This is a genomic window from Deltaproteobacteria bacterium, assembly GCA_016180845.1.
Classification (GTDB): Bacteria; UBA10199; UBA10199; order JACPAL01; family JACPAL01; genus JACPAK01.
The window spans coordinates 626218-741174 of record JACPAK010000001.1; the positions used below are offsets into that span (position 1 = coordinate 626218).

The 114957-nt window shown below is 49.1% G+C and carries 113 protein-coding genes and 2 tRNA genes (2 of these 115 cut by a window edge); 49 read left to right on the forward strand and 66 right to left on the reverse strand.

The genetic code is table 11. The features are described 5' to 3' along the window. The 8 genes in view from HYT76_03255 to HYT76_03290 are tightly spaced (at most 41 nt apart) and all read left to right on the forward strand, a layout consistent with a single transcriptional unit that may run on beyond the window. A protein-coding gene (locus HYT76_03255) for a S8 family serine peptidase (protein MBI2082565.1) crosses the window boundary here: on the forward strand, positions 1-1979 show its 3' portion. Its footprint begins 736 nt before the window's first position; the window shows 1979 of its 2715 coding nt (coding positions 737-2715); the start codon falls outside the window, past its left edge; the stop codon is at positions 1977-1979. Positions 1980-2020: 41 nt separating this feature from the next. Further along, positions 2021-2608 (forward strand): riboflavin synthase, encoded by a 588-nt coding sequence (locus HYT76_03260; GenBank protein ID MBI2082566.1) that lies wholly within the window; start codon positions 2021-2023, stop codon positions 2606-2608. Beyond that, on the forward strand, positions 2605-3846 hold the full coding sequence (locus HYT76_03265; protein MBI2082567.1) for a bifunctional 3,4-dihydroxy-2-butanone-4-phosphate synthase/GTP cyclohydrolase II: 1242 nt from the start codon (positions 2605-2607) through the stop codon (positions 3844-3846). The genes HYT76_03260 and HYT76_03265 overlap by 4 nt, the downstream gene beginning before the upstream one ends. A gap of 7 nt (positions 3847-3853) precedes the next feature. Next, entirely contained in the window at positions 3854-4330 is a 477-nt protein-coding gene (locus tag HYT76_03270; GenBank protein ID MBI2082568.1) for a 6,7-dimethyl-8-ribityllumazine synthase, read from the forward strand. Between the two features lies 1 nt (position 4331). Then, positions 4332-4748, forward strand: coding sequence for a transcription antitermination factor NusB (gene nusB / locus HYT76_03275; protein MBI2082569.1), 417 nt, complete (start codon positions 4332-4334; stop codon positions 4746-4748). Continuing rightward, the gene (locus HYT76_03280) at positions 4745-5269 is read left to right on the forward strand and encodes a hypothetical protein (GenBank protein MBI2082570.1); all 525 of its coding nucleotides are present in this window, start codon (positions 4745-4747) and stop codon (positions 5267-5269) included. Before nusB ends, HYT76_03280 begins: the two co-directional genes overlap by 4 nt. Next, entirely contained in the window at positions 5262-6059 is a 798-nt protein-coding gene (locus HYT76_03285; protein MBI2082571.1) for an Mrp/NBP35 family ATP-binding protein, read from the forward strand. The genes HYT76_03280 and HYT76_03285 overlap by 8 nt, the downstream gene beginning before the upstream one ends. Positions 6060-6074: 15 nt before the next feature. Next, positions 6075-6590, forward strand: a complete 516-nt coding sequence (locus tag HYT76_03290) for a hypothetical protein (protein MBI2082572.1) — start codon at positions 6075-6077, stop codon at positions 6588-6590. 198 nt (positions 6591-6788) lie between these two features. On the opposite strand, the gene HYT76_03295 is transcribed toward HYT76_03290, so the two are convergent. Then, complete coding sequence (locus tag HYT76_03295) at positions 6789-7637, reverse strand: hypothetical protein (GenBank protein MBI2082573.1); 849 nt, start codon at positions 7635-7637, stop codon at positions 6789-6791. 116 nt (positions 7638-7753) lie between these two features. On the opposite strand from HYT76_03295, the gene HYT76_03300 reads away from it, so the two are divergent. Both HYT76_03300 and HYT76_03305 read left to right on the forward strand, forming a co-directional pair. After that, positions 7754-8011, forward strand: coding sequence for a ribbon-helix-helix protein, CopG family (locus tag HYT76_03300; GenBank protein ID MBI2082574.1), 258 nt, complete (start codon positions 7754-7756; stop codon positions 8009-8011). Continuing rightward, positions 8001-8342 carry a type II toxin-antitoxin system PemK/MazF family toxin gene (locus HYT76_03305; protein MBI2082575.1) on the forward strand — a complete coding sequence of 114 codons (342 nt, stop codon included), beginning with the start codon at positions 8001-8003 and terminating at the stop codon, positions 8340-8342. The genes HYT76_03300 and HYT76_03305 overlap by 11 nt, the downstream gene beginning before the upstream one ends. A gap of 6 nt (positions 8343-8348) precedes the next feature. Here HYT76_03305 and amrS read toward each other — a convergent pair whose 3' ends face one another. Together amrS and HYT76_03315 are read right to left on the reverse strand one after the other, a co-directional pair. After that, on the reverse strand, positions 8349-9419 hold the full coding sequence (gene amrS / locus HYT76_03310) for an AmmeMemoRadiSam system radical SAM enzyme (GenBank protein MBI2082576.1): 1071 nt from the start codon (positions 9417-9419) through the stop codon (positions 8349-8351). Between the two features lie 32 nt (positions 9420-9451). Then, the gene (locus HYT76_03315; protein ID MBI2082577.1) at positions 9452-10093 is read right to left on the reverse strand and encodes a hypothetical protein; all 642 of its coding nucleotides are present in this window, start codon (positions 10091-10093) and stop codon (positions 9452-9454) included. 459 nt (positions 10094-10552) lie between these two features. Between HYT76_03315 and HYT76_03320 the strand changes: the two genes are divergently transcribed. After that, positions 10553-11734, forward strand: coding sequence for a hypothetical protein (locus tag HYT76_03320; GenBank protein ID MBI2082578.1), 1182 nt, complete (start codon positions 10553-10555; stop codon positions 11732-11734). On the opposite strand, the gene HYT76_03325 is transcribed toward HYT76_03320, so the two are convergent. Next, positions 11691-13265, reverse strand: coding sequence for a Na+/H+ antiporter NhaC family protein (locus HYT76_03325; protein MBI2082579.1), 1575 nt, complete (start codon positions 13263-13265; stop codon positions 11691-11693). The two genes, HYT76_03320 and HYT76_03325, sit on opposite strands and share 44 nt — an antisense overlap. Positions 13266-13382: 117 nt before the next feature. Between HYT76_03325 and HYT76_03330 the strand changes: the two genes are divergently transcribed. Beyond that, positions 13383-13964 (forward strand): dCTP deaminase, encoded by a 582-nt coding sequence (locus tag HYT76_03330; GenBank protein ID MBI2082580.1) that lies wholly within the window; start codon positions 13383-13385, stop codon positions 13962-13964. Here the strand turns inward: HYT76_03330 and hisH are convergent. The 9 genes from hisH to HYT76_03375 form a co-directional block, all read right to left on the reverse strand. Beyond that, on the reverse strand, positions 13942-14565 hold the full coding sequence (gene hisH / locus HYT76_03335) for an imidazole glycerol phosphate synthase subunit HisH (GenBank protein MBI2082581.1): 624 nt from the start codon (positions 14563-14565) through the stop codon (positions 13942-13944). The two genes, HYT76_03330 and hisH, sit on opposite strands and share 23 nt — an antisense overlap. Continuing rightward, entirely contained in the window at positions 14562-15149 is a 588-nt protein-coding gene (gene hisB, locus HYT76_03340; GenBank protein MBI2082582.1) for an imidazoleglycerol-phosphate dehydratase HisB, read from the reverse strand. The genes hisH and hisB overlap by 4 nt, the downstream gene beginning before the upstream one ends. A gap of 10 nt (positions 15150-15159) precedes the next feature. Further along, on the reverse strand, positions 15160-16374 hold the full coding sequence (gene hisD, locus HYT76_03345; protein MBI2082583.1) for a histidinol dehydrogenase: 1215 nt from the start codon (positions 16372-16374) through the stop codon (positions 15160-15162). Between the two features lie 2 nt (positions 16375-16376). After that, positions 16377-17636, reverse strand: coding sequence for a UDP-N-acetylglucosamine 1-carboxyvinyltransferase (murA, locus tag HYT76_03350; protein MBI2082584.1), 1260 nt, complete (start codon positions 17634-17636; stop codon positions 16377-16379). A 139-nt stretch (positions 17637-17775) separates the two neighbouring features. After that, on the reverse strand, positions 17776-17925 hold the full coding sequence (locus HYT76_03355) for a hypothetical protein (protein MBI2082585.1): 150 nt from the start codon (positions 17923-17925) through the stop codon (positions 17776-17778). Between the two features lie 62 nt (positions 17926-17987). Then, complete coding sequence (gene prmC, locus HYT76_03360; protein MBI2082586.1) at positions 17988-18890, reverse strand: peptide chain release factor N(5)-glutamine methyltransferase; 903 nt, start codon at positions 18888-18890, stop codon at positions 17988-17990. Then, complete coding sequence (gene prfA / locus HYT76_03365; protein ID MBI2082587.1) at positions 18883-19947, reverse strand: peptide chain release factor 1; 1065 nt, start codon at positions 19945-19947, stop codon at positions 18883-18885. Before prfA ends, prmC begins: the two co-directional genes overlap by 8 nt. A gap of 24 nt (positions 19948-19971) precedes the next feature. Next, the gene (rpmE, locus tag HYT76_03370) at positions 19972-20178 is read right to left on the reverse strand and encodes a 50S ribosomal protein L31 (GenBank protein MBI2082588.1); all 207 of its coding nucleotides are present in this window, start codon (positions 20176-20178) and stop codon (positions 19972-19974) included. Between the two features lie 59 nt (positions 20179-20237). Further along, entirely contained in the window at positions 20238-20516 is a 279-nt protein-coding gene (locus HYT76_03375) for a hypothetical protein (protein MBI2082589.1), read from the reverse strand. 222 nt (positions 20517-20738) lie between these two features. Here HYT76_03375 and HYT76_03380 point away from each other — a divergent pair, with 222 nt between their 5' ends. Together HYT76_03380 and HYT76_03385 are read left to right on the forward strand one after the other, a co-directional pair. Beyond that, positions 20739-21353: a hypothetical protein gene (locus HYT76_03380; protein ID MBI2082590.1), complete on the forward strand. Its 615-nt coding sequence runs from the start codon at positions 20739-20741 to the stop codon at positions 21351-21353. A 45-nt stretch (positions 21354-21398) separates the two neighbouring features. Further along, the gene (locus tag HYT76_03385; protein MBI2082591.1) at positions 21399-22379 is read left to right on the forward strand and encodes a hypothetical protein; all 981 of its coding nucleotides are present in this window, start codon (positions 21399-21401) and stop codon (positions 22377-22379) included. Here the strand turns inward: HYT76_03385 and HYT76_03390 are convergent. Genes HYT76_03390 through HYT76_03410 form a run of 5 tightly spaced genes read right to left on the reverse strand, consistent with a single transcriptional unit; the run spans position 22353 to position 26067 of the window. Beyond that, a complete protein-coding gene (locus HYT76_03390) occupies positions 22353-23135 on the reverse strand; it encodes an enoyl-CoA hydratase/isomerase family protein (protein MBI2082592.1) in 783 nt (260 codons plus the stop codon). The two genes, HYT76_03385 and HYT76_03390, sit on opposite strands and share 27 nt — an antisense overlap. Before the next feature lie 3 nt (positions 23136-23138). Further along, complete coding sequence (locus HYT76_03395) at positions 23139-23930, reverse strand: AMP nucleosidase (GenBank protein ID MBI2082593.1); 792 nt, start codon at positions 23928-23930, stop codon at positions 23139-23141. Continuing rightward, entirely contained in the window at positions 23927-24682 is a 756-nt protein-coding gene (locus HYT76_03400) for a hypothetical protein (GenBank protein ID MBI2082594.1), read from the reverse strand. The genes HYT76_03395 and HYT76_03400 overlap by 4 nt, the downstream gene beginning before the upstream one ends. A gap of 14 nt (positions 24683-24696) precedes the next feature. After that, complete coding sequence (locus HYT76_03405) at positions 24697-25317, reverse strand: cyclase family protein (GenBank protein MBI2082595.1); 621 nt, start codon at positions 25315-25317, stop codon at positions 24697-24699. Between the two features lie 12 nt (positions 25318-25329). Further along, positions 25330-26067 carry a 3-oxoacyl-ACP reductase FabG gene (locus HYT76_03410; protein MBI2082596.1) on the reverse strand — a complete coding sequence of 246 codons (738 nt, stop codon included), beginning with the start codon at positions 26065-26067 and terminating at the stop codon, positions 25330-25332. A 37-nt stretch (positions 26068-26104) separates the two neighbouring features. On the opposite strand from HYT76_03410, the gene HYT76_03415 reads away from it, so the two are divergent. Both HYT76_03415 and HYT76_03420 read left to right on the forward strand, forming a co-directional pair. Then, complete coding sequence (locus HYT76_03415; protein ID MBI2082597.1) at positions 26105-26554, forward strand: phosphatidylglycerophosphatase A; 450 nt, start codon at positions 26105-26107, stop codon at positions 26552-26554. Beyond that, positions 26551-27780: a competence/damage-inducible protein A gene (locus tag HYT76_03420; protein MBI2082598.1), complete on the forward strand. Its 1230-nt coding sequence runs from the start codon at positions 26551-26553 to the stop codon at positions 27778-27780. Before HYT76_03415 ends, HYT76_03420 begins: the two co-directional genes overlap by 4 nt. 12 nt (positions 27781-27792) lie before the next feature. Here HYT76_03420 and HYT76_03425 read toward each other — a convergent pair whose 3' ends face one another. Beyond that, positions 27793-28497 carry a hypothetical protein gene (locus HYT76_03425; protein MBI2082599.1) on the reverse strand — a complete coding sequence of 235 codons (705 nt, stop codon included), beginning with the start codon at positions 28495-28497 and terminating at the stop codon, positions 27793-27795. Between the two features lie 204 nt (positions 28498-28701). Here HYT76_03425 and HYT76_03430 point away from each other — a divergent pair, with 204 nt between their 5' ends. From HYT76_03430 to alaS, 6 genes are read left to right on the forward strand one after another with little or no spacing between them, the layout of a single operon-like run. Then, complete coding sequence (locus HYT76_03430) at positions 28702-29019, forward strand: BrnT family toxin (GenBank protein ID MBI2082600.1); 318 nt, start codon at positions 28702-28704, stop codon at positions 29017-29019. Continuing rightward, entirely contained in the window at positions 28973-29350 is a 378-nt protein-coding gene (locus HYT76_03435; GenBank protein ID MBI2082601.1) for a hypothetical protein, read from the forward strand. Before HYT76_03430 ends, HYT76_03435 begins: the two co-directional genes overlap by 47 nt. After that, on the forward strand, positions 29347-29922 hold the full coding sequence (thpR, locus tag HYT76_03440) for an RNA 2',3'-cyclic phosphodiesterase (GenBank protein MBI2082602.1): 576 nt from the start codon (positions 29347-29349) through the stop codon (positions 29920-29922). Before HYT76_03435 ends, thpR begins: the two co-directional genes overlap by 4 nt. 17 nt (positions 29923-29939) lie before the next feature. Next, the gene (recA, locus tag HYT76_03445; protein ID MBI2082603.1) at positions 29940-31001 is read left to right on the forward strand and encodes a recombinase RecA; all 1062 of its coding nucleotides are present in this window, start codon (positions 29940-29942) and stop codon (positions 30999-31001) included. An 11-nt stretch (positions 31002-31012) separates the two neighbouring features. Beyond that, complete coding sequence (locus tag HYT76_03450) at positions 31013-31708, forward strand: hypothetical protein (protein ID MBI2082604.1); 696 nt, start codon at positions 31013-31015, stop codon at positions 31706-31708. Continuing rightward, entirely contained in the window at positions 31705-34320 is a 2616-nt protein-coding gene (alaS, locus tag HYT76_03455; protein ID MBI2082605.1) for an alanine--tRNA ligase, read from the forward strand. The genes HYT76_03450 and alaS overlap by 4 nt, the downstream gene beginning before the upstream one ends. Here alaS and HYT76_03460 read toward each other — a convergent pair. From HYT76_03460 to rpoH, 5 genes are all read right to left on the reverse strand, one after another. Next, a complete protein-coding gene (locus HYT76_03460) occupies positions 34317-35018 on the reverse strand; it encodes a tetratricopeptide repeat protein (protein MBI2082606.1) in 702 nt (233 codons plus the stop codon). The two genes, alaS and HYT76_03460, sit on opposite strands and share 4 nt — an antisense overlap. Next, entirely contained in the window at positions 35015-35743 is a 729-nt protein-coding gene (gene bamD / locus HYT76_03465) for an outer membrane protein assembly factor BamD (protein MBI2082607.1), read from the reverse strand. The genes HYT76_03460 and bamD overlap by 4 nt, the downstream gene beginning before the upstream one ends. 58 nt (positions 35744-35801) lie before the next feature. Next, a complete protein-coding gene (locus tag HYT76_03470; GenBank protein MBI2082608.1) occupies positions 35802-37640 on the reverse strand; it encodes a thioredoxin domain-containing protein in 1839 nt (612 codons plus the stop codon). Positions 37641-37721: 81 nt separating this feature from the next. After that, positions 37722-38546 carry a hypothetical protein gene (locus HYT76_03475; GenBank protein MBI2082609.1) on the reverse strand — a complete coding sequence of 275 codons (825 nt, stop codon included), beginning with the start codon at positions 38544-38546 and terminating at the stop codon, positions 37722-37724. 70 nt (positions 38547-38616) lie between these two features. Then, the gene (rpoH, locus tag HYT76_03480) at positions 38617-39492 is read right to left on the reverse strand and encodes an RNA polymerase sigma factor RpoH (GenBank protein MBI2082610.1); all 876 of its coding nucleotides are present in this window, start codon (positions 39490-39492) and stop codon (positions 38617-38619) included. Between the two features lie 137 nt (positions 39493-39629). On the opposite strand from rpoH, the gene HYT76_03485 reads away from it, so the two are divergent. Next, positions 39630-41090, forward strand: coding sequence for a DegQ family serine endoprotease (locus HYT76_03485; protein MBI2082611.1), 1461 nt, complete (start codon positions 39630-39632; stop codon positions 41088-41090). On the opposite strand, the gene HYT76_03490 is transcribed toward HYT76_03485, so the two are convergent. Next, positions 41080-41691, reverse strand: a complete 612-nt coding sequence (locus HYT76_03490; GenBank protein ID MBI2082612.1) for a hypothetical protein — start codon at positions 41689-41691, stop codon at positions 41080-41082. The two genes, HYT76_03485 and HYT76_03490, sit on opposite strands and share 11 nt — an antisense overlap. A gap of 120 nt (positions 41692-41811) precedes the next feature. On the opposite strand from HYT76_03490, the gene HYT76_03495 reads away from it, so the two are divergent. Continuing rightward, positions 41812-42450 (forward strand): hypothetical protein, encoded by a 639-nt coding sequence (locus tag HYT76_03495; GenBank protein MBI2082613.1) that lies wholly within the window; start codon positions 41812-41814, stop codon positions 42448-42450. Here HYT76_03495 and HYT76_03500 read toward each other — a convergent pair. Continuing rightward, positions 42447-43355 carry an alpha/beta hydrolase gene (locus HYT76_03500; protein MBI2082614.1) on the reverse strand — a complete coding sequence of 303 codons (909 nt, stop codon included), beginning with the start codon at positions 43353-43355 and terminating at the stop codon, positions 42447-42449. The two genes, HYT76_03495 and HYT76_03500, sit on opposite strands and share 4 nt — an antisense overlap. Positions 43356-43404: 49 nt before the next feature. On the opposite strand from HYT76_03500, the gene HYT76_03505 reads away from it, so the two are divergent. Genes HYT76_03505 through HYT76_03515 form a run of 3 tightly spaced genes read left to right on the forward strand, consistent with a single transcriptional unit; the run spans position 43405 to position 46480 of the window. Beyond that, a complete protein-coding gene (locus tag HYT76_03505) occupies positions 43405-44106 on the forward strand; it encodes a hypothetical protein (protein ID MBI2082615.1) in 702 nt (233 codons plus the stop codon). Positions 44107-44127: 21 nt separating this feature from the next. Continuing rightward, positions 44128-45333 (forward strand): hypothetical protein, encoded by a 1206-nt coding sequence (locus HYT76_03510; protein ID MBI2082616.1) that lies wholly within the window; start codon positions 44128-44130, stop codon positions 45331-45333. 13 nt (positions 45334-45346) lie between these two features. Then, entirely contained in the window at positions 45347-46480 is a 1134-nt protein-coding gene (locus HYT76_03515) for a hypothetical protein (protein ID MBI2082617.1), read from the forward strand. Between the two features lie 2 nt (positions 46481-46482). On the opposite strand, the gene HYT76_03520 is transcribed toward HYT76_03515, so the two are convergent. Further along, positions 46483-51603 (reverse strand): hypothetical protein, encoded by a 5121-nt coding sequence (locus HYT76_03520; protein MBI2082618.1) that lies wholly within the window; start codon positions 51601-51603, stop codon positions 46483-46485. 232 nt (positions 51604-51835) lie between these two features. On the opposite strand from HYT76_03520, the gene HYT76_03525 reads away from it, so the two are divergent. Further along, a complete protein-coding gene (locus HYT76_03525) occupies positions 51836-52072 on the forward strand; it encodes a hypothetical protein (protein MBI2082619.1) in 237 nt (78 codons plus the stop codon). Then, a complete protein-coding gene (locus HYT76_03530) occupies positions 52050-52430 on the forward strand; it encodes a type II toxin-antitoxin system VapC family toxin (protein ID MBI2082620.1) in 381 nt (126 codons plus the stop codon). Before HYT76_03525 ends, HYT76_03530 begins: the two co-directional genes overlap by 23 nt. Here HYT76_03530 and HYT76_03535 read toward each other — a convergent pair. Further along, positions 52398-54137, reverse strand: coding sequence for a BNR-4 repeat-containing protein (locus HYT76_03535; protein ID MBI2082621.1), 1740 nt, complete (start codon positions 54135-54137; stop codon positions 52398-52400). The two genes, HYT76_03530 and HYT76_03535, sit on opposite strands and share 33 nt — an antisense overlap. A 198-nt stretch (positions 54138-54335) precedes the next feature. Between HYT76_03535 and HYT76_03540 the strand changes: the two genes are divergently transcribed. The 11 genes from HYT76_03540 (at position 54336) to rdgB (ending at position 61569) form a co-directional block, all read left to right on the forward strand. Continuing rightward, complete coding sequence (locus tag HYT76_03540) at positions 54336-55283, forward strand: 4-(cytidine 5'-diphospho)-2-C-methyl-D-erythritol kinase (GenBank protein ID MBI2082622.1); 948 nt, start codon at positions 54336-54338, stop codon at positions 55281-55283. A gap of 3 nt (positions 55284-55286) precedes the next feature. Continuing rightward, positions 55287-55357 (forward strand) — tRNA-Gln (locus HYT76_03545). 17 nt (positions 55358-55374) lie between these two features. Next, positions 55375-56325, forward strand: a complete 951-nt coding sequence (locus tag HYT76_03550) for a ribose-phosphate pyrophosphokinase (GenBank protein ID MBI2082623.1) — start codon at positions 55375-55377, stop codon at positions 56323-56325. A 15-nt stretch (positions 56326-56340) separates the two neighbouring features. Beyond that, positions 56341-57051 carry a 50S ribosomal protein L25 gene (locus HYT76_03555; protein ID MBI2082624.1) on the forward strand — a complete coding sequence of 237 codons (711 nt, stop codon included), beginning with the start codon at positions 56341-56343 and terminating at the stop codon, positions 57049-57051. A gap of 3 nt (positions 57052-57054) precedes the next feature. Next, positions 57055-57585, forward strand: a complete 531-nt coding sequence (locus HYT76_03560; protein MBI2082625.1) for an aminoacyl-tRNA hydrolase — start codon at positions 57055-57057, stop codon at positions 57583-57585. Beyond that, positions 57586-57903 carry a 30S ribosomal protein S6 gene (gene rpsF, locus HYT76_03565; GenBank protein MBI2082626.1) on the forward strand — a complete coding sequence of 106 codons (318 nt, stop codon included), beginning with the start codon at positions 57586-57588 and terminating at the stop codon, positions 57901-57903. Then, the gene (locus tag HYT76_03570) at positions 57900-58148 is read left to right on the forward strand and encodes a 30S ribosomal protein S18 (GenBank protein MBI2082627.1); all 249 of its coding nucleotides are present in this window, start codon (positions 57900-57902) and stop codon (positions 58146-58148) included. The genes rpsF and HYT76_03570 overlap by 4 nt, the downstream gene beginning before the upstream one ends. Positions 58149-58163: 15 nt before the next feature. Beyond that, a complete protein-coding gene (locus tag HYT76_03575; GenBank protein MBI2082628.1) occupies positions 58164-59138 on the forward strand; it encodes a DUF2232 domain-containing protein in 975 nt (324 codons plus the stop codon). Further along, on the forward strand, positions 59122-59565 hold the full coding sequence (locus HYT76_03580; protein MBI2082629.1) for a 50S ribosomal protein L9: 444 nt from the start codon (positions 59122-59124) through the stop codon (positions 59563-59565). Before HYT76_03575 ends, HYT76_03580 begins: the two co-directional genes overlap by 17 nt. Before the next feature lie 3 nt (positions 59566-59568). Beyond that, on the forward strand, positions 59569-60921 hold the full coding sequence (gene dnaB, locus HYT76_03585) for a replicative DNA helicase (protein MBI2082630.1): 1353 nt from the start codon (positions 59569-59571) through the stop codon (positions 60919-60921). Between the two features lie 48 nt (positions 60922-60969). Next, the gene (rdgB, locus tag HYT76_03590) at positions 60970-61569 is read left to right on the forward strand and encodes an RdgB/HAM1 family non-canonical purine NTP pyrophosphatase (GenBank protein MBI2082631.1); all 600 of its coding nucleotides are present in this window, start codon (positions 60970-60972) and stop codon (positions 61567-61569) included. Here rdgB and HYT76_03595 read toward each other — a convergent pair. Beyond that, complete coding sequence (locus HYT76_03595; GenBank protein MBI2082632.1) at positions 61547-63007, reverse strand: Ig-like domain-containing protein; 1461 nt, start codon at positions 63005-63007, stop codon at positions 61547-61549. The two genes, rdgB and HYT76_03595, sit on opposite strands and share 23 nt — an antisense overlap. A gap of 111 nt (positions 63008-63118) precedes the next feature. Here HYT76_03595 and HYT76_03600 point away from each other — a divergent pair, with 111 nt between their 5' ends. Next, complete coding sequence (locus HYT76_03600; GenBank protein ID MBI2082633.1) at positions 63119-65086, forward strand: OmpA family protein; 1968 nt, start codon at positions 63119-63121, stop codon at positions 65084-65086. Here the strand turns inward: HYT76_03600 and HYT76_03605 are convergent. Further along, positions 65034-66953: an acyl-CoA dehydrogenase family protein gene (locus tag HYT76_03605; protein MBI2082634.1), complete on the reverse strand. Its 1920-nt coding sequence runs from the start codon at positions 66951-66953 to the stop codon at positions 65034-65036. The genes HYT76_03600 and HYT76_03605 overlap by 53 nt on opposite strands. Positions 66954-67196: 243 nt before the next feature. Between HYT76_03605 and HYT76_03610 the strand changes: the two genes are divergently transcribed. The 3 genes from HYT76_03610 (at position 67197) to HYT76_03620 (ending at position 68382) form a co-directional block, all read left to right on the forward strand. Beyond that, positions 67197-67727: a hypothetical protein gene (locus HYT76_03610; protein ID MBI2082635.1), complete on the forward strand. Its 531-nt coding sequence runs from the start codon at positions 67197-67199 to the stop codon at positions 67725-67727. A gap of 189 nt (positions 67728-67916) precedes the next feature. Then, positions 67917-67990: transfer RNA gene (locus tag HYT76_03615), tRNA-Pro, on the forward strand. A gap of 86 nt (positions 67991-68076) precedes the next feature. Further along, entirely contained in the window at positions 68077-68382 is a 306-nt protein-coding gene (locus HYT76_03620) for a Rieske (2Fe-2S) protein (GenBank protein ID MBI2082636.1), read from the forward strand. A 20-nt stretch (positions 68383-68402) separates the two neighbouring features. On the opposite strand, the gene HYT76_03625 is transcribed toward HYT76_03620, so the two are convergent. Beyond that, positions 68403-69761, reverse strand: coding sequence for a sodium:alanine symporter family protein (locus HYT76_03625; GenBank protein ID MBI2082637.1), 1359 nt, complete (start codon positions 69759-69761; stop codon positions 68403-68405). Between the two features lie 75 nt (positions 69762-69836). Here HYT76_03625 and HYT76_03630 point away from each other — a divergent pair, with 75 nt between their 5' ends. Genes HYT76_03630 through HYT76_03640 form a run of 3 tightly spaced genes read left to right on the forward strand, consistent with a single transcriptional unit; the run spans position 69837 to position 71184 of the window. Further along, positions 69837-70079, forward strand: a complete 243-nt coding sequence (locus tag HYT76_03630; GenBank protein ID MBI2082638.1) for a hypothetical protein — start codon at positions 69837-69839, stop codon at positions 70077-70079. Then, complete coding sequence (locus tag HYT76_03635) at positions 70076-70561, forward strand: hypothetical protein (GenBank protein MBI2082639.1); 486 nt, start codon at positions 70076-70078, stop codon at positions 70559-70561. Before HYT76_03630 ends, HYT76_03635 begins: the two co-directional genes overlap by 4 nt. Continuing rightward, complete coding sequence (locus HYT76_03640; protein ID MBI2082640.1) at positions 70558-71184, forward strand: MBL fold metallo-hydrolase; 627 nt, start codon at positions 70558-70560, stop codon at positions 71182-71184. The genes HYT76_03635 and HYT76_03640 overlap by 4 nt, the downstream gene beginning before the upstream one ends. Here the strand turns inward: HYT76_03640 and HYT76_03645 are convergent. Genes HYT76_03645 through HYT76_03670 form a run of 6 tightly spaced genes read right to left on the reverse strand, consistent with a single transcriptional unit; the run spans position 71160 to position 80484 of the window. Continuing rightward, positions 71160-71750, reverse strand: a complete 591-nt coding sequence (locus HYT76_03645) for a peroxiredoxin (GenBank protein ID MBI2082641.1) — start codon at positions 71748-71750, stop codon at positions 71160-71162. The genes HYT76_03640 and HYT76_03645 overlap by 25 nt on opposite strands. A 33-nt stretch (positions 71751-71783) precedes the next feature. Then, positions 71784-72941: a molybdopterin-synthase adenylyltransferase MoeB gene (gene moeB, locus HYT76_03650; GenBank protein ID MBI2082642.1), complete on the reverse strand. Its 1158-nt coding sequence runs from the start codon at positions 72939-72941 to the stop codon at positions 71784-71786. Positions 72942-72982: 41 nt separating this feature from the next. Then, positions 72983-74572: a hypothetical protein gene (locus HYT76_03655; protein ID MBI2082643.1), complete on the reverse strand. Its 1590-nt coding sequence runs from the start codon at positions 74570-74572 to the stop codon at positions 72983-72985. Positions 74573-74579: 7 nt separating this feature from the next. Continuing rightward, positions 74580-75800 carry a hypothetical protein gene (locus tag HYT76_03660; protein MBI2082644.1) on the reverse strand — a complete coding sequence of 407 codons (1221 nt, stop codon included), beginning with the start codon at positions 75798-75800 and terminating at the stop codon, positions 74580-74582. A gap of 19 nt (positions 75801-75819) precedes the next feature. Continuing rightward, positions 75820-79557: a hypothetical protein gene (locus HYT76_03665; protein MBI2082645.1), complete on the reverse strand. Its 3738-nt coding sequence runs from the start codon at positions 79555-79557 to the stop codon at positions 75820-75822. A gap of 3 nt (positions 79558-79560) precedes the next feature. Then, complete coding sequence (locus HYT76_03670) at positions 79561-80484, reverse strand: hypothetical protein (protein ID MBI2082646.1); 924 nt, start codon at positions 80482-80484, stop codon at positions 79561-79563. 142 nt (positions 80485-80626) lie between these two features. Between HYT76_03670 and HYT76_03675 the strand changes: the two genes are divergently transcribed. Next, positions 80627-83257, forward strand: coding sequence for a thrombospondin type 3 repeat-containing protein (locus HYT76_03675; protein ID MBI2082647.1), 2631 nt, complete (start codon positions 80627-80629; stop codon positions 83255-83257). Between the two features lie 46 nt (positions 83258-83303). Next, entirely contained in the window at positions 83304-84059 is a 756-nt protein-coding gene (locus HYT76_03680; GenBank protein MBI2082648.1) for a UTP--glucose-1-phosphate uridylyltransferase, read from the forward strand. Here HYT76_03680 and HYT76_03685 read toward each other — a convergent pair. From HYT76_03685 to HYT76_03825, 29 genes are all read right to left on the reverse strand, one after another. Continuing rightward, a complete protein-coding gene (locus tag HYT76_03685) occupies positions 84043-85083 on the reverse strand; it encodes an NAD(P)/FAD-dependent oxidoreductase (GenBank protein MBI2082649.1) in 1041 nt (346 codons plus the stop codon). The two genes, HYT76_03680 and HYT76_03685, sit on opposite strands and share 17 nt — an antisense overlap. A 3-nt stretch (positions 85084-85086) precedes the next feature. Next, positions 85087-86493: a mannose-1-phosphate guanylyltransferase/mannose-6-phosphate isomerase gene (locus tag HYT76_03690; GenBank protein ID MBI2082650.1), complete on the reverse strand. Its 1407-nt coding sequence runs from the start codon at positions 86491-86493 to the stop codon at positions 85087-85089. Beyond that, entirely contained in the window at positions 86480-87430 is a 951-nt protein-coding gene (locus HYT76_03695) for a flippase-like domain-containing protein (GenBank protein MBI2082651.1), read from the reverse strand. The genes HYT76_03690 and HYT76_03695 overlap by 14 nt, the downstream gene beginning before the upstream one ends. A gap of 14 nt (positions 87431-87444) precedes the next feature. Next, the gene (locus tag HYT76_03700) at positions 87445-88044 is read right to left on the reverse strand and encodes an SIS domain-containing protein (GenBank protein MBI2082652.1); all 600 of its coding nucleotides are present in this window, start codon (positions 88042-88044) and stop codon (positions 87445-87447) included. Beyond that, the gene (locus HYT76_03705) at positions 88034-89071 is read right to left on the reverse strand and encodes a Gfo/Idh/MocA family oxidoreductase (GenBank protein ID MBI2082653.1); all 1038 of its coding nucleotides are present in this window, start codon (positions 89069-89071) and stop codon (positions 88034-88036) included. The genes HYT76_03700 and HYT76_03705 overlap by 11 nt, the downstream gene beginning before the upstream one ends. After that, positions 89064-90107 (reverse strand): galactokinase, encoded by a 1044-nt coding sequence (locus tag HYT76_03710; protein MBI2082654.1) that lies wholly within the window; start codon positions 90105-90107, stop codon positions 89064-89066. The genes HYT76_03705 and HYT76_03710 overlap by 8 nt, the downstream gene beginning before the upstream one ends. Further along, positions 90104-91060, reverse strand: a complete 957-nt coding sequence (locus HYT76_03715) for an NAD-dependent epimerase/dehydratase family protein (protein ID MBI2082655.1) — start codon at positions 91058-91060, stop codon at positions 90104-90106. The genes HYT76_03710 and HYT76_03715 overlap by 4 nt, the downstream gene beginning before the upstream one ends. Beyond that, positions 91057-91758: a transaldolase gene (locus HYT76_03720; GenBank protein MBI2082656.1), complete on the reverse strand. Its 702-nt coding sequence runs from the start codon at positions 91756-91758 to the stop codon at positions 91057-91059. Before HYT76_03720 ends, HYT76_03715 begins: the two co-directional genes overlap by 4 nt. Positions 91759-91781: 23 nt before the next feature. Further along, complete coding sequence (locus tag HYT76_03725) at positions 91782-92390, reverse strand: sugar transferase (protein ID MBI2082657.1); 609 nt, start codon at positions 92388-92390, stop codon at positions 91782-91784. Further along, positions 92390-93427: an NAD-dependent epimerase/dehydratase family protein gene (locus tag HYT76_03730; protein ID MBI2082658.1), complete on the reverse strand. Its 1038-nt coding sequence runs from the start codon at positions 93425-93427 to the stop codon at positions 92390-92392. The genes HYT76_03725 and HYT76_03730 overlap by 1 nt, the downstream gene beginning before the upstream one ends. A 74-nt stretch (positions 93428-93501) precedes the next feature. Next, complete coding sequence (locus HYT76_03735) at positions 93502-94266, reverse strand: WecB/TagA/CpsF family glycosyltransferase (protein MBI2082659.1); 765 nt, start codon at positions 94264-94266, stop codon at positions 93502-93504. Next, on the reverse strand, positions 94263-95027 hold the full coding sequence (locus HYT76_03740; protein ID MBI2082660.1) for a hypothetical protein: 765 nt from the start codon (positions 95025-95027) through the stop codon (positions 94263-94265). The genes HYT76_03735 and HYT76_03740 overlap by 4 nt, the downstream gene beginning before the upstream one ends. After that, positions 94990-96225, reverse strand: a complete 1236-nt coding sequence (locus tag HYT76_03745; protein ID MBI2082661.1) for a terpene cyclase/mutase family protein — start codon at positions 96223-96225, stop codon at positions 94990-94992. The genes HYT76_03740 and HYT76_03745 overlap by 38 nt, the downstream gene beginning before the upstream one ends. Then, positions 96225-98402 (reverse strand): bi-domain-containing oxidoreductase, encoded by a 2178-nt coding sequence (locus tag HYT76_03750; protein ID MBI2082662.1) that lies wholly within the window; start codon positions 98400-98402, stop codon positions 96225-96227. Before HYT76_03750 ends, HYT76_03745 begins: the two co-directional genes overlap by 1 nt. Beyond that, positions 98399-99469: a hypothetical protein gene (locus HYT76_03755; GenBank protein ID MBI2082663.1), complete on the reverse strand. Its 1071-nt coding sequence runs from the start codon at positions 99467-99469 to the stop codon at positions 98399-98401. The genes HYT76_03750 and HYT76_03755 overlap by 4 nt, the downstream gene beginning before the upstream one ends. Before the next feature lie 27 nt (positions 99470-99496). Further along, positions 99497-100963, reverse strand: a complete 1467-nt coding sequence (locus HYT76_03760; protein MBI2082664.1) for a B12-binding domain-containing radical SAM protein — start codon at positions 100961-100963, stop codon at positions 99497-99499. 15 nt (positions 100964-100978) lie between these two features. Next, on the reverse strand, positions 100979-102199 hold the full coding sequence (locus tag HYT76_03765; GenBank protein ID MBI2082665.1) for a glycosyltransferase family 9 protein: 1221 nt from the start codon (positions 102197-102199) through the stop codon (positions 100979-100981). Then, positions 102196-103380: a CDP-glycerol glycerophosphotransferase family protein gene (locus HYT76_03770; protein ID MBI2082666.1), complete on the reverse strand. Its 1185-nt coding sequence runs from the start codon at positions 103378-103380 to the stop codon at positions 102196-102198. The genes HYT76_03765 and HYT76_03770 overlap by 4 nt, the downstream gene beginning before the upstream one ends. 260 nt (positions 103381-103640) lie before the next feature. After that, positions 103641-104444: an FkbM family methyltransferase gene (locus HYT76_03775; protein ID MBI2082667.1), complete on the reverse strand. Its 804-nt coding sequence runs from the start codon at positions 104442-104444 to the stop codon at positions 103641-103643. 181 nt (positions 104445-104625) lie between these two features. Further along, complete coding sequence (locus tag HYT76_03780; protein MBI2082668.1) at positions 104626-105822, reverse strand: radical SAM protein; 1197 nt, start codon at positions 105820-105822, stop codon at positions 104626-104628. Then, on the reverse strand, positions 105813-106838 hold the full coding sequence (locus HYT76_03785; protein ID MBI2082669.1) for a Gfo/Idh/MocA family oxidoreductase: 1026 nt from the start codon (positions 106836-106838) through the stop codon (positions 105813-105815). The genes HYT76_03780 and HYT76_03785 overlap by 10 nt, the downstream gene beginning before the upstream one ends. Before the next feature lie 11 nt (positions 106839-106849). After that, positions 106850-108265: a CDP-glycerol glycerophosphotransferase family protein gene (locus HYT76_03790; protein ID MBI2082670.1), complete on the reverse strand. Its 1416-nt coding sequence runs from the start codon at positions 108263-108265 to the stop codon at positions 106850-106852. 3 nt (positions 108266-108268) lie between these two features. Continuing rightward, complete coding sequence (locus HYT76_03795; GenBank protein MBI2082671.1) at positions 108269-109588, reverse strand: polysaccharide biosynthesis C-terminal domain-containing protein; 1320 nt, start codon at positions 109586-109588, stop codon at positions 108269-108271. Then, positions 109548-110882 carry an O-antigen ligase family protein gene (locus tag HYT76_03800; protein MBI2082672.1) on the reverse strand — a complete coding sequence of 445 codons (1335 nt, stop codon included), beginning with the start codon at positions 110880-110882 and terminating at the stop codon, positions 109548-109550. The genes HYT76_03795 and HYT76_03800 overlap by 41 nt, the downstream gene beginning before the upstream one ends. Positions 110883-110920: 38 nt before the next feature. Then, the gene (locus tag HYT76_03805; GenBank protein ID MBI2082673.1) at positions 110921-112234 is read right to left on the reverse strand and encodes a glycosyltransferase family 39 protein; all 1314 of its coding nucleotides are present in this window, start codon (positions 112232-112234) and stop codon (positions 110921-110923) included. Positions 112235-112236: 2 nt separating this feature from the next. Continuing rightward, positions 112237-112791: a dTDP-4-dehydrorhamnose 3,5-epimerase family protein gene (locus HYT76_03810; protein MBI2082674.1), complete on the reverse strand. Its 555-nt coding sequence runs from the start codon at positions 112789-112791 to the stop codon at positions 112237-112239. Then, a complete protein-coding gene (gene rfbB, locus HYT76_03815) occupies positions 112784-113788 on the reverse strand; it encodes a dTDP-glucose 4,6-dehydratase (protein MBI2082675.1) in 1005 nt (334 codons plus the stop codon). The genes HYT76_03810 and rfbB overlap by 8 nt, the downstream gene beginning before the upstream one ends. Continuing rightward, complete coding sequence (locus HYT76_03820) at positions 113789-114859, reverse strand: glucose-1-phosphate thymidylyltransferase (protein ID MBI2082676.1); 1071 nt, start codon at positions 114857-114859, stop codon at positions 113789-113791. It lies immediately after the preceding gene. Continuing rightward, on the reverse strand, positions 114856-114957 hold the end of the coding sequence (locus tag HYT76_03825; protein ID MBI2082677.1) for a class I SAM-dependent methyltransferase. 648 nt of this gene lie beyond the right edge of the window; only the last 102 of its 750 coding nucleotides appear in the window; its start codon lies beyond the right edge, outside the window — the gene reads right to left on this strand; the stop codon is at positions 114856-114858. Before HYT76_03825 ends, HYT76_03820 begins: the two co-directional genes overlap by 4 nt.

The following is a 114957-nucleotide window of genomic DNA, read 5'->3' on the forward strand; positions in this document are numbered from 1 at the left end:
TTGTCAAACCGGCAGCGGCACCGAATGACCCGAAGTGGGCTGATCAATGGAATCTGAAGATGCTTAATATGTTAACTGTCTTCGAGGATCAGATCGATGAGTTCCCGGCTCCTTCTTCCGAAAAAGTAACGGTAGCGGTTATTGATACCGGAATTGTCTCGAATCACCCTGAATTCGAGAGAAAGATCCTGCGTTCTGAAGGGCGAGTCTGGGGGTATGATTTTGTCACTCAAGAGATTGAGAACACCGAAACCGGCGAGATGATCGATGATAATTTTTCACTCGATGGTGACGGACCCGATCCCGATCCGACGGATGAGGGGGATGAAAGATTTAAGGAAGACCCGAGGATCCCTGATACGATCAGCAGTTGGCATGGGACCCACCTGGCGGCGATTATTGCTGCCGCTCGAGATAATGGCGTTGGGATCGCCGGGATGAATCAGAATGTAGACATCCTCCCGATCCGCGCTGTCGGGCGAAACGGTAACGGGACGACCTATGATATCGCCCAAGCGATTCTCTACGCCTGTCGTCTGCCAAATATTGCAGATTGCGATTTTACTTATAAAAGAGACGCCTCAGGGAATTTCGAGCTTGATGCGAGCGGAAAGAAGCAAATTATCCCCGGTGACGATGGGAACTATATCGATGAGACGACCTGTATCTACAAATACAGGCGGGGGACGACCGGTCCTGATCGACCTGTGGCGGATGTAATTAATTTAAGCTTGGGGCTTGCGATGTCGGTGGATGATGCCGAGGTGATGCTCGATGCGATCAATGATTGTCTCCAGAACAATGATCCTAACAGAAAACCGCCTCTCTTTGTTGCTGCGGCCGGGAATGATCATTTGGGACCGGGTTATTGTTTTGATGATGCCACACAACGTTTTGTCCCGAATCCAAACTGTCAATTTTATCCTGCAGCCCATTACAAGGTTTTGAGCATTGGTGCCGTAGCGGGGAGCGGTGCCTTCGCCGCCTCATATTCGAATTATGGTCCGCGGCAGTGGGTTGTTGCCCCTGGAGGATCTTCTTCTCAAGGTGTCTTGAGCGCCGTGCATCCACTCGCCGCAGATGGTTATTGGGATCTGATGGGGACCTCTCAATCTGCTGCCCATGTCTCAGGACTCGCCAGCCTGCTCTTTTCTTACAAACCGACTCTTTCATACGCGGATGCCGCTAATATTATTGCTGATACCGCCGTTTATTTGGGAGATGCCGCCGAGGGGCAGGATGATAAACAAGGTTATGGATTGATCAATCCGCGTGGCGCCCTGTTTTCCGCCCTGGGATTGACTCCTCAGGGGGCCCCGAAGTTGACAACCTCGGTGAAGGAGCTTGATTTCGGGATCTATGGTGAGAATGCAACCGTGATTCTTTACAATTCCGGTGGTGGGGCCTTGGAACTCTTGGAGTATCCGACGATAACCGATGATGGAGGAGAGTGGCTGACAGTCCAGAAGAAGAAGCTGATAGATCCGACCGGCACCGCCCCATGGGCCCTGCAGATTCATGTCGATCGGTCCAAGGTAGGGCAGGGAGAATACTTTGGGAAGGTGGTTGTGAAGACCAACGGAGGTCGTCAGGAAGTCGATATTGCGATGAAGGTCGAATCGTTCAGTCTTGCCGGTGCGACGGAGGTCGACAACCTGATTCGCAGGGCCTCTGACCTTTTGAGTGGCAACTCCGGTTTTCAAAACAAAGCCAACTTTGGTGATGTCTATATCTTCGCCGTCAATGTCGATACGGACCAGAGGTTCTATGTAAAGACCAGTTTTGAGGCCAATTACAACTTCTACATGATGGTTCCCGCTGGAAAATACCAGATTGTTGCCGGTGTTGATGGGAATAACGACAAGAAAATTTGCACCTCTGAGGATTCAATCTGCCTCGGTTTCCCAACTTATGCCCAACCACAGACGATCGATTGTTCGGAGGGGTGTAAGCCGGGGAATATTGCGATTACCTACTAACTTGACGGTACCCTCCTAGCCCGCTACCCTAGAAGTCATCTATGTTTTCAGGAATTGTCGAAGGCAAGGGAAGAGTCCATCAGCTTCGCGGCTCCAAAGGGAAGGGGAAATTGGAAATTTCCTCTCCTTTTTCTTCTTCTTTGAAGAGGGGGGATAGCGTTGCCGTAAACGGCTGCTGTCTCACGGTAGCTCATAAGAAAGGGAAAAAGATTGAGGCCGATCTTTCTTTAGAAACGTTACGTATTACCAACCTTGGAACATTAAAGGAAGGGGATGCGGTTAATCTCGAACGCCCACTCCGACCGATCGATCGATTGGGAGGGCATCTGGTTCAAGGGCATATCGATGGAGTTGGAACGGTTTTATCGATCCAGAAAAATGGCAAAGGCGCAACGTTTGAGATTGGACTTCCTCGGAGTCTCTGTCGTTATCTGATTCCGAAAGGTTCGATTGCTATCGATGGTGTGAGCATGACGATCAATGGACTGAAGAAAGATCGCTTCAGTCTTTTTATTATTCCACATACGCTAAAAGTGACGACGTTGGGAGAGAGAAGGAGAGGGGATCGGGTGAACTTGGAAGTTGACATGGTTGGGAAATACATAGAGAAATTCGTGGGACAAAGATGAGTGAAAAAAGAGAAAAAAAGGTCTCTTCACTTCAAGGTGTAAAGGGAAGGATTGAGGTAGCCCTCGAGGCGATTCGTCAGGGGCGGATGGTGATCCTTGTCGATGATGAAGATCGCGAGAATGAGGGGGATCTTGCGATGGCTGCGGAGAAGGTGACCCCTGAGGCGATCAATTTTATGGCCAGGCATGGGCGTGGTCTTATCTGTCTCTCTCTGATGCCGGGAAAATGTGAGCAACTGAGTCTCTCACCAATGGTGATGGACAACACCTCCCCTTTTGGCACTGGATTTACCGTTTCGATCGATGCACGCGAGGGGGTAACGACAGGGATCTCTGCCGCTGACAGGGCCAAGACGATCCTCAAGGCGATTCGAGAAGAGACCAAACCGTCTGATTTTTCCCGCCCGGGCCATGTCTTCCCCCTTCGCGCGAAAAAAGGTGGCGTGCTTGTCAGGAGTGGTCAGACGGAAGGGTCGGTCGATCTGGCCCGACTCGCCGGTTGTCAACCGGCAGGTGTGATTTGCGAGATTATGAACGAGGATGGCTCGATGGCCCGAATGCCGGATCTGGAAAAATTTTCAAAGGAACATGGTCTGCTGATTGTTACGATCGCCGATCTTATCAGTTACCGGATGCAGCATGAGACCCTGATCCGGCAGGTCGAGGAGGCCGATCTTCCAACAGAATACGGACATTTCCGCATGATCGCTTTTGAAAATGAGGTGGATGACTTGACGCATGTCGCCTTGGTCATGGGGGAGATTTCTTCCGACAAACCAACCCTTGTTCGGGTGCACTCTCAATGCCTGACGGGGGACACCTTCGCCTCGAAACGGTGTGATTGTGGTCGGCAGATGCATGGCGCGCTTCAGATGATTGCGGCTGAGGGGAGAGGCGTTTTTCTCTATATCCGTCAGGAGGGAAGGGGGATTGGTCTTTTAAACAAGATCCGTGCCTATGCCCTCCAGGACAAGGGGTTGGATACGGTCGAGGCGAATGAGAAACTGGGATTTAAACCGGATCTGCGTGACTATGGAATTGGCGCTCAGATTTTATCGGCACTTGGTTTGAAGAAGATGCGGCTCATGACCAACAACCCGCGGAAGATTGTTGGTCTGGAGGGGTTCAATCTGCAAGTGATCGAACGGATTCCGATCGAGATCGAACCGGAGAACGAGAACATCAAGTATCTTCGCACCAAGCGGGACAAGTTGGGGCATTTACTTAACAAGGTATAGGTATCCTTTGGTTGCCTTTCGTGACAAAAAAAGACCACCCCTTTCTGCAAAGGGACTACGATTTGGGATTGTGCTGAGTCGCTACAATTCTTTGGTGACCGATGAACTCCTTGCTGGAGCGAGAAAAACTCTCTCGAAGTATGGGGCGAAGGAGGTGGATCTCCTGACAGTTCCAGGCGCCTTCGAAATTCCCTATGCCCTGAGAGGTCTTGCTCGAAAGAAAAAATATTCCGCGCTGATCGCCTTGGGGTGTGTGATTCGTGGTGAGACGCCTCATTTTGAGTATATTTCGGAAGGGATGACCTCTGGCGTGATGAGTGTCATATTGGAAGAGGAGATTCCAATTGCCTTTGGTGTCCTGACGACCGATAATTTAAGACAGGCATTGGAACGTGCTGGAGGGAAAGTCGGTAACAAGGGAGAAGAGGCGGCTTTAGTCGCGATTGAGATGGCTTCATTAAAGAAAAAGAAATGGAGAGTTTAATATGGGACAGAGACGCAAGGCGAGGGAACTCGCCCTTCAGCTTCTTTATCAGATGGAGATGCAGGATGTCGGACCAAAAGTGGTGATCGATCGCTTCGCAGAATCCGAGGAATATCCTGAAGAGGCCAAGAAATTTTCTTATGAGCTTGTCGAAGGGACCTACCGGAACCGTCGGGAGATCGATGAATTGATTGAGAAACATTCCTCCCACTGGAAGATCGCACGGATGTCGGCTGTCGATCGTAATATTTTACGTTTGGGGGTCTACGAGCTCTCTTACCTCAATGATGTGCCGACCTCTGTGGCGATTGATGAGGCGATTGAAATTGCCAAGAGGTTTGGGACAGAGAATTCCGGCGCTTTTATTAATGGAATTCTTGATAATATCGCGAAAGATGTGAGAAAGGATCCTCGATGATTCAATTGGTACTTTCTTCGGCTCCTCTTGATGAAGTCCCTGGCCGCGTGGCGTTAGCGACTTTTTTTGAGGACTCGCGACCGTTGCGGGGCTCTACCGGGCTTATTGACTGGCGACTGAACGGCCGGCTCTCGGAGCTGATTCTTCAGGGTCGGCTCTCGGGGGGGTTTGCGGAATCGATGATCATGCCGGCGGCCGGGAGATTGGCTACTGATGAGATCCTCCTTTTTGGTTTGGGGCCGATCACGGAACTTTCTGAGGATCGCTTGGAGACTGGTTTTTCACGCCTGATCGATAAGCTCTATCGTCTTCGTTCCCCTGTTGTGGTGGTCTCTTTGGGAGATCTCGCGCGTGATTTTATGGAATGGCGATCGATTCTTCGAAGCTTCATGAATCAGGTCAATCAGAAGCTCGAAAGGGAAGACCTTCAGATCGTCTGTGCCGAGAATGCGAAGTGGATTCAGGAGGCGAGGCGGAGGAACATGGATTTCGGAATCAACGTCGAGCTTTCCTATGCCTAATCGACTTCCAGGAGTTAAATCGGTCATCGCCATCGGGAGTGGTAAGGGGGGGGTTGGCAAGTCAACCGTCGCGGCGAATTTATCCCTCGCCTTGATGCGGGAAAAATCGAAGGTCGGTCTCCTCGATGCCGATATCTACGGCCCTTCGATCCCGATTATGTTTGGAATTCCGGAAGGGGAAAGGCCGACCGTTGCTTCCGGAAACCGAATCATCCCCCTGAAGCGATACGATATGCCGCTGATGTCGATGGGGTTTCTGATGGGCTCGAAGGATGCGGTGATCTGGCGTGGTCCGATGCTGGCCAAGATGTTGCAGCAGTTTCTGGAACAGGTCGATTGGGGGGAGCTCGATTATCTGATCGTCGATCTCCCGCCGGGGACCGGGGATGTGCAGCTTTCGCTCTCGCAGATGATTCCAATGACCGGTGCCGTCGTCGTGACGACGCCACAAGATGTCGCACTCGCGGATGTGCGACGCGCGATCAAGATGTTCGAGATGACGAAGGTTCCGATCTTGGGTGTCATTGAAAATATGAGTACCTTCGAATGTCCTCATTGTAAAAAAGAGTCGCGGATTTTCGGTGGCAAGGAGGATCGATACAAAGATTGGGGGTTCCCCCTCTTGGGTTCGATCCCGATTGAGGTTGAGACGCGCGTTGCCGGTGATGAGGGGAGTCCGATTGTTGTGAAGGAGCCGAAGTCAAAACAGGCGGACTGTTTTCGTGAAATCGCGAGGAAGATTAAGGAGTTTCAGGGGAGGCAAGAGGAACTGAAACTCCCGTCACTTTAGTACCAGTCATTTTTTATGGAGCAAGTTCTTACAGTTCTCAACAATCTGGAATTGGAGGGGGTTATTGAGCGTTACGCCTTGGCAGGTGCCACTGCCCTCCTGTTTTATGCTGAGCCTGCGTTAACCTATGATCTCGATGTCTTTATTTTCCTACCCGAAACGACGAAAAAGAAAAGGGTCATCGTTGATATGGGACCTCTTTACATCGCCTTGCGGCGCAAGGGTTATACGCCAAACAAGGAACAGGTCATCATTAAAGGCATTCCCGTTCAGTTTATTCCGTCCTATAATCCTTTGGTGGATGAGGCGGTCAGGGAAGCGGTAGAAAAAAAGTATCAAGGGGTTCAGACAAGAGTCGCGCGTTTGGAGCACCTCTTGGCGATCATGATCGATACCGATCGGTCAAAAGACAGGGAGAGGATCAGAAAACTGTGGGAAGAGGTCAAGCTTGATAGACATCGGTTGCGGGAGATCTTGACTCGACACAAACTGATCAAGAAATGGGAGTGGACAATTGGGAAAATTAAATAGACAGATCAAGAGAATCTTTCAGTTAAAGCAGCAGAGACGGAGGGTGTTGGCGCGTCTTCCTGTTGAGGAAAAATTCAGGATCCTGCTCCAGCTGCAGAAGATCGCTAGCCCGATCCTACTGTCTCGCGGTTTAAAGAGAGTGCCGTGGCAGGGAGGCAAGAGGAACTGAAACTCCCGGCGGTTTAATATCTAAAAAATTCATTCCGGCCGATCACAGTATAAGACGGCGTTTTCTGTCACCTGGTTTTTCATTTCTGTTGCGTACTGGTAAGAAGTGCCGAGCCTGTCAAACGCCTCCTGAAGTTCGCATCCTAATTGGGGCAGGGCGGCCCAAGGCTGCCCATTGTTTTCACTCGCCCTATAGTATTTGAAGGGGAGAAGCTGGCTCAAGAACTCGACATCACCTGGATCTTTTGAGAAGAAGAGGCTCAAGCCTTCGACATGTGACATCAGGTTCTTTACGAGTCCGTCATCCCTGTGAATTACACTTTGCGTTGCAGCAGCCAAGTTAACACGTCGAAACAGTTCACGTTCGAAGGTATCTCGGGCAGAGTTAGGTAATGCGTCCAAGTATCCAAAACCTCTGGCTTGCTGCAGGATTGGGACAGCCAGATCCCAAAGTTCCTGATCCACAAACATGTTAGGGGCCCAACGGGTCACCCAGGGAAATGTCATTTGATGAGGTGTGAATTTCTCCTCATCAGCGATCTCCATTTTGCCTTTGAGTTTCTCAGCCTCATCCGGTGAGACGAAATCATCCTTATAGGCTGCTCGGAGATCCTCAAATAAGGCAAAAGATTTCGGGTATTTGCTAACCAGCGCGGTGAATTCCCTCTGCGTCAGGCGATCCCCATCCAGATAGGCACTCATGAAGCAGTAATAGGGGGTATCACCGATCAGTTGGACGGGAGGTTCAGGAGGAGATGGCGGTAGTTCCGGGGGGTAAAGCATCGCAGTACTCTTTCTCCACTCCCGCGCAAGTACGGCTGCTACAACAATGGCAGCAGAAACCACGACCCCAGCAGTGATGATATTTCGAGCATTCATAAGTCTCTCCTTAAAAGAGTTTGAAAAACTGAACAGCACAGTTGTCGGTGCGGCTGGATTTAAGTTGCGCATTTTTTTTAATTGAACCCATAGAGAAAGTCAGGCATGATAAAAGCATGAAACATCATGCTCAAAAATCCTCTTTTACTCTCCCCGCCTCTGAGATCCCCCTTGTCACGAAGCTTCGAGAGGAGTTGGGGCTCAAGTCGAATACGGAGGTCATTCGAAGGGCCCTCAATGAGCTTAAGGAGAAGATTAATCGAGATCTCCTTCGCCGCAGGATTCGGGAGGCCTCTCTTTTGGTCCGCTCGTCGACTCAAAAGGAAATAAAGGAACTGGATCACTTGAGTGGTGAAGGGCTCGATGAAGATTAAGAGGGGATTTCTTTATCTCGCCGATTTGAATCCGCGGTTCGGAACGGAACCGGGGAAATCCCGACCGGTCATCGTGATACAGACAGATCTTCTCAATGGGGTCGATCACCCTTCTACATGGATCCTGCCTTGCACGACTCATCTCACGGAGGAGAATTTGCTTCGCGTTCGGTTGCCTCAAGGATGTGCCGGGAATGAAAAGGAATGCGATGTGATGGTCGACCAATCTCGATCGATCGATAATAAAAGGTTCCAGCAGCAGTTAAAGCGCCTTCCAGACATTCTTTTTGAAGAAATAATTGAGAAGCTCAAACAGGTGGGTGAGTTGTAATAAGATTTAATCCCATCTCCCTGGAATTTTGAGATTACACTTTGGGCACAATCCACCCTTTTTCAGGTGATACGAGATGACCTCAAATCCGAAACGTTCTATCAAGAGTGTGTTGCACGACGGACAATAGGTGTTCTCACGCGTCCCAACCTCGCCTGGCCGATTGCCGGGATAGACAAACTTTAATCCTTCCTCCTTTCCGATCTCGTAGGCCCGGGTCAGGAGATCGATCGATGTATTGTCGTGGTCCTTCATCTTATAGTCTTTGTGAAAGGCGGTTACATGCCATGGGATCTCTTTTGAAATTCCAGACAAAAATTTCGCGATCCCCCGGAGTTCCTCTTCGGAATCATTAAAGCCAGGAACGATCAGCGTCACGATCTCGAGCCAGAAGCCCATTTGATGGAGTCGACCTATCGTATCGAGTACCACCGAAAGGACGCCGCCGAGTTCGCGGTAGTGCTTATCCTGGAACCCCTTGAGATCCACTTTATAGAGATCGACCCACGGTTTGATGTATTCCAAGACCTCCGGCGTGCCGTTTCCATTCGAGACATACGAGGTGATCAGTCCCTCTTTTTTGGCGACCTTAAAGATCTCCACTGCCCACTCACTCGTGATGAGAGGCTCGTTGTAGGTACTCGTGACAATCCGTGCCCCGGCCTCTTTTGAAAATTTCACGAAAGCAGTCGGGGTAATCGCGCGTGGTTCGGCGGTTGACTTCGGATCTCGGAGTGATTGGCTCGTGAACCAATTTTGACAATACCCGCAGTGGTAATCACACCCGAGCATCCCAAAGCTCATCGCGAGCGAGCCGGGGTAGGCGTGGAAGAACGGTTTCTTCTCGACCGGATCGAGCTGGAGCGCGCCGACATACCCGTGTGGGACATAAAGTGTCCCTCCCTCGTTGTATCGAACGAGACAGATCCCGCATTTTCCTTCGGGGATCACGCAACGATGCCCGCAGGAAAAACAGCGGAGTTTTCCTCCCTCCAGTTTTTCGTAGAGTTCCCCCTCTTTTGTGTACTTTTGAAGTACGCGAGCGAGCGGTTGAAGTTCAGGTGCTGGGAGGGCCATGGGGTAATGATAGAACTGTGGCGGAGTGATGTCTAGAATCGCCTCGTCTTCACCTTCGCCTCCCTCAGGAGGGCGGTGGCGATATCGGCAAGAGGGTAGTGGGCGTTGTAGACCACCTCGGCGATGCCGGAGTTGATGATCATCTTGGTACAGATCAGACAGGGAGAAAAGGTCGTGTAGAGGGTCGCGCCTTTGATATTGACCCCATGGTAGGCCGATTGCGTGATCGCGTTCTCCTCGGCATGCGAGCAGTAACATTCCTCGAGATTTTTTCCCGAAGGACCGAAGGTATTGCAGCGAGGGCAGCCTCCCTCGTTACAATTCCTCACACCACGCGGGGTCCCATTATAGCCGGTCGAGATAATTCTCCTGTCTTTGACGACCACCGCAGCGACATGTCGTTTGATACAGTTGCTTCGGAGGGAAACCATCCGGGCGATGTCGATGAAGTAGGTATCCCAGTCAGGCCTTAGTTTTTTTTTTGATAATTTAAGGAGGGTCTTTCGGATCTTCTCGTGGAGTTGCTCGAGCGTGCCGTTGTTCTCGAGTTTGATGTCAGCCAACTTTTCAGTAGCAATCAATTGTTGGGATGCAGGGTTCTTGCTTTTGAATTCCCTTTCCTCTGTCTCCACAAATTGTTGAAATGTCTTGGGATCGTTTTCACGTCCCCGCATCTTGATTCGTTCAAAACGGATCTTTCGATCGGCGCGTACATTGATGAGAAAAAAATTCTTCTGCCGTCGGAGAACCTTGACCTCTTCGGGATTTCGGATCGAATCGATCACATAGTTTCGGTCGGGTTCGAGTTTTTGAAGTGTCATTTCGGCGAGGGCACCACTCCCATGTTTTTCTCTAAGACGGGTTCCTTCAGCGATCAGTTTCTCTCGTGTGATCTTCTGCCGCTTTTTCTGGAGTGATTCCCGAATCATGTCGGAGAGGGAGTGGTACTCGAGGCCGCAGATCTTCAGGAAGTTGGCGACTTCTCCTTTTCCCGATCCATTTTTCCCGGTGAGACCGATGAGCACGTCCGATTTGATGCATCGGTTTTGGTGATTCTGCAAGTTTAATCTGAACTCGAAAATGCCGTTGCTTGTTTTCTGCAAATATGGTTTCGGTCGACAGGGGGGATTTCGATGCCTTTGATACCGCCTTTCCTGACGGTTCCGGACGAGGCAGTTAATTTCCTGAGTCACCCTGTCGATTATATCCAAGGCAACTACAATCAAAAGGCAGCCAATGACTCTGATTATGGCTTGCGTGACCGTCCTCGTACCGTTGGTCGTATCGCTACCGGTGTAGCGATTTTTGGAATCGGTTATGGACTTTTTCATCTAGCGAACGGTGCCTATGTCGATGCGAATGTCCGATGGGGTTTGCTGTTCGGGAAGTTAGTTCGGGCCCCATTTAGTTCTCAAGTCCGTGGGGCATTGCAAGTTCACTTGAGAGAGACCCATATTCCGTTTCAGCGTTCGATGGCCTGGTTTGGACTCTATCTGTTTTATTTCCTCTCAACTCGGGTCATCATGGAGTGTGCTGGTATCAGTCGTGCCCGGGGAGGGGATGGGTCTGTGCTGAGCTGCATCAACCCAACTCATTGGCGTTGGAATGAGATCAATACGAGTCTGATCGTTGCCGATGCGGCCCAGGCTGGTTACCTGGCCCCCCTTTCCCAAATGACAGGGCCACCGGTCTTCAAGATGGTGGAAAAGATTTCGAAGGAATTGGGAGTGGCGATCGACATTCGAAAGACAAGCCCGGTGAGGTGGTTCCCATGGTTGAAGAAAATTCCGGTGTTGGGTGTTTTTGGCAAGCCAGGTGTCCTGCTCCGTCTGGTTGTGTTGACAGTTTTGGGAGGGATTACCGGTGGTCTTGTTAATGTTATTCGCAAGGTGATGATCGGATATTCCGATAAGGAGGTCTTGAAAACAACCTTCTGGAGGTCTTTTGTCACACCGTTGCCAGGTCGGATCGCCTATCTTTATCTGAATTCAAAGGGGAAGGGGCATATTTCGGGTTATGCCTATGATGTGATTGGACTTGCCCTCGTTCTTTATTTTGAGATGCCCAATATGATGAGGGAATCAGGGTCTCAATACTACCGTTTTGTTGCGCAGCGGTATTTTTATTCGACAGACAACGGATATCGCTCCGAGAGGCGTCGAGAGATGAAAGAGATCGAGGTGGGGCTCTCGCGTCCTGTCGAAGATCCGGAACTTGCCGATCTTTTTCGAAGAGAACGCGAGAGGATTTCAGAGATCAAGAGGGAGTATTTTATGAGTGATTTACCTTCTTCCCGAAGAAACGAAGAATCATGAAAAGGGCCATGCTTCCGATACCGACAAGAAGGTAGGGAGAAGCTCCATGCCCTGCCGAAATCAGTGCTATCATGCTGATGACTCCTGCGAGGACCGCATATGGCATCTGGGTCCTGACATGGTCGATGTGGTCGCAGCCGGAGGTCATTGAGCTCATGACTGTCGTATCTGAAATGGGTGAGCAATGATCGCCAAAAACGGCACCTGCGAGGACCGAGCTGACAGCAGAGTAGAGAAAGTTTTGGGCATCCACGGGGTTTAGACCTGCTGATTGTGCCATTGCCCACGCCAGGGGTGTCGTCAGAGGCATCACCACTGCCATTGTTCCCCAGCTCGTGCCGGTGGCAAAACTGATCAAACAGGAGAGCAAAAAAATAAGGAAGGGGAGCCATCCATAAGAGATCTTGCCTGTGAGGGCCCCGACAACGAAATCAGCGGTTTTAAGCTCCTGGGTCACACCGGCCAGTGACCAGGCGAGAAGAAGGATTAGACAGGCGAGCAGCATTGATCGGATACCGCCAAACCAGGCCTCCATTGCCTCTTTCAAAGTAAGGATTCGTTGTCCGATTGAGAGCAGAATGGCGATCGCGCAGCCGGAGAGCGATGACCAGAAGAGGGCATCGCTGGAGGAGGAGTTGGCGAGGATATTGCGAAGCGTCCTTTCGCCTCCCTGCTGGGTAAGTGTGTTTAGCCCCGTGATGTAAAGACCGATCAGGGTGATCACGATAACAGCTCCAACAGGGATACAGGCGTTGTACCAACGCTTTGGGATATGGGGCGCGACAGCGATCTCTTTTGACTCTGTCAAATCAGAGGCAGGCTCGGCACCATCGCGGAGAAGCTTTCCTGTTGTTCGGGCACGAATTTCTGCCTTGGCCATGCCTCCGATATCACGATTGAGCGCGATCATGATCCCCATCAGAATGATCGTGAAGATCGGATAGAAACGATACGGAATGCTCCAGAGGAAGATGGAAAAGGGATCCTGGGCAAATCCTGTCCCTTGAAGGGAATCTCGAATAACGCCGATCTCAAATCCGACCCATGTTGAAATGAATAGACAGGCAACAGGAGCGGATGTTGCATCGACAAGAAACGATAATTTTTCCCGTGAAATTTTGAGTCGATCGGTGATCGGACGCATTGTATTTCCCACGATGAGTGTATTGGCGTAATCGTCAAAGAAGATCAGGATACCGAGGAGATAGGTGACGAGTTGACCACGTTGTGCCGTCGTTGCAAAACGTGTTACCACTTTAACCAGTCCTGCCGTTCCTCCATTTTTGGTAATCAAACCAGCCATTCCTCCGAGCATCATTGTAAAAATCAGGATGGCAGCATGATCGGGATCGGCCAAAGCCGGTTTGACGTAATGATCCAGAGTCATTAGAAAAGAGACGATCGGGTTATAATGATAGACAAAAAAACTTCCTAACCAGATGCCGGCAAAGAGGGAGAGAACTACCTGTCGGGTGATAAGAGAAAGAAGGATTGCAAAAAAAGGAGGGAGGATGCTGAACCATTCGGGCATCTTTCCCTCTGCTAACGTGGTCACTCCGAAGTGGCAACCCTTTTTTAGCGAAAAGGGTTGCAGTCTGTTTCGAAGAAGGCGTATAGGAGCGGGCGTTCCAAAATGAAGGAGACACTTATGGGTATTAAGCCAGACAAATGGATCCGACAGATGGCGCTTGAGGCGAAGATGATCGAACCTTTTGCGGAGTCTCAAGTCAAGAAGCCGGAGCATGGGAATCTTCCAAAAAACGTGATCTCGTATGGTCTTTCCTCCTACGGATACGACATTCGTGTCTCTGATGAGTTCAAGATCTTCAATAACAAGGCAACCGGTCTGATCGACCCAAAAAATATGGATCCAAACGCCTTCTATGATCTCAAGGGAGAGGTTTGTGTGATTCCGCCGAACTCCTTTGTCCTCGCAAAGAGCCTCGAATATTTCAGGATTCCCCGGAATGTCCTGACGATCTGCTTTGGCAAGTCAACATATGCCCGTTGTGGCGTGATCGCGAATGTGACCCCTTTCGAACCGGAATGGGAAGGACATGTGACGATTGGCATCTCAAATACCACACCGCTTCCTGCGAAAATCTACGCGGGAGAGGGGATCGCCCAAGTTCTCTTTATTGAGGCGGATGAAACCTGTGCCATCTCTTACAAGGATAAGAAGGGGAAATACCAATCCCAAAAAGAGATTACACTAGCGCGATCTGGGTAAAGGTCGCAAACGCCTTCAGCAGATCGAGTCCCACCTTCTGGCTTTTTTCCGGATGGAATTGACAGGCGAAGATAGTGTCCTTCGCGACAGAGGAACAGAACTCCTTCCCATAATCAGTCGTTGTCACGATGATCTGCGGATCCTTCGGCACGACATAATAAGAATGCACAAAGTAGACATACGATCCTTCCTGGATATCGGCCAGCAGGGGGAGGCGTCTTTTTTTGAGAAGCCTGTTCCACCCCATATGAGGGACCTTGTATTTTTTTGAGAGTTTGAAGTGGACGACGCGTCCCGGGAGAATCCCAAGTCCTTTGTGACGGCCAAACTCTTCGCTCTCTTCAAAGAGAAGCTGGAATCCGAGACAAATCCCCAGAAAAGGTTTTTTTGACTGGATCGCATCGAGGATCGGGTTGATCAATTTATATTTTTTCAAATTCCTCATGCAATCGCCAAAGGCGCCGACGCCTGGGAGAACGACACGATCTGCCTGGGCAATGACTCCTGCATCTGAAGTGATGACAGATTCAGCAGCGACGGCATCGAATCCGCGCTTGACGCTCCTGAGATTACCCATTCCATAATCAATAATAGCGATCACAAAACCCCTTTTGTTGATGGCACTCCTTTTACCCTAGGATCGATTTGAGTTGCCATATCGACCGCACGCGCAAACGCCTTGAAAATGGATTCGACAATATGGTGTTTGATTCTTCCATGTTGTACCTGAATATGGAGATTAGCACCGGCTGCGTAAACAAAACTCTCGAAAAAATGTTCGACTAATTCCAGATCGAACGTCTTAATCTTTCCTTTCTTGATGGGACTTTGATACACGAGACTCGGTCGGCCCGGGAAATCGACAGCGACGGTTGTCAGGGTTTCATCCATCGGGAGGGTGAAGAAACCATAGCGACGGATCCCTTTTTTATTTCCGAGGGCGGTTTTGATTGCTTCACCGAGTGAAATCCCGACATCTTCGACAAGGTGGTGATCATCGACATCAACATCCCCCAAGGCAGTCAGTTTCAGATTAAAGAGGCCATGTTTGGCAAAGAGCTCGAGCATGTGATTGAAGAAAGGGATCGGAGTTTTGATTCGGGAGTCCCCTTTTCCATCGAGATCGATCTCCAGACTGATCGAAGTCTCTTTCGTCTTTCTATCGACCTTGGCGGTTCGTTTCACAAAATCCCCCTTAACCTATTTTCCGATACCTTGCCAGAACAGATTCCGCATGTGCCATCAGCCCCTCAATTTTTGCAAGCTGTATGACTGTTGGCGCCAAATGTTTAAGTCCTTTTTGCGTAACCTCAATGAGACTCGACGCCTTCATGAAATCGTAAACGCCGAGCGGTGACGAGAAACGCGCTGTGCCGCTGGTCGGCAAGACATGATTTGGGCCGGCGGCGTAGTCACCGAGCGCAACGGGGCTATACGGCCCCAGGAAGATCGCACCGGCATGCTTGATTTTTTTGAGCCACCGCTTTGGATTACGGACACAGAGTTCCAGATGTTCCGGGGCGATGTGGTTCGCTCGCTCACACGCCTCTTCCAAATTCTTGACCTTGATTTTTTCGCCATGATTCCAGAAGGCTGTCTCTGCGATCTGTCGACGAGGTGTTCTCAGAACCTGTCTCTCCACCTCTTTCGACAATTTTTGAATAAAATTCCTGGAGGGAGAAATTAAAATCGGTCTTGCCTCCGGATCATGTTCCGCCTGTGAGATCAGGTCAGCCGCGATCCATGAGGGATTGGCGGAATCATCGGCGATAACCACGAGCTCTGTCGGTCCTGCGATCATGTCAATCGCGACCTTGCCAAAGACCTGACGTTTTGCCTCGGCGACGAATTGATTCCCGGGACCGACGATCTTGTCGACGGCCGGGATCGCTTTTGTCCCATAGGCCATCGCGGCGATCGCCTGTGCCCCTCCGATCTTGAAGATGTGATCCACACCTGCCAGATCGGCGGCGACCAGGAGGGCAGGGTGACCATCGCCGTTTGGGAAAGGGGTTGTCATGACGATCTCGGAGACCCCGGCGATCTTTGCTGGGATCGCATTCATCAGGACAGTTGAAGGATAAGCGGCGCGCCCTCCAGGGACGTAGATCCCGACACGCTCGAGCGGCCTCCATCGAAGGCTAAGTTCGATCCCCTCTTTTTTTGTCGTCCAGGAGCGATTTTTTTGCCGGGAATGAAACTCACGAATTCGATCTGCCGCTCTCTTGAGGGCTTGAATCGTTTGACGATCCAGTTTTCTCCAAGCGTCCCGGCGTTCCCGCTTTGAAACCTCAATATTTTTTGAAGTGACCGAAAAATGATCAAACTTTTTTGTACAGGCAAAAAGCGCTCGGTCCCCCTCGCGACGGAGGTTATGGATGATCGCCCGAACTATTTTTTCAACATTCATGCTTAATACTTTACCTTGATTCGTTTAATTCTCGCCCCGAGCTTGCGAAACTTCTTCTCAATCCTTTCATAACCGCGGTCAATATGATAAACGCGATGGATCTCGGTGATTCCTTTCGCCATGAGCCCGGCGATGATCAGTGCGGCAGAGGCTCGGAGGTCGGATGCCATAACAGGGGCCCCTGAGAGTCTTGGAACACCCTGAATGATCGCCTTTCTCCCCTCGATTCGAATATTCGCCCCCATCCTCATCAGTTCCTGTGCGTGGAGAAAACGGTTCTCAAAGATATTTTCAGTGATCACGCTGGTTCCTTTGGCCATCGTCATGAGCGCCATAAACTGTGCCTGAAAATCAGTGGCAAAACCAGGGAATGGTGCGGTGATCAGATCGACCGCCTTGACCGGCAGATGGCCGACGACATGAATCGCATCCGCCTCTTCAGTAATGGTAACACCCGCCTCGCGGAGCTTGAGGATCAACGCCTCGAGATAAGAGGGGGGGATTCTCTGAATCCTGACATCTCCACCGGTCATCGCAGCGGCGATCAAAAAAGTCCCCGCCTCGATCCGGTCCGCAATGACCTCGTGATCGCACCCTTGTAATTCTTTGACCCCTTGAATCGTCATGGTGTTGGTTCCGGCACCTTGAATTTCGGCCCCCATCTTGGAGAGCGCCTCGGCGAGATCGGTGACCTCCGGTTCCTGAGCGGCGTTTTCAATGATCGTCTCGCCATTGGCGAGGACAGCAGCCATCATGACATTTTCAGTTCCGGTAACCGTTACGGTGTCAAAGTGGATTTTTGCTCCATGGAGTTTCTTTGCCTTGGCGATGACATACCCTTCCTTGATATCAATCTTCGCCCCCATCTGCTCGAACGCCTTCAGGTGGAGATTGATCGGCCGTGCCCCGATGGCGCATCCGCCGGGCAGAGAAACCTTTGCCTTCTTGACCCGAGCCAGGAGAGGGCCCATGACGAGGACCGAGGCGCGCATCGTTTTAACGAGATCGTAGGTGGCGGTGTAACTTCGCATGGCATTTGAGGAGATTCGGATCGAGCCCTTTTTTCTCTCGATGACGAGGCCGAGCTTTGAGAGGAGTTTGCAGGTGGTGTTAATGTCGCGTAATTCAGGAATCCGACAAAACTGATTCCATCCCTCAGTCAGGATAGAGGAGAAGAGGATCGGTAGTGCGGCATTCTTCGCCCCGCTGACTTCGACGGTTCCTTTTAATCGTCGACCACCTTGAATAACAATTTTGTCCACTGAGGGTGCTTAACAGCTATTTTTTTGAGCTGCAACCCTCTCAAATTACGGAGAGGTCAGTCTTTCGAAGAGGATATCTTCCAAATCCCTGCGGCTATCGAGGAGACTCAAGAGCTGAACGACGTTTCCCTGGATGTCCTTATGAGACTAATTTTTGGAGCTTTTTCTCGAGTCGGTTAAAAAGGGTCTGGTGATCGACCGATCTTCCCGCCTCGGCATCCAGAACCCCCTGCGAAATGAGTTTTAAAAGCAGGAGAATTTTCTTAATGTCTTCTGGTGATTTAGACACGATACTCAATAAGGTGCTGAATTCGGTCCTTATTGTAAAGGTGAAAAGCTATGGACTGGAATTCAGCATAGGGGTTTTTGTAGCTTTTTAGCTACAGAGATCCGATCATGGCCGGATAGATCTTTTTTTACCCCCTGAAAATCAAGCGATGTCTGTTCGTGTATGAGGTTGGCAATTGCTTTTCCCTGATCCTCACCGATCTCCAAGAGGAGATAAGCGCCATCATTTAGAAAACGAGGTGTCTCTGTGAGTATTTGGCGGATAGTTTGAAGACCGTCGTTTCCGCCGTCCAGCGCCTTCCGCGGTTCAAAATCCCTGACCTCCGGTTGCAGCGATTCTAATTCTCTCGAAGGGATGTACGGAGGATTTGAAACGATCAGGTCGAATCGTCGCCCTTCAGCTTCAAAAACCCTCCAGGGAGCGATGTCAGACAGGAGGAATTCAATCTGACGATCAACCTCATGCCGTCGGGCGTTTTCTTTGGCAATCTCGAGCGCCTCTTTCGAGCTGTCGGTTGCGGTGATTTTTGCTTCAGGGAGGTTTTTTGCTAAGGTAATAGCAATACAGCCGGAGCCGGTTCCAATGTCCAAGACTGAAAATCCCCCCTCACCCCCCTTTTTCAAAGTGGGGTAATACGCTATTGCCTCTTCCACCAACAACTCGGTTTCTGGTCTCGGGATTAGCACCTCCGGTGTGACTTTGAACTTCAGTCCATAGAATTCCGTTTCGCCGATGATGTATTGAAGCGGCTCCCGTTTCGATCTCCTTTGGATCAACTCCTTGAATTTCGCCAAATCCTTCTCCGCGATCGTTCTCTCGTGGTTCGTGTAGAGGTCGATCCGTTTACACTTTAGAAGATGGGCCAGCAAAAGCTCGGCATCAAGGCGTGGATTAGGAACACCGGCTTTTTCAAAATACCCTTTTGTCCATTGAATTAGTTTGAGGGTTGTCCAGGGTTCAGACATGACCCTTCAAAGCCTCGGTTTGATAATAGGTTCTTAGCGGTTGGATAATATCCTGCAGACGTCCCTCTAAAATCCGATCGAGTTGATGCAGAGTAAGCCCGATTCGGTGATCGGTTATTCTATTTTGTGGGAAGTTGTAGGTACGAATTTTTTCGCTTCGATCTCCAGAACCGACCATCGCCTTTCGTGACGATCGCCGTTCGGCATTTTGTTTTTCTTCTTCGATCTCGTGGAGCCGGGCCCGTAGAATCTTCATCGCCTTCGCTTTGTTTTTTATTTGGCTTCGCTCATCGCGACAAACCACAACAAGCCCTGAAGGGGAATGCGTGATACGGACTGCCGAATCCGTAGTATTCACCCCCTGACCACCTGGGCCGGATGCGCGAAACACATCGATCTTCAGCTCGCTTTCATTGATTTGGATATCGACATCTTCCACCTCTGGAAGAACGGCAACTGTCACGGCTGACGTATGAATCCTTCCTTGTTGTTCCGTTTTCGGGACGCGTTGGACCCGATGGATTCCACCTTCGTACTTGAGATCGCTGTAAACATTCTGACCCGAGATGAGCAGGATAATCTCTTTAAATCCTCCAATCCCGGTAGGGCTCGAATCCATAACCTCCACATGCCAGCCACGGCTTTCGGCATAACGGCTGTACATCCGAAGGAGATCAGCAGCGAACAATGCCGCCTCATCTCCTCCCGTTCCAGCGCGGATCTCGAGAAAGATATTTTTTTCGTCGTTCGGATCTTTGGGAAGCAGCAGGACTTTGAGCGTCTGTTCTGTCCTGAGCTTTTCCTCCTCGAGTCGAATCAGCTCTTCTTTTGCCATCCGTCGGATCTCATCATCTTTTTCTTCCAGGAGTTTTTTTGCCTCCTCTAGCTCCTGAATCGTCTTCTTGTAGCGTCTGAAGTTTTCAACAAGAAGAATCAGGGCTGACCGTTCCTTCGAGAGTTTTTGGTAAAGGGTTTGATTTTGAAGAATGCTGGGATCCGCCAACTTTTTTTCAAGCTCGACAAACTTCTTTTCTATTTCTTCTAATTTTTTGAGCATAGTGCGTCAGAAGGCTTTTTCGCACTAATGTTTCTTTTTTGCGTAGCGCTTTTGGAATCTTTCGATACGGCCGGCGGTATCCACCAGTTTCTGTTTCCCGGTGAAGAAGGGATGGCAGTGAGAACAGACAGCGACGGTAAGATTTTTCTTGGTCGAAACCGTTTCGATCACATTGCCGCAGGCGCAGGTGATTTTTACAGGATGCAGTTCAGGATGAATCGCTTCTCTCATAGGGGACTCCAATAGGCGGAGTTTCCTATCACACTATTGGTTTAAATCAAGAGGGTTAACTAACTCGTAATGACTTTACTGCAGAATTGGGTCAACTGGAGGTCGGAAGGTCGGTTCGTGGGTCGAACCCCCTCGACCGTCTGACGGAGGGCTGCCGGGGCGTAGACATGGTTTGGGGGTCGCTTCGTGAAGCTGTCTTTGGCCGAAATCGGTCGTGCGCCAACCCTCGCAGGGGGGGTCCCCGTGATAAATGAGGCGATCTTTTTAAAGATCGATTGCTGTTGGACGATCGCCTGGGAGCTCCTCGAGATCGGTTTTTGGGCAATCGTCTTCGCCATACGAGGATCTATATGAGCAATCTACGTGCCATATGAGGGGCTTTTCGAGCTCTTTTTTGGGTGCCAGGAACGAAAATAACTATATGAATTCATTAAGTTTTTAATAATTAACGTTTGTGAATAACTTGCTCGTTTGGAGGGGTATTCTGTTTAGCGGTGACTCGAGACCCCTAAAAATTCCCCTTGCCCCCCTCCTCTCTATGGGAGATCTAAACGAGCGGTATGAAAAAGATGCTTAAATTGATCGCCCTGACCGGTCTCTTGTTGATGGCCTCCTTGGGCAATTTCGTCCATGCAGGAGAGAGTGGAGAGTGGGAAAAGGGGTTATTTGTTGGAACCTCTTTGGGAGCTCAGACCTTTTTTGCGACAAGTCTTGATGATTTTGACCCTGCCCTGAATATAGATCTTATCGCAGGTTATGATTTTTTTAGGCGACTAGCGGTTCAGGCAAGGTCGATGCAGGCGATCGCCTCGGACCAAGGGACAACAGCCCTTTTTTACGGATTCACTGTTGGTTTGAAATTTTCACCATTGAATACTCGAATATCACCCTATGCCTCTTCAGGTGTTGGTTTCCACATCATTCACGCAAAAACAAACCTTAATAACGTCTCTCTGTCGTCAACGAGAGATCCGGCTTTTAAATTTGATGCCGGCTTAGGTAGTGACTTTTACCTGACAGGTCGGAACGTCATTTATGGGGAAGTGATCTATCATGGTTATCCCAATGGTGCTGACAGAGTTCGGAGAAATCTATCGACAGGCCAATTTGAAGACATTGGTGATTCATACTTCTCCGGTCTCTCATTCTCACTCGGTTATCGATTTGTGTTTTAATCATTATCCTCACAACTCTTCGAGCCCCTTCACGAATAATCCAGCATGTTGCCACTCAGTTTACTGGCCCATCAGGTAGCCCAACCTTTCTGGACAGGGGTTGCTGCAGGGGTTACGTCAGGGGCCACCACTGCTTTTTCAGTTCGCCTTTCGGATGGGAAAAGAATCTATCAGGGTTATAAGGTCGCTGGTCTTTGTATTGCCTTTCAATCAATCCCCACCTTTCTGAATCAAAAAGAAGGAGACCAGAAATGGGGAGAATTATTTCTTGATCTTGGTCAGGGGCTTGCGACGAGCTGGTTTTCTTTTGGTCCGAAAGGGGTTCTTTATGGAGGAGCGATTGCGTTTTGTTTTGAATTGATTCGCCAGCATTCTCTCTATCGTGAAGACTGGCTCCCCTCGCTAGCGGCGGCTTTTACGGCATCTTCTTTGGGGATTGCTGTAGGGGGCGCTGTCTATATTGGAGTGAGGAGGCATCAAGACAAAAACTTTCTCTCTCTAATTTTCTCGTTACGCAGACGAAGCGCTCCCGAACCGGTCGCGCAAGCGGTTCGTTTTACCACGGCTTACGCCTCTGCTTCGGAATGTCACGAGGGGGCCAGGCGGTGGATGGTGACGCTGCTTGAACGGGCCGCGGATCTAAAGGCCCCGAAGGTCTGGCGGGCAACGCTTTTAAGGGAAGGGGAGCAGGTTTGGATCGTCGACCGATACGCTGGTGAAGATATGGCACAGGAGGCGAGGCGGTTGGCAAATCTTATACGGGAGACACCACGCAATGCCGCTTTTAACTGTGAAACAGACAATCTCACCCTACTTCTGGAGGGAGGGCCTGTTTATCGCTATGGGTTGGGCGGAGTCCAACGATGGACCTCTCAGGGGATACGGGTTGTGCAGGAGGGACCTCTGGGACTCGACCTCTGGCGGCTTCATGTCGAGCACTATGTCTCTCCAGGGATATCTTTGACAGGAAAACCGTTGGTGACACCGGAAGAACTTGAGTCACTCATGATGAGATCTGAATTTTGAGAAGTTCGGCGGTCGCTTTTCCAAAAACGCGTTCATCCCTTCTTTGACCTCTGGGGTCCCGTAAATTTTCCCCAGTTTTTTAAGGTCCTTTGCCAGTCGAGGCCATAGTCCTTCGTGGAGCGCCTGTCGGGCAAGGGCAAGGGATTGCGGTCCTTTCTCCAGAATCTCCTGACAGGTTCTTTCCACAATTGCATCGAGTGAGATCTCGGGGACGACTTGGTTAATCAAACCGATCTCCATCGCTTCACGCGCGGCGTACTGCCGACAGAGATAGATAATCTCATGGGCTTTTTTGAGCCCGACCAGAAACGGCAGGATTTGTGTTCCTCCCCAGAGCGGAGCGCTTCCGACCTTCGGGCCGGTCTGACCAAAGATCGATTTTTCGCTCGCGATCGTGAGGTCGCAGAAGAGCTGGATCTCGTTCCCACCGCCAAGACAATAACCGTTGACCTTCGCAATGATCGGTTTGGGTGAGGTCAAAAAGATCTTCGAGAGCCGCAGAAGTTTTTGGACGAAGATGCGTCCCTTTTTTCGGTTGAGATCCTTCATCTCACTGATATCGCCGCCGACACAAAACGCCTTTCCTCCGGCGCTGGTGATCACGATCACGCCAACAGCGCGGTCTTTGATGGCGCGTGCCAAGGCCGTCGTGAGTTCAACGATCGTCTGGCTTCGGAAGGCATTCAGTTTTTCGGGGCGATTCAGCGTGATCGTCGCGATGCCGGATCCCGATTTATAGAGGATGTCGTGGAACATAACTTACCACCGATAATGTCTTATATGCTCCCCCCGCTCCGCAATCTCACTCATCGAGTGGATGCCGATATCCAGATGGATGTCGGTGTACTTCTTGAAAACCTGACGGGCCGATTTTCGAGTCTTGATCCCTGACCGTGTGAGCGGGAGGTCTGAGACGAGGAGAAGGGCACCGATCGGGACCTTATTCGCAAAACCGGAGACAAAGAGGGAGGCGCATTCCATATCGATACCGATCACCCTCTCGGCATAGATCTTTTTCTTAAAGCCCTCGTCAAATTCCCAAAATCGGTAATCGGTCGTATGAATCACGCCAGTTCGGTAGTCGAACCCCTTCTCAACGATGATTTGGCTGACAAATTTTTGGACCTTGAATGTCGGAAGGGCTGGGACCTGTATCGGCATATAGTGTTGCGATGCCCCTTCACCTCGGATCGCTGCCATCGGGAGGATGAAGTCCCCGACCTTCAGAGATCGATGAAGCCCCCCACACATGCCAAGAAACAGGACGGCGGTTGGTTCGATCACGCTGATCAGTTCAATAATGAGCGCGGCAGAAGGGGCGCCGATTCGGAAGTCGATGATGGAAACATCCAATTTCTTGCTGTGACTGACCCTCATGGCAGTGCCATAAGACTTTTTCCCATCACCAAGCTCAGTGAATCTTTTAAGGTAATAATCAAAATTCGTCAGGATAATTTGTTTCCGAAAGGCGGCTAGGGGACTGCCGGTATAGCGTTCGAGCATGTCTCTGGCGATCTTTTTCTTGGCCAAGTTGGAGGTTTGTTTTTTCATCGGGCCCCCTCTTTCAGTTTCACCCACAGATACCCTCGCCATTCGTTACCCGATTGTTCGTCCTTCGTCACCATTCCTTTTAAGAAGGTTTCTTCAGAGACCCAGTACGGTTCGTACCATTGGCGATCCGGATCGAGAATCAGAACTCGCTTGGCCTTCGCATCATAGGCACCGACTGGTGCAATATGGCCGACATAAGCATCACCTGTGTAAATACCCTGGATAAAAACAGCGATCATGAAATCGCGCGCCGTTTTCTCATTTTCGACAAGTATCTTGTGGAGCCGATTCCGTGTCTCATTTGAGGTATTAGCGATATGGATTACCTCCACTGTTGTTCCTTGAATCCCGTAAGCAGCAAGACTTTTTTCAATGAGCGGTTTTAAATCTTTTAAAATAACGAGAAAGCCTTTCGATTGCGGATCCAATAATTTATTCCACATCTGGTCTTTGACCCTTTTGATGAGTTTCTGTTCTGTAACCAACTCCTCTTCACTTCCGAGATTTTCTCCAACACGCGCTGCATTGACGAGCATTGTTACAGCAGCAGTCGAACAGGATCGTTCGCTGAATTGTGCCGTGTAATAAGGACTCAAGGCCCAATAGTCGGGGGCGGGGTTTTTTCGAAAATAGTCATGAGACTGGGAGATTGGTATCGCTTCGGGGCCGTATTTTGGTTTTGGGGGGTCGGTTGAAAAGAGGAGATCTGTGAGAAGAAAAGAAATGACGAGAGCGATAACTTTTAGTTTCATAACTCATCCCACCACTACGAAATCCTCGCGACCACCCTCGCTGGAGATCCATCTGACTCAAAACGAACCGGAAGTGCGATCACTTCGAAATTTTTGACACCGATCAGATTCTCCAGACCGGTCATGTTTTCGATAATCAGCACTTCTTTGCCGAGTAAAATCTTATGGGTTAGAAACGGAGGATAATCAGGACTTGGGCAATCGAGTCCTACCATTTTTACGCCACGCTCAACGACTTGGTGGGCAAAGTTTTCTGTGATTGGCGGAAATGTTTCATAATATTCGGGTTGACCAAATTTCCGATCAAAACCGGTGTGAATCAGGAGGATGTCCCCCTTTTCGATCAATGATTTCTCCAAAAGGTCAGTATCAATCTTAGTTTTTTCTCGGGCATCGATCAAAAAACCTCGTCCCATGAAACGATCAATCGGAATTTCCGAAAGCGGTTTTCCATCGGCGATCATATGCATCGGGGCATCAATATGGGTGCCGACATGGAGGCTCGATCGAACCATGTGGCAACAGACACCATCTTTTGCGACTGATGAAATCTCAGTGAGTTGTGGTTCGACATCCCCCGGCCAAACGGGCATGTTCGCCGTGTAGGTATGTGAGAGATCGATTAGTTGAGACATGAGATCCCTCTCTTATCCCCCCATCGTCAGTCCGCCCGAGACTGACATCACCTGTCCGGTGACGTAATCAGCATCCGGTGAGCAGAAGAAGGCGACTCCGGCTGCGATCTCTTCTGGTTTTGCGATTCGTCTAAAGGGAATAATCTGCACAAATGTTTCCTTCACCTTCGGGTTGATCGCCTCTTCGTAGAGCTGGGTGTCGGTCGGGCCTGGGCAGATGCAATTGACACTAATCTGATAACGAGCGACCTCACGCGCGAGTGCCTTCGTGAAACCGATCACCCCCGCCTTGCAGAGGGAATAGACGACCCCCTGCATCTGGCCGACGCGACCGGCGTCAGAAGAGATATTAACGATCTTGCCTCCCTTGCGTTGGCTCATATCTTTCAGCACCGCCTGTGTCGTGAGCAGCTGTGTCTTGGAATTTACGGCAATCACCTTGTCCCAATACGCCTCATTTTCTTCAATGAAGAATGTGGGGAGTGCCCAGCCGATGTTATTCACCAAAATATCGATCTTCCCAAACTTTTCGATCACCTTGGCGACGCTTGAGTCAACGTCTGTCTTTTTTGTGCAATCTGTCTTGAGAAAAAGGGCGCCAATCTCTCGTGCTGTCGTCTCCCCAACATCCGGTTTCAGATCGAAGAGTGCAACCTGGGCCCCCTCATCGATCAGGCGCTTTGCGATCGCTCGTCCGATCCCTTGGGCCCCACCGGTGACAATAGCGGTTTTGTTTTTTAGTTTTGCCATGGTCACTTCTTAATGTAAGAAGGTATCCGAGGCAATAGTGAAACGTCTTATCCTCTTTTTTGCGACCGGTTTTGGCAGCGGTTCCCTCCCTTACGCCCCTGGGACTTTTGGGAGCCTCGTCGGAGTTCTCCTCTATCTTCTCATTAAGGACCTCTCTTATTTCTCGTATTTAGCCGCCCTAATCGCCTTTTCATTTTTTGCCGCTTGGGTCTCGGCCGAAGCGGCGAGACAGCTTGGAAAGAAAGATCCGTCGGAGGTTGTGATTGATGAGGTCGCCGGCCTTTGTGTCACGATGGCCTTTGTTCCATTTTCCTGGCTGCATTTGATTGTTGGTTTCGCCCTCTTTCGCATTTTCGATGTTTGGAAACCTTATCCCTGTCGACTCATCCAAGACCGTGTTTCAGGAGGATGGGGAATTGTTGGAGACGATCTGATGGCGGGGGTGTATGCGAATCTGATTCTCCGAATTTTTAATTTCTTCTTATGAAAATCAAAATCATCACGACTGGTGACGAGATTCTCTCTGGAACCATTCTCGATACCAACTTCGCCTGGATGGCAGAGCGGCTCTGGGGTCGTGGTTTTGAACTGATCGGTCATCTGACGGTTGCTGATGATCCGCATCAGATTCGTGAGGCATTGTTAGGGGCAGCTCAGGAGGCAGATGTTGTGATCGTGACGGGTGGACTCGGTCCGACGACAGACGACATCACACTCGAGGCGGCGGCGGAGGCGTTTGGTCTTCCGCTCACTTTGAATGCTACCTCCTTAAAAGAGATGGAGGCACATTTCAAAAAAATTGGTCATGAGATGACACCAAACAACAAACGGCAGGCGATGTTGCCGAAAGGGGGGTGTCGCATCTCCAATAGAGTTGGAACCGCCCCCGGCTGCCAGATTAAATATAAAGACACCGAGTATTTCTTTATGCCCGGTGTTCCTGCCGAGATGAAAGGGCAGTTCGAAGAGTTCGTTCTTCCTATCTTGGAAAAGAGAGCAGGGCAATCCTTCTTCTTGCAAAAAATCTTTCGCTGCTTCGGCATGGCCGAGGCCGATCTGGATCAGGCGCTTCGTGAGAGTGATCTTGGCCCTGTTCGATTGAGTTGGCGATTTCTCTTTCCGGAGATCTTGATCAAGATCTCAACCACTGAACCGAAAAAAGGAATCGATCAGATCGCCCACGCAGAAAAACTGATTCGCGAAAAGGTCGGGGCTTTTATTTATGCCGAGGGGGACGAGACGATTGAAAGGGTGATTGGGCGACTTCTTCTGGAGAAAAAGCAGACGTTGTCGGTTGCTGAGTCATGCACCGGTGGTCTGATTTCAAATCTGTTGACGAATGTCCCCGGCAGTTCCGGATATTTTGAGCGGGGTGTGGTTACGTATAGCAATGATTCGAAGTTGCAGATCTTGGGGATCGATCTCGTTCTCTTGCAAAAATTTGGTGCCGTTTCTTCGGAGGTTGCCACCGCGATGGCAGAGCGGGTGCGTCAGATCAGCGGGACGACGTACGGAATCGGTGTGACCGGCATTGCAGGACCTTCAGGAGGGACTGAATCTAAGCCAGTGGGGACTGTACATATCGCTGTGGCGGGACCGAAAGAGACCAAGGAGAGGAAATACTTCTGGCCGCGCGATCGCGAATCCTTCAAACTCTTTGCCGCGCATGTGGCACTGCATAAGCTGAGAAGGATGATTCTCACCGAGTTGTGAGCAGCTCCTTTTTCAGTGACTCGGTTCCTGGTCTGTGGGAGCTGTTGTTTCAGCGGGCAGACCTTCTCCAGAAAGTTTTCGTAGTCGTGGGTCGTCATAGACCTTCAGTGCGGCTTGAACAAAGAGGGGATCACTAAAAAAGCTTTGATAAAATGGATAATTCTGCGGATTATCGACATACCTTTGAGCCACATATTCTAAATCACTTGCATTTAGCCCCTCATAGAGATTGATCCTATAATTGAGCAGAGTATCTCGTAGAAATCCGAATTCATCCAACCCCAATACCTCCTGTCGGCGCAGCAGGTCTGTTACGTCAAACTCACCATTTTTGTTACCGAATTCATCGAAAGTTTTTGCGACATCTTCTCGAGTCATATTGTTATTTCGTCGACACGGTGGGATAATTTCTCCCAGAAGGAAATATAAATGATCATATTCAAGAATCGACGTTGGTCTTCCATTAATCCGCTGATTATTGGAGACTCGCTTCAACTCTAAAGAATAGGCATCAGGATTATTTCGAAAACCTTTTAATGGTTCATGGATATCGGTACAGCCTGGTTCGTCATGAAGAAATGGTCCCTCCCATGTACATTCCTCCCAAATTTGAAATCCACATTCTTTTCTTTTCGGTGGTGTTGTGGCGCAGGCAGCGAGTGCTGTCAGAGGCAGTGCTGCCCAGCGGGCGAATCTAAATAGATGAGAAGCGTTCATCGCACCTATCTTCGGTTATAAGGCAGATCCGTTGCTCCAAAAAACCCCCAACCTTTTTTCCGATTTTCATACCCGACCGATCGAAAATCGGACGATTGATCCCTTCATTGCCAAACAAGTCACGTTTAAAGCTTGGCATGGATGTTGCTTATGGGGCCATTGCCTGTCTTCTTGGTCTGAGTCAGTTGACGGGACGTATATTATATGTATAATAGACATACAGAATTTGAGTTTGATGCGGAAAAAGAGCGGAGAAATGTGAAAACGCATGGAATTAATTTCGAAACCGCGAAGGAGGTCTTTTTTGATCCTGAAGCTGTGGCTTTGGAGGACATTAAGCATTCTGGTATGGAGAAGCGATGGCATGCCATCGGCAGGATCTCTGACGGAAGGGTTATTACTGTGTGGTTTACTTATCGCGAAGAGCGGATTCGGCTGATAGGAGCCGCTGAATTCAGGAAGGGGAGGAAAATTTATGAAGAGAACAAAAGAACCAGATTTTTCAAAAATGAAACGAGTTGAACTTCCTCCCATTTCTCGGGAAGACCTCCTTCCCGCAAATGTAAAAGTCCGTATTACGACCTACATTTCCGAGGATATCTACCGATGGCTTAAAAAAGAGGCGGACAGAACAGGGACTCCTTACCAGATCCTGCTGAACCAGAAACTCCGGCAGGTTTATGAAGAGAAACAGGATGGGAGTCTGACCGAGAGGCTCAAAAAGGTGGAATCAGAACTCAGCAGTCTGAAGAAGGCCTCAAAAAAGAGTCATTGGCCTAAGGAGATTTTTGATCCTGTAGAGGGTGCAAAAGATCTGCCTCCCTTTGAGTCTTATCGGAAAGAATCAAAGTGAACATTCGCTCCTTCATCGCGATCGATCCCTCGGAGTTTGTTTTGGAATCACTTGGGGAATTTTTGAAAAAGGTGGACAAGAATACACAAGGGGTTCGTTGGGTTCACGAGGGCGGAATCCATCTGACATTAAGATTTCTTGGTGAGATTGAGGAGGAAATAGTGATTCAGGTCAAGGAACGACTGATTAAAGTAGCAACCCAACTTCCCTCCTTCGAGCTGATGACAAAAGGGATCGGCTTTTTCCCACATATCTCTCGACCTCGAATCGTCTGGGTTGGGCTCGATGGGGAAGTTGAAAGGCTTCAACAACTGAAGTCAGCGGTGACGATGTCTGTCGCCGATCTTAAGATCCATCCTGAAGAGGATCGTGCATTTCAACCCCATCTGACATTGGGTCGGATCCGGGATTCGAAGGCGCTTGTCGGACTTGTCGCGATTGAGGAGGAGGGGCGAAAACTCCGATCGGAAAAATTTCGGGTGGAAGAGCTCATTCTCTACAAAAGTGAATTGACACCGAAGGGGGCCAGATATACGAGGTTAGCTAGTTTCCGTCTTACAGGGGGCAATTAAGTAAAAAGGAGAATCCAATGGAACCAACCACCAACAAGCAAAAGGCGCTATCCAATACAATCAGCACGATCGAAAAACAGTTCGGAAAAGGGGCAATCATGCGGTTGGGGAAGGAGGAGATTGCGAAGGATATTGAGACGATCTCGACCGGCTCTCTGGGGCTCGATCTGGCGTTAGGTGTTGGTGGACTTCCGAAGGGGCGGATCGTCGAGATTTTTGGACCGGAGTCCTCCGGAAAGACGACGCTGGCGCTTCAGGTCGTCGCGAATGCCCAGAAAAAGGGAGGAATTGCTGCTTATGTCGACGCCGAGCATGCGCTCGATATGCAGTACGCCAAGAAGTTGGGTGTGAATGCTGAGGATTTGCTCGTCTCCCAGCCGGACAATGGCGAACAGGCGCTTGAGATTGTCGACATGCTCGTGAAGAGTGGGGCGGTTGATTGTATTGTCATCGATTCTGTCGCGGCGTTGGTTCCCAAGGCGGAGATCGAGGGGGAGATGGGGGAGCCACAGATGGGGCTTCAGGCACGACTCATGAGTCAGGCGCTTCGAAAGTTGACGGCGAATGTCGCCCGGGCCAAGACGATGGTTATCTTTATTAACCAACTCCGGATGAAGATCGGTGTGATGTTTGGAAATCCGGAGACAACCACAGGGGGGAACGCCCTAAAGTTTTATTCCTCAGTCCGTCTCGATATCCGGCGGATCGGTGCCCTCAAGAATGGGGACCAGATCGTCGGAAACCGCACCCGTGTGAAGGTGGTGAAGAACAAGGTCGCCCCTCCATTCAAAGAGGTGGAGTTTGATATCGTTTACGGACAGGGGACCTCACGGGTCGGCGAGCTTCTCGATCTCTCCGAACAGTTTCAGGTCATCGAGAGGACCGGGGCCTGGTACACCTACCGCGGTGAGAAGGTCGGTCAGGGACGAGACAATGCCGTTCTCTTTTTGAAGGAGAATCGAGAGATTGCCCAGAGGATTGAAAAAGATCTTGCAACAAAGCATGGGGCGACCACCACGGAGGCCACTCCAGTTTTAGAAAAAGGAGTTGTTCGAGAGAAGCGGAAAATGGCGGTCTAAGGCTCGACTACATGCACACTCAACTTGTTAGAGGACAAACAGCAAGTTCGACGTGGTCTGAGTATCTCCAAAAAATCCAATACCCCCTCTTGTATGCAGCAGCGGTCGGTTCCTTTTTGGGGCCGGTTGTCGGGATCAATCTCCGTGGGATGGTGGTGCAATCACGTCTTCTTATGAAATATCGTCATGGAAGCGCGAACTGGTTTTCCACTTTTTTTGGGTATCTGGGGCTTCTTCGTTGGGGGAATCAGGGGAACAAGGGATACCCGATTTTTACGCAGCGTCTTCAGCAACTTTCCCGTTTAGTAGCCGCCTCACCCTTGGGGAGTGAAGAAAGGGGATGGGCCACTCGAAAATTCCTCCCTCATATGAGGGATTGGTCTTTTCAGACAGGACCGTATATCGCCTGGTCCTCCGTCATTTTGGGGGCAGTAACGCCCGTTGTTTCAGGGGTGTTCGGAATCAACTTTGTCTCTCCAGAGATTGAGAAGGATGATGTGAAGCGCTATCTGATCTATTTTATCTCTGCACTCGTCAGCGGTGGTTCGGCGCTTATCAATCATCAAATGGGGATCCATTATGCGGGCAAATATTTTACAAGGACAGGTTTTTACGGCCCCTATTTTTTAATTCCTTGGTTGAATCAGCTGGTTGGTTTTGCCCTTTACAATCTTCTTGGAGGCAGATTCCTTGGTGCGAGAAGATGAGCAAAACTACTGCCAATGAAATTCGCGAAAATTTTTTAAAATATTTTGAAGGAAAAGGGCATCTTCGTGTTCGCAGTTCTTCGCTGATTCCTGCCGAGGATCCTACTCTCTATTTTACGAATGCCGGGATGGTTCAGTTCAAGGAATATTTTACAGGGGCGAAACCTCCTCCGGCCCCACGCGCCACCTCGTCACAGAAGTGTCTTCGTGTCTCCGGAAAGCACAACGATCTGGAAAATGTGGGGAGAACTGCCCGTCATCACACCTTCTTCGAGATGCTCGGGAATTTTTCATTCGGCGATTATTTCAAAAAAGAGGCGATTCGTTATGGCTGGGAATTTCTGACAGAGGTGATGAAACTCCCCAAAGAGAAGCTCTGGATCACCGTTTATGAGAAGGATGATGAAGCGGAAGCTCTTTGGCAGAAGGAGGTGGGGATTCCGAAGAAAAGGATATTGCGATTCGGTGAAAAGGATAATTTTTGGTCGATGGGGGAGACGGGGCCTTGCGGTCCCTGTTCGGAGATTCATTACGATCATGGAGAGAAATTTGGTTGTGACAAGCCGACCTGTGGGGTGGGGTGCGAATGCGACCGTTTCATGGAGATCTGGAATCTCGTCTTCATGCAATATGAAAGGGGTGCCGATGGGTCAATGAGGCCTTTGCCCAAACCCTCTATCGATACCGGCATGGGTTTGGAGAGGCTTGCTGCGGTGGTGCAGGGTGTGCATTCCAATTACGACAGCGATCTTTTTATACCACTCATTCAGGAGATCGCCCGTTTCTCCGGCAAGAAATACGGCGTGTCTGAAGAGGTCAATGTTTCGATACGGGTCTTGGCCGATCATATCCGCGCGACTACCTTTTTGATCGCCGACGGGGTTCATCCCTCGAATGAAGGGCGTGGTTACGTGCTTCGACGGATTATGAGACGTGCGATTCGACATGCGAAGATTCTGGGGCAAGACAAGCCGTTCTTTTATCGGTTCGTTTCAAAAGTTGTCGAGGAGATGAAGGGGGCTTATCCTGAAGTGGAAAGAGAACAAAAGGGGATTGAACGAATCGTTCATGCAGAGGAGGAGAAGTTTTTGGAAACCTTGGGTAAGGGACTTCAGATGATTGAAGAAGAACTCGCGAAGGTCAAAAAGACGCGGGAGCATGTCCTGTCTGGCGACGTCGTCTTCAAACTTTACGATACCTATGGATTTCCGATCGATCTGACCGAACTGATTGCCCAGGAACACAAGCTCGATATCGACATGGCCGGTTTTGAACGGCTCATGGAGGGGCAGAGGGAGAGGGGACGCAAGGCCTGGAAGGGTTCGACATCTCTTCCGGCTGCCTCTTATCAAGAGGTTCTCAAAGAGACCTCTTGTGCCTTCATCGGGTACGAGGAGCTCGAGGGGAGGTCACAAGTGGTTGCCCTCGTCAGGGAGGGGAAACGCCTCTCGACAGTTTCGAGAGGAGAAGAGGCGGATTTGGTCACGATAGAAACTCCTTTCTATCCAGAGGGGGGAGGGCAGGTCGGTGATCAGGGGATCTTTCTCGGGAAGGGATTAAAAGGAATTGTTTTGAATACCCAGAAGATGACAGGAGGTCTTATTTTGCATCGAATTCGATTGGAAGAGGGGATTTTGAAAGAAGGGGACGAGATTAATCTCGTTGTGAATCGGGAGCATCGCGAGGGGGCGATGCATCATCATTCTGCAACACATCTGCTTCATTCTGCCCTTCGCGAGATTCTAGGGGCACATGTCCGTCAGGCCGGTTCCTTGGTGACTCCGAATCGTCTCCGTTTTGATTTCAGCCATTTTGAGGCGGTTCCTCAGGGTTCGCTTCGTGAGATCGAGGATCTCGTGAATCGAAAGATTGTCGAGAATTTGAAGGTCGCTCAGGAGACGCTGCCGTATGACGAGGCGATCAAAAAAGGGGCACTCGCCTTTTTTGAAGAAAAGTACGGTGATCGGGTCCGTGTGATCAGTATGGGTGATTTTTCCATAGAATTTTGCGGAGGGACTCATGTAAGTGAGACGGGTGAAATCAAGCTCCTGAAAGTCACAGGGGAGTCCTCTGTGGCGGCAGGGATCAGACGCGTGGAGGCGGTCGTGGGGCAAGAGGCGTTAAAAAAATTACAACAGTTAGAAGACCAGATTTCTCAGATGGCGACCAAGCTCAAGGTTTCTCCTGCCCAGCTGGCGGAAAAGATCGAAAAATTGGTCGATCAGGTGAAACGACTGGAGAAGGAGTTGGAGAATCAGAAGAAGAGGGGGCCTGTCGGAGAGGCGGAAGAAACCATTCAGGAGATCAAAGGGGTCAAGCTTATGTTCCTCAAGACAGAAATCGATGCGAAGGGGTTACGGGATCTGTCCGACCAAAAAATCCAGAAGTTGGGGTCAGGAGTTGCTCTCCTCGGCGGAGTCGAGGGGGAAAGGATCTCGGTCATCCTGCGTGTCTCAAAGGATCTGACCGGTCGTCTTGATGCCGGAAAACTCTTGAAAGAGATTGCCGGGGGCGTCGGTGGTTCCGGCGGCGGCCGTCCCGATATGGCGCAGGGAGCGATTCCTAAAGACAAATGGGATGAAGTCGTTAAAAGGCTTTTAGACTCAATTTAAGCAGCTGCCTCTTTTGAACAAATCCTCAGATACATCTTCGCCGCGCTGTTCTCCTTGTCCTTCTTCAAGACCCCCTCCCATTCAAAGGCTGCCTTCTTGATCTCTCCTTTTGAGAAGTAGGTAAGGCCCAGTTGGATCTTGGCGGGAAGATAGTCGGGGTGAGACTTGATCGCTTGTTTCAGCTCCTTTAAGGCCAGCTCCTTCTGGTTATTTTCCCTGTAACAAATCGCCAACTTCGTTTGGATATCCTTGTAGGTGGGACAGAGCTCGAGCGCTTTTTTATATTCGTCGATCGCCTCTTGAAGTTTGCCGATTCCGGAATAGGTGTCGGCAATCGCGGCATGCATATTCGCGATCTTTCCCCTCATGACGGAATTCATCGATTGCGATTTCGTATCGCCCCCCAGTTTTTGATAGAGCGATTTGGCTTCTTTATACTCGCCAAGATCATTCAAGAGGACGGCGAGGTTAAGGTTCGCCTCGATGTAGCCTGGGTTGATCCGGACCGCCTCACGGAAACAACTAATCGCATTGTTGAATTTTCCATCCTGGTGATAGATGACACCAAGCATATTCAGGACATCGGCATAACGGGCGCCCCCCTTGAGCGCCCTGAGGAAGTATTGTTCTGCCTTCATGTAGTTCTTGCTCTCGAAGTACCTTCGGCCAGAGCTGACGAGTTGTTTCAGGTCGTTCATGAAAGCCTCCTTGCCAATTTCTTTCGAAATCTGCTTTTCGGATAATGTTGCTCAAAAACCAGTAAGATCTCCTGACATTTTTCCTTATTCCCGAGCTTCAGATAAGAGCGGCCGAGGAGATACAGCGCCTCTTCATCAAAACCGAGATAAGGATACTGACGAACTACCTCTTCGAACCTCGGAATCGCCGCCTTGTACTCCTCAGAGCGGAAATAATGCCGGCCGATGTAAAAAGAGCGGGCGGCGAGACGTTTTCTTGATTCGATCCATTTCTCCCGCGCGATCTCGCGGTGTTCGCTCGCCGGGTCATTCATCGTAAGCGTAAAATAATGGATCGCGTCGTCGAGATATTGTTGGTCGCGGTCGATCGACTTCGGGCTTTCCTTCAGATAGCTTTGCCCTGTTCGGTAATAAACGTAATCGATCTTATTATAAGCGGGATGGAGTTTCGCAAAACCTTTATATGCTTCAGCGGCGACGAGGTAGTCTTTTTGCCTGAAATAGTTATCCGCGATCTCGATCTCCGCCTCGATCGCCTCTGTCGTCCCGGCAAATCGGCTCTTCAGGAGCTCGAAGCATTGGTTCGCCTTTTCATAGCTGTTGGCCTCCGTATATTCATGACACTCCGTGTAGGCCTCTTGAGCATTTTTAGCGGTCGAGAGCATTGGTGGTTTCGTGCAGGCCGCGATGATCATGACGATCAGAAGAATCGATTTCTTTTTCATCGGGCTGGATTGTAGGGAGGGGCAAGAGGGGAGTAAAGAAGAAATTTAGGGAGTCCTTTTAGAGACCATATTTCTCAAATCCCTCGATCAGCCTTTTCGCCTCTTCAAGATCAGTCGTTGGTTTCTTACAGGTAAAGCCTTCACAGACGTAAACGGTGGTTTTGCCATCGATCATCGTTTTACCTTCCAGGAGGGGTAACCCTGCATCGCCCATCGCGTAGACTGCATTTGGAAGAAACGTTTGATGAAGATAGCGTCGAATCTCGTCCAATCGGGGATCTCCTTTTTCCCCAATAACTGCAATCTCCTTGGATCGATCGAGTCGATAGTCGAGCGCCTGCAAGAGTTGCCCATGTCCCGCCGGGTATTGGGAGAGTGGTGACAAGGCGGCGCTGAAGAGCGCGTCGGCTTTTTTACGGTAGTCCTGCTCCAGGAGGAGATCGTGGAGTCGAAGCAGGTTGAGCGCTGCAATCGAGTTTCCAGACGGAATCGCCCCGTCATGAAATTCCTTTTTCCGGACGATCAGCTCGGTCCCTTCCGGTATCATGAAGTAGCCCCCATCCTTGTCATCCCAGAGAAGTTTGTCTTGTTGAGATTGAAGTTCTTTTGCCCACTGAAGCCATTTTGGATCAAAATCGGATTCGTAAAGGGCCAAGAGGCCATGGATCAGGAAGGCGTAATCCTCGAGGGTTCCTTTTAATTTTGCTTCACCCTCTCGATAACGCCGAAGGAGCTCTCTATTCTTGTAGAGATTTTTTTCAATAAAGCGGGCTGCCTTTTGTGCCGCCTTGAGATACTTCTCATCCCCCAACGCCTGATACCCCTTCGCCATCGCGGCGATCATGAGGCCGTTCCAGGAGGTGAGGATCTTGTCGTCTTTGTGTGGCGGTTCATGCTTCGCCCGCTCTTCTTTGTTCAGATGATAATATTCCCCCTCCTTGCCAACCTCTCCGGCATCTTGCGCCGAATAAAATCCCCCTTCCGGATCGGTCATCTCTCTCAGGACATAATCGAGGGTCTGTCCGACAATTTCCGAATAGAGTTTATTTTGGGTAACCTGATACCCCTCCAGATAAGTGGTGGTCAGGAGCGCATTATCATAGAGCATTTTTTCGTAGTGAGGTTCATTCCAGTCCTCACGCGTCGCATAGCGATGAAAGCCACCCCCGATCTTGTCGTAAATTCCGCTATGGGCCATCGCATCAAGGGTTTTCGTCGCCATCTGCAGCGCCTGTTGGTTCCCCGTCCGTCGGTGGATTCTCAAGAGAAGCGAGATTCCCATGCTGGGGGGAAACTTCGGGGCCATCCCAAACCCACCGTGAGTCTCATCAAAACTCTGTTCGAATTGGTGAAAGGCCGACTTCAAGAGGTCGAGATTGACCTGACCGGGGAGTCCCGCCTGATTTTTCTCCTCGAGAAATCGCATGATTTCTTCGGCCGCCCCAAAGATTTTTTTGGGTTCTTGAGACCAGGTTGAGTGGATTCGATTCAACAGCTCCATGAACTGGTCTTTCCAGAAAAATGTCCCACCAAAAAATGGTTTCAGATCCGGGGTCAGAAAGACCGACATTGGCCAGCCGCCGCGCCCTGTCATCCCAACCACCGCATCCATATAGATTTGATCGACATCCGGGTGTTCCTCGCGATCGACCTTGATCGAGATAAAATATTGATTCAGCAGATCGGCGACCTCTTGTTTTTCAAATGAGTCCTTCTCCATCATGTGGCACCAGTAGCAGGTGGAGTAGCCGATCGAGAGGAAGATCGGTTTGTTCTCTGCGCGTGCGGCAGCAAAAGCTTCATCACCCCACGCATACCAGTGGACCGGGTTGTCCTTGTGCTGAAGAAGGTACGGGCTCTTTTCTTGGCCGAGGTGGTTTTGTTTTTTTTCAGGCATCGGGCTATCTGATCCTATTTTAAGAAAAGTTACTAACGCTAAAAGTAATAAAATTGATCGGTTCGATAGCACAAGAGGAGATTACAATGGAGATTTCCGTTCGTCGAGCCCAGTGACCGTTGGTCCTTTATAATAGCCGCTATAACCCGGAAAGCGTTTTTTGACCTCTTCCCAAATGTTACTGGATTCAATATAGGTTGCTTTATCGTCCGAGACGAGGATAAACCGCCCCTTATGGAGCTCATCACTGAGGATCACGATTACATGATCCAAGGGCTGGGATGAGTCCAGAAGGACATAGGTTGCCTTGATGCCTAAGATGTCACGAAAATCGGAACGGGCCAATTCAGCAAAAAGGACACAATCAAATCGGAGTCGGCCGTCATAACGGACTGAAAAACCTGATTGGTCTCTCAAATGAACCGATTCGTCGACATTGCCCCCCATATGAAAGGCAGTTGCCTTGAGGTGTTTTGAGAGGAGTGGTTGAAGTGCTTGCAATGGGTTATCCGATTTTTTGGCTTCTTTGGTAAAAAAGGATCGTGCCCTCAGAAAATTATGATTGCGAGTTGCCCTTCGAAGCGGTGTGGGGAGTCTCGCAAGTCGGTTTTTTTGGTCCCTTTTCTCTTTGCTACATTCCTGAGGTTCCGTAAAGTAGGTTGCCAGTGGAAATGGTTGCCCGGGAAATTTTGCCGAGAATTTTTCCCAGAATACCTTCGAAACCTCGGCATATCCGTCCCCATCTTGATCCAGGAAGGCAAACGGGTTTTCTGCTAGTATCGCCCGGCGTGTTTCTGGATTTAATCTTCGGTGTGTCTCTTCGAGCCAATCATCTTTGATCCAGGCTGCATCTCCAGTGGGAGGATTTTCTGTCGGATCAGGTCCGTATTTTGTGTAAACCCCCATTCCCACCTGCTTCCATACACCCGATGGGAGCGCTGTCTCAATAGAATTTCAGAGGGGCAGGAAAATTAATCTAGCAACCGACCGGTGTGAGGGAACGAAGACGCGGGCCGAGCGCATTCTTGATCTTTTTCAGAGCCGCTTCTTCGATTTGACGCGCCCGCTCTCGCGAGATCTTATAGCGATCACCGACCTCCTGGAGCGTGATCGGTTCATCCGACATGAGCCGGTTTTCAACAATGAAGCGTTCTCGATCGGAAAGAGTGGTCAAGGCCTTTTGGACAGAGGATTTAACAAGCGCGCTTTCTTCTGCCCGAACCAATTGATCTTCCTGATTCGCCTCTGTCGCTACGAAGTCGAGGCGTGTGGCACTTCCATCCTTACCGATTGGTTGGTCCAGTGAGGCATCCCGAGCCCGCAAACGCGCCTCCATCTCGATGACATCATTGCTTTTGACATCCAGGGTTTTTGCGAGTTGTTCACACGCCTCATCATTGAGATTTTCGAGACCGGGGAAATAGCTCGCCATCTTCGTTTTTGCCTTCCGAAGTTTGTAGAAAAGTTTCCGCTGGGCCTGTGTCGTCCCGATCTTCACGAGACTCCAGGTTTTTAGAATAAAATTCTGAATGTAGGCCCGGATCCACCAGACGGCGTATGAGATGAGTCGAAACCCTTTCCTCGGATCGTATTTTTTAACGGCATGCATGAGTCCAATATTCCCCTCTTGAATCAAATCAGAAAGGCGGACGCCATAACCAGAGTATTCATACGCAATTTTAACGACAAATCTGAGATTCGAGGTGACCAGTTTGTGGGCCGCTTCCACATCATGATGATCTTGGTACTTGGTCGCCAGCTCCCGCTCTTCTCCTGCGGACAAGAGAGGGAATCGATTAATTTCAGCAAGATAGGCAGCTAATGATCCCTGTGGGACCGGTAAGTGACTCATAAGGAATTCCTTTACCCGAAAATTTAAGGTTATTAAGGAGAGCTGTCAAGGGGGGGCAATTCTTGACATGAGGGGTTGTAATGATTATTTATCTCCGTAAATTTATTAAATCTTTTTAAGCGAAGGGGATCTGGCTCATGAAGTTTAGAAAACAGATAATCGGAGGGGCGGTTTTAATCGCCCTCCTCGGTGTTTTGACCGGAATTTTAATAACCGCTCGATTGGATTTAGTGAATCATGCAGGGACTGTTGAGCTGATTGCCCCTGTAAAACCAGCCGCCTTTTTTGGGGGCGAGCAGAAATTCCCCTCCTTTGTCGATCTCGCGAAACAGGTGAGTCCAGCAGTTGTCAACATCAGTACGACGAAGACAATCAAACGCCCCCCTTATCCGGGCGGGGGAAGGTCTCCCTTTGGACCTGGGGATCCCTTTGATGAATTCTTCGATCGTTTTTTCCAGGGAGGGCCTTCAGAAAGACCTCAGAGGAGTCTTGGTTCTGGGTTTATTATCGATAGTGAGGGGCATATTATTACCAACAATCATGTCGTTGAGGGGGCCGATGAAATTCAGGTCCAATTAACAGACAAGAGAAAATTTGATGCGAAGTTGATCGGGACCGATCCGAAGACCGATCTTGCCGTGATCAAGATCGAGGCAAAAAATCTGCCGATGGCGATCCTTGGAGACTCGAACGCCCTCAATGTTGGGGAATGGGTCCTCGCGGTAGGGAATCCATTCGGTCTTGATCATACAGTGACTGCCGGAATTGTCTCTGCGAAGGGGCGTATCATCGGGGCAGGTCCCTACGATGATTTTATCCAAACCGACGCCTCGATTAATCCGGGGAACTCCGGCGGACCGCTTTTTAATCTCGAGGGAAAGGTTGTGGGGGTCAATACAGCAATTGTTGCGGCAGGGCAGGGGATCGGTTTTGCAATTCCGATCAATATGGCCAGGGATCTTGTCCCCCAATTGATCAAATCGGGGAAAGTCACTCGTGCCTGGCTTGGGGTTGGTATTCAGGAGATCACCCCGGAGCTCGCGGAGTCTTTTGGTCTCAAGGAGATGAAGGGGGGACTCGTCTCGAATGTCTTTCCGAACAGTCCAGCCGACAAGGCCGGTTTTCAACCCGGTGATATTGTATCGAAGCTGGACGGCAAGGAGATCAAGGATTCACACGAGCTTCCGGCACTGGTGGCCCGCATGCCGGTCGGGAAGGAGATCACGATAACGGTCCTGCGGGAGGGGAAGGAGAAAAATCTCGTCGTGAAACTGGGAGAGATGGAGCAGGGGGAAAAGGCGGCGGAGACATCGGCCGTCAAGTCAAACGAGCTTGGGCTTATGGTCCGTGATATGACCCCTGAGGAGATGAACGAGGTCGGTGTCAAACAGGGGATCCTGATTATTGGTGTGGAACCTGGGAGTGCCGCGGAATTCGCCGGTTGTCATCGCGGTGATATCCTGCTGGCGATCAATAATGTGAAAGTTGCGAAGATCGGTGATTTCCGAAAAGAGGCGGAGAAGATCATCACTGGCAAGATCGTTCGGCTGCATATTAAGCGGGATGATCAGACGATCTTTTTGGCGTTTACGAAGTGATTGAGCTTAGGAGTTCTATCGCGTCGTCGAGATCTTGTTGGGGCATGTCCGAAAAATAGACCCGATTCTTTTTTAGCTCCCGATAGAGGGCGATCAACTTTTCCAGCAATTCCTTATCCCTTTCAATTTCTGGCAGCAACGCATCATGGATCTCAGGATTTCTTTCGGCAGCAAGAACCATATTCAGTGAAGACCCATAACGATGTTCGAGTGCGCGGTACCATTCGGTTCCTAATTGCTCAATTCCATGTCGAACTCTCGGATTTTCTGAGGTGGCCAGGTGCACCAGATTCGGGGGGAGAGAGGGGAGGTGCGGGAGATAGACATGTTCATGCGGCCATCCTCTCAGCAGCCACTCTCTCTGTGGGCCAATCGGGAAAAGACGATTTGTAAGCTCATTGATAAGAGATTTCAGCGGTGGTTTTCTCGATGCGACGGCACTTGCTACCACGAGGCATGTTACGCCAATAAGGGTCCCTGCCAAGACGACATTTTGAAAAGAGGAACGGTTTGGATCAGGGGCAGGATTAGCGTGAATTGGGAGATCCCTTTTTTCATCCCATCGGGTGCCAAACCCGAATACTGTAACCGGTGCGACCATAACAGACTGATTATCGGTACTATTTCGGGAAGGGTGTCAGAAACTTTCGAGAAGCCCTGCCTTTGTTCGTGGGCAACCTTTTCTAAAGAGACACGATAATTGACTGCAGGAGGACGATTTATGGGCGGACCAACTCAGGTTGAAGGCAGAAGCAGTCAAACAGCAGTTTATGAACCGGGGCACACCGCAGAAGAGGTACAAGCAGAACTTCCCGATTCCAAAATGGAAACTGTCATTTCTCAAAATGGGGGAGGATTTGGTCTTTCTGGTAGAGTGTCTCAAGGGACCCGCGGAGTGCTTTATGGTGGGGTGGTCGATTTTTGGAACGGTGCCTTCTATTCTCAATATCAAGGAAATGGGATGTATAGCGGAGAGCCACGGTTTGCTCGTATACGATGGGGTTGGGGTCGAACGGGTATTGCTTACCAGGAATCAGAAGAAAGGGATATTCGGCAGGTGACTCTTGATTCAACAGGTGCTTCGACGAGGGTTGGGGAGAGGCTCATGATTGTTGGAGGTCTTGCCACTAAGTTTGGTACCGATGAACAAGAAGATGTCGCTTATGTCGCCGGAGATGTGACGCTAGGGGCGGTTGTTCTCCTTGTCCCTCCAGATCCTAAGAAAGCAACGTTCTCTGTCGATTTCGTTGTCTCGGGAGGTTTAGGTGTTGGTGTTGAGACACATGGTGCCGATGTGACCGACGTTTATTTTGATTGGACAATCCCTCAAGCGGAAGTGGGAATCGCGGTGAGATTTTAGAGGCAAAGCCTCTCTTTTAGAAACTTTTCAATCCGGAGATCAATCACATCAGGCTGCTCGACGAGGCTGGCATGCGTGCCACGGTGGATATTGAGGATCTCGGATTTTGGGATCAGGCGGTGCATTTTTTTGGAAATCCAGGCGGGTGTGAACTGATCATCCTCACCGGCGATAATCAGCGTCGGGACCTTGATTTTCTGCAAGAGATCCTCGGCGCTATTCTCCTGAGAGCTCTTCAAGAGGGTCGAGAAGAGGAGTGGTTCGACTGATGTGACATGATTGATGTAGCGATTCATGTCCTCTCGACTAATCATCCCGGTATTCATGACTTTTAAAATCCCCCCCATCCAGGAGGCAAGTGGGTTCCAGAGCAGGAAGAGTTTGCTGATCAGGTTTGCCTGTTTTGGAAACGATGTGCCGAGAAAGTAGATGAGTCGAAAAATAAGCGGCGAGATGCTGATGTTGAAAAAATAGTCCATCGGATGGCCGTAGTATCCTAAGCACGAGACAATCGCGGAGACATACTTCGGATACCGCCTGTAGAATTCGAGGATGAGTTGCGTCCCCATGCTGTGACCGACGAAGACCCCCTTTTTGATCTTGAGCGCCTTCAGGACCGCCAGGAGGTCCTGTGTCAGGGCAGGCAGGGTATAATTTTTCGGATTCTTTTTTAGAGAGGACCTGCCATGGCCACGGTAGTCCCACGTGACTACCTGAAAACGGTTTTTGAAATGCTGCTCGAGATAGATCCAGAAGAAGGTCGACACGGCGAGACCGTTGCAACAGATGATCGGGATCTTTCCCTCGCCGATTGAGTGAAAATAGATCTCGGTCCCATCAAAGCTTTTGGCATACCCTTCTTTGACGGTGAGCATTTGATAAAGTTTGAGACGCTTGGATGACATCCTTAAAATTTTCGACAACTTATGGAATTTTCCCCCGAAAGGCAAGGAGATGCATTTGGATTTTCTCATTCGGGGATCGGAGCTTGATGAATCGCTTCAGTATGCCCAGAGTGTTCTGACGTCACTCCGACGTTACCGACGACAGGCAACGACTCTGGCTGAACGGTTCTTCGAGGCCTCTCGGACAGAGTCTGCCTTCATCCCTTCGGCAGGATGGAACATTCATCTCGAGGTGGTGAACCGATATGTTTGGGATCCAGCGATGCGGTCCTCCCTTGAACGTTTGGTATTTCCCCCAAATGTGATGTCGAGTTACCGATACCTTTGGCTCCTCCAGAAAAGGTATGATCTGCTGACGGCGCAGCTTCAGGATTCCCGAAAATTTTTTCGAGGAAGAACAGAGCCATTTTTTGCACGTTTCAAGGGGATTAAGGGGCATTTCCAATACCTCAGCTTCCCGACATTCGTCGACTGTTTCAGGGAAGTAACGGGACTTGTCCCGACACTTGCCGCCATAGAAGGTTTTGGTACCGTCTTTGCCGCTCATGTCGATGGGGTGAGCCGGATGATCCCGGAGGTCGATCTTTTGGCCCATGAACTGGGGAGGGCCCGGATCCGTCTTTATCATCAAAGACTGGCACTCTTTTCCATAGGCCTCCTCGCCTCGGCAGCAGTTGTTGGCGGTGCCCTCTATTTCCTTGTCAAAGAATTTCAGAAAAGTCGGGGACTTGATGCCCCACAACGTTTCTGATTCGTAAGCGATAATCTTGGCATGGCGGGATTTCCATTAGCTTTTGATCAGGACCTGGATGATCGCCTGCATGCCTGTGTCCTGGGTGCCTACGAGGCCCCCGAGTCTCCGTTTGCAAGACCGAATAACGGGATCGTTGTCTCTTCTCCTGAGTTTGACCATCCCGCCTGGAGTCTCAGAGATGGCGTAGGGGCGCCCCACAGACCACTCGATCAAAATCGTGGAGTGATTGACTCGTTCTTGACGAGATTGAGGGGGTATTTCTCAGGCTCTTCGTTTACCGTCGCGCGTCATCCACGAACCGCGTTTGGAGATTTCCTGTGGCACGATGCGGCGGAGGTCGATTCTCTTTATCGACATTGCTTAAGGGGTTGGGAGACCTACACTTCTAGGTGTTCTCCGGAAAATTATGTCAGGGTGCGTGCGGCGCTTCTCTCTCTGACACAGGCGGTTGCCGTCCGATCCCATGTCGCTGAGGAGGCGCTCCTTTTTGGGGTGAGTCCCGGGCATACCGTGATGCGTTATGCGCAAGCGGTTTATTTCTTACAACCGCCTTCTGAAATGACGATAGCAGACCCCTTGCTGATGAGAGGGGCCGATGTCCTTTATCCCTATGTCCTGGATCAGTCGAAAGGTCCTGTAAGCCCTTTTGCGACCCCCTCTTCTCCATTTTCTCTTTCTGGTTTCAGAAGGGGGCATCCGATTCATCTTTTAGGTGACGATGCTCGCGAGAGGGGTTTTTCACTCGTTGGTCGTCTCGAACCGATTCGTGCCTTTGCAGAGGCCTCTGAATTTCATGATGCACAATTGGCAGAGAGCTTAAGGGGGGCGACAGGTTCTTGCTATCGGACGATTGCCGAAGGGGAGGCACGATTACTGGGAATCGTTCGTCGTGACCTCTCTACGACAGTGAGTGCCCTCGAACAAAATTCAGGTCCGGTTTATGAACGTGCCCTCAGAGCGAATTTAGCTCGGGCGACGATGATCGGAACCCCGCGGACGAACTTGGCGAATCAGGCGATCCTTTTTGCCCGCTCTCATGCCGAGGCGGTGGTGTTTTATTTCCGTGGCATGGCCCAGTTCCTTGAAAGGAATCCGAGGAGTCTTGGGATACGGGGAGGGGTGGTGGGAGGGCTTGTCTCAGGGATCTGCCTGGCGGTAGGCATTAAAAACCCACAACCTTTTCAGGGAATTAACGAAAATCAGACTGAGCTTTGTTTTACGTAAATAAGGAGATTTGGTGGTCGATTCGGCTACTCAAACTGATCTGATATCGTACATCCTCGAGGTCTGGCGGGCACCTCGATCCCCCTTTGCCAGTTACAGTGGTGGATTGACCCTTGCCTCTCGTGAGTCTCATCCTTTTTCGCTTCTTCGTCCAAGCTTGAGTGACTTCCGACAAGTCCTTGATGGGAATGAGGGGGTAGTCCTCACATTTTTGGAGCGAGGCTTAGATCACCAGAGACGTCTCGTCCTTGGGTCGAGAGGTTTGGAGGCGAGCGAGACCGCCGACCTGCTTCAAGCAGATACGCAGAGATGGGCCGAGAGTCGATTTCAAGCGAGATGCGCCTTCATACGGCATCAAGGCAGTCATAGGGTGAGAACCGCGAGAGAATTACGTGAATCATTAAGGATGGTGACGGTTGACACGACGGTTCGCAGTTCCATTGCTGAAAGGGCCTTGGTATTGGGGAGAAATCCTGATGAGGTGGTGGCTCTCTATCTGGAGGGGGTTCGACTTTACACCGAAGGAGGTCCTGCTTCTGGACGACTTAGTCGGTTTTCTCCGGCGAGAGGACTCGCTTATTTTCATCGCCTTGTCGAATTGGTATCCGTCACACCGGCCTGTCCCTTAGTGGCCCCCGATCTGGATCTTGGGGCCGGCATCACAACATGTCATCCGATAGAGATCTTGAGGGACACGAATCCGACAGCATTTCATCGCCTCATGGAGGGGAGGAGAGATTCGTTGACCCGCTATCTTGCGGATCTTAGTGCGCATGAGGCAGAGATCGGTAGGGTTTTGTCTGAATTGCCTGGGTCTGCCCAGGCCATTGCCTTCGGAGCTGACCATTCATTGCAGACGACAACAATAGACAGAGTTCAGGGGGCTCTTGCTACGTATACGCGACGACCGACAGTGGCTGCGACAGATGCCTTGAGAGATGGTCTTGCTGAACTCGTCGTACTCTCTCACTCAAGGATCGGGATAGCCTCTGAGGCGTTCATGACAAGTCAACGGGCGTTACCGGCAGTCTGCCATTATTTGCATGGTTTAAATGCGCTACTTTCCAGGGCGCCTCGAGGGAGCGGCGTTGTGGTCGGGCTCGCGGTCGCCTTTCTTGGCCTTTCGCTTTTTGCAAATTCTGCCTAATTCTATCGGGGTAAGGCACCGACCCGTTGTAAATCGACCGTTGTTGGAAGAAATCTGAAATGGCGTGCCTGATGTGGGACCCCATTGATAGAGCGAACGGTTTCCCTTGGGGGACGACCACCAATCAATATCGAACGAAATTGACGAGCCCTGTCGGAGCTGGATGTAAATTGCCGTTGATCGATTCCATGATCACCGTAGGCCCGTGTTTTGACATCCCAGAATTCGACATGGTCTCTCGCTCCACCATTAGGATATGAAATCCTGATATCCGGGGTCGATTGAGAGCCGGTTGCGGAACGGCTCAACATCTCTACCGTAGCCCCCTCTTTCCAGTCATTACCCAGAAGTGCCTTGAGGACAGCAAGTTCTGCCTCTGAGCCCCTTAACTTGGCGAGCGGTGAGCCATCATGGAAGCCATTTCTCCATCGTGTGGCCCGTTCATCGAGCCATTCCACCACCTCAGGGGTGGCGGTCGCGACGGTTTCAATGACAATCCCACGCAGGGAAATCCCTTGCCTCTCCGCCTGCGCATAAAGTTGAGCTGTTTGCTGCACAACGCGGTGGAAGATCCGTGTCCTCTCCTCGATCTCCTCCCTCGTGAGTTTCTTGTCATTCGGATGGGTCATCGCTGCCAGGGCGCGGATCCAGATCCAGGCAAGGGAAGGGGCATTTGTCCTCTCCAGAGTTTGCAGAAGTCTTCTGAGCTGAACCGCCTCTTCTGTGAATCCCTCTCTTGGATTGGCCAGCTCATTCAGTCGTGTCTGGCCGAGACGTGCCAGGTCGACAAGGGCCGCATCCTCAAAACGCCTGCCCCGTTTCAGATCTTGTTCATTCCAGGTAGCTTGGAGGTTTCTGCCGGTAAAGGGTCGTGTCAGTCTTTGGGTGACGGTATCGGGAAGCGGGCTGGCCCTTTCCGTCCAATCGTGATGTCTGCCATCACCATCCATTCTCGTCGGAAACGCCGGGAACGATAGCGCCCCCGAATTCGCGGCGTACATCAGCGCGTCGACCGCATTGGCAAAAAAATGTTGGAGACTGTGAAGAATAGGACCTGCAAGAATCGAGAGGGGGACGATCGGAAGGACAGGACCGATGCCTCGAAGTGTTTGTCGGGTAGATGCAGGATTGTTATGAGGGTTGTCTTGTGTCGGGAGTCGTAAGGCCGGGATCGGGATCCCCTGCTGACGGAACCGGTCAAGTCGGGCGATATCATTCTGGGAGATCGGTTCTCCTCGCTCCAGTCGGGTCTGGATCTCCCTCAGACGATGGAAGGCGTAGATCTGCTGAAGTAGTTGGAGAGACGGTTGGCCAGAAGGAATGCCAAGTTCACGCGCGATCCGGTTTCGGAAGCCAACCCAAACTTGCATGAAATAAGGAACCCATCCTCGGGGGATGCGTGACCTTTGATTCATTTCGGCAGGATCGGTTGCCAGAAAATCTGACGCATTTCGGATTCCATTCTCAGTTAAACTGGAATCATCTGCCATCCTGTCCTGATAATATTGTTCGAACCGACGACTCCACTCATTGACAGTGAAGGGACCGATCTGGATATTCCCAACCGCCTCGGGGCCGGAGAGGTCAATCTCGGATGGTGGCTTTGCCTCGAGCGAGAGGGTGAAGACGGGACCATCAAGGCCGAGTCGGATAACATCCCCCACCTCAAGCGGTTCATTTGGATCGACCTCGACCCAAACCGAGGTGATGATCGGGCGTCCCTTAAACGTCCCCCTTCCTAATTCTAATTCACGACGGGCGAGACGGTAGGTGCCAAATCCAAGAATCGGGTCTTGGGAATCTATCGCTTTGTTTGCCTCTTCATCTTGACTCAAATCTTGGATATGCAGCCGCCCCTCACTATCGAGAAAAATTTTCGCCTGTTGAGATGCCAAGGGACTTTGAGGACCATCCGAGGGGTCGCGTCCGATCAGAACGGCGTCGGTTTCCGGTTCGATCGCTTCATTGAAATGCTGGTCCCCATTCCAACCTTCCCTTCGGATCCGATAATGCGAGAGATTACGGCCCGGCTCTGCTTGAACTGTTCCCTGCCGGTTCCACGGGTTCCCTTCAGGGGTCAGCCCTCGGTAGTAGAGGAGATTCAGGATCGTTTGCGGGATATTTCCATCGAGATGGCTGATGAGCCTCTGGACCAATCGGTTTGCCATCGCTTCAGGGAGAAGCGAACGACGTGCTCCACGAATCTGGATCAGTTTCCTTAAGATATTCTCCAATAGATCTTGGACCTGTCGGTCAGAGCGGAGGTCGAGTGGGTCATCCAAGTGACCGGCATCACGAAGCGCCCGTGTTTCCTCGTCCGTTAACTCTATCGGTGGCCTTGGGAGAGTTGTTGGAGAAGCATCCTCAGTCTGTATCTCTTTTGCCTCGACCTCTCCCCCTGCCGAATTAGCCTGCTGTACGATTTGACCCCGCTGGCGGACGTCTCCATTCGCGTTCGGATCGATCGGTTGTTTGGGAGAAGGGGTTTGCTGGATCCGACCTCCACCCGCCAACTCGGCGACAGCGCCGGTCTTGATCGCACCGGGGACCGAGCCGACGAAGCAGATCCGTGCGATCTCGGTGACCTCTCCCCAGGTCATCGCCGAGAAATTTCCATCGAGGGTGCGACGAACATACTGATCGAGTATCTCTTCGACCGCCTCCATGCCGGCATCGGCAGCGAAGGTATGGGCAAAACCCGAAAACCCCTCGGAGGAGAAGCGTTGATAGAGTCTCATGACGATGTTTCGATGATTTGATTTTGGAATTCGGGCGAGCGCGGTGACCGCCATCGCGCTGCCAGTCGCGAGCGCATCCTTCACGAATTTTGCAAGCGTCTCATTCCCCTCACGGTAGCCGCCCGTACCGAGTTCGAGAAGATTATCTGCTGTGGAGGAGTAGGCGCCGATCCCGAATCCACGTAATGCCCGCGTCCCGGCACCGATTTTTCGAGCATCATTGACAACGTTCGCCGCATCGACTGCCCTTTTGACTCGAGCGCCGGCGATCCCGAGGCGTGCCAGCGCCGTCGCCCCGCCGGTCACGAGTGACGGGATCACAATCTCTAAAGTTGTTTGAACAAGGCCGATCAGATTCTCTGCCCCATCCATCTCGGCCGCGATCAAGGCCTCGTAAAGAACGCCTCCCTCTTTTAATTTTTCATAAAGTTCCTTGACCGTTTCTTCGACATGCTCGGTTTCGTAGGCGTTTTGAAGTTTGTAGATGAGCTGATCGATTTCAGACGTTGCCTTTTGGATGTCGGTGATATTCCCTTCCCCCGACCACCAGTTTCGAACCTGAGATCCGGCTCGAGAGAGCGCCTTGTGTTGCTGGTATCCCTGCCAGAGTTCCAGCTTGGTCTGTTGGAGAGCATCGATCAACTGACCAACCCCCTCTTGAAGCGGCTCATCGACACGAAGATCCTTCTTCTCGAAGAAGACCGACTCCCCCATCTCATAGGCGGCGTTCATCTTGTCTGAATATTGGGAGAGTTGATCGAGAGGTTGGCGGACGTGGGACCTCATCTTCTCGAGATAGGTGGTGATGCTATTACCGGAGACGAGGTGCTTCGCACCGCTCTGGATCGGACTATTATCAAAGTTGAGAGGACGTTTTAGCAGCGATTGAATCGCGTCGTTGATCCTTTTCAGGTCTTGATCGTTTTGAACCCGATCGAGCTCCGGCAGGATCTCCTCGACACCGCGGAGCAGGTGATGTCGCGCCGCCTGGATCTTTTTCCAATCGGTATCGACGGAGCCGTCATTCCAATTTCTCGCATCCGCCGCGAAAAGCCAGAGATGGGCAAGTTTGTTTTTGAGCTGGCTGACCGGATCTCTCTGGTCTTTTGTCTCTTCGACAATTTGAACAATCTTCTTCGTATCCCCGACCTTGACCTCCCGATATTCGATCGCTTCGTGATCGCCGCCCGTCACCTCTTCGGGGTGCTCCTGATAACGGCCCCGATCCTCCGCCTTGTTTTGCTCGAGACGATTCATCTCCTGAAAGAGATGGAGGATGCCATCTTTTGCCGGCGCGATCTGTTCTTCTGTCGTGAGCCAGTTTCCGTAGTCGAGGTATTGATCGACGAAGCCGAAATTTTTGTCGATCTCATAGACCCCTGAATCACCGACCTCTGCCTTTGCCGCAGCGGGGACCGCCTTGCAGATCGCGGCACGGAGTTTCAGGTTAAAATGTTTTTTGTCCTCGAGGATCTTGAAGATCCGACTCCTCCCTTCGGGTGTGCCGATATGGTTTTGGACAAATCGATCGGCGTCGATGGCAATCAGATTGGCAGTGAAGCGTTTCAGGAGCTCCCGTGCCTCGTCCGGATCTCTCAACGAGGATTGGCGCTCTGGATGGGCCTGCTCGTAGATCAGTTCGAGGAGTGGCTGATATTCCCAGTTGCCCAGAAGGTCACGATACGGGAGAGAAAAGCTCATCCCATCGTTGATCTCGGAGTGGGTTTGGAGATACCGAACAAACTCTTCAAAATTTTTTGCCGGGATCCGAGTGAGATCGATCATTCCGGTCCGCGTGTGGGGTGCTAGAAGTTCCTTCAGTTCATTCGCGATCGGGGCGAGCGCCTTGATCTCGTCCGTCGATCGGGCGGGAAGAGGCTTCTTTGGTTTGATCTCGATCCATTGGCTGTTTCCGTACTCATGGTTGGAACGGGCGAGTTGCATCCCGATTCCTTGCCCTTCGATCAATTCGTTTGAGAGATCTTCAGCAGTGACCCATCGTTCGCGACCTCTTTGATCGACGACACAAATCCGTTCCGTAGAAATTTCCTTGATTGTTCCAATGACGCCCATCTGGCCGTCCTTTTCCCATATGATTTCCTGACCGATCTCGAACGTGAAATAGTCGGAACTTGCTGCTGCTTGTTTGAGTTCCTGGATCGTCGCGATCGGGTGACCAAAAAGTCCGCCGCCAAGATTGGTTCGCACATCTCCGAGTCGCTTGGAGAGACGACGCGAAGAGGCCTGGTAGTGAGGAGCCTCCCCTGAGGGATCATTGGGTTTTTTTTGTTCTGGTGAACGCGAAGGGGCAGTAGTCTGACTGTCTGCGGGGAGTTTGATCCCGCCGTTTGTCCCATTCCCACCAATTTTTTCCGATCCGGCCAAAGTTAGACCTCCACCCTCGAGGGGTTTGGCCCTATTAATGAGCAATCGGCATGCCACTTCGGGCACCGAACCATTTATTTAAGTATACGAATTTATTTAGTTTTTAAATGACAAGAAGGGTGCTTCACGACGCAGGTTCTAATCGGTGATTGAGGACCCCAATAGTGGAGAGCAGGGTTGACATGAGGACATATTAGATGTAGATGTAATGATGTTTATTAAAAGGAGCTATATGCATCGCACCCAAATTTTTTTGGACCCCCTGCAATATCGTCGGCTCAAGGCGATGGCATCAGAGTCCAATACAAGTCTCGGTGAATTGATCCGTCGCCTGATCGATCGCTTTATTGGGGCTCAAAAAGAGGGGTCGGCGATTTCATCTTTTTGTGGCGCTCTGGAGGATTCCGAGTGTCGTTCGACCAACTTCAAGAAGTTTCTCTACACCGATGGCAGAAAAAATCTTCGTTGATACGAGTGGTTTTTTCGCCTTTCTCAACAAGGCGGATGAGAATCATGAAAAGGCGCGAAAGGGTCTTGAATCGGCAAGGATCGTCACTTCCAGCTATATCTTCGATGAACTCATGACGCTTCTGACCGCACGCGGCCAAAAAGATCTCTCGATCTCCTTTGGCGAACAATTACGTGCGGACAAGATGATTGATTATCATTTTGTGACCTCGAAGGAGGAAGAAAAGGCCTGGAATCTGTATAAGAAATATAGAGATCATTCCCTCTCATTCACCGATAGCACGACATTGGTTTTACTCAAGGAGCTGAGGATCGGAAATCTTCTCTCATTTGATGAGACCTTGCTTAGACTTTTCTAGGAGCCTGTCGAAAAAATATGGCTCCCTCGCCTTTTGAAGAAGCTTTCGAGTCTTTTTTAGTGGAGGCAAATTTTGTGGAGGCAAAAAATCTGAGGAGGTAGCAATTCGCCAATTTTCTCCACGGTCATCAAAAACAAGTATAACCGGATCATGAGCCCTCACCCCCCCACAATTACAATAAGTTCTGGGAGAGGCTGATGATCCTGTCATGGAGCATTCTGGGTCGGATGCGACGAGCGGCGGGTCTTCAGGCCACTTGGCCTCGTAGGCCGCCACTTCATCTACAAAGAAGTCATTCATATAATAGGTATAGTATAGAAATAATCGACCTCTCCGGTCGATGTCCAACTTCTGATACCAATGGGAGTAACCTGTTCGGAAGGGTCTCGCAATGGTTTTTCTCGTGCTCCATTCGGCATCTCGGTTCTTAAATAAATGGACCAGGCTGAATCGATAAGAAAATCCTTCCTCATCCCCTGCCCATCTCGCGACAAGATGGAGCGTGTCGTTTTGATCAATAATGAGACTCACGTAGCTGTAATAATGACAGCTTCCCGTACATTCCGGATCGCTGCTGCCAATAGAGACTGGAGGTGTCCAACCATCCTGAATGTTATGGGGGACAAGAGACTTGGTGTAGAGGAAATTTCTTTGATGGGCTCCGATGACAACATGAAGATACCCCTCGCTATCCATGGTGATGGCGGGTATGTTATGCCCATCCGGGTCATCGATATGACGAAGCCCCTGAGAAGCGATGCCTAATGTTGCCCCGAGAAAGACCGGTTCACTCACGGTCTGCGTCTCATGATCGTAGCGGACAATAAAGCTGGCGGTTCCACGCCAATAGGTACCACGCTCCGCTGAGGCCCAAACGACATAGGTGAAATTCCCTTTTGTGAGGATCTGGTTTGATCCACCGGTTGCGACGAAGGGGATAAAGGCCTTACTTGCCACCCTTACAGGATCCGGGATAACAAGGGTGCCATCTGTTGACCTCTGAGGGGCAACTAAAAAGAGATCGGTGCCCAGTTCATCAAAGAGAAGCCTCCAAGGCTTCTCTTCTGATTCCGGGGCCTGCCAAGCCGAATCTAAATAATTTCCACCCAAGATAACAGGGGGGCGCGATTTGTCATTATTGCTGTCAAAATGCTCCAGTACGGCAGCACCGCCGGATATTTGTTCCGGGATTTCGTAGATCTCCCATTGGTCTCTACTCCGAATCCATTGCATTAAGAGGACTCGACGAATACCACTCCACCCCGTAGCAGGAATCAGTGTGTAGGCGTTATCTTGATTGTCAAAGACAACCCTTTGATCTGTATGATTGTTGATATCATCGCTTGTTTCCCCGCCCCAATCCGGATATTTTCCACGGATGATAGGGGCGAGATCGATCTCCTCCCAAATACAGCTTCTTGGATTCCACTTCTGAATGACGAGCTGGTTTCTAACGTACGGAATATTTCTTGAGTCAAATGAGATGACATTTGGGACAAAGCGTGGGCGGTAGCCAAAGAGCTCGCGTTCTCCACGGAAATAGGGCTCATGTTGGATCGGAGAGGTCGCAGAGAGGCTACTTACGTATTCACATTGTGAGACGACGAGACCTTTACCGGTAAAAGGGTTACCTATTTGCGAAGAGGCGGTATTGGGAAGGGCAAGCCCGGAGACGACCATCAGGGCCAATAAAATCTTTTTGTTCATACGGGTAATCGGTGCAAAACCGACACCAAATTTATTTTTTCGAAGTATTTTTAATAACTAATTGAAATTAATATATATTTTTAATTTATACGGGGGAGAGCCAGTTTATCATTTCGAGAAAATTATCATTTTGAGAAACAACCATTTTCGGGAAGACTTGAGTTTTTTTATGAAAAAGAGAGATAGACGTTCCATCCGATGTCTCAGAAAATTAAAATATCAGCCCCCGCGAAAATCAACCTCCGACTCAAGATCACCGGTCGTCGTTCGGATGGTTATCACCTGCTTGATATGGTGATGGTGAAATTGGATCTGTGCGATGAGATTGATTTTGAAATTGAAAAAAAATCCCCCCATGCCCCCCTTTGTCAAAGGGGGGAGACTCCCCCGCTTGTCGGGGGAGATTTTCAGATCCCCTTGGATTCTTCAAACACCCTCTGGAAGGTCGCCCAGTTAGTTCGTGAAGAGTCAGGACAAAAATTCGAACTCAAGATTTCATTGAACAAAAATATCCCAATCGCTGCTGGACTTGGAGGTGGCTCCAGTGATGCTGCGGCTCTCTTAATAGCCCTGAATCGAGAGCTAGGGCTTGATTGGTCGCGGGAGCGGCTGATGAAGATTTGTCTTAAAATCGGGGCCGATGTCCCGTTCTTCCTTGCCGAGGGGCCACAGAGAGTCACCGGCATTGGAGAGATTTTAGAGCCGATATCGGTCCCTTCCCTATCGGTTATCCTGATCAATCCTGGGTTTTCGGTTTCTACGAAAGAGGTGTATCACTGGTTTGACCTTGAAATTGTTGAGACGGGTGACTCGGGTCGGGCGCCCGCCCGCGCGCAACGCGTGAGCACGGGTGGGCGGAACCCGAGGCAGGACCCGCCTCTAGTGGCATTGACAGAGGTAGGAATTGATGCTATCCCGCCGCTACTTGAAAACGACTTGGAAAAGGTCGTTTTCTCCCGCTATCCGGTCCTGGCAGAGATGAAGGAGATGTTGATGAAAGCCGGGGCCCTCGGGGCGCTGATGAGCGGAAGCGGTGGTACCGTCTTCGGACTCTTTGAATCTGCGGCGTCACGAGACCGGGGATTTGATCTGATGGTTCAGAAAAAAAATCCTGAATGGTGGGTTTGGAAGGGGCGAAGCCTTTAGATTTCGGGGGTCGTCTAACGGCAGGACAGGGGCCTTTGAAGCCCTTAATTGAGGTTCGATTCCTCACCCCCGAGTATTGGAGCGAAATATTATGCCGATCTATCAACAACTCAAGATTTTTTCCGGGACGGCGAATCCCGACCTGACCCAAAAGATTGCTGATTATATCGGTGTCCCTCTTGGCAAGGTGTTAATCCGACGGTTTGCCGATGGAGAGATCTTTTCGGAGATTCAGGAAAATGTCCGAGGCATGGATGTCTTTGTCGTGCAACCGACCTGCACCCCGGTCGATGAAAACCTGATGGAGCTTTTGGTGCTTCTCGACACCTTGAAGAGGGCCTCTGCCGATCGGGTGACCGCTGTGCTCCCTTACTACGGCTATGCGCGACAGGATCGAAAGGCCCAACCAAGGACGCCGATTACCTCAAAACTTGTTGCTGATCTGATTACCGCAGCTGGAGCCAGTCGACTTCTGGCGGTTGACCTCCATGCCGGTCAGATTCAGGGTTTTTTTAATATCCCTTTTGATCACCTGTATGCGAATCCTGTCTTTTTGGATTTTATCCAAAAAGAAGCTTCATCGGGGAGCCGGGTTATTGTCTCGCCGGATGCTGGTGGAACTGAGCGAGCGCGTGCCTATGCGAAGCGTCTGGATGCCGATCTCGCTATTATCGACAAACGTCGTGAGTCTCCCAATGAATCGGCTGTTATGAATATCATTGGTGATGTGAAGGGGAAGAATGCCATCTTGGTCGATGATATCGTCGATACGGCGGGGACCCTCTGTCACGCTTCTGAGGCGATCATGGATCGTGGGGCCAAATCAGTCATGGCGATTTGCACACATCCGGTCCTTTCGGGGTCAGCGGTACAGAAGATCCACGAATCGCCTTTGGAGATGCTTGTCGTATCAGACACGATTCCACTGAAGGAAAAGTTACGAAAGACAAACAAGATTCAAGTGCTTTCGGTCGGGCATTTGCTCGGAGAGGCGATTCGCAGGATTCATACAGGAGATTCTGTTTCATCGTTGTTCGTTTAAAAAGTGAGGGAGATTATGATTGAGAAGCAAGCTATCAAGGCAGAAGTGAGAGAGGTTGGTCGTAAGGGGATTCTTCAGGAGCTTCGAAATAAGGGGAAAGTTCCCGCAGTCCTCTATGGGCATGATCTGGAAGCGGTCTCTTTTTCGGTGGATGGAAAGGAATTAACCCGTGTTATCCGAGGAGGAGGGATGAATGCCCTCATCGAGCTCCAGCTGGCAGGTTATAAGGGGAAGGGGCCGTTGGTCGTCATGATCAAGGATTTTCAGACCGATGTTGTTACCCACAAGATGATTCACATCGATTTTTTGAGAGTCGATATGAAGGAGAAGTTGGCGGTTAAGGTTCCTGTCCGGCTCATCGGGAAGGCGGCTGGTGTCGAGCAGGGAGGATTGATTGAACAGTCAACCCGAGAGCTCGAGGTCAAGTGTCTTCCAGGGAATATTCCGGAATTTCTGGAAATTGATATTTCAGCCCTCAATCTTGGTGACAGCCTCCATGTGACCGATCTGAAGCTACCGGAAGGTGTTGAGGCACCGAAAGATGTTAATATAACCATTGTGTCTGTTGTAGCGCCGAAGGAAGAGAAGGCAGAGGAGGCAGCAGCGGCACCCGTAGAAGGGGCTGCTGCAGCACCGGCAGAAGGGGCTGCAGAGGCGTCTGGAGCTGCTGGAGAGGCGAAGGGAGAAGCCAAGGAAGAGAAGAAGGAAAAGGAAGGGAAGAAGTAGTGAATGAAGCTTATTGTGGGACTTGGCAATCCGGGCGAGAAGTACGAGACGACGCGGCACAATGTTGGGGCGCAAGTCGTCCAGCTCTTTGCGGTGGAATGCCTCATCGGCTTGAAGGAAAAGAAATTTTCATCCCTGATGGGGAAAGGGCATTTTGAGGGTCAGGAATTTCTTCTGATATTTCCTCAAACCTTTATGAATCGGTCGGGCGATGCTGTGGCAGCTGTTTTGAATTTTTATCAGATCCGACCGGAAGAAATGCTGATGGTACACGATGACATTGATCTCGATTTGGGACGTTTAAAACTTGATTTTAATGTAGGTGCCGCCGGGCATCGAGGAGTTTCTTCGGTTATAGAGAGTATTGGGATGAAGAATTTTTCCCGGCTTCGCATCGGTGTTGGTCGACCGCAGACGAAAGAGGAGGTAGAGTTGTATGTTCTCTCTCCTTTTTCAGATGAAGAAAAAGAAAAGGCAGATGTGATGCGAGAAGAGGGTGTGAAGGTGATCAAAAAATGGTTACAAGGAGGATAAATGACGCACAACTACGAAACGGTCTACATCTTAAAACCTGACCTGACAGAGGATGTGATGAAAAAAATCAACAGCAAGATTTTGGAAATCCTGGCTCGTCGCGGAGGCAAGCTCCTCGATCAAAAAGATTTGGGGAAGAAAATGCTCGCCTATAAAATTTCCCATCAGAACAGAGGACATTATTTTCAATTGAATTTTGAAGGGTCGGGGCCCGTTATTGAGGATCTTGAGAAAAACCTGCGATTAACAGAGGAAGTATTGCGATTTCTTACCGTTCGGCCCGTTCAGGAAAAAGAAGAAGGAGGCGTTCAGATATGATCGTTACAGATACCCAGAAGCGACCCATGATGCGAAAGAAAAGCTGCCGTTTTTGTGCAGATCCAAAAATGATGATTGATTACAAGGAACCAAAACTTCTTCAGCCCTTTACGTCAGAAAGAGCCAAGATTCTTCCCCGACGCATGACCGGCAATTGTGCCTTTCACCAGCGCAGGGTAACCGAGGCCGTCAAGAGGGCACGAATCCTGGCCATGCTTCCTTTTGTAGCCAACTTTCAGGGGTAATGAGAAACTTGTTCTATGGTATTTGCGATTGTCATCAGCATGACGGCGTCGGTCCTTTTGTTTGGCAGCGGTTTTTTTAATCTTTTTACCCCACTCCCATTTTCTTCTCTTTTTGTTCGCAGGGGACTTCTCCCTGTTTTCGTTGCGATCCTTTTAGCAATGACCTTTCTCTCCCTCTTCTATTTTTTATCGAAGGGAAGCTGGTTTTTTCTGCCCGGAATGGTCTTGTATCCTTATCTGGGGCTTTCGCAGGTTGGATCCTTGGCCGTCCTCTCTTTTTTTTATTATGCCTGGATAGGGTTTGCCCTCGTTTGGGTCGGGAGAAAAAAACTTTCATGGGAAAAGGGGATTGGTCAGATTATCCTCTCAACGATTGTTGTGACGGTAGTCTCTTTTTTCGTCTTGTCCCATTTTGTTAGTCTTTTTGACAAAATGAAGGGATCGCTTGATTTTATCCTTCAACGTTTTTTTGAGCTGAATCCCCAAATGACACCTGAGGAGAAGGCGTTTTTGACCGGTCCTTTTTTGGAAACCTTGTGGCGGCTCCTTCCTGCAATCTGGATCAATATGACACTTGTTGTTGTCGCCTCAAATCTCCTCCTGATACGACGATGGGTTTCGAATCTCCTCTTTTCCAGCTGGGGTGAATTTCCTGCCTGGCGTCTCGATGAAAAATGGATTTGGGCCCCGATTTCTCTGGGTATTTTTTATCTTGGCAGTCAATTTTTGGAGATTTTAAGCCCCTTTTCATGGATTCTCTTGAACCTTCTGCTTGTGACTGCGGCTGCTTATTTTTTTCAAGGGCTTTCTATTTTTATCTTTTTTCTTCGAAAATGGCTCAGCCCCTTGCTCAGAATGGCGGTTCTTTTTCTTATGATCGCCTTTTTTCAACCGTTGGGGTTGTTTCTGATCTTTGTCGGTCTGTTTGATTTTTGGTTTGATTTTAGGAAGTTAAAACGTGTAGGAGGTCCCCATGCAAGTCATTCTTAAAGAAGATGTCCGTTCTGTCGGCCGTGCCGGAGAAATTGTTCAAGTTTCGGAAGGATACGGTCGGAACTGCCTTTTGCCTCAAAAAAAGGCTGTTTTAGCGACCGAAGGCAATTTGAAACAGCTGGAGGCCCAGAAAAAATCAATAGAGGCTAAAAGAGAAAAACAAAAAGACGAAGCTGAAGAGATTGGCAGAAAGCTACAAGCAGAGGCGTTGGTTTTTGAAAAGGAAGTTGGTGAAGAGGGGAAGTTGTTTGGTTCTGTGACAAACCGCAATATCGCCGAAGCACTTTCCGAAAAAGGTTTTTCAATTGACCATCGAAATATTCAGATCAAGTCACCGATTCATGCCTTAGGTCTTTTTGAGGCAGAGGTTCACTTGCATAGTGATGTTATGGTGCCTTTGAAGATCGAAGTTAAAAAGAAATAATTCATGGGTTCTGAAGAAGCCCCAAGGGTTGAGTCTCTCGTCTCCAAGCTTCCTCCTCAAAATCTGGAGGCGGAGCAGTCTGTCCTTGGCGGTATCATGATTGACAATGAGGCGATCCATCGGGTTGTCGAGATTGTGACGCCCGATGATTTTTATCGAGAGACCCATCGCAAGGTTTTCCGATGCATGCTCGAGCTTTCTGAAGAAGGAGAGCCGATCGATCTGATTACTGTTTGTGAAAGAATGCGCGGAGAAGGGACCTTGGAGGACGCTGGGGGCGCTGCCTTCCTTTCGATGCTTGTAGATAGCATTCCAACGGCAGCGAATATTGAAAGCTACGCCCGGATCATTCGGGAAAAATCAATCTTAAGAAAACTTGTCCAGAAGGCGACGGAGATTGTGACGAAGGGGTATTCTCTTACAGGAAACATTGAAGAATATCTGGATAATGCTGAGAAAGAAATTTTCGAGATTGCTCAGAGACGAGTCCGGCAGTCCTTTTTTCCAATAAAAGATATTGTCAAAGAGAGCTTCCGAACCATTGAACAGCTCTATGAAAAGAAAGAGCTGATTACCGGTGTTCCGACCGGATTTCTTGAGCTGGATCGACTCACCGCGGGATTGCAGCGGTCTGATCTTATTGTTGTTGCGGGTCGACCGAGTATGGGGAAGACCGCGTTTGCGATTTGCGTCGCCGCCCATGCCGCTGTTATTCGCAAGATTCCCTCTGCTATTTTCTCCCTGGAAATGTCCAAGGAGCAGCTCGTTCAGAGAATGCTCTGTATGGAAGGGCGGATCGATGGATCGAGACTTCGAGGAGGTTTTTTATCGGAGACCGATTGGCCGAAATTGACACGGGCTGCCGGGACCCTTTCCGAGGCACCACTTTTTATCGATGATTCACCGGCAATTTCTGTCCTTGAGATGCGTGCCAAGGCGAGGAGACTTTTGAAGGAGCATGGGCTTGGTTTGATTGTGGTCGATTATTTACAGCTTATTCGAGGGGTTGGCTTCAAGGAAAGTCGCGAACGGGAAATTTCTGATATTTCACGTTCTCTCAAGGCACTCGCGAAGGAGCTTAACGTTCCGGTTATTGCGATTTCCCAGCTGAATCGGATGGTGGAAAGTCGAAAGCCGCCGATCCCGATCATGGCTGATCTTCGTGAATCAGGGGCTATTGAACAGGATGCGGACCTCATCATGTTTCTCTATCGAGAAGAGGTTTATGATCGCGAAACAGTCAATAAGGGGATCGCGGAGGTTATTATCGGCAAGCAGAGAAATGGCCCGATCGGGAGCGCAAAGCTCGCCTTTTTGACGCAGTTTACCCGGTTTGAGAATTTGGCGAAGGAATAAATCCCCCCTTGCCCCCCTTTTTCAAAGTGGGGGAATTTTGAGGTCAAATTGAAACTGATTGTTGCCACATTAAATCGGGGCAAATTCCGTGAGATCTCGGAGTTTCTTCGAGGGCTTCCTTTACAACTTATCCCGTTTTGGGAATTTCAACAGCTCGAACCGGTGATTGAAGATCAACCGACCTTTCAGGGGAATGCCTTGAAAAAGGCGCGGGCTGTCTTTGGAGAAACTGGTTTGCCTACGTTGGCCGATGACAGCGGATTGGTCGTTGATGCCTTGGGAGGGAGACCGGGTGTTTTTTCAGCACGTTATGCAGGAGAGAAGGCATCAGACGCTGAAAATCTTTCCAAACTTCTTCGCGAGATGGAATCTATTCAAGAAGGGGAGAGGTCAGCCCACTTTGTCTGTGCGATGGTCTTGAGGCTGACCGATGGTCGGGAATTTTTTGTTGAAGAAAGATGCGACGGTGAGATTGCAAGGAAACCTGGAGGGGTTGGAGGCTTCGGTTATGATCCGATCTTCTTTTTGCCGGAGTTTGGTAAGACAATGGCTGAAATCTCACCTGATCTTAAGAATCAGATCAGTCATCGTGGGAAGGCACTTCAAAAAATGAAAAAAATTCTCGTTAATCCTGAGGCGTCCAGCTAACGGACGAGTTGGTCATTGTGTTCCCTGAGGGGTCTTTTACGTTTTGAATCGTGATGGTGTATTGTTGCGGCGCCGAAAGGTTCCCTCGGACATTCCAGGTTTGACTTCCACCGGATCTAGCTGCATTCCCACAAATCGTCGGCCAATCAAGCCCCCACTCAAACACGGTACCGCTGCAGCTGGGGTCTTTAGGGGTGGTACAGCCAGCCTCTCCTTCCACACAGCAATAGGAGAACGATCCAGAACCCTCTGGCGAAGCGGCAGGGGTGTAGGTGGCATTCGCGGTGGTACACTGATCGGAATTAATCGTTTCACTAAAGCAAATGTAAATTGGTTGGCAGATTGATTGATTGAGGTCCCCATTTGCCGGTACAGCTTTACTGACAGTTGGTGCGGTTGTGTCAGCCGCAGCAGCTGTCGTGAAACTGGTGCTGGCGGAGCCGGAGAGGTCATTTCCCGCCGTATCTTTCTGGCCTGAGAAGGTGCAGGTGTAAGTGGTACTTGCTGACAGAGAGCCGCTGATCGCGCAGGAACAACTATTCGAGCTGTAGGTGCAGGAGGATAACGTGATGGAAGGGGAGCAGGATGCATTGGATGTGGAGCATAGACCCGAGTTCATCGTTTCACTGAAATTGGCTTTGATCGAGGAGAGATTTGTTGCCACTCCGGTAGCGTTATTAGCCGGTTCGAACGATGAGACCGTGGGGCTTGTCGTATCGGCCGTCGATCCTGTTGTAAAAGTAACGCTAGGATTCCCTCCGGAAACCGAATTGCCGGCGGCATCGGTCTGACTCGAAAGGGTACAAGTATAGCTTGTATCACTGGTAAGGGAGGAGCTTAAGGTGCAGGTACAGCTATTGTTATCACTATTATAGCTACAGGAAGCAAAGGTGAGTGTAGGACTGCATGAGATATTCGAGGGGGCACATCGAGTTCCATCCATTGCCTCACTAAAGGTGAATGTAAGAGTCGCAAGATTGGTACTCACCCCTGTGGCCCCGTTCGAGGGTTCTGAAGAACTGACTGTGGGACTCGTCGCATCCAGGGCATTGCTGACGTTAAATGTGACAACGACTGTCCTGGGATTGTCTGAGGCGTCTGTGATATTCCAGGTCAGGGTACAACTGGCCCCCAGAGGGAGGTCTTGCTGGAGCGCTGCAGAGAGTACTCGAGTCAAACTGTCGAAGCTCAAATTTCCGAGCGAAATCGATGTTCCTGCACAGACAAGCGTCACGCTGCTTTCAGAGACGTTTACTTCTTCATCGACGGTAATCGAAGCGCGGTTGATGTTAGGGGCGACAGTGGCGTCATCTACAGGGTTTTGTGCCGTGATAGCGGGGGGGGATGAATCTCCGGTGAGGCCCGCAATATCTATCTGTGCTGAACAGGCAACAAGAAAAACAAGACTACTACCGAACAAAACAGAAAAAGCTCTCATTCGTCGAGGCACCACTCTTTCTATCCTATCAGAGGCTTTTTAATTTATAAAGCGCCCATTTTTTGTTGCTTGTGTTTGAAATCGTTGCTAACGTTATGATATTCCAAGAAGATGTCACCAACTTTAAAAGCCGGTCGACGCCTCATTTCCCTTCTCGTCTTTATCTTTGTATTGCTGGCCCCGATCTTTTCTTATGCCACAGCGACACGGTTTAGTGTCTTTCGTGCCTACCCGAGCGCCCTTCATAACGATTTTCAATTTATCTATGGCTCCCAAGGGCTTTTTCACCTGGAGTGGGAGGCAGGAACGCAATTGGATATTGCCTACCGTCCGATGGAGGGGTCGACGCGGACGATTATAGACACCGTTTTTACAGAGCATTTTTTTGCCGGGATCGGTCTCTTCGATTGGTTTTCTCTGGGGGCCGATCTCCCTATCGCCTGGTTTAATCGGTTTCAGCAACCGTCAGGGACAGGGGGATTCGAGAATGCGCTTGATATGGGAGATCTGAGGATCGATTTAAAATTCGAGATCCTTTCCCCCTATCGTTATCCGGTTGGGATCGCTGTTGTCCCTTTTATTCATTTGCCGACGGGCAATGCGCAAAACTTCGTTGGTGATGAATCGATTCTGGGTGGTGGTATCCTTGCCCTCGATGTCGAGTTCGCCCGTCGTTTCGTTCTTGGTCTTAATACGGGGGTAGAAGTTGGGGAAGATATTAATGTCAGCAATATTCAGATCAGCAAGGCGAGGCTTCTTTTGGGTCTTGGAGCAGCGGTGAAATTTACTCCTAAGCTTGATTTTACTCTGGAGGGAATCGCCAAGGGGCCATTGGACCGGTTGTTTGAGGAGGTGGCTGAAAATCCTGTTGAACTGCTGGGCGGACTTCGTTGGAAGGCGGAAAATGGACTCAGTCTCTCGGGGGGATTCGGAGCGGGGCTTGTTTATGGGGCCGGCGCTCCGCGAATCCGGGGGCTTTTAAAGGCCAGCTATGCAGGGTCTACAGAGGCTCATAAGAGAAAACGTCAAAAGATGATGGAGCAAAAATACGGTCTTCCGGAGCAGCCGGCTGTTGAATGGGCTGTCTTTGAGTTGAAGGGGAAATGCCCTGAAAAGCCAGAGGACTTTAATCCAGAAATTCACGATCCAAGTTGTCCAAAATATTATGAGTTAAGTCAGATTGCGTCTTTGAGTCTCTCTTGCCCAAGTCAGGAAGAGGATTTTGATCCGGAGAAACATGACCCTGCCTGTCCCAAGGTGTACGAACTCCGGAAAGATCTCTCAAAAGAGGAATATGCAACTGTCTACGTTTTGGCGGCATCAGACCTTGCCAATCGATGTCCTGAAGACCCATCGCAATTCAATCCCGAGATCCATGATCAGGACTGCCCGAAGTTTTTTGAGTTACGAGAAACGGTTTCGTTGGTCTCTCGGTGCCCTGCTACCGAGGAGGATTTCAATCCAGAAATCCACGATGCTGGTTGCCCGAAGGTTTATTCGTTGAGTCAGGACTATGAGAAAAGTGATATTCAGGCGATTTATTTGTTGGCGGATGCCGATTCCGATCGTGACGGTATTCGGGATCTAGAAGATCGTTGTCCTCAATCCATTGGCGTTGCCGCCTTCTTTGGTTGCCCTGAGGTCAAGATAGAATTTAAGGAGGGTCAGATTATCGGGACAGAGATTCCGATCACATTTGCCTTCGGAAGATCAGAACTGAGTGGGGAGATGGCGAGGGCCTTCAATGAAGTCGCCGAACTTCTCTTGAATCACCCTGAGATTCGGAAGGTTCGTATCGAGGGGCATGCCGATAGCGTCGGAACGGATGCAATGAACCGCTATATTTCGAAGAGGCGTGCCGACCTTGTGAAGGATTATCTCGTCTCTTGTGGGGTGGAATCAGAGAGAATCCATACAGTGGGGATGGGTGAAGAAAAACCGGTTGCACCGAATACCACTGCCGAAGGACGTGCGCAAAACCGCCGGGCGACACTCCTTGTCATCGAGCTTATTCAACAGATGCCGGCTAACGTACCTGTGCCAAGCGAGGTTTCGACACCTCCGTCACCGGTCCAGTAGAGCTTGTTTCTTTGATGATTCCTGTGGTAAGCCACCCCATCTGGCCCTCGAGGAGACCTCGAGCGACGCTGTAAGTCTTGGCATCCTCATTGGACCAGATCTCTTTGAAGGCTCGTTTGATACGTCGTTTCGCAATTCGGCAAAAGAGATCGGCGAGTTGCAGAGGAGTACGATCCGCGTTGTTCTGTTTGGAGAGGGTGATTGCTCGTGAACAACTTGCCGCCATGGCAAAGAGATCGGTTCCGATGTCGACAATCCTCCCAAGAACCTGCTGTCTCCTCTCCAATCTTGCCTGATGAACAGACATGCAATGGAAGATAGTTCGGGCCAAACGGTGACTCGCGTGGTCAACGAAACGGGCGTGACGAGCGAGCGGACCAAAGCTCGCATGTTTTGGCCACAATGACCAGTGGAGCCATTGCTGCGGATACCAGCGCGAATAAAAAGTTCCCATTTTCCCTATCGCCTTCATCTTGGCACTGAAAGGTGATTTTGGGTTAATCAGGGCGCCAGCAACTCGCATATGAGGATCGAGCGCCTCTCGAGCAATAAAGAGCCTCAAAATTTCGCTGGATCCCTCAATCAGCGTGTTGATCCTAAAATCCCTCATCATCCTCTCAATCGGGACCCCTTCTTCCCCTCTTTGTCTTAGTGACTCCGCCGTTTCATAGCCCCTCCCGCCACGGATCTGGAGTGTTTCGTCAATAATCTTCCATCCCTTCTCCGAACAGAAGAGCTTGCACATCGCCGCCTCAAGACGGATGTCCCTGCCACCGAGGTCGACATAGGTAGAGGTAAGCCAGGTGATCGCTTCCATTGCAAAGAGAGTTGCTGACATTTCACCAATCTTCGAGGCGATCGCCTCATGTTTTCCGATCGGGGCTCCCCATTGGACACGCTCATTTGACCATTTTTTCGAAATTTCGAGGGCCAGCTTTGCTGCCCCCACACAGGCGGCTGGCAAGGTTAGTCGTCCTGTGTTTAACGTGATCAGTGCCAGTTTCAGACCAAGGCCTTCACCCCAAAGGATATTTTCTCGAGGGACCTTGACGTTTTTGAAACGGATCAAGCCATTCTGGATCGCCCTGAGTCCCATGAATTGACAACGGTGAACAACCTCAATCCCTGGAGAATTCGCCTCGACAATAAAGGCTGTGATCTGCTTCTTTTCTTTTCCATTAACGAATTTTGATGGGGTTTTCGCCATGACGATAATAAGGCTGGCGACAGGTCCATTGGTGCACCAGAGTTTTTCACCATTAAGAGTAAAATATTTTCCATCCTCCGTCGGGGTTGCTGTCGTTGCCATTTGAGCAGGGTCTGAGCCGACCCCTGGTTCTGTCAGGGCAAATGCAGAGATTTCTTTCACAAGCCTTGGAAGAAATTTCTTTTTTTGTTCAGGCGTTCCGAAGAGTTTTAAGGGTTGTGGGACACCGATTGATTGATGGGCAGAGAGCCAGACGGCGACAGATCCACAATAACTGGTGACGAGTTGAACAACACGATTGTAGTTGACCTGTGACAGACCAAGGCCACCGTATTCTTTTGGGATCTTCATCCCAAAACAGCCGAGCTCGATGAGGCCTTTGATAACAGCCTGCGGGATCTCGCCTGTTCTGTCGTGAAGTTCAGGATCGACATTTTTCTTTAAAAACTCTTCAACCTTTTTGAGGTATTCATCCCCAATTTTTTTGTCCTCGGCGGTTTGTTGCGGGTAGGGGGCAATCAGGTCGGTTCGGAGACGACCCATAAAAAGCTCACCCACAAAACTCGGATGAACCCACTTTTCCTCACGGGCCGCTTCAGCGATCTCCATGACTTCCTTGGCAGCTTCCTTTTCCTTTTGGGTAATTGTATCTTGGGCCATAGGACCTCCTCTTAGTTGGGTATCCTTTGTAACTCCCTCTAGGCTAAATCTATATGACGCACAGCGCAAGTGAAAAATGAATGGCGATTCAGTTGATATTTTCGAAATATTTTAGTCGTCGAATGCCGCTTCAATATCGCGTGCCCCATGCATGATAAGATACGAATTATTTGGATCACTTCTTTAGCAACTATTTCTCCGCCAATACGATCACACGACTGTTCTGTAACAAGGAGGATGTCTATGCCACCATTGTCCCAATTGGTTCGACCTCTCATTGCCGGTGTGGGTTGTTTTGCGTTATTGTCTTATTGTCGTGAGATAGGAACGGAGGTTCCCCCCTGGGTTCTTGGTATTCATTGGGATGAGGGACCCTTTAGTCCGGATGGTGTTGACAGGGCCCTTGAGGGGCACGATGAAAGCGAAAAACAGATAGCAAAAGTCCACATTGCGAAGAGTTCGAGCTATCACTGTAGTGCTCGCGTCTACGCGGCTGCGGGAATTGAAAACCAGGCCGTTCGAGACCGTCTCCTTGCCATTGCGACCAAGGCTTGCTCGTCATGGACGATGTTTGAAGAGGGTACTAGCAGAATGTCACCCCCTGCTAGAGATGTTTTTCTTCAAGAGCATGCACAAGACAGAGGCCTTTCTCTCTGCGTACGACGCAGACATGCGAACGCAATTGGTGATGGTCGTATGCGGGAAGCGGCGCTAAGTACCATCGTTGATGAAAAAGGCCAGGTGCCTGACTGCACAACACGGGATAGTGACTAAAGATATTAAAAACGTGAACCAAAGTTATTGAATCACCAAAGCTATACGCTTTTTTAGGAACCTTTCTTTACGACAAAATTAGATGTTGTTATTTCCTTCGGTATTACGCCCGGTTCTCCGATTTTATAAAAGGCAATTCAATCAAAGTTATTGATCTGATAGGCTCAAATAGATTAATTTAGTTTTTTCCGGGGCGTAGCTCAGTCTGGTAGAGCGCTAGCTTTGGGAGCTAGATGTCGCTGGTTCGAATCCAGTCGCCCCGACAATTCCCACCTGGGTCTCAGGATGGACATCGCACTTGACACTTTGACCTGCTTGCGGTTGTTTTGCAGTCTAGGAGGAGATGACTATGGGAGAATTTATCAAAGCGATCAACAAGTCGGATGTCCCCGCTAATGAGGGACGTGTGATTGAGGTGAAGGGGAAACAGATCGCCCTCTTCAATGTCGAGGGAAAAATCTGTGCGATTGACAATATCTGTGTCCATCGTGGTGGTCCACTGGGTGAGGGAAGTCTCGATGGGACTATCGTGACCTGCCCGTGGCATGGTTGGCAGTACGATGTGACAACAGGGGTGTCACCGGTGAATCCGGCAGCAAAAGTGCAGACTTTTCCGTGCAAGGTGGAAGGGAACGACATTCTCGTAGAGGTCTAATCGACACTCGAAATGTCTTCTTAATTTCCTTCGCTCTTATCCAGGTTTCCGCTCCAGAGATACTCTCGAGTTGTCTTGACGATAACGCCGCTGAGCAAGACAAGTGAGATCAGGTTCGGGATCGCCATCAGCCCATTTGCGATATCGGCAAACGACCAGACCATCGGGAGTGTTGCCACAGAGCCAAGAAGAACGGCGAGGACCCATAGATAGCGGTATGGTTTAATGACTTTTGTGCCGAAAAGATATTCGGCCGCCTTTTCACCATAGTAGGACCAACCCAAGATGGTTGAGAAGACGAAGGTGAGGAGTCCAACAGTCAAAACAAGTGGACCAACGACGGGGATATGACTAAAGGCCGACTGTGTGAGCGCTGCCCCTTTCAGTCCACTGGCCCAATCGCCAGAGCTGACGACAACAAGACCGGTAAAGGCACAAACCACCACCGTATCCCAGAAGGTCCCGGTGGAAGAGACAAGCGCCTGTCGGACCGGGTTTTTCGTTTGCGCTGCTGCCGCAACAATCGGTGCTGAGCCGAGTCCTGATTCATTCGAAAAAAGACCCCGCGCCACTCCATAACGGATCGCTTCCTTCATTCCAGCCCCCAAGAAGCCACCAATGGCTGCCTGACCCGTGAAAGCACTAGAAACAATAAGGCGAACTGTTTCCGGAAGCAGCGAAGCATTTTTGATGAGAATAAAAATGCAACCAGCGACGTAGAAAATTGCCATAAAAGGAACCAAGGCCTCGCAGGCCCGGGCGATCGACTTAATCCCGCCGAGGATCACGACGGCGGTCAGGATGGCCATCACAATTCCAGAGATCCAGGGAGAGACATGAAAGGTCTCGTGGAGCATGCTCGAGATCGAATTTGCCTGGACCATATTGCCGATTCCGAAGGCAGCAACCGACGTGAAAATGGCAAAGAGAGTTCCGAGCCATTTGGCCTTTAACCCTCTTTCGAGTGCATACATCGGACCACCACACATCTGTCCTTTTTCATCGAGAACGCGGTATTTAACCGCCAGAAGTGCTTCGCCATATTTCGTGGCGATCCCAAAAACGCCGGTGAGCCACATCCAGAGGACCGCTCCGGGTCCGCCTGAGGCAACCGCTGTCGCGACACCGACAATATTCCCGGTGCCGATCGTCGCCGCAAGGGCGGTGGTTAAGGCACCAAATTGACTAACATCTCCTGCCCCTTCTTTGTCTCGACTTATCGAAAGCTTGATTGCCTTCCAGAGATGACGCTGGATAAAACGAAGTCTTACCGTCAGGAAAAGATGGGTTCCGACAAGCAAAATGAGAAGGGGTGGTCCCCAGACCCAGTTGCTCAGGTCGTTTAGAAATTTCTCAAGATTCTGGAGAAATTCAGCCATCCCCCCCTCGGGTTTGTTGATTCATCCGTATATTTCCCGCTTGCAGGAGGCAAGGAGAATGTTAATCAGTTTTCGATGAGATTCATTGCCGTCTTTTTTTCTCTAGGCTCTCTCCTCTGTCTCTGTCTGACGATGGCGGCCGGACTCAAATCGGCCCATCAGCAAGAATTTTATATGTCCCATCTCTACTGGGCCTTTGCCTCGATCGCCCTTGTGGCCGTTACCTTGACCCTCTGTCTGCTATTTATTTTCAAGATGCATGGAATTATTCATGAGCTGATGAAAAAACTGGATGAAATGGAGACCTATTCGTCATGAATCTCGTCTTAAATTACCTCCATATTTTTGGGGTTGTTTTGAGTTTAGGCAGCGGCTTTTTTTTTATTTTCATATTTCCGGCTGCCCTGAATTCGATTTCTGATAGCGGTCAGAGGGTTCAGGTTTTTGCCGCCTCCCTTCGTCTTTTTCACCCCCTTTTTCTTTTGGGGCTCTGTCTCACCTTTATGAGTGGGGCGATTCATCTGACTCATTTTAAAATCCAGTTTGGGACCGAGTATTTCAATAAATTTGGTGGTCTCCTGATCTGGAAATTTGCGCTGACCCTCCTGATTTTTTTGATTGCCGGAATGCAGTGTTTTGGGATGGGACTCAAGCTGACGCGGATGGCGTCTGGTGTGATTCAGGGGGATCTGGCAACGCAAGAGCGCTATGCGAGAAAGATCAAGACAGCCCAAACATTAAATCTTATCCTTCTTGCCGTAACCATTTGGTTTGGGATCAAACTGGGAGCCCTCACATGATCTACATCCAACAACTCGAAGTCGGGATGATGAAAAATTTCAACTATCTCATTGGAGATCCAGAGACGAAGGAGTGTGCCTATGTCGATCCCGCATGGGAGGTCGATCGCCTTTTGGGCTTGGCAAAAAAAGATGGTTATCAGGTGAGAAAGATCCTTCTGACACATCGCCACTTTGATCATGTGGAGGGGGTTGAGAAGGTTGTCGAACAGACAGGGGCAGAAATTTTTATTAATCATCTGGATCAAGAAGCGGTCAAAAAGAGCCAGGGGAAAAAGATCCTCCTGACAGCGGGGAAGGAGTTCCCGATTGGAAAACTAAAAGTTGTTGCTATTCATACGCCAGGGCATACCCCCGGCTCAACCTGTTATCTTGTTGAGGATCTCTATCTTTTTACTGGGGATACCCTGTTTCAGGGGAACTGCGGTCGCTGTGATCTGCCTGGAGGGGATTCGAGGGAGCTTTTTCAAAGTCTCCAGAAGTTAAAAGGGCTCGATCCGACGATCAAGGTTTATCCGGGGCATGATTATGGGACAAAACCGGTCACGACGATCGACTATGAGAGGGGACATAATCCGACGATGCGTGCGGATTACTTTCAAGCCTTTGAAGAAATACCTTGAAAATACTCCTTCGACTTCACGACATCCGGCTTGATTTTCTTGCTTCCCGGTTTCCAATTGGCCGGGCAGACCTCACCGGTCTTGTCGACCTCCTGAATCGCTGCGAGGACTCGAAGGACCTCATCGGTGTTGCGTCCGATTCCTAGGTCGTGAACACACTTATAACGAAGCTTGCCGTTATTATCGATGATAAAGACGCCGCGGAGAGCGATTCCTGCATCAAGCAGAACCTCATAGTCACGGCTGATTTGTTTCGAGAGATCGGCAAGTAATGGGAAATTCAGTCTCTCGAGTCCCCCTTCTTTTCGAGGGGTCTTGATCCAGGCGAGGTGCGAAAACTTGCTATCGACAGAGACACCGAGGACCTCGGCACCGAGCTCCTTGAATTTCCCGTAGTTATCGGAGAAGGCGGTGATCTCCGTCGGGCAGACGAAGGTGAAGTCGAGGGGGTAGAAAAAAAGCACCACCCACTTCCCTTTATAATCGAACAGATTGACCTTCTTGAACTCCTCCACGACAACGGCATCTGCCGAGAAGTCTGGGGCTGGCTGACCGATTTGTAACATAAAGCCTCCTTATAAGTGAAAGTTGAGGAGCCTCTATATCCTACAGAATCCCTCGTAGTCAATGAGCTCTTTGATCGTCGGATTCTCCCCGCAGACCGGACAGGCGGGATCACGTCTGACCTTCATCTCGCGGAATTTTTGTGAAAGGGCGTCGTACATTAACAAGCGACCGACGAGTGATTCCCCCTTACCCAAGACGAGCTTGATCGCCTCGACCGCCTGAATAGAGCCAATGATCCCTGGCAGGACCCCAAGGACACCCGCTTCGGCGCATGAGGGGGCCATTTCAGGGGGTGGGGGTAATGGATAGAGACAACGATAACAAGGCCCTTTGCCAGGATGAAAAATAGTCACTTGTCCCTCGAATCGAAAAATACTTCCATCGACCATCGGTTTTTTCGAAAGGACGCAGGCGTCATTCAAGAGATAGCGTGTTGGAAAATTATCACAGCCGTTCACGATAACATCGTATTCCTTGATAATCTCCATGACATTGTCGCGATTCAACTTCACGGCGTGTGTGATGACCTTGACCTGTGAATTGATTCCGGCGATCGCCCGACGGGCCGATTCGGTCTTCGGCGTACCAACATCCATTTCACGGTGCAGGATCTGACGCTGAAGATTTGTGAGATCGACCTGATCGAAGTCGACAATACCCAGTGTCCCGACTCCTGCGGCGGCGAGGTAGATCGCTGTGGGGCATCCGAGTCCTCCCGCTCCGATAAGAAGGATCTTCGCCTCAAGCAACTTCATTTGCCCTTCTTCCCCGACCTCGGGCAAGGTCAGATGACGCGAGTATCGGGTCATCTGGTCCTGATTCAGCATCTTCTTTGTCTCGATCGGGAGCCCGGCATTTTTCCAGCCATTGAAGCCACCGATCATCGACGAAACCTTTTTGTAACCTAATTGCCCAAGTGACTTAGCGGCAAGGGCCGATCGAATCCCTCCGGCGCAGTAACAGACGACCTCGCTCTCTTTATCTGGTACCTCGTCCTCGATCTCCAGTTCGAGGAAACCGCGCGCGATTGTCTTGGCCCCAGGGACGATCCCTCCCTGCCACTCCTCAGGTTCACGGACGTCGATCAGGACGGTCTTCGGATTCTTTTTGGCAAGCTCCTCTACCTCTTTTGGTTGGAGCTCACGGATCTCTTTTTTGACCTGTTTTAAGAGGTCACTGAAGGTTGTCATCGTGCCACCAGACTACGGAAACTTGGGCGAGGTGTCAAATTTCAAAACGAGGTCCTAAAATAGGGGGTCTCGAAGATCTCTTCGAGGAGTGCAAAGATTCGATCACGGAGGTCTGGGTGTTCTTCGGCGGCGTCAATTAATTTATGTGAGGCCTTGCTCATCGCCTCAACAGTGACAATAGAAATACCCTTTCTTGCTAGTAATTGGGTTTCTGAAACTAGGATTTCCGTTTCAGTCGGAAGGTCGAGGCCACCCTGAATAGACAATAACCGACGAGCCTCTTCGCTTAAGGTGAAGCGACCACCCGGGAGGATCGGGACATGATGGTAGCCACCAGGACCGCTATGCCAGGCCTTTGTAATAACGACCAGTTTACGATATTCCTCAAGGGCCCTTGGATTATTAATACGATAGGTTCCTTGCTCGACCATTCCGGTAATCGCTCCCTTGCTGAAGGTCAGGAAGTGTTCAAATCGCCCTGCATCGAGTTCAATGGTCCATCCTTCAAAACTAACAGTCACTCTTCGGAGGAGCAGATCACCGCTCCAATCAACCTCATCCAAACTTCGTAAAGCTGTGGCGTCTTGGAGAAGTCGGTCGGGGGCTCTTTCACCGACGCCCACGACAATCCTCCCCTCTGGTCTCGGTCCGAGGGCGCCGGCAAACGTTCCCCCATCAGCTCCGACGTCTGGCACGACGACCCTCGCGGCTCCTCCAGGGGCTGCCCGAACTGTTGGTGCCCTCCCAATAATCAATCGTCCATCCGTTGAATCTACATGGACGGTAACACTCGGTTCCTGAGCTGCTGCTGTGCGAGCGAGGCGAACGGTTGCCTCGTCAGGGACGGAGGCCCTTGCGGGACCTCTGCTACGAAGTAACGCCCCATCTGAAACCCACGGTGGCTCACGAGCACCCACTGCCGTTCCGTGATCAACAATCTCTTCTACCGCAGGGCGTAGGCCTCGAATCCTACTCCACCTGAGTAGTCCAAGCGTTACCAGGAGGAGCGCACCGACAACGATCGCGTGGTTATCCACGAAGAAATTTCCGACGAGTTGCGACCAACTTGGGGGTTCTGAATAAACGGGCGTTGCTTCGGCAGAAACGGCGCCAGCGGCTCGGGACGCATCGACCTCCGTGATAGATCCGCCATCATTCCCGATACCACCGTCTGGGGCATTCACTCCACCATCCGGAACGGAGCTTCCCTCTTCAACGAGGTGACATTTTTGATACAGACCGGAGAGGGTCAGCGCAAATCTTCGGAGATTTCTGGAATCCCCTGAAGCCCACCTCCCATCCCAAGGGATCCCATCAACATACCCCTCTTTTTCCTTGATGAAGCGCCTGAATTTGTGACCTGAAAATCTCCCATCCAGTGAACCATCGCGTTTATCAATCGCTACGAGGAGGCCATAGTATTTCGTGAGTGTGCTACCGGATAGAAACTGTTCTAACGGGTGTTGGTCGATTGAGGTCTCTGACGGGGCATAGGTGATCGGGTCGTCACTGTCTGGGATCTCGGTGGCGATTCTTAGGTTATACCGAGGATCTTGCCGTCGTTTGTCATCGATCTCGAAAAGGTCGAGGGTTGGGTCGATGAAATCAGGGAGTTGGCAGATGATACCCATAGTTTCATCACCATCGCTTAGGCTCGGGTCCCACCCTTCCTGTGTGAACTTCGATAAAAGGGCCTGTGGTGATCCCTTCTCCCTCAGGCAGATCAGGAAATTCCCATTCTACGGTGGTTTCACCGGTATGGTAGACCGCCTCTCCCGGATCGTTTTTTGCCTCCTCCGCCAGCTTTGAGACCTGGCCATGGAGGATCTCTAATTTCAGGACGGCATACCTTAAGGCATCAGCATCGATATCTTTAATCGCCTTTTCGAATTCCTTCTCCGTCTCCAGAGCTATCCGACGTCTCTCTTGCATTTTGACAAGCAGTGACCGGACATTCACGAATTTAATAACGTCTTGTTCTCGACGTGCCTTCGGGATCAGTGCGGCGACTTCGAGAACCCAATCGGTGATCTGTTTCAAAAGCTTCCGACCCTGCGCGACCTTCGCATCGTAATTGATGACGGTGACGACTGTCCTGTTCGAGAGGTTCGCGATCATTTTTTCGATCGCCTCATGGTTGGAGAGGCCTGGGGTCCTCAAGAATTCACGATAATAAAGGACCGCCCCCCCGATATTTCCCTGGAGTCGAAGGCACTCGGCGATCTTGAAGATGAAAATAGGGTCATTGTAGATAGAGTGACCGTCGGAGAATTTGGTGAGGGCACGATCATAGTGGCCCTCACGGAGGAGCCTTTCTCCCTCGGCAAGGCTCTCCCGTTCTCCCTGCGTACAACTCCCCATGATACATTGGGGGATCTCAACACGTTTCGGCATCATTCTAGAGCGGACCTCTTCGATCTTTGTCCTGAGGAAATCCGGTTCGGCACTGACTTGGGTATCCATGGCTGCATGGGTCAGGATCTCTACGAGAGAAAAATTGGCTGCCTCGACTGGGGGAAGGAGTGTAGAAGATTTCGCTGCCCCTAACACCCGATCCCATTCGTCTGCTGAGACTTGTTTATCTCCCATCAAGGCGAGGCGTGCCTCATTAACGAACTGGGTCTTCCCAACGATGATTTGACTCAGGCCTTTATCGGTCAGTTCGGTGAATCGCTGAACCACTTCGCGATCATAGGTCCTCGTAAGATCCTGACATCCTTCTTCGAGGACCGCTGTGAGTTCGGGAAAGCCTTTTGCCTCATCCTCTCTGAGCGCCTCCTCCATCCCTTGGAGCTCTGTGAGGGATACATTTTGATCGTCCTGAAGGGCCTGTTGAAATTTTTGGCGGATGTCGGTCATTAGGTTTTTCTCAATAAGGTTATCGTTTCCAGAAAAGCTTGACTTGTTGGGGGGCAGTACTTCCAGAGGGTTCAAATCGCCATTGTCTGATCATACTATAAATTCTCTCCTCCACGATCTGGCGCCCATTGGAGATACCCCCGATTGAGGTCACAATGATTTTACCGATAGTGCCATCAGCATTGACCAAAAAGGCGACATCGACACGGCTTGGCGTGCCATCTGCCTCATAACTGTTTATTGCCACCCCAAAGGCATCTTTAACTTTTCCAAGGGACTTATCCGTCGCCTGATACCAATTCGCCCTCTCTTGAGGGTTCTTCACATCATAGGTAGGGGGCGAGGCCCATTCATCAACAACAGGTGCTCGTGGGGCAGCGGCCGCCGCGGCTGCGGCATTCACGGTCACCGTCGCCAAGACGCGTCCCTTGTAAATTATCTGGATCACGTTAGGACCCTGCTGGTTTGGTTTCGCGACGAATCGATGTTCTTTCGATGCGGCCCGTGTGAGACCACCGGCGAAATAGCCGGCGTTATTGTCAATCACCCCACCGACCGAGACCTGAGCGGTCAGAACCGCATCATTATTGGTTCGGATCAGAATTTCAGTCGTTTTCCCGACCTGTCCTTCGACTGTTGTGCCACTGGCTGGTTCAATCAATTTCACGACCTTTGATTCAAGTTCGGGTAATTTAGTATCAATCGTTGCGACCCGACCCTTTGCCTCCGCATGATCCGGCTGTTCGGCAAGCACGGCGACAAAATGCTCACGTGCCTTGGTCAGGTAACCCAACTGGTCTTCGGGTGAGACGTTCATTTGGGCAGCGATCTCATAGTATCGGAATTGGGTCTGGCCATCAGCGAGGTGTTTTTTGGTGGCTGCCGAGAGTTCTCGAGGGGTTGCAGAATCTTCTGCCGCTGACTCACCTCCAGAAATGACTGCAGCAGCGGCCCTTCGGGCTGCCTCTTCAGCCGCCAGAATTTGGGCTAAAGCGGCCTCGATTTGTGTAAGTCTCGCCTCAACCGTTTCAGTTGAAGCGTCTTCGACAGAGTGTTTCCTCTTCTCAGCCGGGATTTTTTCGTAGGCTGCCTTTGCATCCGTCAACCCTCTCTTTTGGATACCAACATCTTGAGCATTTTGTTGAGCAGTTGTGTAGTTGTCCCAACCTGCCTTGCCGCGTCTTAAGTTTAATCTCTCGTCTGCAGTCAGCTCGATGACCGGTGCAGGCGGGGCGTCTGGTGCATTAAAATCAACCATCGCCTCAGCAGCTGGGGCTTCTGCCCGCAGCGCATCTAATTTCTTAGTAACTTCTGTCTTCAACTGTCCCGCTTCCGCGTGATCAGCTTGAATTCCCAGGACGGCATTGAGTTTCGCAAGTGCTTCGGTGTAACGCGCGATCTTGTCATCTTTCTTCGTCCCCCTTCTCTCGGCGGCACTGATCTTGTCTTGTGCCTGTCCCATGAGAGTCCTAATCTGCCGAGCCTTCTCCCTTGCCTCCGCCTCAGCAGCCGCCTTCGCTGCCGCCTCGGCCCGTGCCTGGGCCTTCGCCTCTTCATCGGCTTTGATCGCCGCCTCTGTCTCTGAGATCCCGGTTGTTGCCTGTCCCTTCAGTTCAGCGACATTTTCAATATCAGGGAGTGGAGCGAGAAGCCTCTGTGCCTCCTGATATTTTCCAAGCCTGGTCTGAAGATTCGTTGTTGCTGCCGCTCGACTGAGGAGTCCAAGGGCTCGGTCCCTCTGGGTCGCATCAGCTTTCGAGAGTTTGGGGGGTTCTTCAGCCTGTCTGGCCGCCGCCTCAGCCTGTGCTCTCGCTTCAGCTTCAGCGCGTGCTTGGGCCTCGGCCTGCGCTCTTGCTTCAGCCTCAGCTTTGGCCCGAGTCTCTCCCTCTGCCTTTGCCCTCGCTTCAGCCTCGGCCCTGGCAGTAGCCTCTGTGTCAGTGGGAACTGGTGCCGGTGCAGCTTTTACCTCAGGTGCCGGCACTGGAGCTGGAGCAGGAGGTGGTTCTACTGGGATTGGTGCTGGCACTGGAGCTGGAGCAGGAGGTGGTTCCACTGGGACTGGCGCTGGCATTGGAGCTGGAGCAGGAGGTGGTTCTACTGGGACTGGCGCTGGCGGCGGTGTCGCTGCCGGTTTCTCTGGGAAGAGTGGCTTGCCGAGCATAATTTCAGAAGTATTTGGGAAGCTAAATGTGACTTGGGTGTGTTTCCTTTCGGGGTGTCTCTTCCAGGCGGGAGATTGTGCTTCTTTGGCCGTTTCTGTTTTACCCAATCCTTTTAGTTCAAAGTTCTCATCGGCTAGGCCTGTGTCATTGAAATCCTTAAAACCAGACTGCAGATCAGCCTGAGCAAGCCTTGTCCTTTCCTTTGAGACCTGTTGGTTCACTTTATCCGAGCCGAGGATGTCCGTATGGCTCTCGATCGTGATATGCCCTGGCGCCTGTGTGATCTGTCCGTTACCAAGGAGATTGCCAAGCCATCTTAGAAATTGATGTGTCTTCTCATCCAGTGCATCCGGTTTTGTTTTGGCATTCGGATGAACGATATCAATGGCAAAAATTCTTTGATCAAAACTGTTATATGTCACAACGACCTTCAGTCGCCATTTATGCATCGCTGCCTGAGGAATAAGGTTAACAAACCCCTCCCATTGCTCTCTCTGATCAGCATCTTTAAGGGCCTTTAGTTGAAGGGCCAGGAGGTTAGCGAGGGCTGTATCGTTTCCATTAGCGATCGCTTCCTTGACCTGTCTGTCGATCTCAGTCTTGGAAAGGGTGACGCTAATCTTGTTTTTGGAGAGCGATTTTCCTGACGGATCGAGTATTTCAAGTTCAAAGTTTGTGTTCCCAGAAGTGGTATCCTGAAAAACATAGACAATGTCACCAGCAGCCGATGGTTCTAATTGGAGGGATTGCATTTGGGTTTTTTTGTTCGGATCTGTCGCATCGACTTGGTAGAGATTCACGGTGAAGCGCTCACCGGCTTGAGACCGGACCTTGATCGGGATCTCAAGCCGTTGACCGGTTTCCACGGTGAATGATTCTTTATCACGTGGGGAGATCAGGCGTGATTGAGCCTCGATTTTATAAGTCGCCAGGACCTCATTGTTTGGTCCTTTGAGAATGACTTCACCGTCTCCGACAAAATCAGGTGTGAAGGAGATCTTGGCCAGATTGTTGGCATCTGTTGACCGGCCTGCCACGAGTTGTTTTGTGGTCCCTCCCTGTTTCAAATCGACGGAGAAGGTTGCTTTCTTGCTCAGGAGAGCGCTGATCTCGGTCGGGATACCATTAACCACCAATGTTTTAGGTGAAATCGGGCTCAAGATCCGCACTGGCAGGATCTCGCTTTTGACAAAATCTCCGAGGACATTCTCAAAGGTTTGTCTGCCCAAGTTTGGTTGAAGGAAATCATTGGCATAACTCCAAAGACCTGGAGTGGAGATAGCGTCGCCTCTTTTGATCAGAGCTTGTGCCGAGCGATCAGCGTCGAAGGTACCATCTGCCTTGTAATAAAGGTCATGAACCACCGCGATCGAGCCGTTGGCTTCATTGAGGACAGATTGCCCCTGGCGATCGGTGTCATTATCCGCCTTGACCTTGATCTGGACATGCGTGTCTCCACTGGCGTCTGATTCGATGGAGACCCCCAACTGATGGATATCGACATTTTGTGAGTCCTCTGTCTGGTCCCAATAGAGATCGATCAGTAATTCTACTAGCTGATCTCTTTGGGCTTCTCTTAAGGGTATATTAGCCATTATTTATTTTCCCAGAAATCGGACTCGTCTCCGTCCCTCGTTCTGTTTGTCTCCTCCAAAGACGTAGAGGAGGTTAACGCCACCGCCATTTAAGTAGGCCTTTTGGATATCCCCGTCACCCAAGACAGGGATAAAAACCTCGGCGCCTCGGATCCATGGGATTACCGACAAACGTCCGTAGGTCGCACCGATGCTGGCATCGGCAGCCAGGTGCACACCAAAATCGGTCTCAGCGTCATGGGTCGTTTGTAAATCATCAATCACAATCGGATCTAATTCATCGGCATTTGCAGAATCTTCAGGGGGTGGTGTGGGATTCTGACATCGGGGGTGGTTTGAGGTACCACTGCAGAGTTGCTGCGGCGCTTCATTTTCAAATTTAACTTCTGCTGTTCCGTTGGTTGCCGATCTGTGGTAGGCGGCAAGTCCTACTCTCGCAGTGACATCGGCATGGAGGTGAAACTGACCCTTGCGTGCAAAATTCCTTCGACCCCGAAAGATCATATCAACAATTGTTGCCCAGTCATTTCCATTCGGCCCTGTTTCCGAACCCTCGAGATATGTGAGGTCATCGACATCGGTGGTGACCCCTTGACGCATCAGGTCCTCTCGAACAACAGCAGGATTACTGAGCATAATCGGACGGGCAGTCTCTTCAGCAAGTTCGGATCTCCTGGAGGGGATTTCAGCGGGATTATCTGAAAATTGACGCCAGTAGGCACCAAAACCGATACTTCCCTCCCACCGATCCCTGGATTCTGCAGGGGGAAGATCTCGTGTCTCCAAGGGATACCATTCACCACCGACCTGAGTGGAGTCTTGGTGAGCCTCTCCTGCCTTCCCAAGAACATCGTCGCCGAAGCGAGCGACGCTTATACCAATCTCATGCTGATCAGTTCTGGCCTTTTTGACGTCGCCTCCTGCCATTTAGAAACCCTCCAAAGTATTAAGAAGACCATTGGTAAAAATAAAAAAACAAAATCACGTCTATAAACATTATCGGTACCTGAGGTTGAAAGTTGCTAGCAACTTTTCTTGTCTGGCGCCGAAACCAGTCATGAGGCTTATTGTGAGATATCTCTCTAAAACCCTTTTATTCTTGCTCCTGGCGACAGGGGCAGTCCTTATAACAGCGTCTGGGGCGGAGGCCTCCTGTGAGGATTTTGAGACCGATGACCAGCTGACCTGTGAGGATCACTGTACCGTTTGGAGAACGGGAATGTGGTACAATGACGGGTCCCTTCAGAACCGTTTGGCCCTGATGTCTGGTCGCTATTGTCACTGCTGGATCTGGTTTGCCAATCAGATGGATGGTATCACCCAAGACTCCACCTGGACGTTTGCCTCAGGGCGGTGTTCGGACGGATATGGGGTGATCCTGACAGGCGCCAATTTTGAGGATGAGGTTGGAGAGGAGGCAGGTCAGCTCGGGATCGAGATCGATGCTAGAAGGGTCACTTTTGGGAACAATTGTGCGTACAAAATGAATTTGGATGACCAGCATGCGATCCAGGATTTAACGATCGTTGTCTCTCCGGGGAAGAGAAGCAAGGCGCTTTGCGATCTTCAGGGGAGAGATATCTATGTTCGCAACGTAACAACACGACTCTGTTCGAGTGGTAACACCCGTGCCTGTGAATTTGAGGGGACGACAGTTGTGGAACGTGAGGGGTGTCCTTCAAACTCGAACGATCTGGATGGGGATTGTTGGGAGAATGATCTCGATAATTGCCCAAGTGTCTATAATTTTGATCAAGCAAATAGTGATGGAGATTTATTGGGGAATGTTTGCGATGGGGCCGGTGGGTCTTTGGCGAATGATGCCGATAATGATACCGTTCCGGATGGAGAGGATCTCTGCCCGACGATCCCGGCACGCCCAGGCGAAGAGGATGAGCATCGTTGTGAGATTGCCTATAACTGCAGTGGGTTTGGTTTTTTTCGTATCTGTATTCCAAGCGGGTGTCAGGTCGCAGTTAACTCAGATGCAGATAGCTATCCCGATCGTTGTGACCCGGATGATGATAATGACGGGGTTTGTGATGGGGATGAGGCGGTTAACTATGGGGTAGGGGCCCGATGTGTCGAAGGTGAGGATGGGCGTGACAATTGCCCTCTCGATGCAAACGGAAGTAACAAGAACGAAGACAATCAGTCTGATGATGATGACGATGGGATGGGGGATGCCTGTGATCCGTTTCCTGAAGATCCCTTGAACGACTGGGATGGAGATGGTCGTGGAGCCGATTCTGATAACTGTCCTTTCAATGACAATGACGGTTGGGTCGATGCGGATGGAGATGGTTCCGGGGATGCCTGCGATAGTTTTACCGATTCAGACCACGATGGGGTGGAGGATTCCGATGACGAGTGTTCTGATACAGACACGGGAACAACTGTTTTAGGAAATGGTTGTCCTGATGCCGATGGGGATTCTATCCCGGATAATCGGGATACCTGTGAATCAACTCCAGCGGGGACCCTTGTCGATCTGAATGGCTGTGCTGCCTCTCAGCCCGAAACCGATTCTGATGGGGATACAATCCCCGATGGTAGAGATACCTGTCCTGAGACACCAGCGGGCACTTTGGTGACAGCGACGGGGTGTGTTGTCGAAGAGATTGATGCGGATGGAGACGATGTCCCTGATTTAATCGATCAATGTCCAGGGACGGTAGACGTTACTGTTGTTGGCTATAATGGCTGTGAAGATACGGATCAGGATTCGGTTCCGGACAATCTTGATTCTTGCTTGGGGTCTCCTGCCGGAGCGGTGGTCGCTGTGAATGGTTGTACGTTAGAGGGGGATTCCGATGGAGATGGGATTTTAGACGGGGCGGATCTTTGCCCTGCGATTCGAAGTACTCAAGTTGATATTGATAATGATAGTGAAGGCGACGAGTGTGATTCAGATGCCGATGGCGATGAACGGATCAATGAAGAGGATAATTGTCGACTCATTGCCAATCTCGATCAGGCAGATACCGATCAGGATGGGGTTGGCGATCTCTGTGAAGGCTCAGCATTCACGACCGATACCGATGGCGATGGAATTCTCGATATCTTCGATTGTGCCCCAATGAATCGCGAGCTTTTTACCCTCCCGGCCTGTTATGGAGATGCCGATGGGGATGGATCACCCGATCCTCAGGAAAGGGAACGGGGGACAGATCCGAAGAAGTCGGATACCGATGGTGATGGAGTTTTGGATCTGATTGATTGTGGTCCTAATGATGCCTCGGTAGGCCTCATGGGGACGTGTGGTGGGGAGACGAGGGTGAATGTGGATCCCGACGGGGATGGGAAGGGGCTCGATGACAATTGCCCCTTTGCAGTGAATGGCGATCAGAATGATACCGATGGCGATGGTATTGGGGATCTCTGCGATCCGACACCGAATGTTTCTTCGACTCAAGATGCCGATGGTGATGGGTTGATCGATGATGAGGATAATTGCCCCTTGGTTCCAAATCCGAATCAGACCGACAGTAATGGGGACAAGACGGGGGATCGATGCCAGGGGGATCGCGACGGGGATGGCATCGGCGATGCTGAGGATATTTGCCCAAGCCACTTCAATATGGATCAGGCTGACGAAGATGGGGATGGTAAGGGGAATCCGTGCGATGAGGATTTTAATCCAGCCTTAAGCATTCGTGCCGGTGGTGGGGGGTGCGCGTTGATTCCGTCCCGGGATTAACGATTTCCGCTTGTTTCCAGCTTTTTCCAGGAATAAATAGGCGATTGTGAAGAAAATCCGAAAGGCGGTTATTCCTGCGGCGGGATTGGGGACTCGTTTCCTCCCGATCACAAAGGTCATTCCAAAAGAGCTTCTCCCTATTGGCACCAAACCGGCGATTCAGTACGTGGTCGAAGAGGCGGTTGAGGCGGGCATTGAGGAAGTGATTATCGTTTCACATCGTTCTAAACCAGCGATCGAAAATTACTTCAAATTGGATCCATCTTTTTCCCAGATTCAGTTTGTCTACCAGGAAGAACCAAGAGGATTAGGTGATGCGGTTCTCTGTGCCCAAAGACGAGTGGGGGATGATCCTTTTGTTGTCCTGTTGCCCGATGTCATTATCGCAGAAAAAAAATCGGGGGCAGATCAACTCCTTCAGGCGACCCAAGAGAAATACACGTGGGGGGTTCTTTTAAGAGAGGTTCCCAAGAGTGAAACAGCGGCCCATGGGATTGTTGGTGTGAAGAAGATCGGAGAGGGGCTTTTTGAGGTGTCTCAAGCGGTTGAAAAACCACGGCCCGAAACAGCCCCTTCAAATCTGACGATTTTTGGAAGGTATCTTTTTACACCCGAGGTTTTTTCGCTGATTGAGAGATCCCAGCCAACGGCCCTCGGCGAGATTCAGTTGACCGATGCGATCAATCTCCTAGCGCAAAGGACAGTTGGTCTCGGGGTTGTTTGTCGGGGAGCCTGTTTTGATGTGGGGATTCCGGAAGGACTTTTGAAGGCGAGTACTTATTTCCTTACATCAAGGAAATAAGCTCTTTGGCGAGGGCAGGGGCCGAGGTCAGGCCGGGAGATTCGATCCCAAGGAGATGGATCCAGTTTCCTTTTTTCTGGGTGACGAATTCGCCAACTGCCTGATTGTCTCGGTAAAGTTTGGGACGGTTTCCTGAATAGGCAACATCGATTTTAAAATCCTTTAACTGAGGCAGATAGAAACGAACTGCATTCTCATATGCCTCTGGGGAGGAGTGATGTTTGTAATCTAATTTCTCTTCGATAAAGAAGGCGTTTGGTCCGAGTAGGGTTTGACCATCTAAGGTTGGAGTCAGATGCACTCCTAACCCATGGGTTCCCCCATAGGGGAGGTGATAAACCGGTCGAGAGACCGGCTGCTTGTTTAGGAGATAATAATCCCCCCGACAAGGTTTGATTGTATAACCTTCAAGACCCGCCACCTTTGCTATCTCGTCAGCAAAAAGCCCTGCTGAATTAACACAAAGATCGAAAGGGATCTCGCCCCCCGAGGTCTCCAGTTTGTTTTCATGAATCTCCTTCACTTGGCAATTCAGAATCACCTGCCCCCCTTTTGCTTCGATGAAGTTGGCCATCGCCTTTACATATCCGGCGGCATCGACGATTCCTGTGGAGGGAACAAAAATCGCCTCGCTAGGACGGAGGGAGGGTTCTTTCTCTTTTAGCTCACTTTTTGAAAATTTTTGAGGTGGAGGCATGGGCAGTTTTCGGATTTTCTCAAAGAAGGGATCGAGATCGTTTTCCTGTCCTTCTTCAGGAACAACCCATTTGCCGCAGGGTTTGTAATTGACGTGAAGCTTTTCAATCCATTCATAGGTCAAACGATTTCCTTCAATACAGACTTTCTCTTTGAATGAGCCTGTCTTATAAAAAACACCCGAGTGGATGACACCACTGTTCCGGCCACTGGTGTGCTCTGCGAGGAAGGGTGCACTATCGAGCACAAAAACGTCATGCCCTTTTTCTTGGAGGAGGTTGGCACTATGAAGACCTACAATGCCAGCACCGATGATAACGACTTGCATGGGTCAGATTCGACCGTAGAGGTCTTCGAAGCGCTCAATATCGTCTTCCCCAACATAGGTCCCAGTCTGAACCTCAATGATTACGAGGGGGGTGGCACCTGGATTTTCCAGCCGATGTTTATTTCCTTTTGAGATATAGGTGGATTCATTCGTTTCAAGAAGCAGTTCTTTATCTCCGTTGATGACCCTTGCGGTTCCTTCAATAACCACCCAATGTTCGGCGCGGTGCCGGTGTTGTTGAAGACTTAATTTTTGCCCCGGACGGACAACGATCTTCTTGACCTTGAAATTTTCCCTTTCCACGAGGACTGTAAAAGAACCCCAAGGGCGAGTGATCGTCGAGTAACCTTCGGTGAGATTTTTGTTTTGTCCCTTCACCATCTGCTCGACGATTTTCTTGACCTCAGAGGTTCTGTTGAGAGGACTGATAAAAGTAGCCCCCTCCGTCTGGACAACAGCCATCCCACTGAGTCCAATTGCTGCGAGGCAACCTTCGCGAGAGACAAAGAGAGAATCATGGCAATCCGAAACAACGACATTTCCCTGAATGAGATTATCGGAGGTGTCTTTATTCGAATGCTCATAAACCGCTTCCCAGCTGCCCAGGTCGCTCCAGGAGATATCAGCAGGAATAATCGCTCCCTTCTTGGTTTTTTCCATAATGCCATAATCGATAGAGAGGTGTGGGAGAGATCCATAAGAAAGTTCTCTCTTATGGATCCATTTCTGCATCATTTCGTAAATTTCAGGATGGATACTTTTTAGCTCTTCTTGAAAAGTTTTTGCTGCAAAAGCGAAGATTCCTGCATTCCAATAGTAATGCCCATTTTTTATAAATGAATGTGCGGTCTCGGAATCCGGTTTTTCAGTGAATGACTGGATACGAAAGGCCTCTGTGCCATTCAGAGCTTGTCCTGCGCAGATATAACCGTAACCTGTAGCTGGTCCCGTAGGTCTGATGCCAAGAGTCACGAGATACCCATCTCTGGCAATCGAAACTGCCTTCGAGAGAGAAGAGTGAAGGGCCTCTTCACCTTGGATCAGGTGGTCGGAAGGGAAGACCATGATCAATGCCTCAGGATCTTTTTGATGAAGAAAACCGGTTGCCCACGCGATAGCAGGAAGTGTGTTGCGGGCCTCAGGTTCAGCAAAAATCTGTTTCGTCAAATCCTGGTGAACCGCTTGTAGTTGTTGATGCACTTCATGAAGATGATCAAGATGGGTGATCGTTGTGACTTGTTGTGGTGAAATTCTGGACAAAATGCGTCTTGCGGTGATCTGTAACAGACTCTCCTGCTCATTAAAACTCAAGAGGTGTTTTGGATAGAGTCTTCTGGAAAGAGGCCAAAGTCTTGTCCCTGAACCTCCTGCCAGGATCACTCCATAAAGATGTTTGTCATGATTTGGCATAGTTTGTCGCCTTCTTCAGAAAGAAAGAACCCGAAAGAGCCTTCAAAAAATAGTTAAAAAAGACAAAGGCAAGGCTCATCGCCAAGAGAAGCTCCGCAGGAGTGACGAGGCCTTGATCGATGATTTTCCCCTGAATATCATTTTGGAAGAACTCCACAGCAGCTAATTGTGTTGTCCCCAGTCCTCCAGGCGTGATGGGTAAAGCTCCAATAAGAATAATGATTGGAAGATACATGATCACTTTAACAAATGGGAGGTGAGCGCCAAAAGAAAAGGCGACAAAATAGAAAATGGTATTCACAGCCAGATGCATCGGAAGTCGTGTGATCATCGTAAAAAGATAATCTTTTATATTTGCTTGATGGAAGGCATGAAAAAGTTCCCTTTTTTGAAGCCATTGCATGAGTTTCCAGTGGGCTGGAAGTTTCCAAAAGAAATTAAGAGAAATAAGTCCTGCGGTAGCCGCAGACCAGATAATTGAAATAAGATATGAAAGCTGGTGGCCCTGAACGAGGGGAGAGGCCAAACATGAGCCAATAAATGCGAGTGTAATAGTCCAATAAAGATCGATGATTGTTATAAAAAGGATCAGACTGGAACTTTTCGAGAATGAGACTTGTTTGGCCCGTTTGAAAAAGTAGGCGAAAACTCCTTGAGCAGCACTGTAATTCAAGACCATGATCAAATAGGTTGCCAAGCGGACCGGCATCACTTCGCGGACAAGGGTAGAAGATCCAAAACGGCTGAAGAGCCTTGCGAGACTCCAACAATCAACAATCCACATAAAGACAAAATAGGTGATTGAGTAGGAGATGAAGAGAGAGAAATTGATATGCCTTGCCGCTTGGATGACCTGATCCAGGGGATATTTCTTAAAAAGGTAGTAAAAGGTTGCCAAGACAATCAGCCACGGCACCGTTTTTTTCAAAAAAGCCATTTTTTTGTTCTTATTTAAATCTGAACCGATTCCCATTTTGTTGCATGAAGGGCGAGGAGGGGGTGAGAAACAAGAAGGTGCCAAATGACCGCCTGAAACGCCTCCGTGTGAGGCGTGATGTTTTGTTTATTCACGGTCGGAATGATGACAACGGCATCGGCTACCTGAGCCGTGAAGCCGCCGTCTCGACCGACGATGCCAAAAATTTTGGCCCCTGATTCCTTGGACAATTTAAGGGCGTTGACGATGTTCACGCTGATACGTGCCTTTTCATTGCCCCCACCAACAGAGAAAACCAATATTCCATCGCGTGCGCTGATTCGACTGACTTTGAGCCAATTGGCAAACGAGGTTTCCCAACCATCGTCATTGATCCTTGCAGTTAACTCGGAAACATTATCGGTTGGTGCGTAAGACTCCAGGCCGACAATTTTTCGGAAATCATTTACCGCATGATTGGCATGACCGGCTCCTCCTCCCACGCCGAGGACGAAGAGACGCCCACCTCCTTCACGCAGTGAATGGAGGCCTTTTGCAATTTTCTCGATCCCTTCTGGATTGAGCTCGTCAATTATAGACTTGGCTTCCAGGAGGTAGGACTGACTATAGTTCATCTTGGTTCTCCTCAATTGTTATGGGCCGATGTTGCTGGGCCGATTGATAAAGGGCCTCTATCATTTGCATAGCCCTAACACCGTCTTTGGGAGTTCCCCAAAAAGGCATGTTGTTGTCAATGGCATTGATAAAGTCGTTCCATTCAAGACTCCATGAAGAATCAGGGCCGTCATAAACTTCTTCGCTCACAGCAGGAACTCCACCCCTCATATTTCTAACATTCTTGATTAATTTTTCTGTTCCATAACTCTGCCCCAACCCTTCAATGGTTAGCGATCCCTCCGTTCCGAAGATTTCGAAGGAAAAAAGGTTTTTCCATTGGGTCCAGCTGGTATGGAGGCTTGCAACCATTCCATTTTTATATCGAAAGAGCCCAAAGGCGTTGTCCTCAAGAGGTTGGATTGGCCAGACAGCCGTTTGGAGAAAGGCAAACGCCTCGTCCGGCATTCCTGCAAACCATTGCAAGAGATCGACAATATGGACTCCCTGATCCGTGAGTTCTCCTCCTCCTGCGAGTTGTGGATTCCCTCGCCATTCCTTTTCATAACCAGGCCTGCCTCCATGTCCATAACGAGCCCTTATGTTGATGATCTTGCCAATAGCTCCTTCCGAAAGAAGATGTTTTGTCTTGGCGATTGCAGGGTGGTAGCGATGATTGAAACCGATTTTTAATATTTTCCCTGAACTCTTTGCGACAGCCGCCATTTCCTGGGCTTCCTTCAGGTTTCGCCCCATAGGTTTTTCGACGAGGACATGCTTCCCTGACTTCAGTGCGGCAATGGCGATCTCGGCCAAAAAACCGTTAGGAGTTGAAATTGTGACAGCGTCCACTTCTGGACTTTGGAGAGTCTCTTTCCAGTCAGTTGAGGATCGACATTCCAACTGATTCGCAAGCGATTCTGATACAGCGTGCTTTTGATCAACAACCGATACAACCCTTGAGCGTGGGTGTTTCTGAGCTGAATCGGCACGGCGCCTTCCGATCAAGCCGGATCCAATGACCGCAACAGAAATCGGTTTACCCATTGTTTTTCTGTGGATGAAACGAGAGGGCACGACTGCTGGCAAGACTGGCGACGACTTTGGCCCCTTCGGCCTCTACAGTATAGTGAAGTCGAGGCATGCCATTGGCCTCCATGAATTGTTCGAGACGCTTCGAGTTTTTGGCGCAATAGAGCATTAAAAAACCGCCTCCACCAGCTCCAATAATCTTGCCTCCGAGCACATGGTGCTCTTTTCGAGCGGTATCATAGATCTTATCCACTTGATCCACAGTGATTCGGTGGGAGAGACGTTTCTTGCTCTCCCAATGATCATGAAGCATCTCTCCCCACGTATCAAAATTTTCACTTTCAATCGCTTCGAGACTCTTAAGGCCAAGTTCTTTGATCCGATGCATGCTATCCAAAACAACCTGCTGGGCTGGTGTCTCGCTGCGCAGGGCAGTGTCTTGATGCGATAAGACTTCCACCGCATCACGTCGAAGTCCGGTATAATAAATATGTGTTTTGGCAACAAAGTCGGCAATGGCGCCACTACCAAGGTCGATCGATCGGACCGAAACCTTACCCCCTTCTGAGATATTCAAAACAGTTAATCCGCCGTGGGTCGCCATGTATTGATCCTGTTTTCCGATCCTTTTTTTCAGGACATTGAGCTCAATATGACAGGCCTCTTCAGCAAGTTCTTCAAGGGAAACGTAGTCACGCCGATAGTGATGAAGTGCTGTGAGAAGACCGATCAGATAACAGCTTGACGAGCCAAGACCGGTTCCGGCAGGCAAATCGGCCATCGATGAGATCTCCATTTTTTCATAGATTTTGTGAAAACGGAGCGCCTCGCGTGCCAATTCATGCTTGAGATCTGAGACATGATCGACGATCTCACTTTGGGAATAGTGCAAGCGGATCTTGTTATCAATGATGGGGGGATTGATGATGACATACATGTACTTATCGATCCCCATGGCAAAAATAAAACCCCCAAATTTTTCGTAATAAGAGGGGAGATCGGTTCCTCCTCCACCTAAAGTTACCCTGAATGGCGTCCGTGTAACGATCATTTTAAGCCACCTTCTTCTTTTGCTAATTGTGGTAATACAAGATCCTGGATATAGGCAATCGATCTTTTTAACCCTTCCTTGAGGAAGATCTTGGGGGCCCAGCCCAGGGATTTTGCCTCCTGGATGTCCGCGAGGGTTTCCTGAGCCTCTCCGGGCAGGTCGGTCTTGTAAATCGGTTCCAAATTTATTTTTAAAATCCCCTCAATCTGTTCAAAAATTTCCTGGATCGAGTAATTCTCGGCGCTACCAACATTGAAGGTTCGATTGTCGGTGTGACTGTTTTGAAGACAGAGAAGATGGAATTCATTCACATCATCGACATAGACGAAATCGCGACGTTTTTGACCACTTCCATAGATAACAGGCCTTTTTCCCTGAAGGAGATTGATAATGAAGGCACTCATGACAGGAGGGATAGTTCGTCGATAATCTTGTCTGGGGCCGTAGACATTAAAATAGCGAAGGCCTGTTGTCCTGACACCAAAAAACCTTTGGTACCCTTCAACGAATTTCATTTCGGCAAACTTACTCAAGGCGTAGAAGCTTTGAGGAGAAACCTCGGACTCGTTGGAGGGAAGTTTCTGACATCCTTCATAAAGGGCAGATGTCTCCGCGTAGATGACCTTATGTGCTTTTTTTATCCGGGCTGCCTCGAGGACACTCACACTTCCTGTGACATTGATGTCTGAGGTTTCGACCGGATTTTCTTGGCAGTCGCTGATACAGTTTTTTGCGGCGAGATGAAAAATAACATCGTCCGGTTCAATAACGTCACGAAGTTTTGGAGAACGGATGTCCATTTCCAGAAAACGGACTCCGGCAGGGATCTGTTCATGCCGACCATAGGAAAGGTTATCGATGCCGATGACGTTGAAACCTTCTTCGAGCAAGCGGACCGCCAGATTGCTTCCAATGAAGCCTGCCACACCCGTGATGACAACGCGTCTTTTCACAGTGTATATCCGGCCGACTGGGCGTCACGATAAAACATTTGGACAGTCTCGAGGGAAAATTGCCCCAAATCCTTTCCAAACGACTTCATAGTTGTCAGGATATCCGGTGTAATCGTGATGATGTGACAACCACAGGCCTCCGCTTGCAAAACATTGAATGCCTCGCGGGGGCTGGCCCATAGAATTTCACAGGCAGGATTCCTTTTGGCAACCTTGACAGATTCAGCGAGAATTGGCATCGGATCAACACCGGCATTGGCAATGCGTCCCCCGAAGATAGAAATAATCGAGGGGACACCCGAAGAGAGGTTGCCTAGGATTTCTGAGACCTGTTCGAGAGTAAAAACAGCGGTGACATTAAGCTTTACGTTTTTTTGAGATAATTTCTTTAATACAGGTCCTGTTGAAATTCCTTTTGTGTTGGTGACAGGGATTTTGACATAGACATTATTGCCCCAAGAGGCAATTTTGAGCGCCTGCCGTTCCATTTCGGGAAGATCATCCGAAAATACCTCAAAAGAAATAGGGAGGTGAGTAATCGTTGCAAGGACCTCTCGGGCAAAGGCCTCGTAATTTGTAATCCCTGCTTTTTTCATGAGGGTCGGATTAGTTGTAAAACCGGTTATTCTTTTATCGTTCCGATAAAGGGCCAGCATTTCCTGCAAATTGGCCCCATCAGCGAAGATTTTTATACTCATAGAAGCCTCCTTCTTACTTATTTTTAAGATGCGCCGCGACCCGAGATGACTGTCGGAATAGTTTTGAGTAAAATTTTAAAGTCTAAAAGAAGCGACCAATTGTCAATATATTCGAGATCCAATTTAGCCCAATCGGAAAAATTCGAAATATCATTGCGACCATTGACCTGCCAAAGGCAGGTCATTCCAGGCGTGACGGAAAGTTTCCTTTTTTGCCATTCTTCGAATTGCGAGAATTCTTCTTGAGAGGGAGGGCGAGGACCGACAAGGCTCATATCTCCCGTCAGGACACTCCAAATTTGTGGGATTTCGTCCAAGCTATATTTTCTGAGGCACCGGCCCAGCTTTGTCACGCGTGGGTCATCTTTAATTTTGAAAGCGGGACCGTTCATTTCATTATAGGCTAGCAATGATTCCTTCATCTGATCTGCATTCACCACCATCGTTCTAAATTTATACCCTGTAAATGGCTTCCCATTTTTACCCAAAACGTTCCAACGGTAAAAAACAGGGCGTCCCGAGGTCATCAGAATTAATAGCATGACAAGCAAAAAAAATGGCGACAAGAGAACAAGGAGGCAAAAGGAAGCGACAAGGTCAAACAGCCTCTTAAGAATTCGAGTTGTACTCATTAGGAAATGACACTTCTTACTGCAGAGGACATTCCTGGTGCAAAACTCGAAGATTTGTGGATCAGGTCCCAGTTTTCCCTAAACCATTGTACTGTCTTTTCAAGACCAACGTCGAAATTCGTTTTAGGCTCATAGCCCAGTAATTCCCTTGCCTTATCGACGGAGGCCAAAATCCGCTTCTTCGTATCCCATTTGCGTCGTTCAGCAAAAACGATTTTAGATTTAGATCGTGTTAATTCGATTACCTGACTGGCCAAATCGGCGATTTTGATCTCTCGTCCCGAGGCAAGGTTAAAGGCCTCCCCGACCGCTTTCTCTAAAGACCCGCAACGTAAAAGACCATCCACAATATCTCCCACAAAAGTGAAATCGCGTGTTTCATCACCTGTCCCCGTGATCGGGATATCCTTCCCTTGAAGTGCCCAATAAACAAAATTGGGGATCACGTTTCGATATTGACCAGGAACCTCTCCGGGTCCATACGAGTTAAAAAAACGTGCCCGAACAGTCTCCATCTCGTAATGATTAGAGAAAAAGTTGCAGTATAGCTCACCAAGCATTTTCGTTATCTGATAAGGGCTGCTGAGAGAAAGAGAGGAAAAGTCTTCCTTGAGTGGAAGGGGAGTGGAGCTTCCATAGATCGAGCAGCCTGAAGAGGCATAGATAAACCTCTTTGCCTTTGTCAGTCGTGCGTATTCAAGTAGCTTGAGGGTGCCGACACCATTCACATCCAGATCAGATTCGGGATGATCAATGGAGTTTTGATTCGCAAAGAAGGCGGCCAGGTGAAAAATGACCTCCGGTTCTTCCAAAAAGACCCTCTTCAGTTTCACCTCATCCCGAATATCCCCCTCCACAAAGAGGACGTTAGGAAGTGATGGGATGTTCCAACGGGGGCTTGCGCAAAGATTATCGAGTATAATAATTTTTTTTGCCTTAAGAGAGGCAAGGGTTTTGCAGAGGTTGCTTCCAATAGCCCCAGCTCCACCAGAGACAAGAATCGTCTTGTTCGCAAAATATTTACTATAATCCGACATAGGACCTCTCTTTCGTGAATTTTTTCAGGGTTGTATCGCTAAAGGGATCTACAGGTCAATACTCAATACGGTAGTTACAATGGTCTGCCCAGCAAGGCATATTTCTTCCAGAATTCAACAAAGAAGAGTCTTAAAAAGACAAGATTAGTTGTCAGATATCTCTTCCACATCCGCCTTGGTTCCTGGACCAATCGATAGAACCACTCGAGGCATAGAACAGTCATCCAGTGAGGAGCTTGTTTGCAAAGCCCAGCGACAATGTCAAAACTGCCTCCGACACCGAGAGAAACCGGGACACCCATTTTATTTAAATTCTCCGCAACAAATTTTTCCTTTTGGGGAGTTGGCATCGCGACAAACAGGATATCCGGTTTTGTATTCGAGATCTCTTGAACAATCCCGGGCACTTCTTCCTGTTTAAAATAACCATTACGATAACCAATAATCTGGATACCTGGATATTTAAGTCGGGTATTCTCAACAGCTTTCTTGACGGCTTCTTCTTTAGCCCCAAAAAAGTAGAACCGGTAACCCTTCTTTGGCCCTTCTTCCAGGAGTTTCAGAAAGACACGAAAGGCGGCGACATTCTCCTTGCAGGGTTTGCCGAGTATCTGTGAGGCATAGTAGATTGCCATTCCGTCGACCAAAAGCAGGTCGCAACGGTCGTACACCTCCTTTAGGAAGGGGTTTTTTCGTGCCCAGACGGTGAGGGCGACATTGGGAGTAAAAATCATATGAGGCTTTTTTGAATGAACGAGCTCATCTATCTTTTCCAAAGTCTCCTCGAGATTGAGGTTGTCAAATTCCAAACCGAACAATCTATTTTTGCCTTGGTTCATTGATTTGATCCCATTAATTTCAATCGCTCTGACATCTTCTCTTGAAAAAATTTATTCATACGAAAATATTGTTTTCCGTCGTTTGGGGCCTGGCACAACCTTTCCACTTTGTCATTTTCAATTTCCTCAACAATCCTGGACAGTTCGTTAGTGACAGTCTGACGACAACGTTCTCGTATCAATGCTAAGGTAAAACATCCATTCAGATCTACGATCTTTCTTGAAAGGATATCGCCCGTATCGACACCAGGATCCACAGAGTGGATTGTGATGCCAATTGGTTTATTCTTCACGATTGACCATTCAATGGTATCCATCCCTCGAATCTCGGGCAATAGACCAAAGTGCCCATTAAGAACACCTTTCTCTGATTTCTGCAATATGTAGGGCTTCATAATTTGTGTCCCTGCCAAGATCATCAGCGAGGGCGATAATTTTTTAAACAAACGTTCTGAGCGACGACTGTTGAGATTTTTAGTAAAATAAACCGGAATTCGCTTTTCCTTGGCAAAATCCTTGAGCAATTTTCCTCCATAACCAGGGTCTTCTGTTCCCCCGAGCATTTTCTTCTTGGTAAGGTAAACCTTGAGCAAGTCGTGGAGTCCGTACTTTGCTAAACCCGCTTTGAAATGATGCCAAAAAGAGCTGTCTCCATAGACGATAAACAGGGTGTGACCTTTTTGGAGAAGTTTCTCGATGAGATGCCTTTTCCAATGTAGACGATCAGCTCTTGGGTAGCGGCTGAGGATGGCTATTTTCATAATCACTGATGATTGTCTTACGCATCATCAAAGCGTCAGCAAAAAATTTTGCTGCCCAATTGGGAAATTGGATCGGTGCGTAACGGCCGTAGAGAGGGAAAGAACCCTTGATCGCTCCTCGGATTTCCGGGATATCAGAATTGATATCCTGGAAACAGGCTAGATAATCGATCGCATTCAAGGCGGCATTCATATAACGTTCATCTCCCATGATAAGATAAAGACGAAACCATATCATGGCAAACTGTGCAATTCCTGTCAGGCAATCAAAAGAATAAATAAAATATTTTATTTCCTTCCAGTTTGGATTGAACTGCGCTGGCAAGCGTCGAGAAATTTCGAATATTTTCATGACCTTATCAGCTGTTTTCAGGACAGAGTGCAGGTAACGTTCGTCCCTCAGATGTTGGTAGCCCGCCTGTAGCCCTTCGAGGGTATAGGCTATAGAGTGAGTGATCGGATAGGGACGTTTCTTGAAAAAGAAACATCTCTCGAACCATCCGTTTTCTCTTTGACATGTGAGGACCCAATCCAATTTCTTTCGAGCAGATTCGCGATAAACCTCGTCATGTACGAGCTCATAGAATTCCAGAAGAATCCATGCACAACGACTGTGATAAGTATGAGGAATAAAATCCAACGAAACTTTTCCCCACGTACCATCTTTTTCTTGGTTGTTCACAAGAAAGTCGGCTGCCTTCTTTGCTGCCTGGAGGTATGTGTCCTTCTTGAGGAGCTTATAACTTGCGATAAATCCCTCAAGAACCATCGCGGTGTCAAAAACTTCTGGATAGGGGATCTTTTTGCCATGCTCATCACGCGCAATTTTCCGACCCACCTCGCCGCCGTAAATGGCTCCATTGGGTAATTGCACCTGAATGAGCCAGTTTGTTAATTCTTCGATCGTTGATTCAAGATCATGTCGTCCAGTTAAGTTAATGTAATCTATCAGGGTCGGGATAAGATAACCTGTCGTCTCAGGGAAGGGAGGAAGCCATCCAAAGAGTAGATGGAAGCCTTTGGAGGAACCATTTCCTTTCGTTGCCCGAATGCTCCTCAACAGCCACTCAATGGCTTCGTCCAGTCGTTTGTCATGGTGAAGGGGTGTCCCATTGGTTTCCCTCGGTGGCAGAAGAGACGAGAGGAAATCTTTTGTAACCAATTGGAAAAGAAGTTTTGTTTGAGATAAGCGGTTCATTAGAGGATAGCCGGGTTTAGAATTTCGTCCAGATTGATCGGAATCGGTTTGTTTTCACGTAACGCCTCTTCTATTTTAAAGGTAGTCAAACTTGTTGCGACGAGGTCCTCCAAAGGAATCGGGAGAGGGCCATTTTCTCTAAAAGTCTTCAAGACAAGTTTGATTTCTTCCTCGTAGCCCATGTTGCGTGCCCATTTTCGCATTCGTCTTGATTTCCCTCCATGGGTTATCGAGGCTTGTTTAAAGTTATCGATGACAGCCACGCTATTCCTTCCAAAGATTTCTATTCTTTCACGGGGGAAGCTGGCATCACTATTAATGATGTAGGAGATACTTCCAACAGAGCCATTCTCAAAACAAATAGTGGCAAGCAAATTAGTCCTTTTCTCCGTGGGTGTTGCACCGAAAGTCTTTGCGTAGACAGAAGTTGGTTTGGAGGATGAGAAATAGATCAAAAGGTCTACAAAATGGCAAACCTCTGCCAGTGTCATCCCACCTCCCTGCTTCCGGTCAAGGAGCCAATGGTTATCAGGCATTGCACCGACATTGATACGATAGTTTAGCATGAGTGGACCTGCGACGGTTTTAAGATGAGACTTTATCCAAGTAGATAAAGGAGAGTATCGTCGATTATAACCTACACATAGCACCGCTGGATGCTTTTCCCAGGTTTTGACAATCCCTGTTAATTCTTCCTTTGTCAGCGCAAGTGGTTTCTCGACGAACACATGTTTGTTTTGATTGAGGGCATTTTCTACGAGCTGAGCATGAGAGTCATGTCTTGAAGTAATGAAGACGCCGTTTATTTCCTGCGAGTTCATAATGTCTTCAACATTGCAAGTGGCTTTCATAAAGCCAAATTTGCGCTGTGCATTATGGGAAGATGTCGATGTGGAATTGGAAACAGTATGGAGAGAGATTTCATCATTCTTTTTTAAAAGAGGCAGAAGGTACGCTTGGGCAAAGTTGCCTGCTCCAATCCAACCGATACAAGGTTTTTCTCCTTTTTTAGAGACTATTCTTTTGTGATTCAGAGCGCTAGAGGGGGGTAAAACAACCTTCCGTTCATATTCGAAAATAGCCCCTAAGATAGATGATGATTGAGAAAGAGATTCATAGGCCTGTTTGGATTCTTCAATTCTAAAACGATGTGTAATCAGCGGTTCAGGATCCAACTTTCCGGTCTGAATAAGATTAATAGCCTCCTGAATATTTCGACCGCTTGTCCAACGGACGTAACTAAACGGATAATCATGGCCATGGATGGTATACTCTGGATCATAATATCCAGGGCCAAATGAACGGGCCATCTTCAGTGTGAGTTCCTTTTCCCAATAATCTTTACGCGGGAATTCGGTTGGGATGACTCCTGCAACTATGACCTTCCCTTTTTCTCTGCAGTATTTTCCGGCTTGTATCAAAGGGGCTTTATCTTCTGATGAGGCCATAACGAGAACCGCATCGACACCGTACCCACCAGAAAAATCTTGAACCTGTTCGACAGATTTTTCAGAGCTTAAGCAGACCCTTTCTGCACCAGCTGTGATGGCACGCCGACAGCGATCCTCGTCTATATCGATACCAATGACATGACAACCCGATGCATTGAGGATCTGCGTGGTCAGCAGGCCTAACAAGCCAAGTCCAATGACGGCGACCTTGTCTCCAATAGAACATTCTGATTGGCGGACCGCTTGGAGTGCAATTGCGATGAGGGGAGCGAAAGCTGCGTGTTCAAATTTCATGTTTGTGGGAATGAGGTGACAAAGAAATTGAGGCGCCCACACGACTTCCGCATGACTTCCGATGCCTTCGCCGGCACAGACGACGCTATCTCCTTCTTTGAACCCGGTTACTTCTTGCCCAACATAAATCACGGTTCCTGAGGAACAATATCCAAGGGGATAGAGGGTATCCAAACGGGTCATGACCTTTTTAAAAGTTGCTATGGGTCCTTCTTGACGAAGGGTTTGTAAAACTTGTTTTAACTGTTCCGGTCTTTGACGGGCTTTTTGAAAAAAATTGCTTTTGGCCAGCTGAACCGTACCTCTTTCTGTTCCCGGGCTGATGACCGAGCAGTTATTAGCGACAAGGACACCATTCTCTTTACAAAATGGAATAGGGACTTCCTCTGTAGAAACGTCACCGTTTAAGTAATTTATCAGGACCTGCTTCATTTTTTTTCGAAATCTGATTCGTGATCTTTGTGTATAAATTGGAATCGACGAGGATCAAGCCCAATCTGAGAGGGATTTGACCAAACTTCCCAAGATTCTTCAGCCAATCCCGATCTAATCAAGGTTCCCTGAGAGGAGGCTTCTTTTGCAAGCCATTGCATATTCTTTTGAAGATTCTTGGATAAAAGGGCCAGCATATTAGTCACGAGGATCAGCGGAACAGGTTTTTGGTTTTTTGATTCAAATTGAGAGCGAACAGCCGTCTGGAAAAAGTTGGGGGTGTTGTCGAGTTTTAGGGGAATTCCCTGGCGTCTTCTCTTCCAGTTGTATCGGGGACCCAAATTTCCCACTTTCCACAAATCCCCAAGGGTCGCTTTGACTCGAGCCCATTGGTTTTTCACAATAGTGCATGGAACCTCCAGGATGTTCAGGGCCGGCTCATTAGGATAGGCGGTAGGTCTTCTATAATCAAAGGTAGAGGGGTGATAAGGGATCTTTGGTGAAATCTCCCAATCGCAGGCACCTACTTCGGGCTTATGACGTTTATGAGAGATGGTATATAATCCAGGGACTGCAGAAAGATCAATCTTAACCCCAAGAGAGGCAAGCTGCTTCATTGAAGCCTGTGTCAGGCCATTCCAACCAAAGTAGGAGGTTTGCGGAGAGGTAAGTGTGTTCTTAAAAGCCTCATGAGATTGAGACATGAGCTCAATCAAATCCCCTGAATCGTCTTGAGACCACTCTCCATTTGTTAGATTCGTTGGATAAAAGAGCCAGCCGATTTCATCACCAGAATCCTTCACTTGCTTCCAGAGTTTTTCAAACTTCTTGAGAGGCCATGCTGAGTCGCCATGAGTCATTTCCACATGACGATCTGTACGGATGAGCCAGGTAAATTTAAATTGGAAGCCCATTTCTTCCCCAATCATTCTTTTCAATTGAAGAGCTGACTGAATACACTTCTCCGTGGAGTTCCAATATCGACTATCCTCTCCGGGACTTGAGAGGCGTCCGTTAGATACAGGATCACACAAGAAACAGGCAATAATATAATGTGAGGGATTCATGCCTTACGAATTAATTAATACCTTAGTTTAGGCAGCTGATTCAAGTCGAGGCAAATAAGTATCGCTTGTTTTTGCTGCGTCACCACCGCTGAACTTCCGGAGGACAATATAAAGAAACCGCTTGAGCCATGTAGGCATCTTGGTCCGAAACTTAACAAAGAGTTCGTAATTTGTATCCAGGAGTAAAAGTATGAAGGCCTCCAAGGGCTTTGTCTTTCTCATCACGCGGAAGCGAAACAGCTTCTTTTGCCAAACGATTTCTCGTGGCGTCATATAGGGATATTTCATAATTGACGTGAGCTTGTGCGAAACCGGCATAATGTCCGTTGTCATCCAGCCCTGATCACGTGACAGGGTGTGGAGATCCGTCCCCTGGTAAGGCTGAAAAATAGAGACCTGAAGATAGTCTGGCTCGCATTCACGATTAACCTTAATCGTCTCCCAAATGTCTCTTTCGGTTTCATAGGGCGATCCGACGATATTATACGAATTCGTCTTAAGTTTGAATTTCTTTGCCGCCTTGAAAGTTCGGATAATATGCTCATTGCTCATATCACGACGCATTAGTGAGCGCCTCAAGGTCTGACTGCCTGTCTCAATACCCATGTTAAGACCACTACACCCCGCCTTTGCAAGCATCTCCGCCATCTTTTCATCCATCGCCTCGACACGTCCATTGCAGATGAATGGGATTCCACATTCCTTCGGAAATTTTTCTGAGAATTCTGCAATGAATGGTTTGGCGAGGGCGAAGACGTCATCTTGAAAGCTGACCATTTTAACGCGACCCTTGTATTTTTCCTGAAGATACTTGACCTCAGCGATGATGTTATCAACGCTTCTAAAACGAACTTGTTTCCTCGATTCCTCGTTAATTTCATGAAGCTTTGGGATAATGCAGTACGTGCATTTGTAGGGGCAGCCTCGTCCCGCTATCATATCAAGATTTCCACCTGAGGTGTTGATATAGGTCTCCATGTTCCAAAGGTCACGATCAGGGAAGGGAAGTTTGTCAAGATTCATTTCCAAGAGTGAGACACAATTCGAAACGATCTCCCCATTTTCCTTTTTAAACCAGAAATTAGGGGTGTCATAATAATCGCGCTCGTTCTGCATATGATCAAGAAGTTGGCGAACAGACTCCTCTGCTTCTCCAACGCAGGCCATGTCCACTTCGTCATATTGGAGGGAATCTTTTGGTGCGACAGTCGCATGAGAAGCTCCGAACATGATCTTGATTGATTTGTCTAAGCGCTTAATGGCACGAGCAATTTCCAACGAAAACATGAGGTCACCACTTGTCAGTGAAAACCCGACAAGATGAGGCTTGAATTCCTCACATTTGTTAATACAATCTTGAACGGTTCCCCCCCATGTATAATCGATGAGTGCCGTTTCGTGACCAAACTGCTTAACGTACGAAGAAATATAGGATAATCCAAGAGAAACATTCTCCTGATGAATCTGATTTGGGTAAACAAAAAGTAATCTCATGTCTCCTCCTTGAGGTTATAAGTGCCTAGGCAAAGGTATAACAGCTTCATTTAAAAAAGCGAGTTTTTTTAAATAACTTTCTTCATATCTCTGCCTTTCCACCAAAAGGGTGGATGATGAGGCAAACTGATGATTGGAGGGTGAAAGATCGAAGATTTTCTGTTTGCCTTCGCTTCTTAAGATCTTGAGAGAGATTTTAGCGACCTGAACGGGATCAAGCTGTGTGAGACAGCTTCGCTCAGGGCAAACATTTGAAAAACCGGTATCGAAACAAGGACTACAGGGGAGATCGACCCTGACGGAGTATCCTTTTTCTCCAAAGGGGCCTGTTTGACGAGGATTCGTTGGACCTATCACGGCAAGCGTCTTGACCCCTTTTGAGGCAGCGAGATGGATCAAAGATGAGTCGTTTCCTATAAAAAGATGTAATTTCTCAAACAGAAGAGAGCATTCAGTCAGGGAAATATTTGAAACAACTGTAGACCGATCAGGTATCTGGTTCGTAATGCTTTTAAGAATTTCTTCCTCCGGAGGAGTTCCAAAAATTAGGAAATGGGCATCAATTTCTTTAGATAATTCAAGCGCGACTTGAGAAAATTTTTCCGTTCCCCATCTCCTGGTTTTATTCCAGAGAAGATTTCCACCGGGATGAATTCCGATCAGGATCTGATCTTTTGGCAGCGGCAATAAATTTCCCCCGCCATTGGAAGAGGTTTCTAAAATAAAAGGGAGCGACGACTCAGATATTTTTACTCCGGATGCCCTGAGCAGGTCAAGATTTCTATCAACAAAATGATCCTTCCGTCTGAAAGGGATTATTCTTAAGAATTTCAGGATTTTTATCCGATTCCACCAGGTTGGCCCAATGTGAATAAATGTCTTTTGAGCACCCAAGAAGCAGGAGAGCAGCATCTTTTTTGATGTTGTTACCGCAAATGGCCAAAAACAGAGGCCATATTTTTCCCGGCGTATTTTGAGAAGGCAACTGAAAAGCTCGAAGAAATTCTTCCAGAGAGGTTTCCTCTTGTTCGAAGGGAGCCATTTTTGCCAGGGGAAAACGATAATCTTGTCAATTCTTTTTTCTTTTTTTAGTAAGTCGTCACATCCGTTGGGTGGTGTCAGAAGATGAATTTTCGAGAGGGGATAATTTTTTTTCAACACGTGAAGCGAGGGGAGGAAAAAGAGTGAATCTCCGATGCCACACAAGGCGCAGATAAGTATTTTTTCTGTTTTCATGATGAGGAACTTCTCGACTCGTCTAGAAAAGATTGAACCTGTTCAGCCATGCGTCTCCCTGACTGTCCATCTAGAAAGGTTGCTTGCTCAAGAATCATCTTCTTTCGCTCATTTTCATTCAGTCGAGGATTTTTAAGAAATTGATTAATAGCACTGATTAATTCAGTCTTGTTTTCCACAAGGCGTATACCCCCAGACTTTACGAGTGGTTGGTAATGAGTATAGTCGTAAAATCGTCGTACCGACTCTAAATAAGGTTTTTGATCTTGGCCATCAAAGGCGATACAAATAGTCGGCTTGCCAAAAATAGCGGCATCGAGGCTGACGGTTGACCAAACGTTAATAACGAGATCAGCTGCGAAAAGAAGTTCTGCAAAGTGTTCGGTGTCTCCGTTGCCATTTTGCCAACCTGACGAATTGGATAACGCTGCATAAGCAATACTGGGTTGATCGAAGAGGACATCAGGACGATCCTGAGCCATTTTCTGGATTGATGATGTATCATGCCCCGGATGGTTGCGAATCATGAGATAGGATGGCATCTGAATGTCTCTTTGGTCAAACGCTTCAAGAAGAATTGAGATAATCTCGTCTTGATGGGGGAGGACAACAGGATTGCCGGCGGCATAAAGGATCAATTTCTTCGAAGGATCAAGATGATATCGTGCGAAAAAGCTCTCTCTCGACCTTGTCCCATTGCGAATATAAGAATCAAACTGGGGGATGCCAGAAATAGAGATATCATTTGGCGAATATCCATAAAATCGGATCAGCTGATCTTTTAGAATTTCATTCCATACCAGGATTTTGTTAAAGCGGACAGGGAACGTACGGCCGCAGCGCGGCTTTTTGGAGCCAACTCCCGCCATCCCTGTTTTTGTTGTGAGTGTATCCCAGCTGTGGATACCTACGATGATTGGAACGTTTTGCTTCTTAGCAAAGCAAGCAAGGAAGATTTCTTGTAAGGCTATAGAATGCGTTAGCATAATCGCATCAGGGGAATATTGCTGAAAGAGCTGGGTGTAGTAACGACTGCGAGTCATCCAGAGCTGTAGAGAATGAAGCAAAGCAAGGAAACGAGGACGGGCAAAAAACCAGCCGAAGATCATTCGTATTTGGTAAATCCAAGGATTCGTCCTGCGAAGAGATTTCTTCATCAAATCAAGAGAGACAATGTTCATTCGTTGCGTGAAATAATAGGACTCTAGGCAATCAAGTATCTTCCGAAAAACTTTATAGAATAAGGAATAGTCGGATTGGGGCATTTCGATAGAGACATGAGACCCATGAAACTCTTTGCGGAAAGAGGGGTCGTTAGCCAATGGAGTCAGAACAACAAGCCGAACTTTGCTTCTGAGGATCGCGAACATGTCCGATCTTAGATAGTTTCTGGCGGACATCCCATAAGGTAAACTTAAGAAGAGAGTTTTCATGTTGCTCTTTAGTGTCGAGAAAGAAACTTCGGATCGAGGAGCTTTGGATTGATCTGCTCCGGAAGAATAAAGAACACATTCATTTTATTATAGTATTTACAGTTTTCGCGAGGTCTCAGAAGGCGACCCCGGCGGTCAGGATAAGAGGCGACATAACCGAAAGGTTGCAACCGGTCATGGATGATACCCTCTTTTTTGTTTGAACATTCGATAATCAATGCCTTCGGTCTCCAACCGTTCGTATTTAAAAGACTCAGCATTCCCTCGACAACCTCGACTTCATATCCTTCAACGTCAATTTTGACGACGGTGTCTTCAGCAAGTGTGAGAAAAGTATCTTTCTTTAAGTGAAGGAGAAGAGACGACATGTCCTTGGTCTCAACCTGAATTTCGGTTTTTACGGAGAATTTTCTCTGAATAAGATCCTTAGAAAAGGAACGGTTTCGGTCGACATAGCGTTCCCAGCGTTGCAGACTTCCGCCGCCGTCATTCAGAGGATTTCTATGAAAAGTGGCGGTACCCGTCTGATTGGAGATACCAATGTTTAAGGCCAAAATATTATCAAATCTATTTTCCTGAAGATTCCTTTTTAAAGATTCATAATTTCGGGGATCTGCTTCTAAGGAAAGAACCTTACCTGTCGGCCCAACCAGGGAAGAGGTGGCCAACGAATAGTAACCGTGATGAGCCCCAACATCGATAAAACAATCACCCGGATTTAAAATTAAAGGTAGCTTAAGGGTAATTTCGGGTTCGTAAATTTTCGAAAAATAGAGATGTCTTTGGCTTTTTTCATTGAGGTTTAGGCGCATGCTAAATTGCTCAAAAAATCTTCTCTGGGTCAAAAAAGGGCGTTGATTTGGTTTTCGATAGGGATGAGTCAATCTAAGAATGAATGCCCCCAACCAATGTCCTAAAGGGAAAGGGAGGCGAACAATGAAAAAGAGAACAAGTGTACTCAGATGCTTTTTGAAAAACTGAAAAAACATTTCCTTAGAGGCAGTAACCGTCACATTTGGAACAAGGATAAAGACTATTTTTGAGACCCTCTAGATGTTTTTGCCGATAAGAATTCATGACTTCTCCTTGCCAAATCGAAGCGATCGTCGTTTCCCCCGAAATCCTTCCTGGAGAGAGGAGGCTTTTATAGTCTGAATCACAGGGGTTTATTTGGCCATCCCACCATACGTAGAGCCTTTCCCAGAAAAGACTGCATGGATCTGTTGATTCAACAAGGTCCAGATTATAGATGTCGAGCCGTTGCATACCTCCTTTGACAGCGAATTCATCAACAAGATCACTCCAAAAAGCATGTGCCTTCTCTGTATCTTGCTGTGGGTTAATGAGGACCATTGAAATTCGCGTTCTCACCCGCGAGTGCGGAAATTCGTTGGCTCGGATCTGATTAAATTGGCGAATGTTTGATACAATCTGATTAAAATCAGCACCAATTCGAATCGCTTCGAATTCCTCTTTATGACTCGAGTCGACCGAAAAAATGAGCACATTAGGTTCGATTTCAAGAAGCTTTCTAGCCCGTTCGGCCGTTAGCTTGGTGGCGTTTGTGTTGATCTTGATATCCAAAATCCCTTTTTTCTTGGTATAAGCAACCATTTCCGTGAAGCGCGGATGAAGAAGAGGTTCTCCTCGGCTGGCAAGAACGACTGAGGCGCAATGTGCCTCTGCAGCTTCGTCGATGATTCGCTGATAGAGGTTGAAGTCCATCAAGCCCATTTGCTTCTTATCTCGAGTAAACGTTTCATCGGCTTGGAAGCACATCACACATCGGAGATTACAAATGCTTGTAGGCTCCACTGCGAGGACAATAGGGAACGAATTCAGCTTTCGTTCTCGAGGGTAGTTTTTAAATTTATATCGGTAAACCAGATAACGCAGGACATCGAAATCCGAATCGTACTGACCGGCATTAAGAATCTCAGTTGAAGAGAAGGTAGTTGGTTTGTCCAGAGGAGAGCGACCTTCATGATTATTAGACGGGTCAATGCGCTTTAAGTATTTCGCAATCTCTTCTAGTTCCTCGAGTGTGCATTTGTAATCGCGCTCGGTCCTTTGTGCAAGTGCCTGGGCAACGATACGTTGTAGACGCGATAACAGAGGACCATGGGACTCTTGTTGATAGCGTGCGCAGGAAAAGGTGTGTTTTTTCGCGTAGTTATAATCTATCTGCATGAACCCTCCGCCTTCAGGTAGTCTTCAAAGAAGATTTTTTTTGAATTACGGTTCGCCTCCAGCGCTGCGTGCACGAAGGCAACAGCTCGTAAGCCTTCTGAATACCCAGTCTCTGGTTTTTGGCCTTCTGCAATACATCTCAGAAATTCGTCAGATTCCCCGGTTAAAAGATCGTCTTCTTCAACTTCTTGACTGTGGAGGGGAGAGGGCTTCCGATCAATGTCTCTCCCAATCCGATAATAGACACGGTTCTCAAAACCATCCCACCAGGCAATGCCTTCAGTCCCCGCCACCCACACCCTAGAGAAAGAAGGAACAATGTAGTGATTTGCGACAGAGGCTGTGGCACCCGAATTCATTTCGATGAGGTGACTTGTCGTGTCCTCCGCCTCAGTGGCCGCATAAAGTTTGTGAACCCTACTTTGGACAGTCTTAACAGAACCTCCCAGATATTCAAGCACGTCGAAGGCGTGTGTTCCTAGCATTGAAAGTGGGCCTCCAGGGCAAAGAGAGGCGTTCCAACGCCACTGATTGGGTTGAAAGTTAAATCCTCCGCCGTGAGAGAAGTGGATTTCAAAGCTCACGGGCGATCCCAATTGACCACTGGCAAGCATTTTTTTTAGAAGCCGGATGCCTTTTTTTCTTCGGTAGTTATGCCCCACCATAAAAACCTTTTGGAAGTTGGCCAGATCTTTTTGTAAGGCGAGACCTTCCTGAAGTCTTAAGACCATCGGTTTTTCGACGAAAACATGTTTTCCCGATCTGATCGCTGCTTGAATCTGTTCAAAGTGGAGAGGGGTTGGCGTTGAAATGACGACCGCTTCTACGTTGAGGTCTTCTAAAATTTCCTCAAAACTTCGGGATGGCTTGCAACCTAGATTTTTCGCCGCTTCTTCACAAACTAGCTTGTCTGGATGGAAACAACGTGAGAGCACAGCCTTAGGGTTCTTCAGGAATGATCTTGCTCTTTTTTCTCCGAAGCCTCGTACTCCCACAAGTCCAATGGATATAGTCATATTAGTTTTGCTTAGTTTGCCTGATTTATCAAAGTCTGGACAACTCGATTCGCCGCTTTCCCATCCGTACCAAATGGATCTAGAGTGCAGACAAGCTGTTTGCGATTCTCTGAATCTTGCGAGGGGTCCTCGAGATAACTCCTGATCTGTTCTTCAAGCTCAAGGGGTGATTTGGCGAGACGAACAGCCCCGCTATTCATGACCGGTTGGTAGTGAGAGAAATCATAATGCATTCGAACTGATGAATAATAGGGGGCATTTTGATATCCATCAAAACCGATACAAATAATCGGTTTGTTGAGAACTGCCGCATCCAGTGAGGTCGTTGAGGCTACGTTGATCAATATATCACAGTGATAGATTGATTCTGCGAGATCTTGTTGGTCGGACTTGTTCCAACCTCCTCGATGTCGGAATGCCGAATAAGCTGGACTTGGGTTTTGTACATAAATTTCTGGAAATCGGGATTTTAGTTCTTCGAGAAAAGACATCTTCTCTCCTGGATGAGCGCGTATCAAAAGCTGGACAGGGTCTCGAAAAGAATTGGAGCGGAGAATTTTAATCAACATTTCCAAGACCTCTTCCTGCCGAGGCATGAGATTAAGAGAGGGTAACGCAAAGAGAATTAATTTTTTGGAGGGGTCCGCCCCTATTGATTGAAAAAATGAAATTCGTGAAGAGAATGAGCCATTGCAATAATGGTCCATCTGGGGGATGCCGACAACAGAGGCCTGATTTTCTTGATAACCGTAGTAGCTTCGGAGCTCTTCTTTTTGAAGAAAGTTCCAGACAATGAGATGATCATATTGGACAGGGGGTAATCTGCCTGGTTTTCTAGAAAACGGAAGACGAAAACCTGATTTGGTCGTTAAATTATCCCAACTGTGAACCATGCCGACCAAAGGAATTCCCATCTGCTTCACACTAAAAGCTAGGGGATATTCTTCCAAGGCGAGGATATGGGTCTGAAAGACGAGATCAGGCTTCTTCTCCCTCAAGATTTTCAGGAAATGATCCTTTGTCGCAAGACATTCTTGGAGTTTCCTGAGACAGAAAACGAGGTAAGGAGAACGAACAGTGATGGCTCCGATCACGTGGCGGATAAAATAACTGAGCCGATTTTCTTCCTTGAGGGTCTGGGCGAGCAGCTGAAAGGTGTGGATCTTGCTCTTTTGTGTAAAATAGGGTCCCTCCACATAGTCGAGCAGAAAGCGGTAAGCCTTAAAAAAGATATTATAATTCTTCGGAAAATCTAGGAGATCAACACCTGGTCTTGAAAATTCGCCAAGAAAACTACGATCCTGATAAAAAGGGGTTAATAGAGTGATGTCAAAGACCCGAGTCAGTTCTTCGTAGATTTGAGAACGCAAGATATTCCGTGCGGACATTCCATAGGGGAGGCTGATCAGTATTTTTTTTCTATTCATTTTTTACCGAAAGGATGTTGCCGAACCCAACAGGCTTTTCAACAAGTTTTTGTAAGCTTCCCAATCGCTTTTCCTAGGGGCAATCATAAATTGCCATCGAAAGTTGGCTCCTCGTAAAAAGAGGATGCCTAATCCAAAAGAACAGACGGTAAAAGAGACGAGAGAAACGAAGGCAGCACCCACGATTCCATGGGAAGGAATCAAAAGTAGATTCAAGACAACATTGATCATGAGCGAGATCGAGTACATGATTAAAGAAAGCCCTGGCTTTCCTTTGCCAAGGTTGTGGTTATGAAGCAAAAGGGCGATGCCAAAAATGGACCAGGCAATGACCTGGAGATGGAAGGAAGGAAGTAGAGGGATGTACGCCTTCATAAATCCCCTTATCGTTATTTCAACCACCAACGAAAAAGGGATGAGTAATAGCGCTAGAATGGTTATCGAATGTCGACAGGTGTCTGCGGTCAAGACCTTGGCCTTTTCGGCCGTTTCTGCCCGGGCTGCCTTGACATAGAGAAGGGAAGCTATCGCCGTCGGGATCTTGTAAATGATCTGGGCAAAGGTCGTTGACAGCGTGTAAAGACCAACCTCTCGTGGCGTGAGAAATAGCCCAATCAGAAGAATATCTGCGCGATATTGTGCGAAGTGAATCACCGCCGGAAGATAGGTGTTGATGCCGTAACGAATCAGTGTTTTTTGAATTGGAAAATCAAAGTGAAAATTCAGATACCCACTTCGATAAAGGATGATCCCTCCACAAAGACTTCCCACGCAATACGCAATTGTCGGTCCCATAATAATGAGGAAGAGATTCTGGCCAAACCAAAGAATTGATATGAGGATCAATACCTGTCCGAGTAAAGGAGATCCAAAGTTCAAGATATTGTAGGCCCATATCTTTTCGGCAAAAAGCATGTTTTTCATGAAGGCGCGAAAGAGGAAGAGGGGAGGGATGCTCAGGAGAACCGCCCAAAAGATTGGTTGATCAACAACCATCCCCTTCAACAACTGTTTCACATAAACCCCTTTGAAGACCAAAAAGGTGCCGATGGCGATGACACTGAAACAAAGAACGAGGAAGCAGGCATTAAAGAAAACAACACCAATTTTTTTCTGATTCTGACTTCCAATATAGGTTGAGCCGTCATCGACTCCGAGCCGGAAAAATTTTTCCGCGTATTGGGGAATCAACTGAATCAGGGTGACTACCCCGAACAGAGAAGGGCCAAGAAGAGTTGCATAGACGCTCTTAATGACGAGATGAGTCCCTTCTAAGACAACGTCAGCGGAGAGAATCGAGATGACTTGTTTGGCGAATTTCATCTTTTTCCGGATTTAGCTTATTAAGAGAAAGTGTGAGTCCAAAGAAGGTTGCGATATAAAACATCCACTGGAGGCTCCATAAGGAGCGCATGCTGTTTGCGATAGCAGAAGAGCCGCAGAATAGAGCAATGGCGACACAGCACAACTGACGATAGGGAAGGTAATCCCGGAATTTCTTCCTTAAACGGAAGAATTCTTTTATGAGAAGAAATTGGAATGTGACATAGGCGATGAGAGGGACCAGACCATAACTGTAGAGAAGTTCGAAGTAGTCGTTGTGGGCCCCTTTCCCCCATGTGATACTCCTCACCGCATTCAATCCTCGGCCGAAAAGCTTTTGCATCAAGTTCCCTTCGAACCAACCTTTGACAGCTAAGGTCCAGATAAGAAGACGATGATAGATCGATGATTCGCCTCCAGTGGCCCCCAGATCGAAATCTGCCAGCTTGATCTTGATCATTCCTGTGCTGATGGTTAATATCCACAAGACAGATAGAATGGATATGGACACGATGACTTTTTTCATCGAGGGATAGATGAGGAGGTAAGTGGACAGAAGGAGTACTATGACCGCTATGAGGCTTGCCCTATGATAGGTTCTATAAATGAAATAGATAGAAGTCATAATCAAGGCAAGATAAAAAAACCATGACCAAGTCCTCTTCTTTTGCCAAAAGAGCATCATGAGTGGAAAGACGAATATCGAACTCGTGAGTGCGCCGAGATTTGGTGGACTGTGGAACCAGCCCTGAATATCCTTTAATCCGGCGACATGAGCAGACATGACTCCATAATAGGCCCCTACCTTATAGCCGGTGAGGAGAGAATGAATGCCTCCGGCAAGCGGGATCAAAGAGGCAAGAAAGCCAGCAAAGATAAAGAGACGGATGTCCCGCTCATCGCGGATAAGTTGGGGGAAGATGATCAGAAAAAGCATCCAACTGGCAGGGCGGAGAAGATCGGGATAGGCTGGGATTTCTGCACTTGACCTAAAGATCCCGATCGAGAGAGCCAGGATAAAACAAATCGCTGCAATGTCGTAAGAACGAAGCTTGATTTTCTTTTGAATGAGAAGAATTATCAGCGTAAAGAGGGAAAGGCCGAAGAGGAGAACTCCCGAAACCTCGGTGAGTTCTATCGTGGCTGCTGTGTTGTATCCGGTTGCCACACTACTGGCAGTTAGTTGGGCCGGGTCGCCAGACAGTGGGAAAAAGGGACCGACGGCATCAATAATGGTTCGGAGAAGAACGAGAAACAGGATTGCCAGGCGTGTGGAATAGACCCATAGCATCATAAAAGCTGCACAAAAAGAAAAGGCAAGTATGAAGGACATCAGGAAATCACTTTCTTGTTGAGCCGCTCTTTCAGATGAAGGAGAGAATAGGCCATCAGCAAAAGAAAGACCCAGTGAATTGGGGTCATATACCGTCCTTCCATTCGAATTGGAATAAGGACTAGCATGAAATAGAGTGGAAGGCTTCCAAGTAATAACCCATATCGCCTGTTGGTTCGCCACATAAGAAGAAGACCATAAATTGCGAAGACAAGAATGACAAGGTCCAAACACTTAGTCAGGAGGAAGCCAGGATTTTCACGGAGCATAAAGAGCGCATATTGAATGAGACTCATATCTCTACCTGTCTTCAGATGAAACGTGTGATACTCAAGATTTTTCTTTTGAAAGATTCCCCAGTGGACTCGATTAACAATGAGCGCCCGAGGAATTCGTCGAAAAATAGTTCCAAGATACCACCAGGGATGTTTCTGGAGCGCCTCGACGACCTTTGGTTTGAGAAAATCCTCGTATTCTATCGAGGCAAACTCCCCCTGATATCCGGCGGCTCTCATCTGCTTTTCCGTCAACGCGTCATGATTGATTGCCCCCATGGGATTTGGAAATTGGCCAAACCCCTCCCACATCGACTGGTAAAAGTTAACTTCGGTAAGGATCATTTTTCCGTTGAATGTCTTGTAGTTTCGAATTCCCCAAGGCAGAAGAGCAGAGAGAATGAGTATCCCCATGAGTACGGTAGGGGTCAGCGATTTTTTCCAGCCATGAAAGAGGGAAATAAGATACCCAAAAAGCAAAGGGATTGGAATCATGGTCGACCTGAAATAGCTGGTCCAGGCCAAAACAAGTCCCACCCCGAAGCAAGTCCTCCATTTTTGATTCTCGAGGTAGCGAAGAAAAAGATAGATCGCTGTTATGATTCCGAAGCTAACCCACGCATCGCGGCGCGGCCAGACCGCTAGGGTTGCAGCGGGCAGATAGAGACTGTAAAAGAGGGCCCCAAGGAGACTTATCTTTTCATTAAAGATTTTTTTCCCGATCCCGTAAAGAAGAAAAACCATCAAGGAATCAAGAAATATTTGCAGAATTTTTATGGGCAGGATGCTTCGTGTTCCTGTCAATTCCCACAAGGTTAGAATGATGATGCCATGACCAGGGAGATCGCGTGCCGTGGGTTGGTAGGTGAGACTCCCATCAGCTTGGGTGATGGTGTCTGAAAGCCCATGCCCCTCTCTCCAATTAACCAAGTTGGCGAGTTGGCCATGATCGGGTTCGAAAGAATCTCCCACGTGGACCAAGAGGGCGACCCGAACGGCAAGTGCGACGAAAAAAATAAGAATCAGTTTTTTATTCATTATTAACCAGTTTGTATCTGCCAAAATTCCTTTCCAACCGAAAAATCAAAGGGGAGTCTCCACTCGTCTGTTCCATCAAAGGTATTGCTGACAAGGTAAAAGAGCCCAGCCGGTTGGGGGTACGGGTTGGAAAGGCCATGCGCGACCCCTCGCGGTATCAAAAGTGCCTGCATCTTTCCTTGTCCCAAGGAGTAGCGCAAGACTTGATTTTTGGTCGGTGAGGAGCGGCGCAGATCCAAGAGGCCGACGATCAGTTTTGTGGTTGGCGGAATCAGCCAGATTTCGTCCTGTTTGAGATGATAGTGCCATGCCTTGATCTGGTCGGGAACCGTTTCCGAATAATTGATTTGGGCCACTGAAAGGGGTGGAAGAGGCTTGGTGGTCTCGGCCTGGCCCGTTAATCGTGCTAGCTCCACAAAAAAACCGTCATCGCCGCGGAAAACAGGGAGTTCGACCAGCATCGATCCCTCGATCTTCTTTTTCTCTCCATATTCTTGTTGGTGGCTTGCCTTGGCTGCCTCATCCACTAATATGTCTGTAAGAATTGATTTATCCATGGGTGATCACCACTCCTTCCTTTCGTCCCTTGATCGGTTTCCACCACCAGCTGTTTTCCTGATACCAAGCAATTGTCTTGTCCAAAATTTCATCAATCCCGAGAGTCGGCTGCCAGTCCAACTCTTTGAGTGTTTTTGAGTAGTCCATGGCATAACGTCGATCATTACCAGGGCGATCGGAAACAAATTCAATCGCCGACTCCTGTTTTTTCAGTTTGGCGAGGATTCGTTTCGCCAACGATAGATTATCAATTTCACTCTTTCCGCCGAACAGATAGGTCTCACCCCTCTTGCCTTTTAGAAGGACCTTCTCGATCCCCATGATGTGGTCATCTACCCAAAGCCAGTCACGGATATATTTCCCATCTCCATAAATTCGGATCGGTTTGTCTTCCAAAAGGTTCGTGATAGAAAGCGGGACGAATTTCTCCGGATCTTGGTAGGGACCGACGTTGTTTGTGCAGTTGGTAATCATAATATCGAGACCGTAAGTATGGTGATAGGCCCTCGAGAGGTGGTCGGCCGATGCCTTTGAAGCGGCATAGGGGTTTCGTGGCTGATACGGATCGCCCCATTTGAATTTTTTGGATCGATCCTCGAGGGAGAGAGAACCATAGACCTCATCAGTCGAGACTAGAACAAAACGAGTTTGAGGATGTTGTCGTGTCCATTCCAGGAGATGGGTCGTCCCTAACACATTGGTTCTGACAAAATCGATCGGCCCATAGATGCTTCGATCGACATGGGATTCCGCTGCAAAGTGAACAATTGCGTCAATCCCCTTTTCTGCTGCATTTGCGATCGCGTCCGGATTCTGAATATCTCCTTCAAAAAAACGATGGCGAGGGTTGTTCTCGAAATCCTTCAGGGTGGAGAGATGGCCCGCATAGGTCAATTTGTCAAAATTGACAAGGCTATCCGCCGGATGGTGTTCCAGCCAGTAGCGAATAAAATTGGAGCCGATGAAGCCGGCTCCTCCGGTTACAAGAATTTTCATTTACTTAACCTCAACAACAGAATCATCACCAATCAAAAGTCGATGACCATTCGATTTGTTTCCAGCGGCCCTGACAATAGACTTTCGGCCGCAAATGCTATCCTCAAGCCTGTTAATACCGACTACCTGACATTCCTCCAAAAGAACACAGTGCTGGATCGTCGCATCAATAATCCGGCTCTGATTCCCGATGCTTGTGAACGGACCGATAAAACTGTTTTCTACAGTTACCCCCTCGCCAATGACGATAGGACCGCGAAGGGTGCTATTAATGACTTTGCTCCCCTTGCCGAGTTGGACACGCCCATTGACCTGGGAGAGAGAATCGACCTCGCCATCTATCTGCCTTTGGATCCAGTCGTCCAGGACGGCCGTATTAGCGGCAAGGATGTCATCCTTTTTCCCTGTATCGAGCCACCAGCTCTCAAGGATCTCGCTCGTTACTGGCCGTTGATGATCAACGAGCCACTGGATCGCGTCGGTAATTTCTAATTCATTACGCCAAGAAGGTTTGATGGCACGTGTCGCCTTATGGATCTCCGGAGAAAAAATGTAGAGCCCCACTAGGGCAAGGTTTGAAGGGGGAACTTTTGGTTTCTCAACCAGTCTCTTGACATTTCCTTCCTCATCCGTTTCGGCGACGCCAAAGGCCGAGGGGTTTTCGACTCCCTTGAGAAGCACATGGGCGTCAGATTTCCTTTGTTGAAACCTCTCGACAAAGCGGCTGATCGGGCTCCCGATCAAATTATCTCCCAAGTACATCACAAAAGGATCGTTGGCCAAGAAATCCTCCGCAACCTGAACCGTATGGGCAAGTCCCCGAGGGGCATCTTGTTCCAGAAAATGAAATTGAACTCCAAAGCGGCTGCCGTCTCCCAATGCCTTGCGAACCTCACGTCCTGTTTCTGGTGAGATAATGACACCGATATTTTCGATATGGCAGGCTTTAAGCTTTTCAATAACATAGAAAAGGATCGGCTTGTTTGCGACCGGCAGGAGCTGTTTGGCTCCCGTATGGGTGAGTGGCCTCAGACGGGTGCCGGTGCCACCGGATAAGACAAGGGCCTTCATGTTAATTTCTCCTTAGGTATCGTCTTAAGTGCGTAAGCTTCAATCGTTCCTCCGCACCTTGAAAGCGACTCCAAGATGGAGGCAAAAAGCGAAATGGG

Coding starts and splice junctions, on each gene's coding strand:
- HYT76_03725 (MBI2082657.1), bottom strand. CDS start 92,390: ATGAGTACAACTCGAATTCTTAAGAGGCTGTTTGACCTTGTCGCTTCC.
- HYT76_03535 (MBI2082621.1), bottom strand. CDS start 54,137: ATGAACAAAAAGATTTTATTGGCCCTGATGGTCGTCTCCGGGCTTGCC.
- HYT76_03580 (MBI2082629.1), top strand. CDS start 59,122: ATGCAAGTCATTCTTAAAGAAGATGTCCGTTCTGTCGGCCGTGCCGGA.
- HYT76_03820 (MBI2082676.1), bottom strand. CDS start 114,859: ATGAAGGCCCTTGTCTTATCCGGTGGCACCGGCACCCGTCTGAGGCCA.
- HYT76_03625 (MBI2082637.1), bottom strand. CDS start 69,761: ATGGCTGAATTTCTCCAGAATCTTGAGAAATTTCTAAACGACCTGAGC.
- HYT76_03655 (MBI2082643.1), bottom strand. CDS start 74,572: ATGGGTATCATCTGCCAACTCCCTGATTTCATCGACCCAACCCTCGAC.
- HYT76_03280 (MBI2082570.1), top strand. CDS start 4,745: ATGATTCAATTGGTACTTTCTTCGGCTCCTCTTGATGAAGTCCCTGGC.
- HYT76_03685 (MBI2082649.1), bottom strand. CDS start 85,083: ATGCAAGTCGTTATCATCGGTGCTGGCATTGTAGGTCTTCATAGTGCC.
- dnaB (MBI2082630.1), top strand. CDS start 59,569: ATGGGTTCTGAAGAAGCCCCAAGGGTTGAGTCTCTCGTCTCCAAGCTT.
- HYT76_03400 (MBI2082594.1), bottom strand. CDS start 24,682: ATGAAACTAAAAGTTATCGCTCTCGTCATTTCTTTTCTTCTCACAGAT.
- HYT76_03595 (MBI2082632.1), bottom strand. CDS start 63,007: ATGAGAGCTTTTTCTGTTTTGTTCGGTAGTAGTCTTGTTTTTCTTGTT.
- HYT76_03550 (MBI2082623.1), top strand. CDS start 55,375: ATGCCGATCTATCAACAACTCAAGATTTTTTCCGGGACGGCGAATCCC.
- moeB (MBI2082642.1), bottom strand. CDS start 72,941: ATGACAACCTTCAGTGACCTCTTAAAACAGGTCAAAAAAGAGATCCGT.
- HYT76_03795 (MBI2082671.1), bottom strand. CDS start 109,588: ATGAAATTCGCCAAACAAGTCATCTCGATTCTCTCCGCTGACGTTGTC.
- HYT76_03645 (MBI2082641.1), bottom strand. CDS start 71,750: ATGTTACAAATCGGTCAGCCAGCCCCAGACTTCTCGGCAGATGCCGTT.
- HYT76_03405 (MBI2082595.1), bottom strand. CDS start 25,317: ATGTCTCAACTAATCGATCTCTCACATACCTACACGGCGAACATGCCC.
- HYT76_03570 (MBI2082627.1), top strand. CDS start 57,900: ATGATCGTTACAGATACCCAGAAGCGACCCATGATGCGAAAGAAAAGC.
- HYT76_03500 (MBI2082614.1), bottom strand. CDS start 43,355: ATGTCATCCAAGCGTCTCAAACTTTATCAAATGCTCACCGTCAAAGAA.
- rfbB (MBI2082675.1), bottom strand. CDS start 113,788: ATGAAAATTCTTGTAACCGGAGGAGCCGGCTTCATCGGCTCCAATTTT.
- HYT76_03555 (MBI2082624.1), top strand. CDS start 56,341: ATGATTGAGAAGCAAGCTATCAAGGCAGAAGTGAGAGAGGTTGGTCGT.
- HYT76_03495 (MBI2082613.1), top strand. CDS start 41,812: ATGGGCGGACCAACTCAGGTTGAAGGCAGAAGCAGTCAAACAGCAGTT.
- HYT76_03470 (MBI2082608.1), bottom strand. CDS start 37,640: ATGCCTGAAAAAAAACAAAACCACCTCGGCCAAGAAAAGAGCCCGTAC.
- HYT76_03620 (MBI2082636.1), top strand. CDS start 68,077: ATGGGAGAATTTATCAAAGCGATCAACAAGTCGGATGTCCCCGCTAAT.
- HYT76_03635 (MBI2082639.1), top strand. CDS start 70,076: ATGAATCTCGTCTTAAATTACCTCCATATTTTTGGGGTTGTTTTGAGT.
- HYT76_03330 (MBI2082580.1), top strand. CDS start 13,383: ATGGGTATTAAGCCAGACAAATGGATCCGACAGATGGCGCTTGAGGCG.
- HYT76_03600 (MBI2082633.1), top strand. CDS start 63,119: ATGTCACCAACTTTAAAAGCCGGTCGACGCCTCATTTCCCTTCTCGTC.
- HYT76_03805 (MBI2082673.1), bottom strand. CDS start 112,234: ATGAATAAAAAACTGATTCTTATTTTTTTCGTCGCACTTGCCGTTCGG.
- HYT76_03510 (MBI2082616.1), top strand. CDS start 44,128: ATGGCGGGATTTCCATTAGCTTTTGATCAGGACCTGGATGATCGCCTG.
- prmC (MBI2082586.1), bottom strand. CDS start 18,890: ATGTCTGAACCCTGGACAACCCTCAAACTAATTCAATGGACAAAAGGG.
- HYT76_03700 (MBI2082652.1), bottom strand. CDS start 88,044: ATGAACTATAGTCAGTCCTACCTCCTGGAAGCCAAGTCTATAATTGAC.
- HYT76_03630 (MBI2082638.1), top strand. CDS start 69,837: ATGAGATTCATTGCCGTCTTTTTTTCTCTAGGCTCTCTCCTCTGTCTC.
- HYT76_03540 (MBI2082622.1), top strand. CDS start 54,336: ATGTCTCAGAAAATTAAAATATCAGCCCCCGCGAAAATCAACCTCCGA.
- HYT76_03765 (MBI2082665.1), bottom strand. CDS start 102,199: ATGAAAACAGAAAAAATACTTATCTGCGCCTTGTGTGGCATCGGAGAT.
- HYT76_03410 (MBI2082596.1), bottom strand. CDS start 26,067: ATGGCAAAACTAAAAAACAAAACCGCTATTGTCACCGGTGGGGCCCAA.
- HYT76_03770 (MBI2082666.1), bottom strand. CDS start 103,380: ATGAACATTGTCTCTCTTGATTTGATGAAGAAATCTCTTCGCAGGACG.
- HYT76_03525 (MBI2082619.1), top strand. CDS start 51,836: ATGCATCGCACCCAAATTTTTTTGGACCCCCTGCAATATCGTCGGCTC.
- hisD (MBI2082583.1), bottom strand. CDS start 16,374: ATGAATGTTGAAAAAATAGTTCGGGCGATCATCCATAACCTCCGTCGC.
- HYT76_03290 (MBI2082572.1), top strand. CDS start 6,075: ATGGAGCAAGTTCTTACAGTTCTCAACAATCTGGAATTGGAGGGGGTT.
- HYT76_03760 (MBI2082664.1), bottom strand. CDS start 100,963: ATGAGATTACTTTTTGTTTACCCAAATCAGATTCATCAGGAGAATGTT.
- HYT76_03800 (MBI2082672.1), bottom strand. CDS start 110,882: ATGATGCTATGGGTCTATTCCACACGCCTGGCAATCCTGTTTCTCGTT.
- alaS (MBI2082605.1), top strand. CDS start 31,705: ATGAGCAAAACTACTGCCAATGAAATTCGCGAAAATTTTTTAAAATAT.
- HYT76_03695 (MBI2082651.1), bottom strand. CDS start 87,430: ATGGCTTTTTTGAAAAAAACGGTGCCGTGGCTGATTGTCTTGGCAACC.
- HYT76_03775 (MBI2082667.1), bottom strand. CDS start 104,444: ATGCGCCTAAACCTCAATGAAAAAAGCCAAAGACATCTCTATTTTTCG.
- HYT76_03490 (MBI2082612.1), bottom strand. CDS start 41,691: ATGGTCGCACCGGTTACAGTATTCGGGTTTGGCACCCGATGGGATGAA.
- HYT76_03450 (MBI2082604.1), top strand. CDS start 31,013: ATGCACACTCAACTTGTTAGAGGACAAACAGCAAGTTCGACGTGGTCT.
- HYT76_03305 (MBI2082575.1), top strand. CDS start 8,001: ATGAAGATTAAGAGGGGATTTCTTTATCTCGCCGATTTGAATCCGCGG.
- HYT76_03530 (MBI2082620.1), top strand. CDS start 52,050: ATGGCAGAAAAAATCTTCGTTGATACGAGTGGTTTTTTCGCCTTTCTC.
- recA (MBI2082603.1), top strand. CDS start 29,940: ATGGAACCAACCACCAACAAGCAAAAGGCGCTATCCAATACAATCAGC.
- HYT76_03395 (MBI2082593.1), bottom strand. CDS start 23,930: ATGAAAAAACAAACCTCCAACTTGGCCAAGAAAAAGATCGCCAGAGAC.
- rpoH (MBI2082610.1), bottom strand. CDS start 39,492: ATGAGTCACTTACCGGTCCCACAGGGATCATTAGCTGCCTATCTTGCT.
- HYT76_03560 (MBI2082625.1), top strand. CDS start 57,055: ATGAAGCTTATTGTGGGACTTGGCAATCCGGGCGAGAAGTACGAGACG.
- HYT76_03660 (MBI2082644.1), bottom strand. CDS start 75,800: ATGACCGACATCCGCCAAAAATTTCAACAGGCCCTTCAGGACGATCAA.
- HYT76_03505 (MBI2082615.1), top strand. CDS start 43,405: ATGCATTTGGATTTTCTCATTCGGGGATCGGAGCTTGATGAATCGCTT.
- HYT76_03485 (MBI2082611.1), top strand. CDS start 39,630: ATGAAGTTTAGAAAACAGATAATCGGAGGGGCGGTTTTAATCGCCCTC.
- HYT76_03750 (MBI2082662.1), bottom strand. CDS start 98,402: ATGAAGCAGGTCCTGATAAATTACTTAAACGGTGACGTTTCTACAGAG.
- HYT76_03705 (MBI2082653.1), bottom strand. CDS start 89,071: ATGGGTAAACCGATTTCTGTTGCGGTCATTGGATCCGGCTTGATCGGA.
- HYT76_03460 (MBI2082606.1), bottom strand. CDS start 35,018: ATGAACGACCTGAAACAACTCGTCAGCTCTGGCCGAAGGTACTTCGAG.
- HYT76_03390 (MBI2082592.1), bottom strand. CDS start 23,135: ATGTTCCACGACATCCTCTATAAATCGGGATCCGGCATCGCGACGATC.
- amrS (MBI2082576.1), bottom strand. CDS start 9,419: ATGGCCCTCCCAGCACCTGAACTTCAACCGCTCGCTCGCGTACTTCAA.
- rpsF (MBI2082626.1), top strand. CDS start 57,586: ATGACGCACAACTACGAAACGGTCTACATCTTAAAACCTGACCTGACA.
- HYT76_03740 (MBI2082660.1), bottom strand. CDS start 95,027: ATGAAAATAGCCATCCTCAGCCGCTACCCAAGAGCTGATCGTCTACAT.
- HYT76_03785 (MBI2082669.1), bottom strand. CDS start 106,838: ATGACTATATCCATTGGACTTGTGGGAGTACGAGGCTTCGGAGAAAAA.
- HYT76_03610 (MBI2082635.1), top strand. CDS start 67,197: ATGCCACCATTGTCCCAATTGGTTCGACCTCTCATTGCCGGTGTGGGT.
- HYT76_03385 (MBI2082591.1), top strand. CDS start 21,399: ATGTTGCCACTCAGTTTACTGGCCCATCAGGTAGCCCAACCTTTCTGG.
- HYT76_03425 (MBI2082599.1), bottom strand. CDS start 28,497: ATGAACGCTTCTCATCTATTTAGATTCGCCCGCTGGGCAGCACTGCCT.
- nusB (MBI2082569.1), top strand. CDS start 4,332: ATGGGACAGAGACGCAAGGCGAGGGAACTCGCCCTTCAGCTTCTTTAT.
- HYT76_03745 (MBI2082661.1), bottom strand. CDS start 96,225: ATGAACCGCTTATCTCAAACAAAACTTCTTTTCCAATTGGTTACAAAA.
- prfA (MBI2082587.1), bottom strand. CDS start 19,947: ATGCTCAAAAAATTAGAAGAAATAGAAAAGAAGTTTGTCGAGCTTGAA.
- HYT76_03320 (MBI2082578.1), top strand. CDS start 10,553: ATGCCTTTGATACCGCCTTTCCTGACGGTTCCGGACGAGGCAGTTAAT.
- HYT76_03295 (MBI2082573.1), bottom strand. CDS start 7,637: ATGAATGCTCGAAATATCATCACTGCTGGGGTCGTGGTTTCTGCTGCC.
- HYT76_03735 (MBI2082659.1), bottom strand. CDS start 94,266: ATGAACCAAGGCAAAAATAGATTGTTCGGTTTGGAATTTGACAACCTC.
- HYT76_03315 (MBI2082577.1), bottom strand. CDS start 10,093: ATGCGGGGACGTGAAAACGATCCCAAGACATTTCAACAATTTGTGGAG.
- HYT76_03575 (MBI2082628.1), top strand. CDS start 58,164: ATGGTATTTGCGATTGTCATCAGCATGACGGCGTCGGTCCTTTTGTTT.
- bamD (MBI2082607.1), bottom strand. CDS start 35,743: ATGAAAAAGAAATCGATTCTTCTGATCGTCATGATCATCGCGGCCTGC.
- HYT76_03375 (MBI2082589.1), bottom strand. CDS start 20,516: ATGGCGAAGACGATTGCCCAAAAACCGATCTCGAGGAGCTCCCAGGCG.
- HYT76_03730 (MBI2082658.1), bottom strand. CDS start 93,427: ATGTCGGATTATAGTAAATATTTTGCGAACAAGACGATTCTTGTCTCT.
- HYT76_03670 (MBI2082646.1), bottom strand. CDS start 80,484: ATGGCAGGAGGCGACGTCAAAAAGGCCAGAACTGATCAGCATGAGATT.
- HYT76_03605 (MBI2082634.1), bottom strand. CDS start 66,953: ATGGCCCAAGATACAATTACCCAAAAGGAAAAGGAAGCTGCCAAGGAA.
- HYT76_03285 (MBI2082571.1), top strand. CDS start 5,262: ATGCCTAATCGACTTCCAGGAGTTAAATCGGTCATCGCCATCGGGAGT.
- HYT76_03300 (MBI2082574.1), top strand. CDS start 7,754: ATGAAACATCATGCTCAAAAATCCTCTTTTACTCTCCCCGCCTCTGAG.
- HYT76_03790 (MBI2082670.1), bottom strand. CDS start 108,265: ATGAATAGAAAAAAAATACTGATCAGCCTCCCCTATGGAATGTCCGCA.
- HYT76_03325 (MBI2082579.1), bottom strand. CDS start 13,265: ATGCCCGAATGGTTCAGCATCCTCCCTCCTTTTTTTGCAATCCTTCTT.
- HYT76_03810 (MBI2082674.1), bottom strand. CDS start 112,791: ATGGATAAATCAATTCTTACAGACATATTAGTGGATGAGGCAGCCAAG.
- rpmE (MBI2082588.1), bottom strand. CDS start 20,178: ATGAGAGAAGCGATTCATCCTGAACTGCATCCTGTAAAAATCACCTGC.
- HYT76_03380 (MBI2082590.1), top strand. CDS start 20,739: ATGAAAAAGATGCTTAAATTGATCGCCCTGACCGGTCTCTTGTTGATG.
- HYT76_03475 (MBI2082609.1), bottom strand. CDS start 38,546: ATGGGGGTTTACACAAAATACGGACCTGATCCGACAGAAAATCCTCCC.
- HYT76_03265 (MBI2082567.1), top strand. CDS start 2,605: ATGAGTGAAAAAAGAGAAAAAAAGGTCTCTTCACTTCAAGGTGTAAAG.
- HYT76_03420 (MBI2082598.1), top strand. CDS start 26,551: ATGAAAATCAAAATCATCACGACTGGTGACGAGATTCTCTCTGGAACC.
- HYT76_03260 (MBI2082566.1), top strand. CDS start 2,021: ATGTTTTCAGGAATTGTCGAAGGCAAGGGAAGAGTCCATCAGCTTCGC.
- HYT76_03755 (MBI2082663.1), bottom strand. CDS start 99,469: ATGAATCCCTCACATTATATTATTGCCTGTTTCTTGTGTGATCCTGTA.
- HYT76_03430 (MBI2082600.1), top strand. CDS start 28,702: ATGTATAATAGACATACAGAATTTGAGTTTGATGCGGAAAAAGAGCGG.
- HYT76_03665 (MBI2082645.1), bottom strand. CDS start 79,557: ATGGCTAATATACCCTTAAGAGAAGCCCAAAGAGATCAGCTAGTAGAA.
- HYT76_03780 (MBI2082668.1), bottom strand. CDS start 105,822: ATGCAGATAGATTATAACTACGCGAAAAAACACACCTTTTCCTGCGCA.
- HYT76_03710 (MBI2082654.1), bottom strand. CDS start 90,107: ATGATCGTTACACGGACGCCATTCAGGGTAACTTTAGGTGGAGGAGGA.
- HYT76_03640 (MBI2082640.1), top strand. CDS start 70,558: ATGATCTACATCCAACAACTCGAAGTCGGGATGATGAAAAATTTCAAC.
- HYT76_03720 (MBI2082656.1), bottom strand. CDS start 91,758: ATGAGTATAAAAATCTTCGCTGATGGGGCCAATTTGCAGGAAATGCTG.
- HYT76_03435 (MBI2082601.1), top strand. CDS start 28,973: ATGAAGAGAACAAAAGAACCAGATTTTTCAAAAATGAAACGAGTTGAA.
- HYT76_03690 (MBI2082650.1), bottom strand. CDS start 86,493: ATGCCAAATCATGACAAACATCTTTATGGAGTGATCCTGGCAGGAGGT.